This is a genomic window from Kribbella ginsengisoli (assembly GCF_039537185.1).
Lineage (GTDB): Bacteria > Actinomycetota > Actinomycetes > Propionibacteriales > Kribbellaceae > Kribbella > Kribbella koreensis.
The window spans coordinates 570569-682555 of sequence record NZ_BAABAA010000007.1 but is presented as its reverse complement, the minus strand read 5'-3'; the positions used below and the strand labels follow the sequence as shown (position 1 = coordinate 682555).

The 111987-nt window shown below is 67.1% G+C and carries 117 protein-coding genes and 3 tRNA genes (2 of these 120 only partly in view); 70 read left to right on the top strand and 50 right to left on the bottom strand.

Translation table 11 applies throughout. The features are described 5' to 3' along the window. Positions 1–52 carry the final stretch of a DUF4446 family protein gene (locus ABD768_RS26735; RefSeq protein WP_343966841.1) on the top strand. It extends 476 nt beyond the left edge of the window, so 52 of the gene's 528 nt are visible here — the last part of the coding sequence; its start codon lies beyond the left edge, outside the window; its stop codon occupies positions 50–52. A 218-nt stretch (positions 53–270) separates the two neighbouring features. Here ABD768_RS26735 and ABD768_RS26730 read toward each other — a convergent pair whose 3' ends face one another. Then, a complete protein-coding gene (locus tag ABD768_RS26730; RefSeq protein WP_343966843.1) occupies positions 271–1863 on the bottom strand; it encodes a bifunctional phosphatase PAP2/diacylglycerol kinase family protein in 1593 nt (530 codons plus the stop codon). Between the two features lie 93 nt (positions 1864–1956). Between ABD768_RS26730 and serS the strand changes: the two genes are divergently transcribed. Together serS and ABD768_RS26720 are read left to right on the top strand one after the other, a co-directional pair. Beyond that, positions 1957–3231 carry a serine--tRNA ligase gene (serS, locus tag ABD768_RS26725; protein ID WP_343966846.1) on the top strand — a complete coding sequence of 425 codons (1275 nt, stop codon included), beginning with the start codon at positions 1957–1959 and terminating at the stop codon, positions 3229–3231. Then, positions 3228–4022 (top strand): HAD family hydrolase, encoded by a 795-nt coding sequence (locus ABD768_RS26720; RefSeq protein WP_343966848.1) that lies wholly within the window; start codon positions 3228–3230, stop codon positions 4020–4022. Before serS ends, ABD768_RS26720 begins: the two co-directional genes overlap by 4 nt. A 157-nt stretch (positions 4023–4179) precedes the next feature. Here the strand turns inward: ABD768_RS26720 and ABD768_RS26715 are convergent, their stop codons facing one another. After that, entirely contained in the window at positions 4180–4821 is a 642-nt protein-coding gene (locus ABD768_RS26715; RefSeq protein ID WP_343966850.1) for a WhiB family transcriptional regulator, read from the bottom strand. Between the two features lie 466 nt (positions 4822–5287). Between ABD768_RS26715 and ABD768_RS26710 the strand changes: the two genes are divergently transcribed. After that, the gene (locus ABD768_RS26710; RefSeq protein WP_343966852.1) at positions 5288–6103 is read left to right on the top strand and encodes an HAD family hydrolase; all 816 of its coding nucleotides are present in this window, start codon (positions 5288–5290) and stop codon (positions 6101–6103) included. Between the two features lies 1 nt (position 6104). Here the strand turns inward: ABD768_RS26710 and ABD768_RS26705 are convergent, their stop codons facing one another. Together ABD768_RS26705 and ABD768_RS26700 are read right to left on the bottom strand one after the other, a co-directional pair. Further along, complete coding sequence (locus tag ABD768_RS26705; protein WP_344845090.1) at positions 6105–6725, bottom strand: bacterial proteasome activator family protein; 621 nt, start codon at positions 6723–6725, stop codon at positions 6105–6107. Between the two features lie 32 nt (positions 6726–6757). After that, positions 6758–7288: a CGNR zinc finger domain-containing protein gene (locus tag ABD768_RS26700; protein WP_343966859.1), complete on the bottom strand. Its 531-nt coding sequence runs from the start codon at positions 7286–7288 to the stop codon at positions 6758–6760. 25 nt (positions 7289–7313) lie between these two features. Here ABD768_RS26700 and ABD768_RS26695 point away from each other — a divergent pair, with 25 nt between their 5' ends. After that, positions 7314–7481, top strand: a complete 168-nt coding sequence (locus tag ABD768_RS26695) for a hypothetical protein (RefSeq protein WP_344845087.1) — start codon at positions 7314–7316, stop codon at positions 7479–7481. A 41-nt stretch (positions 7482–7522) separates the two neighbouring features. Here the strand turns inward: ABD768_RS26695 and ABD768_RS26690 are convergent, their stop codons facing one another. Genes ABD768_RS26690 through ABD768_RS26680 form a run of 3 tightly spaced genes read right to left on the bottom strand, consistent with a single transcriptional unit; the run spans position 7523 to position 11453 of the window. Further along, positions 7523–10162: an FtsX-like permease family protein gene (locus tag ABD768_RS26690; RefSeq protein WP_344845084.1), complete on the bottom strand. Its 2640-nt coding sequence runs from the start codon at positions 10160–10162 to the stop codon at positions 7523–7525. After that, the gene (locus tag ABD768_RS26685; RefSeq protein ID WP_344845082.1) at positions 10162–10881 is read right to left on the bottom strand and encodes an ABC transporter ATP-binding protein; all 720 of its coding nucleotides are present in this window, start codon (positions 10879–10881) and stop codon (positions 10162–10164) included. Before ABD768_RS26685 ends, ABD768_RS26690 begins: the two co-directional genes overlap by 1 nt. Next, on the bottom strand, positions 10878–11453 hold the full coding sequence (locus tag ABD768_RS26680) for a PadR family transcriptional regulator (RefSeq protein WP_343966867.1): 576 nt from the start codon (positions 11451–11453) through the stop codon (positions 10878–10880). Before ABD768_RS26680 ends, ABD768_RS26685 begins: the two co-directional genes overlap by 4 nt. A 96-nt stretch (positions 11454–11549) precedes the next feature. On the opposite strand from ABD768_RS26680, the gene ABD768_RS26675 reads away from it, so the two are divergent. Then, positions 11550–11969: a VOC family protein gene (locus ABD768_RS26675; RefSeq protein WP_344845079.1), complete on the top strand. Its 420-nt coding sequence runs from the start codon at positions 11550–11552 to the stop codon at positions 11967–11969. A gap of 3 nt (positions 11970–11972) precedes the next feature. Here ABD768_RS26675 and ABD768_RS26670 read toward each other — a convergent pair whose 3' ends face one another. From ABD768_RS26670 to mobA, 3 genes are read right to left on the bottom strand one after another with little or no spacing between them, the layout of a single operon-like run. Then, complete coding sequence (locus ABD768_RS26670; RefSeq protein ID WP_344845077.1) at positions 11973–12950, bottom strand: NAD(P)H-quinone oxidoreductase; 978 nt, start codon at positions 12948–12950, stop codon at positions 11973–11975. A 29-nt stretch (positions 12951–12979) separates the two neighbouring features. Then, on the bottom strand, positions 12980–13861 hold the full coding sequence (locus tag ABD768_RS26665) for a phosphotransferase family protein (RefSeq protein ID WP_344845074.1): 882 nt from the start codon (positions 13859–13861) through the stop codon (positions 12980–12982). A gap of 41 nt (positions 13862–13902) precedes the next feature. Next, positions 13903–14442 (bottom strand): molybdenum cofactor guanylyltransferase, encoded by a 540-nt coding sequence (gene mobA / locus ABD768_RS26660; RefSeq protein ID WP_344845071.1) that lies wholly within the window; start codon positions 14440–14442, stop codon positions 13903–13905. A gap of 67 nt (positions 14443–14509) precedes the next feature. Between mobA and ABD768_RS26655 the strand changes: the two genes are divergently transcribed. Both ABD768_RS26655 and cobC read left to right on the top strand, forming a co-directional pair. Next, positions 14510–15301 (top strand): carbon-nitrogen hydrolase family protein, encoded by a 792-nt coding sequence (locus tag ABD768_RS26655; protein ID WP_344845068.1) that lies wholly within the window; start codon positions 14510–14512, stop codon positions 15299–15301. Positions 15302–15353: 52 nt separating this feature from the next. Then, positions 15354–16391, top strand: coding sequence for an Rv2231c family histidinol phosphate aminotransferase CobC (gene cobC / locus ABD768_RS26650; protein ID WP_343966877.1), 1038 nt, complete (start codon positions 15354–15356; stop codon positions 16389–16391). A gap of 233 nt (positions 16392–16624) precedes the next feature. Here the strand turns inward: cobC and ABD768_RS26645 are convergent, their stop codons facing one another. Further along, complete coding sequence (locus ABD768_RS26645; RefSeq protein ID WP_344845067.1) at positions 16625–17116, bottom strand: hypothetical protein; 492 nt, start codon at positions 17114–17116, stop codon at positions 16625–16627. Positions 17117–17160: 44 nt separating this feature from the next. Here ABD768_RS26645 and ABD768_RS26640 point away from each other — a divergent pair, with 44 nt between their 5' ends. Both ABD768_RS26640 and ABD768_RS26635 read left to right on the top strand, forming a co-directional pair. After that, positions 17161–18408, top strand: a complete 1248-nt coding sequence (locus ABD768_RS26640) for a cupin domain-containing protein (protein WP_343966881.1) — start codon at positions 17161–17163, stop codon at positions 18406–18408. Next, positions 18395–19681: a sucrase ferredoxin gene (locus ABD768_RS26635; RefSeq protein ID WP_344845065.1), complete on the top strand. Its 1287-nt coding sequence runs from the start codon at positions 18395–18397 to the stop codon at positions 19679–19681. The genes ABD768_RS26640 and ABD768_RS26635 overlap by 14 nt, the downstream gene beginning before the upstream one ends. Positions 19682–19924: 243 nt before the next feature. Here the strand turns inward: ABD768_RS26635 and ABD768_RS26630 are convergent, their stop codons facing one another. Further along, complete coding sequence (locus ABD768_RS26630) at positions 19925–20527, bottom strand: gamma carbonic anhydrase family protein (protein ID WP_344845063.1); 603 nt, start codon at positions 20525–20527, stop codon at positions 19925–19927. Positions 20528–20804: 277 nt separating this feature from the next. Continuing rightward, positions 20805–22025, bottom strand: coding sequence for an MFS transporter (locus ABD768_RS26625; RefSeq protein ID WP_343966888.1), 1221 nt, complete (start codon positions 22023–22025; stop codon positions 20805–20807). 167 nt (positions 22026–22192) lie between these two features. Between ABD768_RS26625 and ABD768_RS26620 the strand changes: the two genes are divergently transcribed. The 3 genes from ABD768_RS26620 to ABD768_RS26610 all read left to right on the top strand — a co-directional run bounded on the left by ABD768_RS26620 (position 22193) and on the right by ABD768_RS26610 (position 23872). Beyond that, positions 22193–22281: transfer RNA gene (locus ABD768_RS26620), tRNA-Ser, on the top strand. A 169-nt stretch (positions 22282–22450) separates the two neighbouring features. Further along, positions 22451–22855, top strand: coding sequence for a hypothetical protein (locus ABD768_RS26615; RefSeq protein WP_344845061.1), 405 nt, complete (start codon positions 22451–22453; stop codon positions 22853–22855). A 156-nt stretch (positions 22856–23011) separates the two neighbouring features. Next, entirely contained in the window at positions 23012–23872 is an 861-nt protein-coding gene (locus ABD768_RS26610; protein WP_344845059.1) for a hypothetical protein, read from the top strand. A 199-nt stretch (positions 23873–24071) separates the two neighbouring features. Here the strand turns inward: ABD768_RS26610 and ABD768_RS26605 are convergent, their stop codons facing one another. The 3 genes from ABD768_RS26605 to ABD768_RS26595 form a co-directional block, all read right to left on the bottom strand. After that, positions 24072–24890, bottom strand: coding sequence for a hypothetical protein (locus ABD768_RS26605; protein ID WP_344845057.1), 819 nt, complete (start codon positions 24888–24890; stop codon positions 24072–24074). Beyond that, positions 24890–26149, bottom strand: a complete 1260-nt coding sequence (locus ABD768_RS26600; RefSeq protein ID WP_344845056.1) for an NsdA family TPR-like regulatory protein — start codon at positions 26147–26149, stop codon at positions 24890–24892. The genes ABD768_RS26605 and ABD768_RS26600 overlap by 1 nt, the downstream gene beginning before the upstream one ends. A gap of 109 nt (positions 26150–26258) precedes the next feature. Continuing rightward, on the bottom strand, positions 26259–26588 hold the full coding sequence (locus ABD768_RS26595) for a winged helix-turn-helix domain-containing protein (RefSeq protein WP_344845053.1): 330 nt from the start codon (positions 26586–26588) through the stop codon (positions 26259–26261). 132 nt (positions 26589–26720) lie between these two features. Here ABD768_RS26595 and ABD768_RS26590 point away from each other — a divergent pair, with 132 nt between their 5' ends. The 17 genes from ABD768_RS26590 to ABD768_RS26510 all read left to right on the top strand — a co-directional run bounded on the left by ABD768_RS26590 (position 26721) and on the right by ABD768_RS26510 (position 39789). After that, on the top strand, positions 26721–27038 hold the full coding sequence (locus tag ABD768_RS26590) for a hypothetical protein (RefSeq protein WP_344845051.1): 318 nt from the start codon (positions 26721–26723) through the stop codon (positions 27036–27038). A 91-nt stretch (positions 27039–27129) separates the two neighbouring features. After that, a complete protein-coding gene (locus ABD768_RS26585) occupies positions 27130–27378 on the top strand; it encodes a DUF6284 family protein (RefSeq protein WP_344845048.1) in 249 nt (82 codons plus the stop codon). Continuing rightward, a complete protein-coding gene (locus tag ABD768_RS26580) occupies positions 27375–27842 on the top strand; it encodes a DUF3307 domain-containing protein (protein WP_344845046.1) in 468 nt (155 codons plus the stop codon). Before ABD768_RS26585 ends, ABD768_RS26580 begins: the two co-directional genes overlap by 4 nt. Next, complete coding sequence (locus ABD768_RS26575) at positions 27839–28093, top strand: hypothetical protein (protein WP_344845044.1); 255 nt, start codon at positions 27839–27841, stop codon at positions 28091–28093. The genes ABD768_RS26580 and ABD768_RS26575 overlap by 4 nt, the downstream gene beginning before the upstream one ends. Next, entirely contained in the window at positions 28090–29037 is a 948-nt protein-coding gene (locus tag ABD768_RS26570; protein WP_344845043.1) for a hypothetical protein, read from the top strand. Before ABD768_RS26575 ends, ABD768_RS26570 begins: the two co-directional genes overlap by 4 nt. Next, positions 29037–29336, top strand: coding sequence for a DUF4031 domain-containing protein (locus tag ABD768_RS26565; protein ID WP_344845041.1), 300 nt, complete (start codon positions 29037–29039; stop codon positions 29334–29336). Before ABD768_RS26570 ends, ABD768_RS26565 begins: the two co-directional genes overlap by 1 nt. Then, a complete protein-coding gene (locus tag ABD768_RS26560; RefSeq protein WP_344845040.1) occupies positions 29333–30949 on the top strand; it encodes a DNA cytosine methyltransferase in 1617 nt (538 codons plus the stop codon). Before ABD768_RS26565 ends, ABD768_RS26560 begins: the two co-directional genes overlap by 4 nt. Continuing rightward, positions 30946–31245 (top strand): hypothetical protein, encoded by a 300-nt coding sequence (locus tag ABD768_RS26555; protein WP_344845037.1) that lies wholly within the window; start codon positions 30946–30948, stop codon positions 31243–31245. Before ABD768_RS26560 ends, ABD768_RS26555 begins: the two co-directional genes overlap by 4 nt. A gap of 2 nt (positions 31246–31247) precedes the next feature. Beyond that, positions 31248–33542, top strand: coding sequence for a cell division protein FtsK (locus ABD768_RS26550; RefSeq protein WP_344845036.1), 2295 nt, complete (start codon positions 31248–31250; stop codon positions 33540–33542). A 249-nt stretch (positions 33543–33791) separates the two neighbouring features. Beyond that, positions 33792–34106, top strand: a complete 315-nt coding sequence (locus tag ABD768_RS26545) for a hypothetical protein (RefSeq protein WP_344845033.1) — start codon at positions 33792–33794, stop codon at positions 34104–34106. 37 nt (positions 34107–34143) lie between these two features. Further along, the gene (locus ABD768_RS26540) at positions 34144–34338 is read left to right on the top strand and encodes a hypothetical protein (RefSeq protein WP_344845031.1); all 195 of its coding nucleotides are present in this window, start codon (positions 34144–34146) and stop codon (positions 34336–34338) included. Continuing rightward, complete coding sequence (locus ABD768_RS26535) at positions 34323–34772, top strand: RRQRL motif-containing zinc-binding protein (protein ID WP_344845029.1); 450 nt, start codon at positions 34323–34325, stop codon at positions 34770–34772. Before ABD768_RS26540 ends, ABD768_RS26535 begins: the two co-directional genes overlap by 16 nt. Positions 34773–34798: 26 nt before the next feature. After that, entirely contained in the window at positions 34799–35683 is an 885-nt protein-coding gene (locus tag ABD768_RS26530) for a bifunctional DNA primase/polymerase (RefSeq protein WP_344845028.1), read from the top strand. Continuing rightward, positions 35680–37365 (top strand): YfjI family protein, encoded by a 1686-nt coding sequence (locus ABD768_RS26525; RefSeq protein WP_344845025.1) that lies wholly within the window; start codon positions 35680–35682, stop codon positions 37363–37365. The genes ABD768_RS26530 and ABD768_RS26525 overlap by 4 nt, the downstream gene beginning before the upstream one ends. A gap of 86 nt (positions 37366–37451) precedes the next feature. Further along, entirely contained in the window at positions 37452–37658 is a 207-nt protein-coding gene (locus ABD768_RS26520; protein ID WP_344845023.1) for a helix-turn-helix transcriptional regulator, read from the top strand. Then, positions 37658–39031 carry a tyrosine-type recombinase/integrase gene (locus ABD768_RS26515; protein ID WP_344845021.1) on the top strand — a complete coding sequence of 458 codons (1374 nt, stop codon included), beginning with the start codon at positions 37658–37660 and terminating at the stop codon, positions 39029–39031. Before ABD768_RS26520 ends, ABD768_RS26515 begins: the two co-directional genes overlap by 1 nt. 80 nt (positions 39032–39111) lie before the next feature. Continuing rightward, the gene (locus ABD768_RS26510; RefSeq protein ID WP_344845020.1) at positions 39112–39789 is read left to right on the top strand and encodes a hypothetical protein; all 678 of its coding nucleotides are present in this window, start codon (positions 39112–39114) and stop codon (positions 39787–39789) included. A gap of 179 nt (positions 39790–39968) precedes the next feature. On the opposite strand, the gene ABD768_RS26505 is transcribed toward ABD768_RS26510, so the two are convergent. Next, positions 39969–40547 carry a GNAT family N-acetyltransferase gene (locus tag ABD768_RS26505; protein WP_343966890.1) on the bottom strand — a complete coding sequence of 193 codons (579 nt, stop codon included), beginning with the start codon at positions 40545–40547 and terminating at the stop codon, positions 39969–39971. A 98-nt stretch (positions 40548–40645) separates the two neighbouring features. Next, positions 40646–41062, bottom strand: coding sequence for a hypothetical protein (locus tag ABD768_RS26500; RefSeq protein ID WP_343966892.1), 417 nt, complete (start codon positions 41060–41062; stop codon positions 40646–40648). A gap of 87 nt (positions 41063–41149) precedes the next feature. Here ABD768_RS26500 and ABD768_RS26495 point away from each other — a divergent pair, with 87 nt between their 5' ends. Next, the gene (locus tag ABD768_RS26495) at positions 41150–41812 is read left to right on the top strand and encodes a class I SAM-dependent methyltransferase (RefSeq protein WP_344845018.1); all 663 of its coding nucleotides are present in this window, start codon (positions 41150–41152) and stop codon (positions 41810–41812) included. Here ABD768_RS26495 and ABD768_RS26490 read toward each other — a convergent pair. Then, the gene (locus ABD768_RS26490; RefSeq protein ID WP_343966896.1) at positions 41799–42623 is read right to left on the bottom strand and encodes an alpha/beta fold hydrolase; all 825 of its coding nucleotides are present in this window, start codon (positions 42621–42623) and stop codon (positions 41799–41801) included. The two genes, ABD768_RS26495 and ABD768_RS26490, sit on opposite strands and share 14 nt — an antisense overlap. 141 nt (positions 42624–42764) lie before the next feature. Continuing rightward, the gene (locus ABD768_RS26485) at positions 42765–43493 is read right to left on the bottom strand and encodes a class I SAM-dependent methyltransferase (RefSeq protein ID WP_344845016.1); all 729 of its coding nucleotides are present in this window, start codon (positions 43491–43493) and stop codon (positions 42765–42767) included. A 108-nt stretch (positions 43494–43601) separates the two neighbouring features. Here ABD768_RS26485 and ABD768_RS26480 point away from each other — a divergent pair, with 108 nt between their 5' ends. Further along, on the top strand, positions 43602–44144 hold the full coding sequence (locus tag ABD768_RS26480) for a dihydrofolate reductase family protein (protein ID WP_344845013.1): 543 nt from the start codon (positions 43602–43604) through the stop codon (positions 44142–44144). A 9-nt stretch (positions 44145–44153) separates the two neighbouring features. Next, complete coding sequence (locus tag ABD768_RS26475; RefSeq protein ID WP_344845011.1) at positions 44154–44648, top strand: NUDIX hydrolase; 495 nt, start codon at positions 44154–44156, stop codon at positions 44646–44648. Between the two features lie 13 nt (positions 44649–44661). Here the strand turns inward: ABD768_RS26475 and trpD are convergent, their stop codons facing one another. Both trpD and ABD768_RS26465 read right to left on the bottom strand, forming a co-directional pair. Beyond that, complete coding sequence (gene trpD / locus ABD768_RS26470) at positions 44662–45705, bottom strand: anthranilate phosphoribosyltransferase (RefSeq protein ID WP_344845008.1); 1044 nt, start codon at positions 45703–45705, stop codon at positions 44662–44664. 160 nt (positions 45706–45865) lie between these two features. Then, positions 45866–46738: an SDR family NAD(P)-dependent oxidoreductase gene (locus ABD768_RS26465; RefSeq protein ID WP_344845005.1), complete on the bottom strand. Its 873-nt coding sequence runs from the start codon at positions 46736–46738 to the stop codon at positions 45866–45868. A gap of 100 nt (positions 46739–46838) precedes the next feature. Here ABD768_RS26465 and ABD768_RS26460 point away from each other — a divergent pair, with 100 nt between their 5' ends. Further along, entirely contained in the window at positions 46839–47642 is an 804-nt protein-coding gene (locus ABD768_RS26460) for a helix-turn-helix transcriptional regulator (RefSeq protein ID WP_344845004.1), read from the top strand. Here the strand turns inward: ABD768_RS26460 and ABD768_RS26455 are convergent. Next, positions 47633–48388 (bottom strand): glycoside hydrolase family 16 protein, encoded by a 756-nt coding sequence (locus tag ABD768_RS26455; protein WP_344845002.1) that lies wholly within the window; start codon positions 48386–48388, stop codon positions 47633–47635. The genes ABD768_RS26460 and ABD768_RS26455 overlap by 10 nt on opposite strands. Positions 48389–48482: 94 nt before the next feature. On the opposite strand from ABD768_RS26455, the gene sigJ reads away from it, so the two are divergent. Further along, complete coding sequence (sigJ, locus tag ABD768_RS26450; RefSeq protein ID WP_344845000.1) at positions 48483–49352, top strand: RNA polymerase sigma factor SigJ; 870 nt, start codon at positions 48483–48485, stop codon at positions 49350–49352. A gap of 87 nt (positions 49353–49439) precedes the next feature. Beyond that, positions 49440–50720 carry an FAD-binding oxidoreductase gene (locus ABD768_RS26445; RefSeq protein ID WP_344844997.1) on the top strand — a complete coding sequence of 427 codons (1281 nt, stop codon included), beginning with the start codon at positions 49440–49442 and terminating at the stop codon, positions 50718–50720. Between the two features lie 59 nt (positions 50721–50779). On the opposite strand, the gene ABD768_RS26440 is transcribed toward ABD768_RS26445, so the two are convergent. Continuing rightward, positions 50780–51742 (bottom strand): VldE C-terminal domain-containing protein, encoded by a 963-nt coding sequence (locus ABD768_RS26440; protein ID WP_344844996.1) that lies wholly within the window; start codon positions 51740–51742, stop codon positions 50780–50782. 174 nt (positions 51743–51916) lie between these two features. Here ABD768_RS26440 and ABD768_RS26435 point away from each other — a divergent pair, with 174 nt between their 5' ends. The 3 genes from ABD768_RS26435 (at position 51917) to ABD768_RS26425 (ending at position 53386) form a co-directional block, all read left to right on the top strand. Next, a complete protein-coding gene (locus ABD768_RS26435; protein ID WP_343966920.1) occupies positions 51917–52696 on the top strand; it encodes an enoyl-CoA hydratase/isomerase family protein in 780 nt (259 codons plus the stop codon). Between the two features lie 117 nt (positions 52697–52813). Continuing rightward, positions 52814–52969 (top strand): DUF6131 family protein, encoded by a 156-nt coding sequence (locus ABD768_RS26430; protein ID WP_343966921.1) that lies wholly within the window; start codon positions 52814–52816, stop codon positions 52967–52969. A gap of 75 nt (positions 52970–53044) precedes the next feature. Beyond that, positions 53045–53386: a YciI family protein gene (locus ABD768_RS26425; RefSeq protein ID WP_343966923.1), complete on the top strand. Its 342-nt coding sequence runs from the start codon at positions 53045–53047 to the stop codon at positions 53384–53386. 21 nt (positions 53387–53407) lie between these two features. Here the strand turns inward: ABD768_RS26425 and ABD768_RS26420 are convergent, their stop codons facing one another. Continuing rightward, positions 53408–54814 carry an MFS transporter gene (locus tag ABD768_RS26420; RefSeq protein WP_344844992.1) on the bottom strand — a complete coding sequence of 469 codons (1407 nt, stop codon included), beginning with the start codon at positions 54812–54814 and terminating at the stop codon, positions 53408–53410. A gap of 185 nt (positions 54815–54999) precedes the next feature. Between ABD768_RS26420 and ABD768_RS26415 the strand changes: the two genes are divergently transcribed. Continuing rightward, complete coding sequence (locus ABD768_RS26415) at positions 55000–55353, top strand: YciI family protein (protein WP_343967684.1); 354 nt, start codon at positions 55000–55002, stop codon at positions 55351–55353. Further along, positions 55350–56582 carry an RNA polymerase sigma factor gene (locus tag ABD768_RS26410; RefSeq protein WP_344844989.1) on the top strand — a complete coding sequence of 411 codons (1233 nt, stop codon included), beginning with the start codon at positions 55350–55352 and terminating at the stop codon, positions 56580–56582. Before ABD768_RS26415 ends, ABD768_RS26410 begins: the two co-directional genes overlap by 4 nt. A gap of 42 nt (positions 56583–56624) precedes the next feature. Here ABD768_RS26410 and ABD768_RS26405 read toward each other — a convergent pair whose 3' ends face one another. Further along, positions 56625–56798 carry a CsbD family protein gene (locus ABD768_RS26405; RefSeq protein WP_328332045.1) on the bottom strand — a complete coding sequence of 58 codons (174 nt, stop codon included), beginning with the start codon at positions 56796–56798 and terminating at the stop codon, positions 56625–56627. Between the two features lie 199 nt (positions 56799–56997). Here ABD768_RS26405 and ABD768_RS26400 point away from each other — a divergent pair, with 199 nt between their 5' ends. Beyond that, a complete protein-coding gene (locus ABD768_RS26400; protein ID WP_343966930.1) occupies positions 56998–57693 on the top strand; it encodes a hypothetical protein in 696 nt (231 codons plus the stop codon). 53 nt (positions 57694–57746) lie between these two features. On the opposite strand, the gene ABD768_RS26395 is transcribed toward ABD768_RS26400, so the two are convergent. Both ABD768_RS26395 and ABD768_RS26390 read right to left on the bottom strand, forming a co-directional pair. Continuing rightward, a complete protein-coding gene (locus tag ABD768_RS26395; protein ID WP_343966932.1) occupies positions 57747–58295 on the bottom strand; it encodes a DUF4240 domain-containing protein in 549 nt (182 codons plus the stop codon). Between the two features lie 69 nt (positions 58296–58364). Beyond that, positions 58365–59312: an aldo/keto reductase gene (locus tag ABD768_RS26390; protein ID WP_344844985.1), complete on the bottom strand. Its 948-nt coding sequence runs from the start codon at positions 59310–59312 to the stop codon at positions 58365–58367. A gap of 102 nt (positions 59313–59414) precedes the next feature. Here ABD768_RS26390 and ABD768_RS26385 point away from each other — a divergent pair, with 102 nt between their 5' ends. Then, positions 59415–60023, top strand: a complete 609-nt coding sequence (locus tag ABD768_RS26385) for a transglutaminase-like domain-containing protein (RefSeq protein WP_343966937.1) — start codon at positions 59415–59417, stop codon at positions 60021–60023. A 95-nt stretch (positions 60024–60118) separates the two neighbouring features. On the opposite strand, the gene ABD768_RS26380 is transcribed toward ABD768_RS26385, so the two are convergent. Continuing rightward, positions 60119–60637 carry an ATP-binding protein gene (locus ABD768_RS26380; protein ID WP_343966939.1) on the bottom strand — a complete coding sequence of 173 codons (519 nt, stop codon included), beginning with the start codon at positions 60635–60637 and terminating at the stop codon, positions 60119–60121. Beyond that, complete coding sequence (locus ABD768_RS26375; protein WP_343966941.1) at positions 60630–61823, bottom strand: LacI family DNA-binding transcriptional regulator; 1194 nt, start codon at positions 61821–61823, stop codon at positions 60630–60632. Before ABD768_RS26375 ends, ABD768_RS26380 begins: the two co-directional genes overlap by 8 nt. Positions 61824–62026: 203 nt before the next feature. Between ABD768_RS26375 and ABD768_RS26370 the strand changes: the two genes are divergently transcribed. From ABD768_RS26370 to ABD768_RS26320, 11 genes are all read left to right on the top strand, one after another. After that, on the top strand, positions 62027–63532 hold the full coding sequence (locus tag ABD768_RS26370) for a sugar ABC transporter ATP-binding protein (protein WP_343966943.1): 1506 nt from the start codon (positions 62027–62029) through the stop codon (positions 63530–63532). After that, on the top strand, positions 63529–64617 hold the full coding sequence (locus ABD768_RS26365) for an ABC transporter permease (protein ID WP_344844981.1): 1089 nt from the start codon (positions 63529–63531) through the stop codon (positions 64615–64617). The genes ABD768_RS26370 and ABD768_RS26365 overlap by 4 nt, the downstream gene beginning before the upstream one ends. Then, the gene (locus ABD768_RS26360) at positions 64607–65626 is read left to right on the top strand and encodes an ABC transporter permease (RefSeq protein ID WP_344844978.1); all 1020 of its coding nucleotides are present in this window, start codon (positions 64607–64609) and stop codon (positions 65624–65626) included. Before ABD768_RS26365 ends, ABD768_RS26360 begins: the two co-directional genes overlap by 11 nt. 26 nt (positions 65627–65652) lie before the next feature. After that, complete coding sequence (rhaS, locus tag ABD768_RS26355) at positions 65653–66744, top strand: rhamnose ABC transporter substrate-binding protein (protein WP_344844976.1); 1092 nt, start codon at positions 65653–65655, stop codon at positions 66742–66744. Positions 66745–66754: 10 nt separating this feature from the next. After that, entirely contained in the window at positions 66755–67090 is a 336-nt protein-coding gene (locus ABD768_RS26350; RefSeq protein ID WP_344844974.1) for an L-rhamnose mutarotase, read from the top strand. 1 nt (position 67091) lies between these two features. Beyond that, positions 67092–68249: an L-rhamnose isomerase gene (gene rhaI / locus ABD768_RS26345; RefSeq protein WP_343966954.1), complete on the top strand. Its 1158-nt coding sequence runs from the start codon at positions 67092–67094 to the stop codon at positions 68247–68249. After that, positions 68246–70285: a bifunctional aldolase/short-chain dehydrogenase gene (locus ABD768_RS26340; protein ID WP_344844972.1), complete on the top strand. Its 2040-nt coding sequence runs from the start codon at positions 68246–68248 to the stop codon at positions 70283–70285. Before rhaI ends, ABD768_RS26340 begins: the two co-directional genes overlap by 4 nt. Positions 70286–70296: 11 nt before the next feature. Then, positions 70297–71757 carry an L-fucose/L-arabinose isomerase family protein gene (locus ABD768_RS26335; RefSeq protein ID WP_344844971.1) on the top strand — a complete coding sequence of 487 codons (1461 nt, stop codon included), beginning with the start codon at positions 70297–70299 and terminating at the stop codon, positions 71755–71757. 10 nt (positions 71758–71767) lie between these two features. Further along, the gene (locus tag ABD768_RS26330; RefSeq protein ID WP_344844969.1) at positions 71768–73354 is read left to right on the top strand and encodes a rhamnulokinase; all 1587 of its coding nucleotides are present in this window, start codon (positions 71768–71770) and stop codon (positions 73352–73354) included. A gap of 5 nt (positions 73355–73359) precedes the next feature. Beyond that, entirely contained in the window at positions 73360–74103 is a 744-nt protein-coding gene (locus ABD768_RS26325; RefSeq protein ID WP_344844967.1) for a LuxR C-terminal-related transcriptional regulator, read from the top strand. A gap of 225 nt (positions 74104–74328) precedes the next feature. After that, positions 74329–78288 carry a family 78 glycoside hydrolase catalytic domain gene (locus ABD768_RS26320; protein ID WP_344844965.1) on the top strand — a complete coding sequence of 1320 codons (3960 nt, stop codon included), beginning with the start codon at positions 74329–74331 and terminating at the stop codon, positions 78286–78288. Positions 78289–78322: 34 nt separating this feature from the next. Here the strand turns inward: ABD768_RS26320 and ilvA are convergent, their stop codons facing one another. Beyond that, entirely contained in the window at positions 78323–79594 is a 1272-nt protein-coding gene (gene ilvA / locus ABD768_RS26315) for a threonine ammonia-lyase IlvA (RefSeq protein WP_344844963.1), read from the bottom strand. A 230-nt stretch (positions 79595–79824) separates the two neighbouring features. Between ilvA and ABD768_RS26310 the strand changes: the two genes are divergently transcribed. Next, on the top strand, positions 79825–80691 hold the full coding sequence (locus tag ABD768_RS26310; protein WP_343966970.1) for a hypothetical protein: 867 nt from the start codon (positions 79825–79827) through the stop codon (positions 80689–80691). 66 nt (positions 80692–80757) lie between these two features. Here ABD768_RS26310 and ABD768_RS26305 read toward each other — a convergent pair whose 3' ends face one another. From ABD768_RS26305 to ABD768_RS26295, 3 genes are read right to left on the bottom strand one after another with little or no spacing between them, the layout of a single operon-like run. Next, positions 80758–81717, bottom strand: coding sequence for an acetylxylan esterase (locus ABD768_RS26305; protein ID WP_344844960.1), 960 nt, complete (start codon positions 81715–81717; stop codon positions 80758–80760). Between the two features lie 39 nt (positions 81718–81756). Next, positions 81757–82215, bottom strand: coding sequence for a hypothetical protein (locus ABD768_RS26300; protein WP_344844959.1), 459 nt, complete (start codon positions 82213–82215; stop codon positions 81757–81759). 56 nt (positions 82216–82271) lie between these two features. After that, positions 82272–83849 carry an LCP family protein gene (locus tag ABD768_RS26295; RefSeq protein ID WP_344844957.1) on the bottom strand — a complete coding sequence of 526 codons (1578 nt, stop codon included), beginning with the start codon at positions 83847–83849 and terminating at the stop codon, positions 82272–82274. A gap of 236 nt (positions 83850–84085) precedes the next feature. Between ABD768_RS26295 and ABD768_RS26290 the strand changes: the two genes are divergently transcribed. Continuing rightward, positions 84086–84175, top strand: a tRNA-Ser gene (locus ABD768_RS26290). Between the two features lie 487 nt (positions 84176–84662). Here ABD768_RS26290 and ABD768_RS26285 read toward each other — a convergent pair. Together ABD768_RS26285 and ABD768_RS26280 are read right to left on the bottom strand one after the other, a co-directional pair. Beyond that, positions 84663–85556: an LLM class flavin-dependent oxidoreductase gene (locus tag ABD768_RS26285; protein ID WP_344844954.1), complete on the bottom strand. Its 894-nt coding sequence runs from the start codon at positions 85554–85556 to the stop codon at positions 84663–84665. A 60-nt stretch (positions 85557–85616) separates the two neighbouring features. Next, a complete protein-coding gene (locus ABD768_RS26280; RefSeq protein ID WP_344844953.1) occupies positions 85617–88049 on the bottom strand; it encodes a beta-L-arabinofuranosidase domain-containing protein in 2433 nt (810 codons plus the stop codon). Positions 88050–88176: 127 nt separating this feature from the next. On the opposite strand from ABD768_RS26280, the gene ABD768_RS26275 reads away from it, so the two are divergent. After that, complete coding sequence (locus tag ABD768_RS26275) at positions 88177–89160, top strand: LacI family DNA-binding transcriptional regulator (RefSeq protein ID WP_343966982.1); 984 nt, start codon at positions 88177–88179, stop codon at positions 89158–89160. Here ABD768_RS26275 and ABD768_RS26270 read toward each other — a convergent pair. The 4 genes from ABD768_RS26270 to ABD768_RS26255 form a co-directional block, all read right to left on the bottom strand. After that, positions 89157–89570 (bottom strand): PPOX class F420-dependent oxidoreductase, encoded by a 414-nt coding sequence (locus ABD768_RS26270; protein ID WP_344844949.1) that lies wholly within the window; start codon positions 89568–89570, stop codon positions 89157–89159. The two genes, ABD768_RS26275 and ABD768_RS26270, sit on opposite strands and share 4 nt — an antisense overlap. 140 nt (positions 89571–89710) lie before the next feature. Beyond that, positions 89711–91588 (bottom strand): phosphoenolpyruvate carboxykinase (GTP), encoded by a 1878-nt coding sequence (locus tag ABD768_RS26265; protein ID WP_344844946.1) that lies wholly within the window; start codon positions 91586–91588, stop codon positions 89711–89713. 330 nt (positions 91589–91918) lie between these two features. Beyond that, positions 91919–92587: a hypothetical protein gene (locus ABD768_RS26260; protein ID WP_344844943.1), complete on the bottom strand. Its 669-nt coding sequence runs from the start codon at positions 92585–92587 to the stop codon at positions 91919–91921. Beyond that, positions 92584–93156: a hypothetical protein gene (locus tag ABD768_RS26255; protein ID WP_344844941.1), complete on the bottom strand. Its 573-nt coding sequence runs from the start codon at positions 93154–93156 to the stop codon at positions 92584–92586. The genes ABD768_RS26260 and ABD768_RS26255 overlap by 4 nt, the downstream gene beginning before the upstream one ends. A gap of 82 nt (positions 93157–93238) precedes the next feature. Between ABD768_RS26255 and ABD768_RS26250 the strand changes: the two genes are divergently transcribed. The 5 genes from ABD768_RS26250 to ABD768_RS26230 all read left to right on the top strand — a co-directional run bounded on the left by ABD768_RS26250 (position 93239) and on the right by ABD768_RS26230 (position 99843). Continuing rightward, positions 93239–93700 (top strand): cupin domain-containing protein, encoded by a 462-nt coding sequence (locus tag ABD768_RS26250; RefSeq protein ID WP_344844939.1) that lies wholly within the window; start codon positions 93239–93241, stop codon positions 93698–93700. 35 nt (positions 93701–93735) lie between these two features. Continuing rightward, on the top strand, positions 93736–94290 hold the full coding sequence (locus ABD768_RS26245) for a hypothetical protein (protein WP_343966993.1): 555 nt from the start codon (positions 93736–93738) through the stop codon (positions 94288–94290). 322 nt (positions 94291–94612) lie between these two features. After that, positions 94613–94685 (top strand) — tRNA-Arg (locus ABD768_RS26240). Positions 94686–95091: 406 nt separating this feature from the next. Beyond that, positions 95092–95448: a hypothetical protein gene (locus tag ABD768_RS26235; RefSeq protein WP_344844937.1), complete on the top strand. Its 357-nt coding sequence runs from the start codon at positions 95092–95094 to the stop codon at positions 95446–95448. 1134 nt (positions 95449–96582) lie between these two features. Continuing rightward, positions 96583–99843: an NACHT domain-containing protein gene (locus ABD768_RS26230; protein WP_344844935.1), complete on the top strand. Its 3261-nt coding sequence runs from the start codon at positions 96583–96585 to the stop codon at positions 99841–99843. A 240-nt stretch (positions 99844–100083) separates the two neighbouring features. On the opposite strand, the gene ABD768_RS26225 is transcribed toward ABD768_RS26230, so the two are convergent. Genes ABD768_RS26225 through ABD768_RS26215 form a run of 3 tightly spaced genes read right to left on the bottom strand, consistent with a single transcriptional unit; the run spans position 100084 to position 101743 of the window. Continuing rightward, on the bottom strand, positions 100084–100932 hold the full coding sequence (locus ABD768_RS26225) for a helix-turn-helix domain-containing protein (protein ID WP_344844932.1): 849 nt from the start codon (positions 100930–100932) through the stop codon (positions 100084–100086). An 11-nt stretch (positions 100933–100943) separates the two neighbouring features. Continuing rightward, positions 100944–101513 carry a DUF6879 family protein gene (locus ABD768_RS26220; RefSeq protein ID WP_344844929.1) on the bottom strand — a complete coding sequence of 190 codons (570 nt, stop codon included), beginning with the start codon at positions 101511–101513 and terminating at the stop codon, positions 100944–100946. Then, positions 101510–101743, bottom strand: a complete 234-nt coding sequence (locus tag ABD768_RS26215; protein ID WP_344844926.1) for a hypothetical protein — start codon at positions 101741–101743, stop codon at positions 101510–101512. The genes ABD768_RS26220 and ABD768_RS26215 overlap by 4 nt, the downstream gene beginning before the upstream one ends. 172 nt (positions 101744–101915) lie before the next feature. Between ABD768_RS26215 and ABD768_RS26210 the strand changes: the two genes are divergently transcribed. Both ABD768_RS26210 and ABD768_RS26205 read left to right on the top strand, forming a co-directional pair. Continuing rightward, positions 101916–102137, top strand: a complete 222-nt coding sequence (locus ABD768_RS26210) for a hypothetical protein (RefSeq protein ID WP_344844924.1) — start codon at positions 101916–101918, stop codon at positions 102135–102137. Further along, complete coding sequence (locus ABD768_RS26205; protein ID WP_344844921.1) at positions 102134–102463, top strand: hypothetical protein; 330 nt, start codon at positions 102134–102136, stop codon at positions 102461–102463. The genes ABD768_RS26210 and ABD768_RS26205 overlap by 4 nt, the downstream gene beginning before the upstream one ends. Positions 102464–102484: 21 nt before the next feature. Here ABD768_RS26205 and ABD768_RS26200 read toward each other — a convergent pair whose 3' ends face one another. From ABD768_RS26200 to mraY, 4 genes are all read right to left on the bottom strand, one after another. Next, positions 102485–102757, bottom strand: coding sequence for a hypothetical protein (locus tag ABD768_RS26200; protein WP_344844918.1), 273 nt, complete (start codon positions 102755–102757; stop codon positions 102485–102487). A gap of 126 nt (positions 102758–102883) precedes the next feature. Beyond that, positions 102884–103672: a hypothetical protein gene (locus tag ABD768_RS26195; protein ID WP_344844916.1), complete on the bottom strand. Its 789-nt coding sequence runs from the start codon at positions 103670–103672 to the stop codon at positions 102884–102886. Next, the gene (locus tag ABD768_RS26190) at positions 103669–104589 is read right to left on the bottom strand and encodes an ABC transporter ATP-binding protein (RefSeq protein ID WP_344844913.1); all 921 of its coding nucleotides are present in this window, start codon (positions 104587–104589) and stop codon (positions 103669–103671) included. Before ABD768_RS26190 ends, ABD768_RS26195 begins: the two co-directional genes overlap by 4 nt. An 83-nt stretch (positions 104590–104672) precedes the next feature. Next, positions 104673–105758, bottom strand: coding sequence for a phospho-N-acetylmuramoyl-pentapeptide-transferase (gene mraY / locus ABD768_RS26185; protein WP_344844910.1), 1086 nt, complete (start codon positions 105756–105758; stop codon positions 104673–104675). A 118-nt stretch (positions 105759–105876) separates the two neighbouring features. Between mraY and ABD768_RS26180 the strand changes: the two genes are divergently transcribed. After that, the gene (locus ABD768_RS26180; protein WP_344844907.1) at positions 105877–106413 is read left to right on the top strand and encodes a GNAT family N-acetyltransferase; all 537 of its coding nucleotides are present in this window, start codon (positions 105877–105879) and stop codon (positions 106411–106413) included. Here the strand turns inward: ABD768_RS26180 and ABD768_RS26175 are convergent. Further along, positions 106313–107611 (bottom strand): MFS transporter, encoded by a 1299-nt coding sequence (locus ABD768_RS26175; RefSeq protein WP_344844906.1) that lies wholly within the window; start codon positions 107609–107611, stop codon positions 106313–106315. The genes ABD768_RS26180 and ABD768_RS26175 overlap by 101 nt on opposite strands. After that, positions 107611–109035 carry an FAD-dependent oxidoreductase gene (locus tag ABD768_RS26170; protein WP_343967008.1) on the bottom strand — a complete coding sequence of 475 codons (1425 nt, stop codon included), beginning with the start codon at positions 109033–109035 and terminating at the stop codon, positions 107611–107613. Before ABD768_RS26170 ends, ABD768_RS26175 begins: the two co-directional genes overlap by 1 nt. 80 nt (positions 109036–109115) lie before the next feature. Here ABD768_RS26170 and ABD768_RS26165 point away from each other — a divergent pair, with 80 nt between their 5' ends. Genes ABD768_RS26165 through ABD768_RS26150 form a run of 4 tightly spaced genes read left to right on the top strand, consistent with a single transcriptional unit; the run spans position 109116 to position 111362 of the window. Then, positions 109116–109475: an ArsR/SmtB family transcription factor gene (locus ABD768_RS26165; RefSeq protein ID WP_343967010.1), complete on the top strand. Its 360-nt coding sequence runs from the start codon at positions 109116–109118 to the stop codon at positions 109473–109475. Between the two features lie 47 nt (positions 109476–109522). Continuing rightward, complete coding sequence (locus ABD768_RS26160) at positions 109523–110218, top strand: arsenate reductase/protein-tyrosine-phosphatase family protein (RefSeq protein WP_344844904.1); 696 nt, start codon at positions 109523–109525, stop codon at positions 110216–110218. Further along, positions 110215–110964: an aquaporin gene (locus ABD768_RS26155; protein ID WP_343967016.1), complete on the top strand. Its 750-nt coding sequence runs from the start codon at positions 110215–110217 to the stop codon at positions 110962–110964. Before ABD768_RS26160 ends, ABD768_RS26155 begins: the two co-directional genes overlap by 4 nt. Then, entirely contained in the window at positions 110961–111362 is a 402-nt protein-coding gene (locus tag ABD768_RS26150; protein ID WP_343967019.1) for an arsenate reductase ArsC, read from the top strand. The genes ABD768_RS26155 and ABD768_RS26150 overlap by 4 nt, the downstream gene beginning before the upstream one ends. Positions 111363–111416: 54 nt before the next feature. Here ABD768_RS26150 and ABD768_RS26145 read toward each other — a convergent pair whose 3' ends face one another. After that, positions 111417–111815: a cytidine deaminase family protein gene (locus tag ABD768_RS26145; RefSeq protein WP_344844902.1), complete on the bottom strand. Its 399-nt coding sequence runs from the start codon at positions 111813–111815 to the stop codon at positions 111417–111419. 38 nt (positions 111816–111853) lie between these two features. On the opposite strand from ABD768_RS26145, the gene ABD768_RS26140 reads away from it, so the two are divergent. Then, on the top strand, positions 111854–111987 hold the 5' portion of the coding sequence (locus ABD768_RS26140; RefSeq protein ID WP_343967021.1) for a DMP19 family protein. Its footprint extends 268 nt past the window's final position; 134 of the gene's 402 nt are visible here — the first part of the coding sequence; it begins with the start codon at positions 111854–111856; its stop codon lies beyond the right edge, outside the window.

Genomic DNA, 111987 nt, shown 5'->3' with positions numbered 1-111987 from the left:
AACCCTCCGCAAAGAAGCCGCCCAACCCCGCGACACCCCCGACCCCCACTGACCCCGCCACATCTGAGGGGTTAACCCCTCAGATGGTGGGTTGCCCAGCGAGAATCTGAGGGGGCAACCCACCATCTCAGGGGTTAACCCCTGAGATGTCGCGAGCGGGCGGGCGGCGAGCGGGGCGAGCGGGCGAGGCGAGCGGGCGGGCGAGGCGAGCGGGCGGGCGAGGCGAGCGGGCGGGCGAGGCGAGCGGGGTGGGCGAGTGGGGAGGGGTGGTTAGCGGCGTTTGGGGACTCGGACTACTAGGGAGCCGGGTTCGACCTCGGCGGTGAGGGTTCGGCCGGGGCCGATGCCGTCGCCGTCCAGTTGGCGCTGGACGTCGACCGCGGCGGTGATCTCCACCTTGCGGCCGGTGAAGCGCTCCAGGTACATCTCGGTGCGCTTGGTCCGCGTCATCACCCGCCAGAAGACCAGCGGCCACTGCGTCACCCGCCGCGGCGCGATCACCACCACGTCGATCAGCCCGTCGTCCGGCCGCGCGTCCGGCAGCAGCGGGATGTTCGCCTGCAGCATCCCCACGTTGCCGACCACGACCGTCCGCACCCGACGCTCCACCGGCTCCTCGTCGTCCAGCACGATCCGGACCTTCACCGACGGATGGTTGATGTTCTTCGCCGCCGAGACCAGGTACGCCGTCCAGCCGATCTGCGCCTTGAGGATCGGCGGCGCCCCCGTGATGATCGCCGCGTCCAGCCCGAGCCCCGCCATCACCGCGAAATGATCCGTGTCGAGCCCGTCCCCGGACACCTTCACCAGATCGATCCGCCGGTCCCGCCCGTCCAGGATCCGCTCCAGCGCGTCATCCAGATCCAGCGGGATATGGAGATTCCGGGCCAGCAGGTTCCCCGTGCCGGCCGGGATCACGCCCACCGGGATGCCGGTACCCGACAACGCCGCGCAAACGACCCGCACCGTACCGTCGCCGCCCGCGACCAGGATCAGATCCGACTCGTTCTCGATCGCCCGCTTCGCCATCGCGTTGCCCGGATCGTCCTCCCGCGTCTCCAGCCACAGCGGATCGTCGAACCCCCGGACCGCGAGCGCCCGGGTCACCTTGCGCCGGAACGCGACCCCGTCGCCCACCTTGATCGGGTTGACGATGACGGCGGCCCGCGGTGGTACCGACGTACCGTTCTCGTCCGACGGCAGCCGTCGCCGGCGTCGCCGCAGCCCCGGCCGCAGCCCGAACCCGATCGAGGTCGCCGTCAGGATCCCCAGCCCGAGCGCCCAGCCGCCGAGCACGTCGGAGACCCAGTGCAGGTTCAGCGCGACCCGGTCGACGGACGCGATCCAGACCACCGCGATCGTCGGCAGCGTCACCAGCAGCCGGAAGCGCCGTCGCCAACCACGGACCGACGGGAGCACGACTCCGAGTGCCCCGGCCATCACGAAGGCGGCGGTGGCGTGCCCGGAGACGTACGACCAGCCGCCGGACTCGACCAGCATCTGAGCCGGCCGCGGCCGCTCGAAGATGTGCTCGACGGCCTGGACCAGGCCCAGCTCGGCCCCTGCCGAGACAACCAGCCATACGGTCAGCAGCCGGGCGCGCCGGTGCCAGAGGTAGATGGCGACGACCAGGATCACCGCTCGCGAGGTCCACGGCAGGATCACCGCCCCGATCACCTGCCAGACGTCCACCGTGCTCGGGTGGGTGGCGCCGTACGTCGCGACGCGAGCGGCGACCGACTCGTCCCAGCGCCGCAACGGCGGCCAGTCGCCGAACACCAGAAGGGTCACCACGATGAACGGCAGCGCACCCAGGACAACCGTCAGCGCACGGCCAACATGAGTCGGTGGATGGTGGTTCATACCGGCTGATTTCCCCCTAGGTGACCTGCTGGTCTCAGCTCATCATCCCGAATACACTTCGCCGCCGCTGACACGCCCCGATACCCTGCACCTGTGATCGATGCCAAATTGCTCCGTGAGAACCCCGATGTCGTCCGCGCGTCCCTGACCAAGCGTGGCGAGAGTACCGACCTGGTCGACCAGGTCCTGGCGGCCGACGGTGATCGTCGATCGTCCATCGCGGCGTTCGAGTCGTTGCGCTCGGAGCAGAAGGGCCTCGGCAAGGAGGTCGCCCAGGCCAAGGGCGACGAGCGGACTGCCCTGCTCGAGCGCACCAAGGCGCTCGCCGCCGAGGTGAAGGCCAACGAGGCCGCCGCGACCGAGGCGGAGGCCCGCTTCAACGAGCTGGCCGGCAAGCTGCCCAACCTGGTCTCCGACGAGGCCCCGGTCGGCGGCGAGAAGGACTTCACCGTCGTCGAGGAGATCGGCAAGCCCCGCGACTTCGCGGCCGAGGGCTTCGAGCCCCGCGACCACCTCGAGCTGGGCGAGCTGCTCGGCGCGATCGACATGGAGCGCGGCGCGAAGGTGTCCGGCGCCCGGTTCTACTTCCTCAAGGGTGTCGGCGCCCTGCTCCAGCTCGGCATGCTCCAGCTCGCGATCGCCCAGGCGGTGGAGAACGGCTTCACCCCGATGATCACGCCGAGCCTGGTCAAGCCCGAGATCATGGGCGGCACCGGCTACCTGAACGCCCACGACGACGTCTACCGGCTGGAGGAGCCAGAGCTCTACCTGGTCGGTACGTCGGAAGTCCCGCTGGCCGGCTACCACATGGACGAGATCCTCGACGTCTCCGCCGGCCCGATCCGGTACGCGGGCTGGTCGTCCTGCTACCGCCGCGAGGCGGGCTCGTACGGGAAGGACACCCGCGGGATCATCCGTGTCCACCAGTTCGACAAGGTCGAGATGTTCTCCTACTGCACCCTGGAAGACGCTGCCGCCGAGCACCAGCGGCTGCTCGGCTGGGAGAAGGAGATGCTGGACAAGATGGAGCTGGCCTACCGGGTGATCGACACCGCGACGGGTGATCTGGGCGCCTCGGCGTACCGGAAGTTCGACTGCGAGGCCTGGGTGCCGACCCAGGGCGCGTACCGCGAGCTCACCTCCACCTCGAACTGCACCGACTTCCAGGCCCGCCGGCTGAACATCCGGCACCGCGACGCGGACGGCAGGCCGCGTCCGGTCGCGACCCTGAACGGCACGCTGGCCACCACCCGCTGGCTGGTCGCGATCCTCGAGACGCACCAGCAGGCGGACGGCTCGGTCCGGGTCCCGGCAGCGCTCCGCCCGTACGTCGGGGGCCGCGAGGTCCTCGAACCGGTGGGCAAATGACGGACGGCTGGCGACCGAAGGCCGTTGCCCTCGACATCGACGGCACCCTGATCGACCACGACGAGCGGCTCTCGCCCGCCGTGGTCGACGCGGTCCGCCGGGCCGCTGCCGAGGTGCCGATCATCCTGGCGACAGGCCGGTCCTGGCAGACCACCCAGCCAGTCGCCGAGCTGCTCGGCCTGCCTGCCGGGTTTGTTGTCTGTAGCAACGGTGCGCGCACTCTGCGACAGCCGTCCGGCGAGGTGGTGGACGAGCGGACCTTCGACCCGACCACAGTGATCGCCTCGGTCCGCAAGTACGCGCCGAACGCCCGGATGGCGGTCGAGGAGGAGGACACCGGCTATCGGGTGACCGCGCCGTTCCCGCCCGGCGACCTGGGCTCGGACGACGTGAGGATCAGGGTCGTCTCCGACGCCGAGCTGGCGCCGGGGCACGTGACCCGGTTGATCATCCGCGATCCGGACCAGTCCGAGGACGACTTCATCCAGCTGGCCGAACGCCTCGGCCTGCACGGGGTCAGCTACGCGGTCGGCTGGACCGCCTGGCTCGACATCGCGCCGGAGGGCGTCGACAAGAGCACCGGGCTGAAGGTCGCGCTGGCGCAGTACGGGCTGGAATCCGACGACCTGCTCGCGCTCGGCGACGGCCGCAACGATATCGAGATGCTCGTCTTCGCCGGGCTCGGGATTGCGATGGGTTCGGCGCCCGACGAAGTGAAAGCGAAAGCCGACGAAGTCACCAAGTCGGTCAGCGACGACGGTGTCGCCGCGGTGCTCAATCGATATTTCTGAGGCTCACGTGAGGAACTATTCGACGACAATGAAATAGCCGTCGGAGATAGTTTCACAGGGCAACCAAGCTGTACGACGCAAAGGCAGTGGCTCCTGCTGTAGCAGGGGCCACGGCCTTTTGAATGACTGATAGTCCGCTGGCGGGCCGAGTATCAGGTCAGGCGACGCGGGTGGTGCCGGGACGAGGTGACTGGCAGGGCCGGTCCACCACGGCGTCGAACGCGTCCAGGACGGCGCTCAGCTCCGGGCGGGCGCGCGGTGCCTTGGTCGCCGGGCTCTGTCCCCGGCGGGCCCTGCGCAGGTGGCGCTTGACGGTCGACAGCGAGCATCCCAGCCGCATGGCCAGGGATTCCAGGCTGTCGTTGGGGTACTGCGTACGCAGCCGCAGGACCTCTTCGTGGCTGACCGGCCGGCGCGTGCCCCGCGCTCCGGCGAGCTGGTCGAAATCGTCTGCCTGGACCTCGACGTCCAGCAGGTTTCGCATCGAGCGGCGCTGCGCAGCCGTGGTGCCCGCGACGAAGCCGCTGACATCGTGCTGGGCGACGGCACTGAACAGGCAGTCGGTGAACAACGGGCAGGACGCGCAGACGGCCTTGGCCTCACGGACCAGCTGGTCATAGCGTTCCCGTGTCCGCCGGGTCGCCGATGCGGGCGGCGGCTCTTCCATCAACCGGTGCTGGAAGATGTCCGTGCGTGCGGTGCAGCCGGTCATCGTCCCTTCCAGGATGGAAGATCTGTCGACAGCCGCACGAGAGCCGTTGCTCCCTTGCCCCGCTATCTTGGCGCTGTTGACGATCATCGTGGCTCCCCAAGTTCCAGGACTCGTGTGAACGAACGGTGAATGACGTTCGAACACCCGAGCCCACTAGCTGATGGACCGATCTGTTGCCGACCCACCCCTGTCGTCCCGGCGCGGGACGCACCGATCCATAACTGTTGACGCTGTGGACGCGGATTTGGTTGCACCCAATTCCACATCGATATGTCGACGGTCTTTACCAGGGTGGGGCTGCGCCGGACGGTGATCCGGAACAGGACTGGGACGCGGTTGAATCGCCCCCGGTTCCCCGTTCGCCACCGCATGAAATCACGCGGAAACCCTGCTGTGCATGGGAACTGGCTGCCTTTGCAGCTTCCTGCCGTAACGGTCTGATGACGTTGTTCAACGGTCAATCAGATTGCACGTTTAGCGCTGTCCAAACGGTTGCGCCGGGCCTGCTCGAAGAGGTATAGGCGACTCGGTCGCAGGAAGATACGGTGGTCCGGTGCCGATCCCCACAGCAGTCCGCCCGCCCCGTCTGGTCGCGACCGATCTTGACGGAACCTTAGTACACAGTGATCGTTCGATCTCTCCGCGCACCAAGGCGGCGGTGCTCGCGGTGCAGGAAGCCGGCGCCCAGTTCGTGATGGTGACCGCCCGGCCGCCACGCTGGCTGCACGACCTGGCCGACCTGGTCGGCGCGCACGGTGTCGCGATCGTTGCCAACGGCGCCATTCTCTACGACGTCGTTGGGCGTAAGGCGATCCGGACCGCGCTGATCGATCCGGCGGTCGCCCTGGAGGTCGCGCTGGCGATCCGGGCCGAGCTGCCCGACGTCGAGTTCGCGATCGAGCGGACCGACCGTTACGGACAGGAACCGCACTATCTCAATCGGTGGCCGAAACCCGAGGACACGTTGGTCGCGCAGCTCGACGAGCTGCTGTCCGAACCGGCCGCGAAGCTGCTGGTTCGCCATCCCAGCAGGCATTCCGACGACCTGCTGGCCGTCATCGGCCCGCTGGTCGGGACGCGGGTGACGGCCAGCCACAGCGGCGGCACCAGCCTGGTGGAGATCTCCGCGAGCGGGGTCTCGAAGGCGGCGATGCTGGCCGAATTCGCTGCTGAGCTGGGGATCACGGCCGATCAGTCGATCGCGTTCGGCGACTCGCTGAACGATCTGCCGATGCTCGCCTGGGCCGGGACGTCGTACGGGATGGCCAACGCGCACGCCGAGGTGCTGGCGATGGTCGACGTCGTCTGCCCCACAAACGACGAGGACGGTGTCGCCACCGTCCTCGAAGAACTCTTCAACCTCCAGTGAACTAGAGGTACATGCCTCCGCTGCCCGGGCCGTCCGTGGTGCCGGGCTGCGGCGGGCCGGGGAAGGGCGAACCCTCTTCGGGGGCAGGCATCCCCTGGCCGCCGGGGAGGGCGCGGCGCATCTGCTCCAGCTGCTGGCGGGCCGCCATCTGCTGGGCGAACAGCGCGGTCTGGATTCCGTGGAACAAACCCTCCAGCCATCCCACCAGCTGGGCCTGCGCGATCCGCAGCTCCGCCTCGGTGGGCGTGCTGTCCTCGGTGAAGTCGAGGCTCAGCCGCTCGAGCTCCTCGACCAGCTCCGGCGCGAGGCCGCTCTCGAGCTCCTTGATGGAGGCTTCGTGGATCGCCCGCAGCTGGTTGCGCGAGGCCTCGTCGAGTGGTGCCGCCTTCACCTCGTCGAGCAACTGCCGGATCATGTTCGCGACCCGCATCACCTTGGCCGGCTGCTCGACCAGCTCGGTCACCGAGCGCGGCTCGTTGTCCTGCTCGTCACTGCGGTCACGCGGCGGCCCTTCGACAGCCATGCCGTCCGGACCGACGATCAGGATCTTGCCGTCCTCGGTCTGGGCGCCGGTCATCTGTGCTTCCCGCTCGCCCTGGTTCTCGCCGCTGCTCTCGCTCATGAACCCATCCTAGGTCTGCTGGGTTCGGGCCTTCAGGAGGCCTTGGCGCGATGCCTGCGCACGGCGTCACGGTTCGCACACGCAGGGCTGCAATAGCGCTGCCGACCGCCGCGCGACAGGTCGGCGTACACGTTGTCGCAGCCGTCCGCGGCGCATCGGCCGAGCCTGGACATGCCGCGGCCGGCCAGGTGCAGCGCGGTACCGGTGCTGATCAGCGTCGCGACCAGCCGTCCGACCGGTACGCCGTCAGGCCGGTAATGCATGTGCCAACCGTCGCCGGCGTGATTGGTCAGCCGGGGATGCTCCGTGTACTTCGCCAGCATCGCGTTCATCAATCGCACCCGGCTGTCCTCGTCGGGTGCGTCGACGACCTCAAGCCACTCGTCCAGTGCGACCCGTACCGCGGCGAGGTCGGCGGACGTCACCCGTCTGGCCCGCACCAGCCGGCTCTCGACGCCACTCTCCTCGCAGCGTTCGGCCAGCTCGATGGCAGTGGACGCCGGGTTGGTCACCAGATTCACGGCCAGCAGGACCGCGTCGGCGCCGTAAGGGTTGAGATGCACAATGTCATTACAGCACGATGGACCCATGACCACCACAGCTGAAGTCCACCGGCACCGCTGGCACGTCGAGTCGTCGCATCCCGTCAGTGAGGGATTACTCAGCTACCAGCGCTGCGCGTGCGGCCAGTGGCGGGTGACGAGTACGCCGCTGCACCCGGTTGCCCATCCCGAGCTGGCCAGGATCGCCGAATAGGTGCTCAGGGCAACGAGGTGCGGCGGCGTACGTAGTACCGGCTAGTCGACCCGGCTGACCATCGGCAACCGGGACCTGGTCAGCAACCAGGCCAGCAACCCCGCGAACAACGGCACCACGATCACGATGCCCCCGATCTCCCGCCACGGAATCATGAAGTGCGGCGACCCGAAGGCCGCATGAGCCGTGTAGCCGTACAGAGCACCGACTCCCACGCCCAGCAGACATCCCAGCTCACCCAGCACCCAAGCCTGCGCGGCGGCCAGGTTGCGCCGACGCCGTGGCTGGGCGCCGATCGCGGCCAGTGTCGCGAGGTCTGCGCGCCCCTCCGCCGCAGACAGCGAGACCGAGATGGCCACCCCGAGCAATGTGACGATGGTCGCCGCGGCCATCAGCCCGAGGAACCACAGCCGCGCCGGGCTCTCATAGCCCTTCTCCACGTGCAGATAGTCGTCGTGCCCGAGCAGCTTCGCCACTGCGTTGAGCTCGTCGCCGGTCGGCTCGCGCTCGAGTTGGTAGACCGCCAGGTACGGATCGACGGTGCCGAGCTTCTTGGCGGCTTCCGTGCTGATCAGCGCCGAGGTGGACAGCTGACCCGCCGTCGGAGCGGAGGCAACCGCAGTCGCCGGCACAGTGATCGCCGACTTGCTCTCGGGGTCACCGTCCGAACTCACCGGGACCTTCCCGTCCTTGATCCCAGCCGGAGAGGGGAGCACGATCTTGCCGGTACGCAGGGCCTCGGCCGCTTGCGGGCCGTAGCCAGGGAATCGTGCGATGTACGCCGGGTCGACGGCCATCAAGGTGTAGCCGGACTGGGTCGCGGTCGGCGGCGTGACGACAGCGAGCGTGGGGGTGAAGGGACCGTTGCGCTTCGCCCCGGTCTGGACGATCTGGCCGATCTCGTAGGTCTTCTCGGTCGGCAGCGCGTCGGCCACTCGCTTCGCCGTCACCGGCGAGTAGGTGACCCCACCCGGCGAGAAGCGCAGGACGGCGTCACCGTGCAGGCTTTCCGGGACGTAGTCCTCGGCGTCGGCCGCGATCGAGTTGGAGATCGCGAACGCGATCGCTGCGGTCGCTCCGACCGACATCATGATGGCGGCCGCGGCCGGCCCGGTGCGATGTCTGTGCCGGGCCGCGTCGCGCAGCGCGAGCCGTCCGCTCAGCGGCAGGAATCGGGCGAACCCGGCCAGCTTGGCCACCAGGTTCGGCAACATCCAGACCAGACCGACGATCGTCGCGGTGATGCCCAGTAGTACCAGCGCGATCTGCTCGGTTGGAGTGACGGTCGCCCGGTAGTGCTCGCCTTGAGCGGCAACCTGCCGTTGGGCCTCCACCAGTGCCCTCGACATCCAGATGCTGCCGATGATCGTGCTGACCACACCGAAGATGACCAGTCCGATCGCCGGCCTACGCAGTCTGACCACTCCGCCGGCCGCGGCGAACCGCCCGCTGAGTGCAGCCAGCGGCGTCTGCCGACCTGCGCTGATCGCAGGCACGATCGCCGCGGCAAGACCGGCCAGCAATCCCAGGGCCGCGATCGGTACCAGGCTGAGCCACGGGATCTCGTTGCTGACGATCAGCGTCGACAGCATCTTCTCCCACAGAGGCCGGCCGGCAAGGGTTGCGAGGATCGCGAGCAGCAGTCCGCCGCCCGCGCCGATCGCCCCCATGAACAGGCCCTGCGCCAAGACGATCCGGCGGATGTCGCGTGGTGTCCCGCCGGCCGCCGTGACGAGTCCGAGGTCGCGGGTCTGCCGACGGGCGATGACGGCGAACGCGGTACCGGCGAGCAGCACGATCTCGAGGATGCCGAATCCGATCACCAGTGCCATCACCGCGACCGCCCCGGCGTCGGTCGAGCCGCCGTACGGATCCGGCGGTGGGTCGACGATGTTTGCCCTCGGCAACAAGGCCAGGCCGTTGCCGAGCAGCCGGTCGCTCAGCGCGTCCGCGTCGGTGCCGTCGGGGAGGTCGGCGAGGTAGACGATCGGGGAGTTCGGATCCAGGGTCGCGAGCGGGGTGTCCGGAGTACCGAAGATCGTGCGCAGGCTGGGATTGGTGAAGGTACGGGCCAGTCCGACGACCTGGTACTTCTGTCCGCTTGCCGCGGTCAGCGTGGCATCGGCCTTGAGCTTGTCGCCGTCCAGGAGCCCGAGGTACTCAGCCAGCGAGGGAGAGACCGCGACCTCTGTGGGCTTACCGGGCAGCTGCCCGCCGTCGAGCCGGAAGGTGCCGGCGGTCAGCTTGCTCCGGCCGTCGCCTGTGACGAGCCCGACCGAGGTGTCAGCCCCTGGCCCACGCACGTCGACCGTCCCGACCTCAGTCAATGCGCGGGCCGTCGTACTCCCCGCCGGCAGGAATGGCAGCGGATCGACCTTGCTGGTGTCGCGTGGCTGCTGATCGGTGCCCTCCAGCATCCCGGGGTCGCCTGTCATCAGGCTTGGCCGGGCCGGCCACGGATTCAGCTTCGCGTACGTCGAGACGGTGAGCTGGGCGTCCGCCGAGCCGATCGTGGTCCGGGCGAGCGTCTCGCCGGTCGGTGTCTGCGCCTTGTCCATCAACCCGATCCACGACGCGGCGAACACCGGTACGCCGATGAGCGCGGCGACAAGCAGAGTCCTCCCGATGGAACGCCGCGCGGTCCGCCGGGCGATCCGGAGCGGGGGTCCCCAGCCGGCCATCAGTGCGTTTCCAGCAGCACGTCGACCTCGGGGAGCGGACCCGCCTGGCCTACCAGGACACCATCACGCAGGTAGACGACGCGATCGGCCCAGGCGGCGTGCCGGGCGTCATGGGTGACGAGGACGCCGGCGATGCCGTGTTGGTCGCAACGGTCGCGGAGGAGCTGGAGGACGGCCTCGCCGGTCTCGGAGTCGAGGGCACCGGTGGGCTCGTCGGCGAGCAGGATGCGACGTTCGCCGACGATGGCGCGGGCGATCGCGACGCGTTGGCGCTGGCCACCGGACATCTCGTCGGGAAACCGGTCGGCCAGCTCCGCGATGCCCACCTCCGCCAGCGCGGCTTCGGCGTACTTGCGGGCGGTACGGGCGCGGGTGCCGTCCAGCTCGAGCGGCAGCATCACGTTCTCGGCGGCGGTCAGGGCCGGGATCAGGTTGAAGTCCTGGAAGACGTACCCGATCCGGCGGCGGCGCAAAGCCGCGACCGCCTTGGTGCTCAGGGTGGCCAGGTCGTTGCCGTCGACGAGGATCTCGCCGCTGGTCGGCCGGTCGAGTCCGCCGGCGCAGGTCAGCAGCGTCGACTTGCCCGAGCCGGACGGGCCCATCACGGCCACGAGCTCACCGGATGCCACCGCCAGGTCGACGCCGCGCAGCGCGTGCACGGCCTGCTCGCCGGTTCCGTGCACCCGGGAGAGATTGCGAATGTCGAGGATCGTGCTCATGAGTGGGCCCCCGCCTCTTGGTCTTCCTCGGAATGAATCACCGGCGTGCTGGTCCTTCGATGGCGCGACAGCATCGCCTCGCAGTGGTCCAGCCAGCGGATCTCGGCCTCGGCGCCGAAGATCATCGACTCCAGCACCAGCAGCCAGGAGATCTCGCCGTCGCGGCTGCCGCGCTTGAGCCGGGTCAGCTCCTGCATCGACTGCATGGTCGCCGCGCGCTGCCGCTGCAGCACCGCGGTCACGTCGATCCCCGGTACGGCGAGCGCCAGCGCGAGCTTGATCGCCAACTCGTCCCGCGGCCGCGACTCCCGGGTCACCGGCGTCTCGAACCACTTCGCCAGCTCGTCCCGGCCGGCCTCGGTGATCTCGTACAGCGACCGGCCGTCGGCGTCCTTGCCGGTCTGGCCGGCCTGCACCAGGCCGTCGCGTTCGAGCCGGGTCAGGGTCGTGTAGACCTGCCCGATGTTCAGCGGCCAGGTCGAGTTGGTGGCCGCCTCGAACTCGCCGCGCAGTTGGTAGCCGTACTTCGGTTCCGTCCGGAGCAGCGCCAGCAAACCGTGCTTGATCGACATAGATACTGAGTATGCATACTCAGTATTCTCCGGTCAACAAGGCCTGCCCGGCCACTAACCTTCAGCGGTACCCGACCTCCACCGGTGAGGAGCTTCATGCAGCCCGCAGCATTCGGCGCGACGGTGGTCACCGCGCGCCCGGCCGAGGTCGCCGCGTTCTACGAGCGGCACTTCGACCTGAAGATCGCCCTCGACATCGGCTGGTTCATCACCTTGCGGCGCGGTGACGCCGACTGGGAGCTGGCCATCACCGCACGCGGCCACGAGTCGGTCCCGGCCGCCGTCTCCGCGCTCACCGAGAGCAGCAACGTCTTCGGTTTCATCGTCGACGACGCCGATCGGCTGGCGGCATCCCTGGTCGAGGCCGGCGTGACGCTGGAGACCGAGGTGGTCACCGAGGTCTGGGGCCAGCGGCACTTCTTCGTTCGCGACCCCGAGGGCACCTGGATCGACGTCATCCAGCTGGTCGCCCCGGACCCGGAGTGGCTGGCCGCGAACTTCCCCGCGGCCGAGTAGTTCTCAGATCGTCAGCAGGATCTTGCCGATGTGGTTGGACTGCTCGAGCGCTTCGTGCGCTTGAGCGACGGCCTCCAGGGGATAGGTGCGCTGGATCACCGGGCGAACCTTCTTGGCAGCGACGAGTGGCCAGACGTGCCCGACCACCTCGGCGAGGATCTGCCCCTTCTCGGCCACCGAGCGGACCCGCAGGCCAGTACCGGTGATGGATCCGCGCCTCGACATCAGCCGCCCGAGGTCCAGCTCGGCCTTGGTCCCGCCCTGCATCCCGATGACGACCAGCCGGCCGTCGTACGCGAGGGTCTTCACGTTGTCCTGCAGGTACTTCGCGCCCATGATGTCGAGGATCACGTCGGCGCCCTGTTTGCCAGTGGCCTCGTTGACCACCGACGCCCACTCGGCTTCCTTGTAGTTGATCGCGACCTCCGCGCCGAGCCGGTGGCAGAAGTCCATCTTGTCCTTACTGCCGACCGTGCAGAGCACCCGCGCACCGTGAGCCACCCCGAGCTGGATCGCCATCGTGCCGATCCCCGACGAGCCGCCGTGCACGAGCAGGGTCTCGCCCTCCTTGAGGTGGGCGGTCATGAACACGTTCGACCAGACCGTCGCGACCACCTCGGGCAGCGCGGCCGCGCTCACCAGATCGACGCCCTCAGGTACCGGCATCACCTGGGGAGCCGGTACGACGACCTTCTCGGCATACCCGCCACCGGCGAGCAGCGCGCAGCACTCGTCACCGACCGACCAGCCCTCGACCTCGGCGCCGACCGCGGCGATCGTGCCCGACACCTCGAGCCCGATCGTGCCGGGTGCGCCCGGAGGCGGCGGGTAATGCCCCTGCCGCTGGAGCAGGTCCGCCCGGTTCACCCCGGCGGCGACCACGTTGATGACGACCTCGTCGACGGCAGGGGTCGGATCCTCGATCTCACCGATCGTCAGGACCTCGACGCCACCGGCACCCTCACAAACGACAGCTCGCATGCCTGCCACCGTACTGCGTCCGGTCTCGGCTAGCTCACGATCTTCGCCATGTCACCGGCGATGCTCTCGAGTGGATCGACGGTGCCTATCGACTTGAACCAGTCCCAGAGTTCCAGTGAATGGTAGAGGCGGTAGAGCGTCGTGCGGGGTCGCCAGTCGGTGGGGAGTGCGCCGTAGCCCTCGACGAGGCCGGCGAGCTTGTCCGCGTTGCCCCAGATCGAGTAGCACTCGGTCTTGGCGAGATCCATCAACGGGTCGGCGGCGATCGCGTTCTCGACGTCGATGAACCCCTGCACCTGCCAGGTCACCGGGTCGACGAGCACGTTGCCCTCGTGGAAGTCGTTGTGGCAGAGGACCGGCTGCGTGGCGTTGCCGAGGAGTTCCGCGTGCTGCTCGACGTACTGTCCGATGCTTTCGCTCAGCCGTGGATCGCCGTCGAGCTGGTCGAACTCGTTGAGCTTCTTGGTGAACTGGCGGCGCATGTAGGCGTCGTTGGTGGGGAGCGGTTCGAGCACCTCGTCGGTGAGATAGCCGTACGCCGGTTGCGGGATACGGTGGATTCGCTGGAGCAACTCGCCGAGCTGGACGTAGACGCTCTTCCAGTCCGGCGGCTCCGCCTCCGACAACGGCACGCCGTCGAGTTTCGTCAGCACGGTGAAGGCCGGGTCGCCGGGCTCGGCGTGCAGAACTCTTGGCACGGAGTCGCCGAGGTGCTCCTGCAGCAGCCCATAGACATGGACTTCCTTGGCCTGTTTCCAGGCCCACTCCGGTTCGTAGATCTTCACGATCACCGGTTCGGCCGCGTTCCGGCGTACCTCGAACACCTTGCTCAGCCGGCCACCGGACCGCTCGACCACCTCTTCGATCGAACTCCCCGGACAGGCCTTGTCAACCATCGCGGCGATATCCATTGCCGCCAAGGTAGGGCGCTCGCTCCTGGGTGTCGAAGCAATTAGTCGTCGAGGTCGGCCCAGGAGTCGACGTCGTCGCCGGCCCTGGTGGGCTTCGACCAGGCGAGGTCCAGGCCGAGGAAGAGCCGCCTGACCGACTTGTTCTGCGGATCGCCGATCCGCTTCAACGCCTCGACCAGCGCCGTACGCCGGTACGCCGCCGCCAGCCACTGCTCCCGACCGTCCGTGTCGAGCAACCCGAACCCGTCACGCTCCCCGACCCCGTCGACCAACCTGGTGACTTCGTCAGCCGTGATCCACGGCAGATCGCAAGACACCAACACAACGACGGGTGCTCGTCCGATGGTGAGCCCGGCCGCGATCCCCGCCACCGGCCCACCACCCGGCGGATCCTCCCTGGCCCACTCCACCGCCCGGCAAACCCCACGCTCCGGTCCCACCACAACCGTCGACACCGCGGCCTTCGTTGCCGTCAGCACCCGATCGATCAACGACACCCCGTCCAGCACCAGGAGCGCCTTGTCCACCCCGCCAAATCGAGTAGACCCACCCCCGGCCAGCACCACCACATCGAACTCCACCCCATCAGTCTGCCCGACCCCTCCGCTTTCCTTCCTTCCCTTGGTCCTTGCCTGGCACCATGGGGAGGTGAAGATCGCCGTGGTGCAGACCGCCAGTTCGCACGACAAGGCCGCCAACCGTGAGCTGGTGACTCGGCTCGTCGCCGACGCGGCGGCCGGCCGGCCGGATCTCGTCGTGCTGCCCGAGGCGATGATGGCGGACTTCGCGACCGAGGGCGGTTCGGTCGGCGATCTGGCCGAGGCGCTCGACGGCGAGTTCGTCGGGACGCTGCGCAAGGCCGCGGCCGAGCACGGCGTCGCGATCGTCGCGGGCATGTTCGAGCGCAGCTGCGACGAGGCCCGGCCGTACAACACGCTGCTCGCGGTCGGCGCGGACGGTGATCTACTCGGCGCTTACCGCAAGATCCACCTGTACGACGCGTTCGGCTACCGCGAGTCGGACCAGCTGACGCCGGGCGACGTCGCGCCGGTCGTCGTCCAGGTCGCCGGGCAGAAGCTCGGACTGATGACTTGCTACGACCTGCGGTTCCCCGAGTTGTCGCGAGCGCTGGTCGATGCAGGGGCGGAGGTGTTCGTAGTACCGGCGGCTTGGGTGCGCGGCCCGCTCAAGGAGCATCACTGGACCACGCTGCTGACGGCTCGCGCGATCGAGAACACCTGTTATGTCGCCGCCGCCGCGCAGAACGGGAAGAAGTACTGCGGTCTGAGCCAGATCATCGACCCGCAGGGCATCGCCGTCGCCGCCGTCGGCGAGGCGGACGGGATCGCCTCCGCCGAGATCTCCGCGGATCGGCTCACCGAGACCCGGCGGCGCAATCCATCACTGCAGAACCGACGCTTCACGGTGTCTTCTCGCTAGGTTTCCTGAGATCACCCGCCCAAAGTCCGGACAAGCGAGCTAGCCTCCTGCTGTGACGCTGCGCCCCGACGATTTCGACCTCGACCACCATGGCGATCTCGAGGTCGGGCATGGCCTGGTCGATCTCGCGGTCAACGTCCGGGCCGGTACGCCGCCGGGCTGGCTGGTCGAGGAGGTCGGCGCGAGCCTGACCGACCTCGCCGCGTACCCGCGCCAGGACGCGGCGCTCGCGGCTGTGGCGGCGCGGCATCGTCGTGACCCGTCGCAGATCCTGCTCACCGCGGGCGCGGCCGAGGCCTTCGTACTGATCGCTCGCGCCTTCCGGCCGCGGCATCCGGTCGTCGTTCACCCACAATTCACCGAGCCCGAGGCTGCTTTGCGCTCGGCCGGCCATCTGGTCGACCGGGTGATCCTGGGGCCGGAGACGGGGTTCGCCCTGGATCCCCGTGCGGTGCCTTCCGACGCGGACCTGGTCGTCATCGGCAACCCGACCAACCCGACGTCGATCCTGCACGGCGCCGATGAGCTGCGCGAACTCGCCCGCCCCGACCGCATCCTGGTCGTCGACGAGGCCTTCATGGACGCGGTCCCCGGGGAGCCGGAGTCGCTGGTGGGGGCGTCGATTCCCGGGCTGGTGGTGGTACGGAGTCTGACCAAGACCTGGGGGCTGGCCGGCCTCCGGGTCGGGTACGTCGTGGCGGCGCCGGCGCTGATCGAGCAGTTGGCGGCGGTGCAGTCGCAGTGGCCGGTGTCCACTCCTGCGCTGGCTGCTGCGATTGCTTGCAGCAACGAGCGCGCTGTGGCCGAGGCGGCGCAGGCGGCTGCTGATCTGGATCGGCAACGGGCTCATCTGCTGGCCGGTCTGAGGTGTACGGCTGCTGTTTCGACGTACGGGGTTGCGCGGGGGCCGTTCGTGCTGGTGCATGTGGCCGGTGCTGCGGTAGTACGGGAACAGTTACGGGAACGCGGTTTCGCCGTACGGCGGGGCGACACGTTCCCTGGACTGGGTCCGGACTGGCTGCGGATCGCGGTGCGGCCGGAGTCGGTCACGGATGCTTTTCTGAAGGTCTGGCAGGACGTGCTCGGTTGATCGGCTGATCGCTGAAGAACCGAGTGCTCGCTGTAACGCGCTCAAGGGTTTAGGCCCGGTCTACTTTGCGCACAAGATGGGCGACAGGACACTCCGGGTACTTCGAAGGGAGCAGCATCATGGGTTTGAGCGACGACGACATGACGACCTCGTCGGCCGACAGCGAGGGGCCGGCCGACGGTGGTGCGTCCAGCGGCGCGCCCGATGGCGGCGCTGACGGTGGCGGCAACACCTCATCGAGCGGCTCCGGACTCCCCGGAAACGCCGAGGGTGAAGGCTTCGCCGACGGCGGCGCAACGGTAGGTGGCCACGACGGCGGCGCTGATGGCGGAGCAGACGCCGGCGCTGGCGAAGGCCCTGCCGACGGTGGAGCTGTGGGCGGCGGTACTGACGGAGGCGCAGACGGCGGTGCCGAGGGACCGGCTGACGGTGGCGCTTCCCCTGGCGTCAGCGATGGCGGTGCTGACGGCGGTGCAGGTGAAGGCCCTGCAGACGGCGGAGCCGTAGGCGGCGGTACTGACGGCGGTGCCGATGGTGGCGCCGAAGGACCCGCCGATGGCGGCGCTTCCCCGGGTGTCAGTGACGGCGGAGCTGACGGCGGTGCGGACAGCGGTGCTGAGGGTCCGGCTGACGGTGGCGCTTCGCCGGGTGCGACGGACGGCGGAGCCGATGGCGGAGCTGGTGGCGAGGGCTTGGCCGATGGTGGCGCCAACGCCGGTGGCCATGACGGTGGCGCTGACGGCGGTGCCGACGGGAACTTCTCAAGTTGATGAGCCCAGTGCCGGAGAGCGGGTGGCTTCCGGAAGGGCGCCCGGCTCTCCGGCGCTGTGTGGGCGGTGAGCTCGACCTAGACGAGTTCGGCCGCTCCTACTGGGGTGCCCGCGCACTGCTCTCACACGGCGGCGACTACAGCGACCTGTTCAGCCTGCAAGCCGCCGACGAACTCCTGTCCCACCGCGGCCTCCGCACCCCGTTCCTGCGCATCGCCAAGAACGGCACGGTCGTCGGCGACAGCCAGTTCACCGGCCCCGCAGGAGTGGGCGCGGAGATCGGCGACCAGATCCGCGACGACAAGGTAGCCGCCCTCTTCGCGAGCGGCCACACCGTAGTACTGCAAGCTCTGCACCGCACTTGGCCGGCACTGGTCGACTTCGCCACACAGCTGTCGTCCGACGCCAAGCACCCAGTGCAGATCAACGCCTACATCACTCCCGCGGAGTCGCAGGGCTTCTCCGCCCACTACGACGTACACGACGTCTTCGTCCTCCAGGTAGCCGGCGAAAAGCACTGGACCGTACACGAACCAGTCCACGTCGACCCCCTCCGCAACCAGCCCTGGACCGACCACTCCCAAGCCGTCGCAGCAGCAGCCCGCGACCGAGCCCCGGTGATCGACGACGTACTCCGCCCCGGCGACGCCCTCTACGTCCCCCGCGGCTTCCTCCACTCCGCCAAAGCGCTAGGCGGCGTCAGCGCCCACTTAACCGTCGGCCTGCACACCATGACTCGCTACCTACTAGTCCAAGAACTAGCAGCCCTAGCAGCCGACGAACCCGCCCTGCGCGCAGCCCTCCCGCTCGGCTTCGACCCCGGCGACCCCTCGCAACTAGCCGGAGTCCTAGAAGAGGTCACAGCCCTCTTCACCAAGCGCATCGAGCAAACCACCCCCACAGACCTAGCCCCACGGCTACGCCGTCGCACCTGGTCCGGCAACCGCCCAGCCCCGCTACCCCCGCTGGCCCACGCCGCCGCCATTGCTGCTCTGAACCCCAGTACTACGGTCCGCCTACGCCCCGGCCTCCGTTTCCACCTGGTCGAGGGGGACCCCGTCCGCCTGCACCTGGCCGACCGCACAATCTCCTTGCCCAAGGCAACGTATCCGGCCGTGGCCGCCTTGTGCGCAGGTACCGACGTGAAAGTATCCGACCTCCCGATGGACGAAGCAGACCAACTGGTCCTGGTCCGCCGCCTCCTGACCGAAGCAGTCCTCGTACAGAGCCCCCGTGAAGACAGCTGAGGAACTCGCCGAAGCCCTAGGCCTCAGATGCGCCGCCGCAGCCGAACACCGCGGCGACACACTCTCAGCCACAGCCCCACCCGCCATCCGCTGGCTCCTGATAGAACACCGGGCCCCCTGGCCTCGAAAAGCCCTGACCGCACTCGGAGACGGTCTGGCTGGTGAGGTTGCACGGCTGTGCGCGGCAGCAGGAATCCGACCGGTACTGATCCGCCGCCACGGCAGACAAGACCGCAGTACCACCCGCCGCTGGGCCCTGATAGACAGCCGCCCCGGCCAAGAATCCGTCCACTGGGGCGACCTCCCCACAGACGAACACCTCCTGAACGTCCTGTCCGGCCGCGATCCAGGCACTCCCAGCACAGACCCCATCTACCTGATCTGCACCCATGGCCGCCACGACGCCTGCTGCGCCATCCGCGGCCGCCCAGCCGCAGCCGCCCTCTCGACTGCCTTCCCCGACCGAACCTGGGAATGCAGCCACATAGGCGGCGACCGCTTCGCCGCCAACCTGGTCTTCCTCCCCCACAGCCTCTTCTACGGCCACGTCCCCAGCACCAAAGCCGTAGACCTGGCCACCCACTACAACGAAGGCCTGATCGTCCCCGAGTACCTCCGAGGCTCAGGCGCCCACCCACCCCCAGTCCAAGCAGCCCAACACTTCGCCCGCACAGCCGGCGCCCCCCTCTCCCTCAACGCCCTACACCCAACCCAAGTCCGAACCCCCACCCCCACCACCTGGCAAATCCACCTAACCACCACCCCCGACACCAACACCCCAACCCACCCCACAACCAGCGCCGCGGCACACACAAACGCCGACGCAGACACCAAAGCCACCGGAGCTACGCAGCCCCCCGGCAGCGCCAGCGCAGACGCCACCCAGGCGAAAGCCGACGCCCGTACGGATACCACCGCCAGCGCCAACACCGGAACGGAGGTCGGCGCCAATACAAACGCCAGCACCACCGGCCGCACAGACACCAGCGCCAGCGCAGACGCCAGCGCCACCGGCCGCACAGACACCAGCGCCAGCGCAGGCGCGCCGGCACGGAGAGGCGCCGACGCCTATGCCGACGCTCGCGGCCGCGAAAGCGGCAGCACCAATGCCGGCGACAGCATCCAGGCAGACGCTGCTGATCCCGGCGTCGTCTATGTGGTGACGGTTACTGCTGGGGCGACCACCATCGACGCCGCCATGACCTGTGCCTCTCAGCCTCCGGGGCACGTGACGACATACACCCTCACCGCACTCGAGAAGCTGTACCAATAGCTCGCTGGAAACTGGTCGGGTTCACCGTGCACCGTAGTGCGGCGCATCCTCTAGCGCCCTGCGCGCCGGGAGTGCGAATGGTGTGCCCGCCGCCCGCCGCCCGCTGGCGCGGAGCGCGCCGGACCGGGTGGATGGGCCGGCATCGGTTCGTAGACCCCGGTCCGTTCGAGGACGAGTGTGATCCTTCGCAGCGTTCGAGCAGGCGACATCTACGCACCCGCCGCGTCGGAGAAGCGTGTGGGGTTAGTGGGGGTCGGGGAGTTGGCGGTCTTGGTGGTGGGTGCCGTAGTAGGCGGACTGGCCGGCCATGATGTCGCGCATGGTGGTGTCGCGGCCCGCGCCGTAGACGGTGCCGGGGAAGTCGAGGGTCTGCTGGATCGCCCAGATCTCGTCGTGCCGATCGGGGGAGAAGAGCTGAGCGGGATCACCGACCGCGATCCAGCCGATCGGCAGGACGGTACCGGCGGCCAGGCGGGAGTTGACCTGGAGCACGCTGTTGATCCGCAGTTCGGCGCCGGTGCCGGCGATCGATCCTGGGAACAATGAGGCGCCCGTGGCGATGAAGACTTCAGCTTCGACCGTGGCGCCGTTCACGTGGGCGTGCGGTCCGACCAAGACCGTAGCGCCGATCACCGCGGGATGGTTCGCCCGGCCGCGCACCAGGGCGTTCTCCATCACCACGCTGTTCTCTCCGAGGTGGACCTCACCGTCCTCCGCCGTCAGTACTGCGCCGTGCAGCACCCGGCTGCCCTCGCCCAGCACGACGGCTCCACACAGCACGGCTGATGGCGCCACATACGCGGACTCAGGGACGACCGGTCTCCGGCCACGGTGTTCCAGCAACATGGGTGCGTCCTCTCGTCGTGCATCACCTCGGTCTTCCGTTAGCAGTTGTACTTGGCAGCGGGCGGGTACTCCACAGCCCGGGCCCTCACTGCCCGGGCGGCCAGCGCTCGGTCCCGGCTGTCCACATCGGAGGTGGGAGGCTCAGCCGTCGCGAGCGAAGGTTTGGGGTGGGAGTGAAATCCGCGAGCTACGAGAAGGACATTAGAACACCTGTTCGAAGAGCGCAAGAATGCCTGACCCGTCAATCGCAACGCCGCGAATCGAGCCCCGCCGAAGCTCAGGTACGCCGCGTCGCCGCATCCGGCAGCACCCGCTCGAGCACCACGATCGTCGCCGCCGCGACCAGCGCCAGCACCGAGAGCGTCACCCAGGGCAGCTCCTCCCGCACCTCGAAGAGCTGCGCGAAGAACGCCGGCACCAGCACACTCGCGAAGGTGAACGAATACTGCCAGTACGAAAGGTACTTCCCACGTCCGACAGTCGGCGCAACCGCGGCAGCCAGCGCATTCCCAGTGGCAGCATGCAGCACGTCAGCCCCAGCAAAAACCACAGTCGCCAGCACCAACCCCGGCACCACGAGCCCAGCCGGCACATGCAGCAGCGCCGCCATCAGCACTCCCCACACCGCCCACAGCACCCCAGTGAGTACAAGTACCGAAGTACGCCGCCGCTGCTCGGTATGCCGCACTACTAGCGTCTGCCCGGTCGCCAGCACGACCGACGTCGCCGCGAGCAGCACCCCCACGATCCACTTGGGTGCCTCGGGCAGCGCCTCGGTCACGTACACCGGAAGCGCCACCCCGATCATCATCGTGCACAGCGCCAGGATGGTGTTCGCAGCGATCAGTACCAGGAACGCCTTGTCCTTCCGCAGCAGCGGAGCAGGCCCACTGTCCTGAGCGGCCTGCGCCTCATGCCGCGCGCGCAACCCGAGCAACAGCACGCCAGCGACGAAGAAGGTCACCGCGTTCACCGCAATACCGACCAGGAACGGCGTATCCCCGCCAATGCTCAGCAGTACGCCGGCAGCCAGCGCTCCGAGCCCGAACCCGGCCGCCTGCATCATCCCGCCGAGCCCGAACCAGCGGTCCCGGTCACCCGGATCCGCGATGTCCGCCAGCAGGCTGAAGATCGCCGACCAGAAGACCCGCTGCCCGGTCGTCGTCACCAGCGCACAAAGAAACAGCAGCCACAAGGAACGCCCGAAGAAGAATCCGGTGAACGCCAGCCCCTGCGCGAACTGCGCCCCGATCACCAGGTTCCGCGGCCCGACCCGATCGATCACCACCCCAACGGCGGCCGGCGCGGCGATGGAGAACATGGTCGCCACGGTCAGCATCAATCCCGCAGTACCGAGCGGGATGCCCGCCACGCGCACGAAGTACAGCAGCAACAAGGGCCCCGCGCAGCCGCCCCCGAACGAGTCGATCGCCAACCCAGCCAGCAACGGCGCACGCCCCCGCATATTGGGCAAGCCGAGCGACGCGACGTTCGGCATGACATTCCCCTGGCTGCAGTCGGACTCTCGACCTCGGAGCGTAACAACGTCCGCCGAAGAGACTCCAACTCTTTACGCACCCCCGTACGGCGCGGTGCCACCTCCGCCCGCCGGCCCAACCCGTACCGGTATCCTCAACCTTCGGCGCCACCTCCGGGTGACCGCCTGGAGGGCTCGCATAGTGGCCGAGTGCGCTGGTCTTGAAAACCGGTATGGCGGGTGACCGTCATCGTGGGTTCGAATCCCACGCCCTCCGCTCGACAGGCCGAAAGTGCCCTCTGACCTGCGGAAACGTCGGCGGGGCATCTCCTCTCCCGCCATCCGGCTGTGTCCGGCCATGTCCGGCCAAATGTGGCTGGTTTCGGCCGTCTGTGCAGAATGCGTGCAATCGCGTGAGCCGGAGCATACTTCACATCATCGAACATATGTTCGATGATGTGAGCCTGATCGACTTCCATGCGCGCTTCCGCGTTGAGTCGCCGAAAGGTCCCTATGTGGGCTACGGCGTGCTCGATGTTCAGAGCGGCCACTTTCTTACGGAGGTTGACCTACAGGCTGAACTGGCGCTGGTGGTCGCCGCTCGGCTGATGGTCGCGGCGGCTCCGAAGGATTGGCGACATGCCAACCGGATCCGCGCTGTCCTGCCGCCTCGCGTGGTTCGCCTTGCCTCGCAGTCCGGGCAGCTTGGGATCTGGGCGGCCTCCCCGTCCGGGTGGCTCGGGTTCGTTCTGCTGGATGGTGAGATGCGGGCGCGGTGGGTGCCAGCAGGCGAGCTGGTACAGGAAGAGATGCCCCCGCCTCCGGCCGGCGACGAAGCAGAGGTTCCCTGACGGAACTGACAGAACCGACTCCATCACGTAGCTGGCAGGCCTGGCCACGACGTAACCCGGGCCCGAGATTATCTGCGTGTCTGGTCGCCGCGGCGGGGGTGTCGGCTGTCAGACTGGCTGGCTAGCCGAGGCGTGAGGACAGAGGGAGAACGGCCTATGCCTGACGAGACCGTGCGGATTACCCGACGCCACCGCGAATGGCAGGCCTGGGCCGGATCGACCGCCGACCTGGAGCGCATCGCGCAGCTGATGCAGAAATTGATGGATCAGCGACGCGACGCGTTGATCGCTGTCTACGAGCGTGACCACCCGCTGCCGACCCCCGTTGGGAAACCTGATGCTACAGAAGAGGATGGGCGCGCATTCTACGAATACCTCTCCTATCAGCAAGAGGTGGCGAGGATTGAACGAGCAATCAACGAGATCAGAGTCGCGACGGGTCTCAAAGTCGCACTGACGGATCGCCATGCCGACGAGGTTATCGGCGAAGCTGATGTATTGGCGGAATTCGACCGGCGGACCTATCAGGTTGTCAAGTTCGATGGCAAGTTCCCGCACTCGGCCTTTTCGGAACGACTGGAAGTCAAGATGGAGCGGCAGACTCCGCTCGCTGGACTATCTCTCCAGGTCACATCCGTGGAGCCGGGCTGGGCCAAGCAGGCGCTTGCTGAGTTGAGCGAAGAGATCGATCATGGCTCGCCATGGTGGGGATTCTTCCGCACGCAACGCGGATCCGCGCTATTCGGTATGCTGCTATTCATTCTAGTTACGATAGTGGGCGGATTGCTGCTTACTCTGGTTGATTGGAAGGCCTCCGTAGAATCTTGGCTAGCTCCGGGTGTTGCGGCTGCATTCGTCTTGGGTATATCGGTGTCGGAGAGTCATCGGCCGTGGCTGTTCCCTTCGATTGAAATAGTCAACGAAGGCGAGAAGCCGAAAGGTTCGCGCGTGATTCCTTTCCTCGCGACACTCGTGTTGACGTCGGTCATTGGGATTGCGATAAACACTGTCAAATGAACTTAGTTCTGGTCGCCGGATTTGTTCTGCTGGATGGGGAGATGCGGGGCTGGGTGGATGGCCACCAGGCGCGCTAAGACAGGAAGAGGTGCCCCGCCTCCGGACACCGCCCGGCGGGTGACAGAAGTCCCCTGACACAACTGACAGAACTGACAGAACCTCCCGTGTCCAGGGGTTTTGTCAGTCGTGTCAGGGACTGCTAGTTGCCATCGAGCCTGCCGCACCAACTCGCGAGCGTCGCATCATCATGTCGCTTGGTCCGAGGATGCGTAGCTCCATCGGGATCGGCTGTCTCGATCTCGCGGACATGGGCGATGAGGCCTGCCGGTCCAAGCTTGTCTAGCAGGTCCAAGTAATCCGACCACGCATATAGAGCCATTTGGTCTACCGGGCGGGTAGCTCCATCAGAGAAGATTGCGAGTCTTTTTGCCTCAGCTCTCGTGTATGAGTTCATGACGGCGTGGTAGGCGGCTTCCGGGTCAGCAGCAGCAACCCACCAACCGTCTTCTCGGTTCCGTGTCCGAGTCTGGTTGCTCACCAGGGCAGTCAATGCGGCTTTGTGCTCGGGGGTGTTGAACAAGAGTCCGGCCACGGCGGCTGGTTCGGTGCCGGAGATCTCCTCAATGCTGAGATCGCAGGTGATCTGAGGACCCTCGTGGCTCTCAACAACAACGGTCACGTCCGACAGTGCGAGTGTGTCTATCGTGTCTGCACCGATCCGAAGAATCCCGACAGCAGCACACGGCGTGCCGGGGTCGGTGAGGTCGCAAGTGTCGGCATGTGATGCAGCGACGGCGGCGAGTGCGTCATGTAGGCCTTCAGATAGAGGCATATCCGGACGGCTCGTTAGGGCTGTGAGAGTGCGTGCGCCTAGCTGCTGGGCGTACCAGGCAACCCCATGGTGGCAACCACCCATGGGCACGCCAGCGCCGTCTACGACGATTGCGAGATCGGGCGTTGCAACGACAAAATCTTCGTTCGGGCGTCCGGGTGCCGCGTTCGTGGCAAGGGAAAACACTAGATTCCACCAATCTCTGGTTCGACCGCTGCGAGCATGGCACAGAACTTCTCGACTTCAGGAATATTGGCCCAGCGAGCGAGCCCGCTAGGCATCGTGCGACGGAGGTCAGCCAGAGTGCGAGTTGACCCAGTGGCAATAGCGATTGAGTAGGCCTCCTGGGCGGCTGCGGCGGCAAGTTCGGGCTGTTCGGCAAGGATGTGAGCGCGAGCAAGTGAGCCGAGATACTGTCCTCGGTCGCGGTGATAGTCGCGAGGCAGGCTGTCCAAGACAATGGTGAATGCATCGACGGCATCACCTGCCCTACCCAGTTCTAGAACGCACTTGGCGCGGGCGATCTTTGTGTATAGGCCGAGTTCGCAGTAGCGGTCAGCCGTAGGGTCGCCGTCGAGGATCTCCTCGTTGTACTGCTCCAGCAGGCCGGCCGCCGTGTCCAGTGCACGATCGGACTCCCCGCCGTCACCAGCGATGGCGTGACCGTGTGCCTCAGTGACCGCGGCGATGACCCGAATCCTTCCGGTCTCAGGTGAGTTGAAACGCTGTGCCGCTTGGGCGAAACGAACTGCGTATGGGCCATGCCGAGCCGTCAGCGCGGCCGCGGCTCTACGCATCATCACAAACGAAGTCATCCGATCGTCCATGCCGCCTTGCGCCCACTCCAGAGCACGAGTCGCCCAGGTCGTTGCGCCCCGCAAATCACCTGCGTCCTGGTGGAGCCAGCCCGTGAACTCCGCGTAGCTGGCACCCACGCGGAGAAGTCGGTCGAGGACCGCGCCACTGGCGTTCTGCTGCATCTGCTCGATGGTGTCGACGTACGAAGTCATCAGAGGCATCAGTGCGCGTGGTCCAAGGAGGTTATCCGCCGTGTACTGGTTGCGCAGGTTCTGTTCGAGCCACGTCAGGGTTTCACTGGTCGGCTTAGTAGCTGTTCCGCGCGGCGGTTGGAGCGGGATCAGCAGCTTCTCTGCTCGCTCCTGTTGGGGCATCGTGACGCTGCCACTCGGGCGGGTTGGCTTCTCTAGATCCTGAAGCAGGAGGGCAAATCGCGCCTTCTCATCCTCGGTCGCCTCTCGGAGGAGGTAGTCCAGGTCACGCTGACTGACCATGGTCGGGGACATATCAGGCTCTTTTTCCCATCTGCCGACACCGCGAGGGGACATCCCTCCGATGCGGGAGGCGAGCTCCTCCTGGGTCAGTCGGAGCGCGAGCCGTAGAGCGCTCGCTGTCGCTCCCGTCCAGCTCGCCACGACGGTGACCATCGACTACTCCCCTAGATGTCGGCAGAGAGACTCTTCTGACTGCTTTCCTGCATTCGAGTGCGGTTGAGTGCGGCTGAGTTCATGGCCGGTTCGGCAGCCTGTCGGTTGACTAGCTGTCATGAGATTCCAGGACTTCGAGACGCTCGGTGAGCCGGTCAACGGCGGTACGCAGTTCGTCGAGCTGGGCCTGCATCGGCTTGGCGGTACCGGGCAGCGCGATGACCTGCGCCGGTACTCCGGCGCGTATCGCAAGGACGCCTTCAGCCTCCAAGACATGCAAAGCGTTCTTGATCGTCATGTGCGATGCGCCGTGGGTTTCGGAGAGTTGCTGGATCGACGGCAGGTGTTCGGAGACCGGATAGGTCCCCTCTCGGATTGCGTTCCTCAGGGCGTCCGCGATCGCCTCGAAAAGGCGCTGCCTGACTGGCGGCTCTGTCATGAATACAGCGTAGATCAACTTGGCTAGCTAGGACGGGCTTGACCTAGCTAGCTACCTCGCGCAATGATGTTCCCGCACCTAGCTAGCTAGGTCAGCTAAGTTGTCCATCGGTTCGATCAAGAGGAGTCCATCGTGAGCCAGCGGGTCTATCGAAACGGCAAGTTGCAGGAGCTGACGGACGCTCAGTGGCGTGAAGCGGAGAAGGCTCGCCTGAGGCGTGCGGCGTCCAACGCGGAGCTTGAGAAGACCTTGGTTGACCGGGTCGAGAGCAAGGGCGGCAAGACCGTTGTGACCACGCGGGACGGCAAGAAGCACGTGTTGAAGGGCATCGGAGCGATCGCCCACAACGTCGGAAACATCATCCTCGGCAGCACCGGCCCCGTACACACCGGCAACGGCGACATGTACGTGAACGGCCAGAAGCAGCCGAAGCGCAACCCCTGGTACTAACACCCCCCGATGACATGAGTGACGCCCCGGCGGCAGCCACCGCCGAGGCGTCTGGGTCGCACCAAATCCATCGCTAGAAGGAGCACAACCCGTGAACATCATCCACCTCGCAGCCGTCCCCGGCGAAGAGCCCACCGCCGCCGACCTGGCCGCGATCGAGGCCGAGATGCCGCTCATCGAGGCCGAGCAGGACCTGCTGGAAGTCGAGATCGCCGCTCTGACGACCGGTCCGGCGCTGTCGGAGCTGGCGCGTCACCGCATCCGCAACGCTGAGCGCCGCGTCGCTCAGGTCGCCCGCCGGCTGGCCACTGTCGCTCCCAAGACTGGTGACGTGGCATGACCGCCGCGTTTGCCGCCTACCTGGCGGCTCTCCTGACCGCCCACACGGTCGGCGACCACTGGATTCAGACCCACCACCAGGCCACCTGCAAGGGCAAGCCCGGCCTGGTCGGCGCGCTCGCATGCCTGCGCCACGTCGCCACCTACACCGCGACCACCGCCGCTCTCGGTCTGCTGGTCTGGCAGGTACTCGAGTTGGAGCTGAGCTGGCTGGGCTTCCTGGCTGGGCAACTCTTGTCGGCCGCCACTCACTACCTGGCCGACCGCCGGGTCTACCTGGAGCGGTTCGCCCGCTGGATCGGCAAGGCCGACTTCCTGCGGCTCGGAGTACCGCGAACCGGGACCGACCGCAACGGCAACGCGTACGACGACAACCCATCCCTCGGCACGGCTGGCTACTCCCTGGACCAGTCGTTCCACCACCTGTGCCTGTTCTTCGCGGCCTTGCTGACGGTGACCCTGTGACCGGCCGGGTGATGGACCTAGCCGGCGCCTACGCCGATCGGCTCGGAGTCGAGACCAGCGACCACGTGGGGAACGAGCTGGTAGCCCAGTTCGAGCACCTGTCCCGGCTCGTGCTGTCGGGTGACCTGGCGGCGATGCGGCCCGGCGCGATGTCGGCCGAAGCCGCGACCGCGTACGGCGAGCTGTGGGTACTGACCGCGTTCCTGTCCGACGCCAGCACCGCCCTGACCGGATCGGAGGCAATCCGATGACCATGGCCGAAGTTGCTACGAGCAACAAGCCGACCGGCGTCGACAAGCTGCGGACCCAGGCAGCCGAGGCGTCGCAGGTCAGGGCGCTGTCGACTCACCCCGACGTTGTGGCGCTGCGGGTGGAGTCGATCCGGACGCAGGTCGACCGGTGCATGTGGCTGGGAATCGTTCTGGGCATGGCGTTCACGATGGTCAACGTCCAGGCGTTCGCCGCTGACGGCGCTCCCGTGGCATCGTTGCCGTGGATCGCCGCCTGGCTGCTCGATCCGATGGTGTCGCTGGTCCTGATCGCCGTTCTGCGAGCCGAGCAGATCACCGCCCGGTACCAGGTGACCGACGCCGGGCCGTGGATCCGCCGTACGAAGCGGTTCGCGTTCGCCGCCACCTACGTGATGAACACGTGGTCCTCGTTCGGGCACGGCGACGCTGCTGGGATCGTGCTGCACTCAGTGCCGCCGCTGCTGGTCTTCTGTGCTGCTGAGACCGCGCCGGTACTGCGGGACCGGTTGACCGAGGCGGTACTGCGGGCCGAGCGGGCTGCAGCCCTGGCGGACCCGCACAAGGCCGCTGAACCGCTGTCGGTGCCGGTGTTGACGCAGGAGATGCCCTCGCCGCCTGCCGCGCTGGAATCGGCACCGGCTGCTGCGGCGGGGGCATCTCCCCAAGACCGCACTCAGGAGACGACACGCACTCCGCGCAAGTCCTCGCAGCCCCGTAGAAGGACTGGCAAGGCCAAGGGCGGCCGGATGATGCTGGCCGACTACGTGGCGCTGGGCCTGGCCAAGGCCGACCCGGATCTCACCCCCGCCGACGTGACGCCGGCGTGGGCACGCAAGACGACCGGTTGCTCTGCGGGCCTGTCGGCGAAGGTCGCCGCCGGGGTCCGTGACCAGCTCGCTCCGGTCGCTGCTGCGGTCGAGTCGATCGAGCAGGCGGCTGCCTGATGACCGTCTACGTGGACGACATGCGCCGCCAGGTCCGGCCCGGGTCCGAGCGGTGGTCGCACCTGTTCGCAACGACCACCAGGGAACTCGACGAGTTCGCCGCGATGCTCGGTCAGGCTCGCGACCTCATCGAAGACGAGGGCGGTGTGCACGAGCACTACCTGATCAGCGACGCCGAACGCCGTATCGCTTTGGCGTGCGGGGCCGTGAACCTGTCTTACCCGCGTGGTGTGGCGCTCCTGCTGGCCACCAGGCGCCGCCGCGTCACCCCCGCCGCAGACAAGGAGAACGGCCGATGATGGCGACCAAGCGGACCCGCACTGCGGCGCACCGCCCGGCTGTGCGGCAGCGCCGGTTCCGGCACGACACCCTATCCGCCCTCGACCTGTTCTCCGGGTTCGGTGGGCTAACGCAGGGCATCGAGCGGGCAGGGTTCGACGTGATCATGGCCGCCAACCACAACTCCTACAAGGTCGAGGTCCACGAGGCCAACCACCCGAGCACCGAGCACTGGATCGCCGACCTGGCCAACCGAGACTCCTCCGACTACCACGACGTACGGGACCTGCCTGCTGCCGATCTCGTCGCGGCAGGCGTCTCGTGCGTGAACCACTCGGGGGCGAACACGATGAAGGCCTACGCAGAAGGCCTGACGTTGTTCGATCTGGAAGACCCCGACTACGACGACCGAGTGACCCGGTCGGAACGTGACCGTGCGACGGCCAACTGCGTCCTGCACTACGCCGCGACCCACCACCCGCGCATGATCCTCATCGAGTGCACCACCCAGCTCCAGTCGTGGGGCAACTTGGTGCCAGGCAAGCGGAAGGTCGGCGACGGCTCGACGTACCGCTGGTGGCTGAAGCAGTTCAAGAACCTCGGCTACAAGCACAAGGTCGTGTTCCTGAACTCGATGTTCTTCGGCGTAGGCCAGTCCCGTGACCGGGGCTACTGGATCTTCTGGGACGAGAAGCTCGAAACGCCCGATCTGGAGCACCGCCCGATCGCCTGGTGCTCGTTCTGCGACACCGTGGTTGAGTCGCGCCAGATGTGGAAGACAGGCATCCCGCCGACCGGCACGGTCTGCTACGGCAAGCAGTACGAGTACCGGTGTCCGTCGTGCCGCTTCCCGGTGGTTCCGCAGTTCACGCCGTCGCTTGCCGCCCTGGACCTGTCCAACCTAGGTACCCGCATCGGTGATCGGGACAAGCCCCTCGCCTTGTCGACCATGGCCCGCATCGAACGAGCCCGCCAACGGCTCGGTGAGTTCCCGGCCGTGCTCATGCCCGCCAAGGCCACGCGCGGCTCGGAGCGGCACCCGTGGCAGCCGATGTCCACCCAAACCAGCCAGCAAGAGACAGCGGTGGTGTTTGCCGTTGACAACTTTCAAGGCATCGCACGCGGCGCTGGTGATCCGCTGCCGACACAGGGCGGCTCGGAGACCATGGCGCTGCTGTCCAGTGCCGTCATTCCGTTCCGGAAGAACACCACACCCACGATGCACGCTGAGGCGATGCCGACGGTGACGGCTGAGCAGGTTCCCGGCTTGCTGTTCGCGTCCTGGTACAAGCAGAACGGTTCGACCGGCACCGAGACCGCACCGCATCCGCTGACCGATCCGTTCGGCGCGCTGACATCTCGCGACACCACCGCTCTCGTGTTCGCCGAATGGCAGCAGACCCTGGCTGAGCGGCGAATTGAGGATCTCAAGTTCCGGATGATGGGACCTCACGAGATCGGTCGCGGGAGCGGCTTCGATCCCGACTTCGGCGACTACCACGGCACCTACATCGTGTGGGGGTCGGCCCGCGACCAGGTCGACGGCTACGGCAACGCCGTCACCCCCGCTGTCGGCGAGTGGATCGGCGCCCGGATGCGCACGGTCCTGCACCGCGAAGAGGTGGCCGCATGAACTTCGACTTCGGCACCCAGTTCACCCCCACGAACTCAAGCCTGGCAGGAGAAACCCCGATGCAGATGAAGTTGTGGCTGCTGACCCGCACCGGCGAAGTCGACTACGACGAGGCTGCCGCCATGGTCGTCGCGGCGGTCGAGCTGTGGCCGGCGCGGGAAATCGCCGCCGCGTCCCACGGCACCGAGTCCGATGCGCAGTGGACCTCCCCGAACCACTCGACCTGCCAACTGATCGGCCTGGCCGCCGAGGGCATCACGCCCCGCGTCCTGCTGGTCGACGTGAAGGGAAACTGACCATGCCCAACGACATTCACGACGACGAGCCGAACAACGTTCACCGGCTCTACGACGCCGATCAGGAGATCGTTCAGGACAGCGTTCACGGCGGCATTCACGACGACGCTCAGCCGATCGTTCACGAACCGGCTCAGCGGGTGGACGGTGAAGACGTTCCCGGAGGCGATGTGATCGAGGGGGAGGTGCTGACCGAGGAGGAGTCGGCCGAACTCGATCGCCGGCTGGAGTCGCGCGGGGCGCTCGTGGTCCGACGTGCGATGGCACCGGCGCGGGTGGCGAAGTCGGCGGCGGTCGCGGTGAAGGGCCACGAGCCGACGATGAAGGTCGGCAAGGCGACGTTGCGGCACGCATGGACGGTTGTGCAGGGCGCTGAGTCGTTCGCCAAGCGTGCCTACGACGCGTCCACGTTCGGCATGTACCGGCGCCAGATGAAGGCCGCTGAGGCGGCCGGGGACCGCGAGGCGTTGAGGGAGTGGGCCGACCGCAAAGAGATGGCCACCGAGCGCCGCCACAAGCGGCTGATGGACCTGCCCCGGCTGTTCATCGGCCTGGTCAAGGTCCTGGCCGCGACGCTGATCGGTATCCCGCTGGCCGTGTTCGTGATCGCCGTGCTGACCAAGCTCACCGGCAACGGATCGTTCACCGGCGTCTGGCTCGGCTTCTTCGCCGTGATCGGGTTCGTGATCGCCGCCGTGTCGCTCGCGTGGGGCGCGTTCTTGTTCGCCTCGCCGTTCCTGTTCGTTCTGGCCTTGTACCGCGAAGGCAAGCGCCGTGGAACGCCGGTCAACTGGCTCGTCACGACTGGTGAGACCGAATGGGACCTCGACATCGATGAAACGACGATCGCTCGTGCCCTGGACTCGCTGCGCATCCCGAACATCACCCGCTACCTGAAGGAGGGCTACAAGCTCCAGTTCATCACCCCGGCCCGCCAGCAGGGCCGTGGCACGCACGCGCTGATCCGGCTGCCTGGCGGTGTGCCCGCGGCGGAGATCTCCAAGCGCCGTGTCGCTTTGGCGACCAGTCTGCACCGCGCCGGCTCCGAGGTCTGGCCGAACACCGGCGACGAAGCCGGGATCTTGGATCTGTGGATCGCCGACAAGGGCGCGCTGGCCGGTGGCCCCGGTGCCTACCCGTTGCTGACCGAGGGCCTGAACGACGTGTTCAAGGGCGTCCCGGCGGGCAAGTCGCTGCGCGGTGACGAGCTGCGCGAGCCGGTGATGGGCCGCAACTCGATCGTGGGTGGCGCGCCGGGTCAGGGCAAATCGGCTGCGTCCAAGACGTTCATGGCCGGATGCGCGCTGGACCCGACCGTGGAGATGCGGATCTGGGTGCCGGACCAGAACTTCGACTTCGAGCGGTTCAAGCGCCGCTGCTCGCGCTACGTCATGGGTGCCGACGACGAGTCGATCAGGCAGATCCGCGACGACCTCAAGGAGATGTTCGAGGAGATGGAGCGGCGCGGCGAGCTGCTCAAGGCCTACCAGGTCGAGCAGGTCACCCGCGAACTCGCAGACAAGAACGTCGGCATGCACCCGCTGGTCGGTCTGCTGGAAGAGGCCCACGTGGCCTTCCAGCACGAGGAGTACGGCGCGGAGATCGCCAAGTACGCCATCGCTCTGGTCAAGCTCGGCCGCAAGCGAGGGATGCACTTCCGGGTCTCGACGCAGGCTCCGACCGCGACCTCACTGCCCAAGGACGTCACCCGCAACTGCACCAACAACACCGCGTTCTACGTACAGGACTACGTCGCCAACGACGGCCTGCTGGGCCAAGGCGCGTTCAAGCAAGGTGTACGGGCAACCGACCTGATCCCCGGCGAGAACCGTGGTACGGCGATCGTGAAGGGTTTCACCGCTGCCAAGTTCGAGACGTTGCAGTGGTACTTCCTGGACGGTGCCGAGGGCAACGACCAGATCACGCCGATCATCGATCGTGCGCTGGCCGCGATCGCCAAGCGCGGCCTGACCGCGCCGACCGAGGCGAAGCGGCCGCAGATCGAGACGCGCGATCTCCTCGCCGACCTGGACGAGGCACTGGGGACCGACACGGTAGCGATCGCCGACGTGCCCGCCCTGCTGCGTGACCTCGCTCCGACCTGGACGCCGTACCAGGGCCTGACCGGCAAGGCGCTGGTCAAGATCCTGGCCGACGAGCACGGCATCAAGGTCCCCTCGACCGGCAACAAGTTCCCCCTCAATCCCGCTACCGTCCGTAATGCGATCGTGCTTCGTGACCGGGATGCCGGCCCGGCCGAAGACGCGGGCAACGACACCGAAACGATCGCCAGTTAGTCACAAGAACCGGCGCCGAAACGCTGCTCTCAGCGCTCTGACCAGGCTGTTTCCGGCGCCGATTAACTCGGCGAACTCGGTAACTAACCGCAGGTCAGACCCACATTGGCCCGATCTCACTCGCCGAGTGAGGAACCTAACCCGCTTTCCGGCAGCTAACTCAACTCCACATCCCCGGCGAGACCCCCGAACGGCAGTCCTCGCCTCCACCCACCACGCCCCAACCTGACTACAGAAAGTGATGAGACTGTGGTTCCCGCCCATCACCTGTACTGGCTGTTCGCCTCGACTTTCCTGCCCGCCTCCGTCGTGACCAACACCCAGCCCATGACCCACACCCAACGGGTCGCGATCTGGATCGGCACCGGCCTGGCCGCCGTCGCGCTCTACCTGCTCGGCTGCCTGGTCTTCCCCTACTCCAACTGCACCAAGTGCGCCGGATCAGGCAAGTCCCGCGCCCCGCGCGGCAAGGCGTTCCGCGACTGCCGCCGCTGCAAAGGCACCGGCCGCCGGACCCGGATCGGCAGCCGCCTCATCAATCACCACCGCAACCGCAACCGCTGACCACCCCGCACCACGACCCCAGGAGACCCGAACCGCCATGGCCCGCAAACCTCGCAAGACCAGCACCCGCAAGCCCGCCACCACCGACGAGGCCCTGACCCCGGCCGAGGAGTACCGCGCCGCCCTGGCCGACTTCACCAGCTACTCCACCGACAACGAGACCGCCGAAGCGCTGGCCGCCCGCGACCGGTTCGACACCGCTGAACAGCGCCGCCGGTGGTGGCACTTCTGATGGCCGCGATGCTGATGGAACGCGCGTCGCTGCACCCGGCCCGGTCGCAGTGGATCGAGCTGTGGGACGGCAAGTTCGCCCTCGGCTGGGACCACCACGGAACACCGGTGTTCCGGTACCGGTGGGCACCGGGCGGCCTGGCCACCCGCCGCCAGCTCCGCGCGATGCGGATGTGTCCGGGCGGGCAGGAGCCCTACGCGCTACTGGTGTGGCGCAACGGTCAGCGCTGGGCATGGCTCTACCGCCTCGACCTGGCCAAGCCGTCGCGCACCGCGTCGCCAGCCCAGCTCAACGCCCTCGACAAAGCCATGCAGGCACGCCGGACCTGCGGGCAGTGCCACCAGGTCGCCGACTACTGCATACCCACCAGCGACGGCCGCTGCGTCGACTGCCAGACACCGACCTACGCCACCCACTACGCCACCGCTGCCTGATCCTCCTCGAGTAAGGGATTCTCGCTGTGACAGATCTGCTGACCGCCGCCCTGGATGCCGCCGGACGCGGCTGGCCCGTGTTCGTGCTCGGACGCTCCAAGCGCCCCGTGGCCAACTGCGACGCCTGCCGCCCAGCCGACGACAGGCCGCCGCACGATCCTGCGAGCTGCGGTCATCTGACCTGCCACGGCTTCTACGCCGCCACCACCGACCCCGACCGCCTCGCCGCCATCGTCGCCGCCGTCCCGTCCGGTCAGCTCGCCGTCCGTACCGGTGCCGCGTCCGGACTGCTCGTGGTCGACGTCGACCCCGCCCACGGCGGTGACCACAGCCTGGCGGTCCTGATGGCCGAACGGCTCGTGCCCCGAACCCTGCACGTCCACAGCGGATCCGGCGGACTCCACCTGTACTACCGCCACCCCGACCACTACATCGGCTCGCGCCCGATGCCCGGACGCCCCGGTATCGACATCAAGGCAGACGGCGGCTACGTCGTCTTGCCGCCGTCGATCCATCACCGCACCCGCCGCCGCTACCAGTGGGGCCAGCACGCCACCGACGTGGAGATGCCCCCGCCTGCACTTCTGGCCGCCTGCGAGCCACCCGAGCCCGCACAGACCGCGCCCGCCGGCCTCCCGGCAACCAGGCGTGGAGGCGGGGGCATCACCCACCCGGACAAGCTCCTCGACGCCCATCTGAGCGCCGTACGCAACGCCCCGCAAGGCAAACGCCGCACAACCCTGTACGGCGCTGCCAGAGGCGTTGCACGGCTCGTTCTGCTCGGAGCGATCGAGCAGGCCGACGCCATCGCCGTACTCACCGACGCAGGACACGCAGCCGAGCAAAGCGACCGAGACATCCGAGCCGCCATCACCGGCGGATTCCGCGACGAAGGGATCGCCGCAGCATGAGCACCGAACACATCGACTGGCACCTGATCGAGCCACCCGAAGACCCCTTCGACACCGAGCCGATCACACCACCCATACCGATCAGGCCAACCCAAAACCTTCAGCACACACCCAGGCATCACGACCAAATGGGCGCCGCCGGCCTCACCGCGGGGACTGATGCACCGGGCAACGAAACGCCGTCGTGGGACGGCGAACCGGTGCCGCTGAAGACCGATCGGATGCTGCGACCGTTCCCGGTCGATGTGTTTCCCGAGTGGCTGGCCGACCAGGTCAGCGCCGTCGCCGAAGCGACACAGACCCCGACCGACCTTGCCGGACAACTCGCGCTGGCCGCGCTGTCCACCGCAGCCGGTGGCAAGGTGCTGGTCCAGGTCGACCGGTCCTGGCTCGAACAGGTCAACCTTTACACGGTGACCGCGCTGCCGCCTGGCTCACGCAAGTCGCCCGTGTTCCGGGCCATGACCAGCGCCCTCAACGCCGCCGAAGCCGCGCTGCAAGAAGCGATCACCGACCAGCGCACCGAAGCCGAGCTCGCAGCCCGGATCACCCACGCGAGAGCCGAAGACCTGGCCAAGAAGGCCGAACGCGCCAGCGTCAACCCGCAAGAGGCACTGGCCGACGCCACCGCCGCCGCCAAAGAAGCCGCAGCCATCGTCGTACCAGCGCTGCCCCGGCTGATGACCGACGACGTCACCCCCGAAGCGTGCGTGTCCCTGATGGCCGCACAAGGCGGCCGGATCGCCGTCCTGTCCGCCGAGGGCGACGTGTTCGCGACCCTGACCGGCACCCGCTACTCCGCCGCCCCCAACCTCGCCGTGTTCCTCAAAGCCCACGTCGGCGACCCCATCCAAGTCGACCGCAAAGGCCGCGAGTCCGAAGCCATCGAGCGGCCCGCCATGACGCTGGGAGTCACCACCCAACCCGCCACCCTCCAAGGCCTCGCCTCACAACCCGGATTCCGCGACCGAGGCGTCCTAGGCCGCATCCTCTACAGCCTCCCCGTCAACACCGTCGGTCAGCGCAACAACACACCAACCCCCGTCCCCGAACCCGTCGAAACCACCTACCGCGACGCCCTGCAAACCCTGGTGCTCCTCCTGGCCGACCGCGACACCCCCCACCATCTCGAACTCACCCCCGACGCCCGGCAAACCCTGCTCGACTTCCAAGACTGGATCGAACCACGCCTCCACCCTCGCACCGGACAGCTCGCACCCATCACCGACTGGGCATCCAAGCTGGCCGGACACGTCGTCCGCCTCGCCGCCCTCCTCCACCTGGCCCACAGCTTCACCACCGGCTACGCCGGCCCCATCACCGCCGACACCATGCACGCCGCCGAACGCGTCGGCCGCTACTACCTCGACCACGCCCTAGCCGTCTACGACCTCATGGGCCGCTCCCACCCCGACCTCGACGACGCCCGCGACGTACTCGCCTGGATCACCAAACACTGCGACCGAACCGGCCGCGACACCTTCGCCCGCCGCGACGCCCTACGCGGCCTGCAAAGCAGCCGATTCCCAACCGCCGAAGACCTCGAACCCGCACTGAGACTGCTCGCTGAACATGGCCACATTAGGCCGAAGGCGGCCGAGAAGAGCGCCAAGGGCGGCCGCCCATCTCACGCGTACGAAGTACATCCGCACGTCGTCAAGCCCCCGGTACAGGACCGATGAGCACGGAGGTTTTGTCAGTTTTGTCAGTTCTGTCAGGCCATCTCCAGCCCACTTCTGTGCACGAACACCCGAAGGAGACACCAGACGTGAGTGCCACCACGACGGCGATCGCCAGCCGTGCGCGACTGACCGTCGCCGAAGTCTGCGAGGACCTGGGAGTGTCCCGATCGACCTTCTACGAATGGCGAACGAAGGGCGTCGGACCGCGCTGCATCAAACTCCCCAACGGAGAGATCCGCGTTCGCAGGGTTGAGCTTGAGCGCTGGCTCGACAGTCGGGAGGAAGCGGCCTGATGGAGACGACGTTTGATGTCCGACTGTCCGAGACATTGATGGTCAATGACCTTGCCAAGGGCAAGCACAGCTACACCGTCCGCTGGAGAGTCGCCAAAGAACCGTTCAGCCTGACCAGAAGGAACAGAACTCTCGCCAACAACGAGCTATCCAAGCTGGTCAGCGCGGTTGGTCGCGGCGAGGCGTTCTACTGCGACACCGGACGGCCGATCTCCGAGGCGCGGGCTGCTGCTAGCAAGGTGACCTTCTACGACTTCGCCTGCCAATACATCGACATGAAGTGGCCAAATGCCGCAGCAAACTCCCGACGTAGCATCGCCGACGCTCTGATCACGATCACGCCGGTGATGCTGAAGAGCCGGAAGACCGGCAACGACGCCAAGGCACTGAGAAACGCCTTGCACAAATGGGCCTTCAACACCGCACACCGGGGCGACGCACCGGACGACATACAGGCCATTCTCAAGTGGGCCGCCGGAAGCAGCAAGCAACTCACCGAACTCGCCAAAGCCGAAACGATCCGTGCAGTGCTTGACGCCGTCGGGACGAAGCTTGACGGCAAACCAGCCTCCCGTACCTACATGGCACGCCGGCGTGCCGTGCTGTGGAACCTGTGCGAGTACGCAGTGGAGGAAGGACACCTGGCAGCCAACCCCATCACCACCATCAAAAAGGTACGTCGAGCGAAATACACAGCAGACGTGGTCGATCCCGCCACCGTTCCCAATCCACAACAGGCTGAGGCGCTACTCGAGGCCGTGGGCAAGCTGCCTGGCAGCGGGCCGCGAATGGTCGCCTTCTTTGCCAGCATGTATTACGCCGCCTTGCGCCCCGGCGAGGCAGTAGAGCTGACCAAGCTTAATCTGCACATCCCCGACGAAGGCCGGGGCAAGCTCTACCTGACCGGCTCCACCCCATTCGCTGGAGGTGCGTGGACCGACAACGGCGAGGAGCGAGACAAACGCCAACTCAAGCACCGCGACGTTGGAGCAGGGCGGTGGACGCCCTGCCCATCGAAGCTGACCACGATCTATCACCAACACCTAGAGCAGTTCGGGGTTGACGCATACGGTCGGTTGTTCTGGGGAGAACGCGGCGGCATGGTGCCAGGCAAGACCTACCAGGCAATCTGGAACGCCGCACGGATCGCGGTCTTCGGTGAGCAGCTGGCGCGCACTTCCAAGCTGGCCAAGCGGCCCTACGACCTGCGGCATGCAGCCGTCTCGACCTGGCTTGCCAGTGGCGTTGAACCGAAGCGCGTCGCCGACTGGGCAGGGCAATCGCTGGAGGTCCTGATGCGGATCTACGCCAAGTGCCTGGATGGGCGAGAGGAGCAGGCGATGGATCGGATCGAGACGACGCTAGCGGGGTGACCAGTCCCACCCAGCCAGCCCCCAACCAGATTGCCGGGTTGGGGGCTGACTCATGTCGTGCAGGGTGCGACTCTGATCACGTGACTTCAAACGAAATCGAACCACCGGGGCACGTCGAAATCTGGGGCCGAGCGCTGGTCGGAATGGTCCCGCTAGTAGGCGGACCGGCAGCCGAGATCTGGGATGGATATCGGAAGCGCTACGAGTATCGAGCCTCGCAGGCGCTGGGAGCGATCGGCGAGAAAGTCACTCCCGAACAACTCCAAGAGCGACTAGTGGAATCTGAGGATCTAGACGTCGTTTTCGGGCGCGCGATCCAAGCCGCTGCCAACTCAGGCCTAGAGGCAAAGCGGCGGTTGCTGGGCCTGGTGATCGCCGAAGCCGTTCTAGATGACGCGATGATCGACAGTGCAAGCCTGATGACCGATGTGTTGTCGCAGATTGAGGCTCCCCACGTCCGCTGCCTCGAAGACATCTGGCGAGTCCAACAAGAGGTCGAGTCATCCGGGGAACGGTCACAGGCGGCTCGCGGAGCTGAGCGAGAGATCAACCAGCGGATACTCGACGTCGGTCGCAAGTATCCATCGCCCCTACTGCAGACCCTAGTCAACCTCAGCCTGCTGGACGCCCGAACCTCGTGGGACCAGGGGATGGACCTCATCCAGGGGCTGACCACGTTCGGCGAAGACTTCCTGCGCGAACTCCACGGGGCTACAGGGGCCACGGACAGCTCCCCAAGCACCCCGGCAGGTGCATGACCAAATCGGGTTTCGCGGCATCCGTGCAGAATGCGTGCAATGGTGCGGCCTTGCTGATCCCCGGCGCTCGACGTTTGTGCAGGTCAGAGCCACTATCGGCGGCTCTGGGCAGCTTGGCCTTGAAAACCGGTATGGCGGGTGACCGTCATCGTGGGTTCGAATCCCACGCCCTCCGCTGGTCAGAGTTCGGTGCGCATGACCCAGCGCCACTTGGCGATCTGGCGGTCGCGGGTGAAGCCGAATTGTTCGTAGAGTTCCTCGGGGCCGGTATGGAGGAAGGCGCCGCGTTGGGGCTTGCGGTCGGTGGTCTGCTCCGGGTAGGCCTCCACCACTCCGCCGCCGGCGGCGCGGATCGCGTCCAGTGCGCCGGCCACCGCCGCGCGGGCGACGCCTCGGCCGCGGTGGCGGCTGCCGGTGAAGATGCAGCCGATCCGCCATGCGGGTAGCTCCGAGGCGCCGGCCGCGTACTTGGCCGGATTCTTGATGTTGGGTAGTTCGGCCGGGGGTCCGTACTGGCACCAACCCACGCACACGCCATCCGCGTCGTAGACGAGGATCTGGTGCACGGTGCCTTGGTCCACGTGGGCTCGCTTTGCGGCGCGGTTGCGTTCAGCGCTGTGGGGCTTCTCGCCGAACCCCTCGACATGGAAGCCGATGCACCAGCAGCCACCCCACACCCCGCCGTTGGCCTCCACCAGCGCGCTGAAGTCGTCCCAGGTCTCCGGCGACAACGGCCGAGTCGTATAGGTAGTCGTCACCAGCGCTCTCCCTCATCCAGTGCGTGCCGAACCCGGCCACGAGGAACAAGTGACGAGTCTGCCCCAGGATCGACCCTCACCGCGGAATCCCGGGCAGGTCAGATGATGGTGGTCCAGATCTTGGTGCTGGCCTGGGCGCCGACGAAGGGGTTGTTGACGGCCCAGAGAAGGCCTTCGTCGTTCTCCGGTACGTCGAAGTCGCACATCACCCAGCCGCCGTCGGCACCACGGCCGTTGTAGCATTCGCGGTGCCAGCTCACGTCGGACTCGGTGTCGGAGATGGTGCCGGCGGCGGGCTCGCCGTTCGCCTTGGTGTCCTTCACCCAGACCTTGTCGCCGTACTCCCCGAAGCACGCCTTCGCGCCGGTGACCGAAACGCACCAGACGCCGATGCTCCCCTCCGGCGGCGCGCCGCTCGGGCTGCCCTCGGTCGCCGACGCCGGAATCGTCGTCCCGGCCAGGATGACGACAGTGGAAGCGGACACCGCGAGCACCCCACGGACAAGCCTGTTCACACGAAACTCCTCACTGTTTCGAACGTTTGATCGCCGGGATTCAACCACGCGCGAAACTTGTCGGAGCCACCCCCTAGGGTCCTGGCCATGGCGGACTTCCTCACCACCACCCGGACCTCGTACGACGCCCTGGCGGCCGAGCATGCCGGCCTCGTGCAGTCGTCCTTCGACGACCTGCCGCTCGACCGATCCCTGTTCGCGACCTTCGCGGAGCTCGTCCGACCCACCGGTAGGCCAGTGGCGGACGTGGGGTGCGGACCCGGCCGGGTGACCGTCTTGCTGGCCGAGCTGGGGCTGGATGCGTTCGGGATCGACCTGTCGCCGGGGATGCTGGCGCTGGCTCGGCAGAGCTACCCCGAGTTGCGATTCGAGGAAGGGTCGATGCTGGCGCTGGACGTGCCCGACGGGTCGCTGGGCGGAGTGCTCGCCTACTACTCGGTCATCCACGTTCCGTGGGAGCAACGGGCAGCGGTGTTCGCCGAGTTCTACCGGGTGCTCGCGCCAGGCGGAGTACTGATGCTGGCCTTCCAAGTCGGGGAGGACCAGGTGCGGCGGACCGAGTACGGCGGTACGGCGCTCGAGCTCGACGTCTACCGGCAGCGGCCGGACGAGGTCGCCGGGCTGTTGCGGGATGGCGGGTTCGAGCTGTGGATGACGGCCGTACGCGGGCGTGCGGAGTGGGAGAAGGTCGATCAGGGGTATCTCATCGTCCGCAAGCCCGCGACGACAACCGGAGTCAGGAGCGGATGAATTCGAGGAGCTCGGCGTTGATGACGTCGGCGTGCGTGGTCGGCATGCCGTGCGGGTAGTCCTTGTACGTCTTGAGGACGCCGTTCTTCAGGAGCTCTGCTGAGCGGGGGCCGGCGGCGACGTAGGGGACGATCTGGTCGTCCTCGCTGTGCATGACCAGGACCGGGATGGTGATCTGCTTCAGGTCCTCGGTGAAGTCGGTCTGGGAGAAGGCGACGATGCCGTCGTAGTGCGCCTTCGCGCCGCCCATCATCCCCTGCCGCCACCAGTTGGCGATGATCGCCTCGGACGGCTCCGCTCCCGGCCGGTTGAACCCGTAGAACGGGCCGGACGGCAGCGCGCGGTAGAACTCCGACCGGTTCGCGAAGAGTTGCGCCTGAAGGTCGTCGAAGACCTCCTTGGGCAGGCCGTCCGGGTTCGCGTCGGTCTTCAGCATCAGCGGCGGTACTGCGCACAGCAGCGCCGCCTTCGCCGCCCGCCCCTCGCCATGGCGGGCCAGGTAGTGCGCGACCTCGCCCCCGCCGGTCGAGTGGCCGACGTGGATCGCGTCGTGCAGATCGAGATGCTCGACGACGGCTGCCAGGTCGTCGGCGTAGTGGTCCATGTCGTGGCCGTCACCGGTCTGCGTCGACCGGCCGTGGCCGCGGCGGTCGTGGGCGACGACCCGGTACCCCTGCTGCAGGAAGAACAGCATCTGGTTGTCCCAGTCGTCGGCCGACAACGGCCAGCCGTGGCTGAACACGATCGGCTGACCACTGCCCCAGTCCTTGTAGAAGATCTCGGTGCCGTCGCTGGTGGTGATGGTTCCCACGGTGATGCCCCTCTCGAGAACAGCTACTTCAGATAGGAGAATCCCTTTGTCAGCAAGGGATTCTGTGTCCGCGTCACCCCCACGTCACAATAACCCCGCGGCCAAGGCCTGACGAGTCTGTGGACAACTCGGCTGCTCGGGCTACGGCTTGGTTGCCCGTACTACGAACAGCCGGGAGTCGTCCGTCAGTTGCTGTTCGTGCCATCCGCCGTACACCTCGACGTCGCCGAAGCCTGCCTTCTCCAGCCCGGCGCGGAGTTCGTCGACCGTACGGAAGTACAGCGTGGTCGTGTAGACGGTGTCGACGCCGTCCTCGAACACGTTGTGCGCATCGAAGACCACCAGGCCGTTGCCGACCTCGGTGACCTCCATCCACTCCTTCAGATGTCCGGCCGGCGTATCGCGCTCGCTGTAGGTCGCCTCCGGTCCCCACTGCTCCCAGGCCCGTGCGGCCGGGTTCCGACTCTCGAAGCTCAACACCCCGCCGGGCCTCAACGCTGCCGCGAGCGCCTCGAGCACCCACGGAAAGTCATCGGTGGTGATGTGCATCATCGTGTTGCCGCTGCTGACGACCAGATCCGCGTCGCCGGCGGGCAGGACCGCGCCGGCGTCACCGTCGATCCAGGTGACGTCTTCCGCGCCCGGTTGCCGGCGCGCGTAGTTCAGCATCGTCGCGCTCGGATCGACCCCTAGCACCACCCGCCCGGGCTGCACGAAGGCGCGGGTCAGGAGGCCGGTACCGCATCCGAAGTCGATGACCTTGGTGGCTCCGTCCGCGAGCTTCAGGAAGTACTCGTGGTCTGCCCCCGGTCGGTTGTCCTCGTCGTACAACTCCACCAGACGTTCGTCCCCGTACGGATCCACAGTCACACTCTCACGCTACGTAGCACCGGCCGGTCGCGCAAAAGAGCCCCGCTGACTTGTCGAGAGTGGGTAAGGGGTTCCGACGTACCCAGAAACGACGGAGGAGGCTGGAGCATGCGGGACCTGGTGGTGACCGAGAACATCACGCTCGACGGGGTGATCGACGCGAGCGAGGGGTGGTTCAACCCTGGCGACGAGGACCTGTCCGACGTACTGGGTGCGCTGGAGGTGCAGCGGGAGGCCGCTGATGCGTTCCTGGTCGGGCGGCAGACGTTCGAGGACATGCGCGGCTACTGGCCGCACCAGACCGACGACCCGACCGGTATCTCCGACTACCTCAACGCAGTGTCCAAGTACGTGGTCTCCACGACCCTGCAGGACCCGCAGTGGGAGCACAGCACGGTACTGCGTGGGCTGGACGAGGTAGAGGCCCTGAAGGCCACCGCCGGTAAAGACATAGTCGCTACCGGCAGCATCACCCTCGTCCACGCGCTAGCGACCGCCGGCCTGGTTGACGAGTACCGCCTGTTCGTCTACCCGGTAGTGATCGGCAAGGGCGCCCGCCTCTTCCCCGGCACAAGCACCCCAGCCACCCTGCAGCTAGTGGAGACCCAACCCTTCCGCTCCGGCATAACCCTCCTCCGCTACCGCACGTAGTCTCCACAGATGGCCTTCGAAGGTTCGTACACCTGGCAGCTCCGCCAACTCGTCGGTGACCGCCTCCTGCTGATGCCCGGCGCACAGGTAGTAGTCGTGGACGAGCAGGAACGAGTGCTCTTCCAGCAGCGCACCGACTCCGGCCTCTGGGACCTCCCCGCCGGCGCAGCTGAGCCAGGGATGAGCTTTCGCGAGACCGCAGCGCAGGAGTTGCTGGAAGAGTCCGGCTTGCGTGTAGACCCCGATGACCTGACCCAGTTCGGCTCCCTGTCGGAGGCCGCGCTGCACACCATCACCTACCCAAACGGCGACCGCCTGCAGTGCTTCGCCATGCTCTTCGAGGCCAGGCAGTGGACGGGTGAACTGATCCCTGGTGACGATGAAGTCATCCAGGCTGGCTTCTTCGGGCCTGACGACCTACCGGCACCTCTGCAGCCGCAGACGGAAGTGGTGTGGGACATGTACGCCGCCTACCGCGCCACCGGTCTCTTCCAAGGTCGCTAGCCGGAGGGGAAGGTTAGGTGCTGGTGGATCCGGCGATCCATCGGCCCAGTGTTGCAGCCGCCCGACCACTGTCGACCGCCTCTGCACACTGCTCCAACGCGACAGCCAGCTGCTCCACCAGCGGCTCATCCGTCAGCCGTCCAACGACTACAGCAGCTGCAGCGTTCAGCAGTACTACGTCCCGCACAGCCCCGCGATCCCCGGCCAGCACGCGGTGGAGCACCCGGGCGTTGGCCGCCGCAGTACCGCCTCGCAGCGCAGCAAGTGACGACCGGGCAAGGCCTAACGAGCGGGGGTCCAAGGATTCGGGTGCAGAGCAGCCGCCGCGGACTACCCACACACGGGAGGAGGTAGTAGTCGTCAGCTTGTCGAGGCCGTCGTCGCCTCGGACAACCAGGGCAGTGGTGCCGCGACTAGCGATCGCTGCGGCCAGCGCCGGCTGCATGCGTGCATCGGCAACCCCCACCAACTGGCAGACCGGATCAGCGGGGTTGAGGAGTGGGCCGAGCACATTGAACGCGGTCGGGACGCCCAGCTCCCGGCGTACAGCAGCTACCTGCCGCAGAGCAGGGTTGAACCGAGGTGCGAACAGGTAGGTGAGCCCAGCCGCCGAGGCGACCCTGACAGCGTCGGCGGCAGACAGGTCGAGCGGAATGCCCAAGTGCTCGACCAAGTCGGCCGAACCGCCGGCCTGCGAAGACGCGGCCCGCCCACCGTGCTTGACCACGGTCACGCCAGTAGACGCGGCCACGATCGCCGCCATCGTCGAGATGTTGATCGCCCCCGTCCCATCACCACCCGTCCCGACGATGTCGACAAAGCGCCCCGGGATGCGGACGGAGGTGGCGTGCTGCCGGAGCGCCGCCGCCATCGCACCGATCTCGTCCGCAGTCTCGCCCTTGGCCCGCAGAGCGATCAGGAACCCGGAGACCTGAGCCGACGTCGCCTCGGAGCCGACCACGCTGTCCATCGCCCACCAGACGTCCTCCGGCGTGAGGTCACGGCCGTTGAGCAGGTCGGAGATCAGTCCGGACCAGGTGCGATTCACAGTGGGCATGGTCAGTCCTCGGGGTCAGGCCGCCCAACGAGGAGACATCACAACGGCCGCCTCATCGAGGCGGCCGGTTGGGTTCGCGCAAAGCAAGGTGGCCGCCTAGTCGACGGGCCACCAGCTGCTCAGACGCGTGATCACGCCCGAACGATAACAAGCAGCGCGGTCAGGCGACCAGCTTCGCAGCGATCTCCCACAGCCGCTCGGCGTTGCCCGGGTCGAGGGCGAAGGGCGCGCCGCCGCCGCCGAACATGACCGGTGGCCCGGTCAGTACGGGCGCCTCGGCGCAGTCTTCGTAGTACCGGCCGCCGGTGGTGAGGGTTGCGGCGAGGACCGAGGTGGCTGCGCCCTGCTCGACGGTTTTGCGGCGCTCGACCGGTGTCTGAAGTCCGCCTGTGTGCTTCTGGAGGTTGGTCGCGATCGCGCCGGGGTTGACCGCGTTGGCGACGATCCCGTCGGCGGCCCAGCGTCGGGTCGCCTCGACGGCGAGCAGGACGGTCGCGGTCTTCGACTCGCCGTACGCGGCGATCGGGTGGTACGGCCGGTAGACCCAGTCGAGGTCGTCGAAGACCGGTGGGGCCATCAGGTGAGCGTTCGAGCTGAGCGAGACGATCCGTGCGTTGCCCGCACCGGCCAGGGCGTCGTGCAGCCCGACGGTGAGGGCGAAATGGCCGAGGAAGTTGACGGCGAACTGCAGTTCGCGGCCTTCCGGCGTACGGGTCAGCTCCGGTACGCCCATGATGCCGGCGTTGTTGACCAGGATGTGCAGCGGACCATCCCAGCCGTCGACAAAGGAGCGGACGGAGGACAGCGAGGCGAGATCCAGCTCGGCGACCCGGGCGGCGCCGCCGATCGCCGCGGCGATTTCCTTGCCTGCGACAACGTTCCGGACCGCGAGTACGACCTCGGCACCAGCTGCGGCAAGCGCACGGGCGGTCTCGACACCGATCCCTGAGTTGGCGCCGGTGATGAGAGCACGCTGACCGGAGAGGTCGACACCGGCCAGTACTTCGCTAGCAGTAGATGAGAATGAGTTCATATGCCGAGCGTGCGTCGACCAGCGCCGGGGAAGAAGGCCCTGCTGACACTGGTACCGGCAGGGGCAGGATGAGCCCGCAGTACGCCTCTACTCTGGAAGCATGAGCAACCTCGGCGAGTACCTGAAGGTACGTCGCGAGCGGCTGCGCCCCGAGGACGTAGGCCTGCCAGGGGGCAGCCGTAGACGCGTACCCGGGCTGCGCCGGGAGGAGGTCGCACTGCTGGCCGGCATCAGCGTCGAGTACTACCTGCGGCTCGAGCAGGGCCGTGACCAGCACCCCTCCGACCAGGTGCTCGACAGCCTCTCCCGTGCGCTCCAACTGGATGCGGATTCCGAGACCTACCTCAAGAACCTCACCACCCCAACCAAACCGGTACGCCGCCGCGCTGCCCGACCCGAGCAGGTCAGCACCGGCATCCAAAGCCTCATCGACAGCTGGCCGACCACCCCGGCCCTGGTCCAGGGTCGCTACCTGACAACCCTGGCCGCGAACCGCATGGCCGTTGCCCTAAGCCCCTTCTTCGCCCCCGGCGTCAACACCATTCGCGCAGCCTTCCTGGAGCCGGAGATGCGCGAGTTCTACCTCGACTGGGACGAGATGACCGCCAAGGCCGTCGCCTACCTCCGCTCGATCATCGCCCCCGACATCGACGACCCGCAGATCACCACCTTGATCGGCGAACTGAGCCTGCACAGCGATCGTTTCCGCACCCTCTGGGCCAAACAAGACGTCCGCCAGAAGACCAGCGGCACCACCCGCTTCAACCATCCACAAGTAGGCCCGCTGACCCTCAACTACGAAAAACTCGCCCTTCCCGGCGCCCCAAACCAGATGCTCATCACCTACCACGCCACGCCCGGCACGCCGTCGCACGACAAACTCCAGCTGCTGGCTCACTTGTAGCCGCGGATGTAGTCGACGACGAACTCAGGTACCGCTTCAGCTGAGGATCCGTCGGGGAAGTCGAAGACGGCGAGCATCAGTTGCATGGGGTAGGCCGGTGGGCTCGGGCAGGTGCGGATCAGAACGTCGTCGACGTAGAAGTCGGCGCGGTCGGATGTCCAGTCGACGGCGTACAGGTGGAAGTCGGTGAGGTCCAAGGGGAGGCGGACGGCCTCGAAGTCTTCGGGGACGGACGGGTCGCGGAAGGTGTGGAGGCCCATACCGACCTCGACCGAGCCAGGCGTGACGGAGTTGCCGAACATCTCGGTGATGCAGATTTCGGCGCAGCGTTCGGGGCTGTCCTCGAGGCCGACCATCCACAGGGCGACCATCGAGCGCGGCGAGACGACGGCGCGGGCGCGTAGCTCGATGTAGCCGCCAGTTGGAGTCCAGCCCCAGAACGCAGGCTGCTCCTCGCGGACGGCCAGTCCGTCGCGATAGGGCTGCTGGCCGATGGTGCTCCCGACCGGTCCCGAGAAGTTGCCCGACTGGATGCCCGAGACGCGCATCGGTGGCGTGTGGTCGTCCTCACACCACAGCCCCTGATCCGGCGGGACGAACAGTCGCAAGCAGGAGTCCGCCAGCTCGTACTGCGCCGCCGTCGCGGCCCGGGAACTCCACTGGGGAAGGTAATTCGGCAGCCAGACGGCGGGATCCAGGGTCGGTCCGTCGAAGTGGTCCTCGAAGACGAGCTCACGGTCGGCCATGGCCGTAATGATCGGCGCCGGACCCCCGAGCTGTCACATGATGTCCTCGACGACCGTCAGAGGATTGACGGACCGCGACGGGAGATTGTGACCTGTGGACGATTTCGACCAACTGGCCGGCCAGTTCGAGCAGCACCGCGCCCAGCTGCGCTCGGTGGCGTACCGGATGCTCGGTTCGGTGACCGAGGCGGAGGACGCGGTCCAGGAGGCCTGGCTGCGGCTGAGCCGGTCCGACGCGGGCGAGATCCAGAACCTCGGCGGCTGGCTGACGACGGTGGTGTCGCGGGTCTGCCTCGACCAGTTGCGCAGCCGCAAGACCCGTCGCGAGGACTCGCTCGACATGTTCGTCCCCGACCCGATCCTCAGTCCGCTCGACCCGGCGGAAGAGGCCGCCCAGGCGGACGCGGTCGGGCTGGCGATGATGGTCGTACTCGACAAGCTGTCGCCCGCCGAGCGGCTCGCGTTCGTGCTGCACGACATGTTCGGGCTCAGCTTCGACGAGGTCGCCGAGATCGTCGACAAGACCCCGGCCGCCGCAAGGCAACTCGCCTCCCGCGCCCGCCGCCGGGTTCAGGGCGCCCCGGTCACCGACAGCGACGTCACCCGCCAGCGCGAGGTCGTCGAAGCCTTCCTCGCCGCCTCCCGCAGCGGCGACTTCGAGGCGCTGCTCTCCCTCCTCGACCCCGACGTCGTACTCCGCGCCGACGCCGGTACCGCGGTAGGCGGCCCTGCCGTCTCCAAGCTGATGCGAGGCGCCCTCGCCGTCGTCGAGCAAGCAGTCATGTTCGGCAGGCTGGCCCCCCACGGCCGCTTGGCCCTCATCAACGGCTACCCAGGCGCCATCACCGTCGTCGGAGACACCCTGCTGGGTGTCATGGACCTCACCGTTCACAACGGCAGGATCACCGAGCTCAACATCCTGGCCGACCTCTCCCGGCTGGAATCCCTCGAGATCCCCGCCTGACGAAAATAGTTCGACCGGTCGTGTCTATCTGGGCCCAGCCGCTTCGACGTGTGTGTAAGAGCCAGGCACACGCGAGGGAGCAGCAGGATGAGCACGCAAGCGATCTACTCGGTAGAGACGACTGGTAGTGACGTTGTAGCGGCACTGCTCGGATCCGGCTTCAACGGGTCGGTCCACCGGCCAGGAGACGAGCAGTACGACGTACTGCGCAAGTCGATCGTCCCCACCTTCGACTCGCGTCCCCTGGTGGTCGCAGAGGCCTCTAGCCGCACAGACGTGCAGGCGGCAGTGCGCACCGCCCGGCAACTTGGGCTGCCGATCGCAGTACAGGCGACTGGGCACGGGACTCGGGTGCCGGCTGATGGCGGCATCCTGCTCAGGACCTCGGCCATGACGTCAGTACTGGTCGACCCGCAGCGCATGGTCGCCAAGGTCGGCCCCGGGACCCGCTGGGGTGCAGTGATCGACGCAGCTGGGCAGTTCGGGCTGGCGCCGCTGGCCGGATCGTCACGGGACGTCGGCGTCACCGGCTACACGCTGGGCGGCGGCGTCGGCTGGCTCGCCCGGAAGTACGGGTTCGCGGCCGACAGCGTGATCCGCGCCGAGGTAGTCACTGCGGACGGTCGTGTAGTCACGGCGAGCGCGGACGAGCACCCGGACCTGTTCTGGGCGATCCGCGGCGGCAGCGGCAACTTCGGGATCGTCACCTCGCTCGAGTTCCGCCTGTACTCCGTACCGCAGGTCCACTCCGGCATCGTCTACTTCGCGGTCGACAACGCAGCCGAGACGCTGAAGTTCTACCGCGACTGGTCCGCCACCATCCCCAACGAGCTCAGCACCGCCATCCTCCTCACCCGCACCCCCGACGGCACCCGCGCACTCGCGATCAAGGCCTCGTACTCCGGTGAGCCCGAACTGGCCGAACACCTCCTCAAGCCCCTCTTCGAGGTCGCGGGCCAACGACTGGCGGGCGAACTCAGGACCACCCCGTACGCCGGATCGTCGATGGGCGGAACCCCGGCCCGTTACCTCGACCTGCTCGACACCCTCGACGACGATCTGCTCGACCAACTGGCCACGGTCCCCAGCGCGACCGTCGAGATCCGGCACTGGGGTGGCGCGATGGCGCACCCCGGTCCCGGCGCCGGCCCGGTCGGGCACCGCGAAGCGGCGTACTCGCTGATCATCGACCAGGAGGTCCCCGAGTTGGACCAACGCAACAGCGGGCGGACGTTCCTCAACTTCCTGGCCGATCCGGCCCGCGCGACCTCGGCGTACTGCGAAGCCGACCTGAGCCGGCTCCGCGCGGTCAAGCGCGCCTACGACCCGGACAACTTCTTCCACCTCAACCACAACCTCGAGCCCTGACCACAAGCAGAACGGCCCGGCTCCCATGGGAGGGAGCCGGGCCGTTCTTTTGCCGAATCTCAGGCAGTGCCGGAGTTGCCGTACACGGTGACGTGGACGTGGTCGTAGTGGTTGGCCGTGGCGCCGCCACGGTCCTCCATCGCGCGCCAGCCTTCGCTGCTGCGCTGGACCGTCCAGATGTGCTGCTGCCAGATGAGCTGGCTGACGCCCATCGCCTTGCGGTTGGCGCGCAGCCAGTCGGCGATCTCCTGGCCGGTCTCGCCGCTGACCATGATGTCGAGCGCGTGACCGGTGGAGTGCTCGCTGCCGCTGTCGCCGCTGCGCAGACCGCCGTACGAGGTGACCGAGGGGAACAGGTGGCAGATCGCGCGGTGCACCCGGATGGCGTCCGCGGTCAGGCCTTCCTCGACGCTGGAGCCGGACTTGCAGGCTGCCTGCGACGGGGTGCCCTCGACGGACTCCTCGACCGGCTTGGTCGCGGCCAGGTACTGCGCCTTGACCCAGCGGGAGACGCCGTCGCGGACGATCTCGGCCCAGATGCCCTGGACCTTGCCGGTGACCGAGACCTTGCTGCCCTTTTCCAGGACGGTCAGCAGGCTGCCGGTGACCGGGGCGGACCACACGTTGAGGTCGGTGGTGGTGAACTTGCTGCCGATGATCTTCGGCGGGGCGACCGTCTTCACGCTCTCCGCGGCCCGGGTCTTGACCGAGTTGGGCTTCGGGATCGGAGCCTGCTTCTTGAGGTGCTTGGCGGCCGGCGCCTTCGAGGGCGCCTGCGTCGGAGTGAGGTCCAACGACGGACGATTCGCGTCCCGGCTGGTCGGTGCCTCACGCTTCAGCTGCAGGGGCGAGCTGGCGGTAGTCACGTCGTGCTTCGGGGCTTCGTCGGGGAATGCGACTGCGGAGCCGGTGGCCAGTAGAGCCACCGCGGCGCCTGGGATCGCAACCTTCACGATGCCGGGGCCGATCACCTTGGGGCGCGGTTGACGGTGCCGCGCCTGTCTATGCCGTCCTTCAGCCACTGCGTCCACCCAATCTGCCGAGATCAAAACGTTATCGACCGGAGGAGTCAAGCACACTTCCTGACAGGTCCACCAACTGGCGCGGCGTTTTAACGAATTACGTACATGCCGCACGCTCAGCGGTTGTGATTCACCGCGCGGCGGCGGGGTGTCGTGTCTGGTTGACTGCGCGTCATGGACGAGCTCGGATTCAGCGTCGAGACCGGTGCTGTGGCACGGGTGGTGATCGACCGGGTACCCAAACGGAACGCGCTCACCCGGGCCATGTGGGAGGCGCTGCCGGGGTTGCTGGCCGAGTTGGCCGCGGATCCCGAGGTGAAGGTCCTGCTCGTCACCGGCGCGGGGCCGAGCTTCTCGGCGGGCGCCGACATCGGCGAGCTGGTCTCCGGAGCCGACCCGGCCGATCCGATGGCGGAGCTCCGGGCTCACAACTTGAGAGCGCAGGCGGCACTGCGCGAGTTCCCGAAGCCGACGGTCGCGGTGATCCGGGGCCATTGCATCGGCGGCGGGCTGGAGATCGCGGTCAACTGCGACTTCCGGTTCGCGGCGAGCGGGTCGACGTACGGGGTGACGCCGGCCCGGATCGGCGTGGTCTATCCGCCCGCGGCGATCAAGGTTCTGCTCGATCTGGTGGGGCCTGCGACTGCGAAGTACCTGCTGTTCAGCGGTGACCTGCTGACTGCCGACGAGGCGTATGCGAAGGGGCTGGTCGATCGGGTCTTCGCCGAGGACGCGCTCGATGCCGGTGCGGCCGAGTTCGCCGCGACGCTGATCTCGCGGTCGCAGCTGACCATTCGCTCGGCGAAGGAGACGGTCAACGCGCTGCTCGCCGGGAAGGACGCGGATTCGCTCGCCTTCCGGCGGTACCAGGAGACGATCGCCGAGGGTGAGCTGGTCGAGGGGATCGCCGCGTTCCAGAACAAGCGCACGCCGGAATTCCCCTGGCGACGCTGACTGTGCGTGGCCGCGCCCGTACTACGCGTTGACAGGTTAGCGGGGATTACGGATGGGCACTTGAACTGGGCGCCGCCAACCCCCGCCCTGGCGGCCAGAGGAGATAAGGGAGGCTTCATGCTCATCCTCGGACTGATCCTGTTGATTCTGGGATTCGTGTTGAGTATTCCGGTCCTGTGGACGATCGGCATCGTGCTGCTCGTCATCGGAGCAGTGTTGTTCCTGCTCGGCTCTACCGGTCGCGCTGTCGGGGGACGACGCCACTGGTTCTGATCGACTGAAGTGGACGACCCCGCGAGCCATCGGCTCGCGGGGTTTTGTCTGTGCGGGTCGTTACGATCCGGCGGTATGAAGTACCTCGTACTGATCTACGGCGGCGACCGGCCGAGCGGCTCCCCGGCCGATCTCGCGGCTGTGCGCGCGTTGACGAAGTTCAAGGGCGAGCTCGCCGTGAGCGGTGAGCTGGTCAGCTCCGAGGGGCTGTCGTTGCCCGGCGACGGCCGGGTGGTGCAGGTGCGTGAAGGCGCTCGCGTCGTCACCGACGGCCCGTACGGCGAGGCGAAGGAACAGCTCGCGGGCTTCTTCCTGGTCGATGTCGCCGACGACGCCCGCGCTCAACAGGTGGCAGGCCACGTCTCCACGATCATCGGCGACCGCGTCGAGCTCCGCCCGACCGTGCTCAGCACCTGAGCCGACTGCGCTTGCAAGCCGTCAAGCGGCGACTGTTGCTGCTTCGCGGTCAGCTGCCCGCTTCCTGCCGACCAGCAGGCCTGTACCGACCAAGCCGACCGCGATGAACGCCCAGCACGCCGCGAACGCGACCCGGTAGCCCGACACCAACTCAGCCGGCGCGCTCCCGTGCGTGTTCCCGACCGCGACCGCGGACAGTACTGCGATCCCCACCGCCCCACCGATCTGGAACGTGGCGTTCTGCAGCCCCGACGCCATTCCCGAGTCCTTCTCGGCCACCTCGCTCAGGGCAGCGATCGCCCCGGCCACGGACCCCGCGCCGAGTCCGGCTCCGAAGATGGTCAGCCCCCAGAATGCGACTTCGAAGTACCCGGACGAGACGGACATCAGGCTCATGACCGTGCTGCCGATACCCGCCACGACGAGCGAGGCGGCGGCGATCGGGCGCGGGCCGATCCGGGTGACCAGGTTCTGCCCGACGATCGATCCGCCGACCGCCGCGGCGGCGAGCACGGAGGACATCAGCCCGTAGCGGATCGCGGAGGTACCGAGGGCGAGCTGCGCGTACTGCGTGTAGACGAAGTTCAGCCCGAAAGCGGCCAGCCCCCAGGTCATCCCGATCAGGTTGCCGCCGACCACCGCGCGCGACCGGAAGATCCTGAGCGGGACGAGTGGGGCCGCCGACCGCTTCTCCACCTGCACGAACAACGCGAAGAGACCGGCCGACACGAGGGCCAGCAATGTGGTCCGCCCGGCTGATGACGTGGGTGCTTCGATTACGGCGTACACGAGGACGATCAATGCAGCGGTCACAGTGACGGCACCGGCGATGTCGAAGCCGCGGCGGCCGGGGCCACGGCTGTCTTTGAGCAGTACCGGGGCCAGGGCGACTACCAGCAGGCACACAGGCACGTTGATGAAGAAGATCCACTGCCAGCCGAGTCCGTCTGTCACTGGTCCGCCGATGAGCGACCCGGCCGTACCGCCGACACCGCTGGTCGCTCCCCAGATCCCCAGCGCCTTGTTCCGCTCAGCGCCGTCCGGGAACGTCGTCATGACGATGGAGAGCGCACTGGGAGCCAGTACTGCGGCAGCGATCCCCTGTAGGCCACGTGCGAACACCAGCGCATCCCCTGACCAGGCGAAGCCACACAGGAGCGAGGAGGCCGCGAACAGCAGCAGTCCGGCGATCAGTACGCGCCGACGGCCTAGTAGGTCCGACACTCGCCCACCGAGCAGCAGTAGGCCGCCGAACATCAGTGCATAGCCACTGGGCACCCACTGCACTCCACCGGTCGAGAAGGTCAGCTCCCGCTCGATCGACGGCACCGCGACCAGCACGATCGAGGCGTCCAGGATGATCATGAACCCCGCCAGACACAGCAGGGCGAGGGCGAACCAGCGCTTCGGATCGGGACTGTTCTCCATGATGCAGGGCCTCCAGTACTCCGGACACCCGGGCTGGGCGCCTCTTGCCGGGTACGTCGGACCCCTGGTCGGCGGCTCGACATTTTGAGTCGCCATGTCGAGATCGGCCGGCCCGGCTACGACGTACCGGGTGAAAGGGGGTCGCCGGGACCTCCGCGACCGTCAGGATGGTGCCTGTGAAGTACATGCTGCTGATCTACAGCAACGAGGAGAGCTGGGCCGGACTGACGGCCGAGCAGCGCGAGGGCCTGGCCCGGTCGCACGAAGAGCTGATGCACGAGCTCACCGAACAGGGCATGCTGGTCAGTGCCGCCGGGCTGGCCGATCCGATCACCACCCGGACCGTCTCCGTCCGCGGCGACACCCTGACCACGACCGACGGACCGTACGCCGAAGCCAAGGAGCACCTGGCGGGCTTCTATCTGGTGGAGTGCGACGACATCGACCAGGCGATCGACTACGCGGCCCGGATGCCGGACGCGAAGTACCTCGCCGTGGAGGTGCGACCTGTGATGGACAGCTCCGGGCTGGAGATGTGAGCGACTTCGAGCTCCTGCTGCGGGAGGAGACGCCGCAGGTGCTCAGTGCGCTCGTGCGGCACTACGGGCACTTCGACCTCGCCGAGGAGGCTGTGCAGGAGGCCCTCCTCGCGGCTGCTCAGCAGTGGCCGTCGGAAGGGGTGCCTGACAACCCGCGCGGCTGGCTGATCCGGGTCGGCTCGCGGCGATTGACCGACCTGCTGCGCAGCGAGTCAGCGCGGCGTCGGCGGGAGGAGAACGCGGCGAGCCTCGCTGCTCCTGAGGAGTTCGTTGCCTCGGCTCCGGATGTCGACGACGTGGCCGGGCGGGACGACACGTTGACTTTGTTGTTCCTGTGTTGCCATCCAGCGGTATCGGCGGCGTCGCAGATCGCGCTGACCTTGCGGGCTGTCGGCGGTTTGACCACCGCGCAGATCGCCGCCGCGTTTTTGGTGCCTGAGGCAACTATGGCGCAGCGGATCTCCCGGGCGAAGCGCAGTATCAAGCAGGCGGGCAGTACTTTCGAGATGCCGCCCGAGGCTGAGCGGGATGCCCGGATGGGGGCTGTGCTGCATGTTCTGTATTTGATCTTCAACGAGGGCTACACCGCCTCGTCGGGCACCTCGTTGCACAGCGCGGAGCTGACGACCGAGGCGATTCGGCTGGTGCGCGGGGTTCGTCGGCTGCTGCCTGACGACGGTGAAGTGCAAGGGTTGCTGGCGTTGATGTTGCTCACCGATGCGCGGCGGCCGGCGCGCACGGATGCGGATGGCGGGCTGGTTCCGTTGGCGGATCAGGATCGGTCGAAGTGGAACAAGGCGGCGATCGTCGAGGGAGAGGCGCTCGTCACCGACGCGTTGTCGCGGACTCAGCTCGGGCCGTATCAGGTGCAGGCGGCGATTGCCGCAGTACATGGGACCGCTGAGCGGTCGGAGGACACCGACTGGCCGCAGATCGTCGCGCTGTATCAGGTACTGGAGCAGATCTCGGACAACCCGATGGTGACGCTGAACCACGCGGTGGCGGTGGCGATGGCGACCGGGCCGAAGGAGGGGCTGGCTGTGCTGGAGCCTCTCGATTCCGACAACCGGATCACCGAGCATCACCGGCTGGAGGCGGTTCGCGCGCATTTGCTGGAGATGTCGGGTGATCTCGACGGAGCGCGGGCGAGCTACTTGCAGGCGGCTCGGCGTACGACGTCGATCCCTGAGCGCAACTACCTGCAATCCAAGGCGGACCGGCTGAGCTAGCCGCTCGAGAACGGCCAGCTCAGCCTTCGAACTTCAGGCGCTTCAGTGCTTGAAGGCGTCCTTGGCCTTCTCGCCGGCCTGCTTCAGGTCGCTGACGCCTTGGTCCGTCTTGCCCTCGGTCTCCAGGCTGTCGTCACCCGTGACCTTGCCGACGACCTCCTTGGCCTTACCGGCCAGGTCTTCCGCGGCGTTCTTGGCCTTGTCTGCGAAGCTCATCTGTTTTTCCTTCCCTGGTGGGTGAACCGGCCCATCGGCTGCCCCCTGCAGCAACCAATGGCCCGGCCGCGGCGCCCCCCGTCCGAAGCGCCGACACCGAGTAAGTCGGACCCACCCAGTACTTCGTCACGGCGCCGTGACCCAGATCACCCACACGGGCCAAGTCGCGCCGTCGTGTTCGGTGTGTCAGTTTTGGAGTGTGGATCTCACCAAGGCATCGCTCCTGCGCGAGATGCTGACCGGGACGGAGCTCGGCAGCCGTACGACCGAGTTCGCCCATTCGCTGCGCAGGTTCACCACCCGGACCGGCGGCCTGATGCTGTTCGGCCCGGCCGACGACGAGCCCTGGCACCTCACCGCCCACCTGGACGACGAGCTGCACCGCGCCGGCATCGAGGACATCCGCCCGTCGCTGGTCCGCTGGGCGCCGCCGCCGGACGCACCCCCGCACCTGTCGATCGGCCTCGACCGCCTCCGCGAGTCCGGCCGTGGCGAGTCGCTCCTCGTCGTCACCGAGCAGACCCCGGCCGACACCTTGCTGGAGCGCATCGACGACGTACGCAGACGCGGTACGACGATCTTCAGCATCGACAACGGCAACAAGGACCTGGCGTCCCTCTCGCACGAGTCACTCGTCCCCGAACTCCTGGTCCCGAGCAGCTTCGGCACAGGCTGGGTGAGCCACCCGGTCGGCCAGGACCACGACGAACCGGACCACGGCCGCCACGCCATCCCCGACGAAACGCTGACCGCCCTCCGCGAGGCGGTCGCCGGCTTCGAAATGACCCAGCACCTGGTCAGCCTCGCCGTAGCCGACGAAGACACCGGTCAACCCAGCGGCTGGCGCCGCTCGCTCCGCACCTTCATAGAACGCCTGAGCGGCGAACCCGCCTGACGCCGCCGGTCCGCAACCAGTGAGGACTGGCCCGAAGCGGCGGCCGGATGGAGCTAGCTGTCCTGGAGACCGGCAAGCAGCGGGTAGCGGGCTTCCATCTCGGAGTCGTCGTCGAAGTCGAAGTTCTCGCCGGCCGGGATGTCCGGGCTGTCGATACCGGCAGCCTCGACGATCTCCCAGTACTCCGCGCTGGAGCCGCCCGCCGCCTCGTAGGCATGCTGAGCCACGCTCAACATCCCCTCGCCGTTGAACCCCTCGAATCCCTCGCCGAGATCCTCGTCGACCACATCGGCCAGCGAGTCCGGATCGGCCAGCGCGGCCTCCCAGGTCTCCCGGCCCTGCGCGGCCAGCCAGCCGCGGAAGTAGTCGAACCCGTCGTCGGAGGCGCCGCCGTTGATCAGGTACGCCGCACCCCACAGATCCTGCCGGTACGACTCCGCCTGCAACCGCTCCCACACGACGCCGAACCCGGCGATCTCCTCCAGCGCCAACTCACCCAGCGCCTTGGTCAACGCGTCAGCGACTCCATCCGGATCCGCGACGGTGTCATCCACCTCAACCCGAGCCGCCTCGACAAGCTCCCAGAACCCATCCTTGTCCACCCCGAAATCGTGTCACGAAACCCGGTCCACAAGCACGCGGTCGGCTGAAGTTTTGGTGTGGCCGAGTGATTACCAGGCTTGGTCGAGGAGGGAGCGGAGGTCGGTGGGGAGGGTTAGGTGGGCGCCGGACAGGGCGGTGGTGAGGTAGGTGGGGGTGGTGATGCCGATGATGGGCGTGATGGTGGGGGTGCCGCCGGTGAGCCAGGCGATTACTGCTTCGTTGGGGGTGACGCCTAGTTCGGTGGCGACCGTGGTGAGGGCTTCCAGGCGGCGGGTGGTGCCGGGGTGGGTGAAGGCTTCGTGGAAGGGGCGGTCGGCTCGTTCGTAGCCACCGGACATCAGGGGGCTGTAGGCGAAGAGTTGCTGGTCCGGGTTGAGTTCGGCGTAGTCGAGGACCTCGTCGGTGATCCAGCCGAAGCGGTGGTCGTGGGCGTGGTCGCGGACGAACGGCCGCGGCTGGACGTACGAGTAGCGCAGTTGCAGCGCGGTCGGTGCCTCCACGCCCTGCTGCTCGGCCAGGCCGCGCATCCGCTCCACCCGCCAGAGCGCGTAGTTCGAGAGTCCGATCCGTCCGACCGTGCCGGCCGCGACGTGCTTGCCGAAGGCGGCGACGGTCTCCTCCAGCGGCGTCTCGCGGTCGTCACGATGCGCGAAGTACAGGTCGATGTGGTCGATGCCGAGGCGGCGGAGCGACGTCTCCAAGGCCGCGTCGATCGCTTTGGCGCTCAGCCCCTCGGACTTCTCCGGATAGCTCCCCGGCCACAGCGGCTCGCAGCCGACCTTGGTGGCGAGCTTGACCCGGTCGCGAACGCCGGGCCGACTGGCGAACCAGCGGCCGAGCAGTTCCTCGCTCTGCCCGCCATGGCCGCTCTCGTGCTGCCAGAAGGCGTAGCAGTTGGCCGTGTCGATCCAGACGCCGCCGGCGTCGACGTACGCGTCCAGCAGCGCTAAGGCGGTCTTCTCGTCGATCCGGGTGCCGTACTCCATGGCCCCGAGGGCGATGTTCAACTCAGTCATAGCCAGAACCCTCGATGCTGGAGTTCTCTCTAGGTCAACCGTCGCGACCATCAGCTGAGACGATTAGTGTCGAATGTCGGACATTCATGCGAAACTGCAGCTGTGAGCGGATACCTGGCCGAGGACGAGGTGATCGATCATTCGCATCCCGCGATCACCGCCCTGGCCGCCCGGCTCCGCGCTGACAACCCCGGTACGACGGACTTCGCCCGCGCCGCCTTCGACTTCACCCGCGACGAGGTGAAGCACTCGATGGACATCGCCGATCCGGTCGTGACGGTGACGGCGTCCGAGGTACTCGAGCAAGGCGCCGGTCTCTGTTTCGCCAAGTCGCACCTGCTCACCGCGTTGCTCCGGGCCGAGGGTGTGCCCGCCGGACTCTGCTACCAGAAGCTTTCCAACGGCCGTGGCGGCCACTTCCTGCACGGTATGGTCGCGATCCAGCTCGACGGCCGGTGGTACCGCCAGGACCCGCGCGGCGACAAGCCCGGTGTCACCACCGAGTTCTCACTGACCGACGAGCGCCTCGCCTACCACCCCCGCGAGGAACTGGGCGAAGCCGATCTGGAGCCCATCCTGGCGAGCCCCGATCCAGGCCTGGTCGCAGCCCTCCGGAACGCCGACAACACCATCGATCTGGTCCTGAACGACGGCCTCCCGGCCGATCTCACAACCCGCGACGACCTCCCGCGTACTGAACTACCCGGGTAGGGTTTGTTTCCTTCGGCCCCGGGCCGGCTGAACTTACCGGCGTCCGCAGGGGTACGGCGGTCAGACAACCGGCCCGGGACCGAGGCGAACAACCCTCACGACCAGCGCGCGAGCACCTCAGCCGCGACTTCGCCGGTACTACGGCCGCCCGTAGCCACCGAGAAATCACTGGGATCGTCAACAGCCAGCTGCGCCGACAACTCGGCGGCACGCGCCGCCAGCCTGGTGAGGTCGTCACCTTCCTCGCGCCCACGTCGCTCGATCCGAAGGGCCAACTCGCCATCGGACGCGTCCAGCCGGCAGATCAGCACCGGCCCACCTGTCGCCTCCTCGAGTAGCCGCCGCTCGTCCGCACTCTCGACGACCCCCGCCACGATGAGCCGCCGACTCCCGGCCAGCTGGTAGTTCGCCCACACGGCAGCCAGGTTGGTCGCCTTCAGTCGCGCGTTGTACGGATCGTCAGCCGGAGCCGGCCAAACCGCCCCCAGCAGATCGAGGTCCGCGAACGCGGGAGCCTGCCCGAGATCGATGCACCGATCCCACACCCGCCACCCCACGGTCGTCTTCCCGACGCCCGGCGCTCCGGACAGTACAAGGGCTGCCGTACTACGCATTGCCCCGAGTCGACGTCCTGACCACGAGCTCCGGGGTGAACGTCACCCGTTGATGCTCGTGATCCGGGTTCGAAGACTCGTCCAGCAGCAACTCCGCCGCCGTACGCCCGAGCAGCTGACGCGGTTGCCGCACCGAAGTCAGCGGTACTGCGGCAGCCGCCGCGAACTCGATGTCGTCATACCCCACGATGGCGAGATCCTCCGGTACTCGAAGCCCGAGGCTCACACATTGCTGCAGCAACCCCAACGCCAGCAAGTCATTTGCGCAGAACGCCGCCGTCGGCCGCCGATCCGCGGGCAGCCCGGCAAGTCGTTGCCCAGCGCCCCTACCTTCGGCGACTGTCAACGCGCCGGTGAGCACGTCGACCAGGCTGTCGGCCGGCAAACCCGCCTTCCGCAAGGCCTCCTGGGCACCCTCGCGCCGGTCGGTGACCTGGCCGATCGTGTTCGGCCCGCCGACGAAGGCGACGCGGCGATGCCCGAGCTCGATCAGATGCGTCAGCGCGACCTCGCCACCCAACACGTCGTCGACGGCCACCGAGCAGTGCTCGCCGTCGTCGATCGCGCGGTCGACCACGACGACCGGCGTACCGCGGTCGGGCAGCGTGCTGAGGCGGGACGAGTCGGGGTCGATCGGTGTGATCAGCACGCCTTGAACGCGTTGCTGCTCGAGCAGATCGAGGTAGTCCGCCTCGCGCCCCGCGTCCTCGTTGCTGTTGCAGAGGAAGACGGACAGGCCGGCCTTCTGTGCCGCCTCCTCGACACCGCGCGCGACGTCGGTGAAGAACGGGTTGCCGGCGTCGAGCATCAGGTACGCGATGATCCGGCTCGAGCCGGCCCGCAGTTGCCGCGCCGATTCGTTGCGGACGAAGCCGAGTGACTCCATCGCGGACTCGACCTTCGCGCGCGTCGTCGGGCTGACCATTTCGGGCCGGTTCAGGACGTTCGAGACGGTACCGAGCGAGACGCCGGCCGCGGCCGCGACATCCTTCACGCCGGCCGCGCTTCGGGTCGCGCCGCCCGGTCGCAACCGCCGGGCTTGTCGCCGTGCGTTGGTCTTCGCCAGCCGCTCTTGGTCGCGCACCGCGTTCGGGGTGCGGGGCGGGTTCGGAGTACGGGTCTGCTTCGGCGGTAGGGCCGGGTCCGGCGTACGGCGTGCGCGGTCGGCAGCGCCACTCGGTGCCACGCGGCCTCCCCGGGGTTGAAACGTGATAGCTGACGAAGCGTACCTGCTTTCCTGTGGAAAACCTCAGTCTTTCCGCGCGGTTCTCCACAGACTCCGTGCGAGGCCTTGACGGCCTGAGCAGCCCGCCATTACCTTCGTGCAATCTTCTTGAAACCTTTCAGCAACGACCTTTCAACGACCATCAGAACCCGCCGGAGGTGAGCATGCCGACCGAAGCCCCAGTACTGCGGGTGCGTGAGGTGTCGAAGTCGTTCGGCGCCGTCGCCGCCGTCCAGGGCGTCTCCTTCGATCTGTACGGAGGAGAGGCGCACGCGTTGGTCGGTGAGAACGGCGCGGGCAAGTCCACCATCGTGAAAATGCTGGCGGGCGTGCATCGCCCGGACGCCGGCAGCCTCGAGCTCGACGGCGCGCCGGTCGAGCTGACCAGCCCGGCCGACGCCAAAGCGGCCGGGATCGCGGTCATCTACCAGGAGCCCACGCTGTTCCCCGATCTGTCCGTCGCGGAGAACATCGCGATGGGCCGGCAGCCACTGGGTCGTTTCAAAACCATCGACCGCGCGGCGATGATCAAGCAGGCCGAGCAGCTCTTCAGCAGGCTCGGTGTGGCGATCGAGCCGAGCCGTCCGGCGCGTGGTCTGTCGATCGCCGACCAGCAATTGGTCGAGATCGCGAAGGCCTTGTCCGCCGACGCTCGCGTCGTCGTGATGGACGAGCCGACCGCGGCGCTCACCGGCGTCGAGGTCGAGCGCTTGTTCGCGGTCGCGCGCTCACTGCGTGACGACGGCGCCGCGCTGGTCTTCATCTCGCACCGGTTCGAGGAGATCACCGCCCTGTGCGAGCGGGTGACGATCATGCGCGACGGCAAGCATGTCTCGACCGACCTGGTCAGCGAGGTCAGCGTCGACGAGATGGTCCGCCGGATGGTCGGCCGCGAGCTGGGCGCGCTGTTCCCCAAGCAGGACGTGACGCCGGGCGCGGTGGTGCTGAGCGTGACCGGATTGACCCGCGATCCCGTCTTCGCCGATGTCTCCTTCGAGGTCCGGGCCGGCGAGATCGTCGCGCTGGCCGGGCTGGTGGGTTCCGGCCGGTCCGAGGTGGTCCAGTCGATCTTCGGCGTCGACCCCCGCGACGCGGGCACGGTCAAGGTCGGCGGCAAGACGCTGAAGCCGGCCTCGCCGCGGGCCGCGATGGCGGCCGGGGTCGCGCTCGTGCCGGAGGACCGCCGCCAGCAAGGCCTGGTGATGGAGCTGTCGATCGAGCGCAACGTGACGCTGCCCAGGTCGCGCGCGCTCTCGCAGCTGGGGTTCCTCACCGGCAGCAGCGAGCGCCGCTCGGCCAAGGAGTGGACCCAGCGCCTGAAGACGAAGTATGGCCGGCTGTCCGACGAGGTCGGCACCTTGTCGGGTGGCAACCAGCAGAAGGTCGTGCTGGCCAAGTGGCTGGCGACGGCGCCGAAGCTGCTCATCGTCGACGAGCCGACCCGCGGGATCGACGTCGGCACGAAGGCGGAGGTGCACCGGTTGATGTCCAGCCTCGCCGCGGAAGGAGTCGCCGTCCTGATGGTGTCGTCGGAGCTGCCCGAGGTGCTCGGGATGGCCGATCGGGTGCTCGTCATGCGCGAGGGCCGGCTGGTCGCCGAGCTCGACCGCGAGCGGGCCACCGAGGAGTCGGTCATGTTCGCCGCAATGGGACAGGAGGCCTCGGTATGACCGCCGCACCTACCCGCGCCCGCTCAGCCGGCGCAGACTCTGCTGGACCCGACCTCGCCCCGCCGGCCGCGAATCTGCCTGCGGGCGCCTCCCGGCGTTCGTCACTCGATCTGGTCCTGCGGGCTCGTGAGTTGGGGATCGTGCTGGCGCTCGCGGTGCTGGTTGCCGTGACCACGATCTCCAATCCGCGTTTCCTGTCCGGCCAGAGCATCCGCGACATCCTGCTCGGCACCGCGATCCTGGCCGTTCTGGCGGTCGGCCAGGCCGTGGTGGTGATCACCCGCAACATCGACCTCTCGGTGGGGTCAGTGCTCGGCCTGAGCGCGTTCACCGTCGGCACGTTGCTGCGCGACCACCCCGGACTACCCGTCCTGCCGGCGCTGCTGATCGGCGCCGCCGTCGGCGGGGTCTGCGGCGCGGTCAACGGAGTGCTCGTCCGCTACGGCAACGTCCCCGCCCTGGTCGTCACCCTCGGCACCTTGTACGTCGTCCGCGGCATCACCTACTTCTGGGCCGGCGGCCAGCAGATCAACGCGGACGAGCTGCCGTCGGGCTTCCTCGACTTCGGCAACGCGACCTTGCTCGGCGTTCCGTACCTGGTCCTGATCGCGCTACTGGTCCTCGTCGTCACCGGCGTCGTCCTGCGGAACTACCGCGTCGGCCGCGAGCTGTATGCGATGGGTTCGAGCCCGCAGGCCGCGAGGCTGGCCGGCATCTCGGTCGGGCGACGCACGATCGGCGCCTTCGGGGTCAGTGGGGCGCTGGCCGGTTTGGCCGGGGTCCTGTTCGCGGCCCGGTTCGGGACGATCGACGCGGCGGCCGGCACCGGATACGAACTGAACGTGGTCGCCGCGGTCGTGGTCGGCGGGGTCGCGGTCTTCGGCGGCAGCGGTTCGGTCTGGGGCGCCGCGCTCGGCGCGCTGCTGCTGACCACGATCGGCAGCTCGCTCGCGGTGCTGGAGATCAACCAGTTCTGGCAGCAGGCGATCGTCGGCGGCCTGATCCTGCTCGCCATCGGCGCCGACCGCCTGGTCGCCGTCCGAATGGCCGCGTCTCTGAAGAAGCGAGGCTCTCATGTCAGCTGAAACCGCCATCGAGAGCCGCACCGCAGGACTGACGGCCAAGTTCGCCAACTGGAACGTCGCGATCATCGCGGTCACCGTCGTCGTGCTGATCGTCGCGGCGGCGACCGTCGAGAACTTCGGCACCTCGCAGAACTTCGGCTTCCTGATCCTCGACCTGCTGCCGATCGCGCTCGTCGCGTTGCCGATGACGCTGGTGATCGTGACCGGCGAGATCGACCTGTCGGTGGCGAGCACCCTCGGCCTGTGCAGCGCGGTGATGGGCTCCCTGTGGAACTCGAATCAGCCGATCGAGACGATCATCCCGCTCTGCCTACTCCTCGGCGCCGTCCTGGGAGCGGTGAACGGCTTCTTCGTGACCGTGCTCGGCCTACCGTCCCTCGCCGTCACCATCGGCACCCTTGCCCTCTACCGCGGCCTGGCGTTCGTAGTACTAGGCGACAGCGCCGTAGCCGACTTCCCGGTCCAGTACACCGACTGGGTGACCGGCAACATCGCCGGTACGTCGATCCCGAACGTGCTGCTCATCATCGTCGTGCTGGCCGCCGTCTTCGGCGTCCTGCTGCACGCGACGCCCATCGGCCGGGCCGTCTTCGCCGTCGGCGCAAGCGAGCAGGCAGCCCGCTTCGCCGGTGTCCGCCCCGGCCGTCTCAAGTTCTGGCTGTATGTCGCCAGCGGTCTGGTGTCCGGCCTGGCCGGCGTGCTCTGGACCCTGCGGTACTCCAGTGCCCGAGCCGACAACGGCGCCGGACTCGAGCTCGCGGTCGTCGCGGCCGTCCTGCTCGGCGGTGTCTCCATCTTCGGTGGCAAGGGCGCATTGCCCGGCGTGATCGCCGGTGTCGTCCTGCTCGCCTCGCTACAGAACGCCCTTCGCCTCTCCGACGTCTCGAACGAGGCGCTGAACGTGGTCACCGGCGTCCTGCTGATCGTCTCCGTGCTCGCCCCCAACCTTGCCAACGCCGTTCGCGGCTCGGTCCAGCGCCGCCGGCACCGGACCACCAATCCCCTGTAGGGCCACTTGTCCAGAAAGGACAGCTCATGTCTTTCCGCATCTCACGCCGCCTGGCGGTGCCCTTGTCGACGGTGGCCGTCGCCTCGCTCGCACTGACCGCCTGCGGCGGTGGCACCACCAAGGCGAGTACGGCGAACGAGGCCACCGGCGCGCCGAGCAGCACCGGCTCGGCCGCGGCCGACCCGAACGCGCCACTCAAGGAAGGCCTGAAGATCGCCTACCTGCCCAAGCAGCTCAACAACCCGTACACCGACGTCGAGGTCGGCGGCGGCAAGGTCGCGGTCGGTGAGCTCAAGGGCGAGTACAAACTGGTCGGCCCGAACGACGCCAGCGCGTCCTCGCAGGTCAGCTACATCAACACGCTGATCCAGCAGACGCAGGACGTGATCGTGGTCGCGGCCAACGACCCGAACGCGGTCTGCCCGTCGCTGAACCAGGCCCGCAATGCCGGCATCAAGGTCGTCTCGTTCGACTCCGACGCCTCGAAGAACTGCCGGGACGCGTTCATCAACCAGGCCACCACGCAGGGCATCGGCGAGAGCCTGGTGAAGATGGCCAGCGAGCTGGCCGGCGGCTCTGGTGAGATCGCCGTCCTGTCCGCCACCCCGAACGCGACCAACCAGAACTCCTGGATCGAGGTGATGAAGACCGAGCTGGCCAAGCCGGAGAACGCCAAGCTCAAGCTGGTCAAGGTTGCCTACGGCAATGACGATGACCAGAAGTCGTTCACCGAGGCGCAGGGCCTGCTGCAGTCGTTCCCGAACCTCAAGGTGATCGTGTCGCCGACCACGGTCGGCATCGCCGCCGCCTCGCGTTACGTCAGCGCCTCCAACTACAAGGGCAAGGTCGCGATCACCGGCCTCGGCCTGCCGAACCAGATGCGCAAGTTCGTCAAGGACGGCACGGTCAAGAAGTTCGCCCTCTGGAACCCGGCCGACATCGGCTACCTGGCCGCGTACGCCGGCGCCGCGCTCAAGTCCGGCCAGATCACCGGCGCCGAGGGCGAGAAGTTCAAGGCGGGCAAGCTCGGCGACTACACCGTCGGCAAGGACGGTGAGATCGTGCTCGGCCCCCCGACCGAGTTCACCGCCGCCAACATCGACAAGTTCGACTTCTGAGCAAGTTGCCATGAACCGCTACTGCTTCTGCCTCCAGGTCCGCAAGGACCGGCTGGACGAGTACGTCGAACGCCACCGCGACGTGTGGCCCGACATGCAAGCCGCGCTCCGCGACTCCGGCTGGCACAACTACTCGCTCTTCCTCCGCGACGACGGCCTGCTGGTCGGTTACGTCGAGGCCGAGGACCTGGAGGCGGCGCAGAAGGCGATGGCGGCGACCGAGGTCAACACCCGCTGGCAAGCCGAAATGGCTCAGTACTTCACAGGTATCGACGGCCGGCCGCCGGACGAGTCGTTCGTGCTGCTGCCCGAGATCTTCCATCTGACTCCGAGTACCGAGGACTGATATGACCGCCGTGACCGATGCATTGAGCCGTCAGGAGATCGAGCTGCCCTCATGGGCGTTCGGCAACTCGGGGACCAGGTTCAAGGTCTTCAGCCAGCCCGGCGTGCCGAGGTCGCCGGAGGAGAAGATCGCGGACGCGGCCGTCGTCCACAAGTACACAGGGGTGGCGCCGAGTGTGGCGCTGCACATCCCGTGGGACAAGGTCGACGACTACGCGGCGCTCGCGGCGTATGCCAAGGAGCAGGGCGTCCGGCTCGGCGCGATCAACAGCAACGTCTTCCAGGACGACGACTACAAGCTGGGCAGCGTCACCAACCCGGATCCGCGGATCCGGCGCAAGGCGACCGACCACCTGCTCGAGTGCATCGACATCATGGACGCCACCGGTTCGCGGGACCTGAAGCTGTGGTTCTCCGACGGCACGAACTACCCGGGCCAGGACGACCTCTGGGACCGGCAGGACCGGCTGGCCGAGGCGCTCAGGGAGGTCTACGACCGGCTCGGCGACGACCAGCGGATGCTCCTCGAGTACAAGCTGTTCGAGCCGGCCTTCTACGCGACCGACGTGCCCGACTGGGGTACGTCGTACGCGCACTGTCTCGAGCTCGGGCCGAAGGCCGTGGTGTGCATCGACACCGGGCACCACGCGCCGGGGACGAACATCGAGTTCATCGTGGCGTTCCTGTTGCGGGCGAAGAAGCTCGGCGCGTTCGACTTCAACAGCCGCTTCTACGCCGACGACGACCTGATGGTCGGTGCGGCCGACCCGTTCCAGCTGTTCCGGATCATGAACGAGATCGTCCGCGGCGACGCGCTCGACCCGGATCGCGGGATCGCCTTCATGCTCGACCAGTGCCACAACATCGAGGCGAAGATCCCGGCCATCATCCGCTCGGTGATGAACGTCCAGGAGGCGACCGCGAAGGCGCTGCTGGTCGACCGGGACGCCTTGCGCAAGGCCCAGCAGGACGGTGACGTCCTCGCTGCGAACGCCGCGATCATGGACGCCTTCAACACCGATGTCCGCCCTCTGCTGGCTGACCTGCGCATCGCGCAAGGTCTCGACCCGGACCCGGTCGCCGCCTACCACCGCAGCGGCTACTTCGAACAGATCACCAAAGACCGAGCCGACGGCCAGCAGGCCGGATGGGGAGCATGACAGTGTCTGAACCAGCCGCCGAGCTTGTTGCGCGAAGCAACAGATTGGGCGCCGACCCTCGCAACACCAACTACGCGGGCGGCAACACGTCCGCGAAGGGCACGGCCATCGACCCGGTGACCCAGCAGCCCGTCGAGCTCGTCTGGGTGAAGGGCTCCGGCGGCGACCTCGGCACGCTCACCGCCGCCGGCCTGGCGGTACTACGGCAAGACCGGCTCAACGCCCTCGTCGAGGTCTATCCCGGTGTGGATCGTGAGGACGAGATGGTCGCGGCCTTCGACTACTGCCTGCACGGCAAGGGCGGAGCCGCGCCGTCGATCGACACCGCGATGCACGGACTCGTGGACGCGCCGCACGTCGACCACCTGCACCCCGACTCGGGGATCGCGCTGGCGACGGCCGCCGACGGCGAGAAGCTGACCGCGGAATGCTTCGGCGACCGCGTCGTCTGGGTGCCGTGGCGGCGTCCCGGGTTCCAGCTCGGGCTCGACATCGCGCAGGTCAAGAAGGACAACCCGCAAGCGATCGGCGTCATCCTCGGTGGCCACGGCATCACTGCCTGGGGTGACACCTCTGCCGAGTGCGAGGCCAACTCGCTCGACATCATCCGGACGGCGGAGCGCTTCCTTGCCGAGCGCGGCAAGGCTGAGCCGTTCGGGAGCGTAGTACCGGGATATGAAGCTCTGCCTGAGGTCGAGCGGCGGCAGCGGGCGGCGGCGTTGGCGCCGGTGATCCGTGGGCTGGCCTCGACGGACAACCCGCAGGTCGGGCACTACAACGATTCTGAGGGCGTGCTGGAGTTCACTGCTCGGGAGCGGTTGGCTGAGCTCGCGGCGCTTGGCACCTCGTGCCCCGATCACTTCCTGCGTACGAAGGTTCGGCCGCTCGTTCTCGACCTGCCACCGACTGCTTCGATCGAGGAGGCGACGCTCCGGCTCAGGGAGCTGCATCTGCAGTATCGCGAGGACTACGCGGCGTACTACGACCGCCACGCGACGCCGGACAGCCCGCCGATGCGCGGCGCCGACCCGGCGATCGTTTTGGTGCCCGGCGTCGGGATGTTCAGCTTCGGCAAGGACAAACAGACCGCTCGGGTAGCTGGCGAGTTCTACCTGAACGCGATCAACGTGATGCGCGGCGCGGAAGCCGTCTCGACGTACTCGCCGATCGACGAGAGCGAGAAGTTCCGGATCGAGTACTGGGCGCTGGAGGAGGCGAAGCTGCAGCGGATGCCCAAGCCGAAGCCGCTCGCCACCCGGGTCGCTTTCGTGACCGGTGGTGGTTCCGGCATCGGCAAGGCGATCGCCCAGCGCCTGGCCGAGGAAGGCGCGTGCGTCGTCGTCGCGGACCTCGACCTCGCCGCAGCCGAGGCAGTCGCGAAGGAGATCGGTACTACGGACCGCGCGATCGCCGTCGTTGCGGACGTGTCAGATGGTGCGGCGGTCGAGCAGGCGATGCAGGCGGCCGTGCTCGCCTTCGGTGGCGTCGATCTCGTCGTCAACAACGCCGGCCTCTCGATCTCGAAGCCGCTGCTCGAGACCACCGAGACGGACTGGGATCTGCAGCACGACGTGATGGCGAAGGGGTCGTTCCTGGTCTCCCGCGCCGCCGCGAAGGTGCTGATCGATCAGGGCATCGGAGGCGACATCGTCTACATCTCCAGCAAGAACGCGGTCTTCGCCGGTCCGAACAACGTCGCGTACGGCGCGGCCAAGGCCGACCAGGCGCATCAGGTCCGGCTGCTGGCCGCCGAGCTGGGCGAGTACGGGATCCGCGTCAACGGCGTGAACCCCGACGGGGTCGTCCGGGGGTCGGGGATCTTCGCCAAGGGCTGGGGTGCGCAACGCGCCGCGGTGTACGGCGTACCGGAGTCTGAGTTGGGGGCGTTCTACGCGCAGCGCACGCTGCTCAAGCGGGAAGTGCTGCCGGAGCATGTGGCTGCGGCCGTCTTCGCACTCGCTGCTGGGGATCTGTCCCAGACGACTGGCCTGCACGTACCCGTCGACGCCGGCGTTGCCGCCGCCTTCCTGCGCTGAGGAGTTTCGCCATGTGGAGCAGTGATCCGAGCCGCTCGGTCGACGGGCATGGTCTGCTGCCATGGGTCGAACCGCGGAAGACGCGGATCGGTCTCGTCGCGGGTGGGCTTGGCGCGTACTGGCCGCAGTTCCCCGAGTTGCTGCCGCAACTGCAGGCGTCGGCGCGGCGCGTGTCGGAGCGGTTCTCGGCGCTCGATTGCGAGGTGATCGATGTCGGCTTCATCTCCGACGCCACGGAAGGCGCGGCGGCGGCCGAGAAGCTGAGGCTCGCGGACTGCGATCTGATCGTCGGGTTCCTCACCACGTACATGACCGCGTCGATGCTCGTGCCGATCGCGCAGCGCAGTGGGGCGCCGGTCCTGCTGCTCAATCTGCAGCCGACGGAGTCGATGGATCACGCTTCGTTCGACACCGGGGCTTGGCTCGCGTACTGCGGTGCTTGTCCGCTGCCGGAGATGGCGAACGCGTTCGAGCGTTGTGGGATCGACTTCCGGTCGGTCTCGGGATACGTGGAAGATGAGCGTGCGTGGGCCCGGATCGAGCGGTGGCTGAAGGCGGCCGGCGTACGAGCTGCGTTCCGGCACGGGCGGCATGGGCTGCTGGGGCATCTCTATCCCGGGATGATGGACGTGATCACGGATCCGACGCTGGTCTCGGCGCAGCTCGGTGGGCATGTCGAGATTCTGGAGATCGACGATCTGCGGGTCCGGGTCGAGAAGGTCACCGAGGCGGAGACGGCGCTCCGGATGAAGGTCGCCCGGGAGATCTTCACGCTGGACGATTCGGTGAACGAGGACGACTTCCGGTGGGGTGCGACGGTGTCGGTCGCGCTGGATCGGTTGGTCGAGGACTTCCAGCTGGACACGTTGGCCTACTACCACCGCGGGCTCGACGGCGAGACGCACGAGCGGGTCGCCGCGGGGATGATTCTCGGTGCTTCGTTGCTCACGGCAAGAGGTGTGCCGGCGGCGGGGGAGTACGAGCTGCGGACGTCGCTGGCGATGCTGGTGATGGACAAGCTGGGCGCGGGCGGTTCCTTCACCGAGCTGCAGGCGCTGAACTTCCACGACAACGTGGTGGAGATGGGCCACGACGGCCCAGCCCACCTGGCGATCAGTGCTGAGAAGCCGTTGCTCCGTGGGCTTGGCGTCTACCACGGCAAACGTGGTTGGGGTGTCTCTGTCGAGTTCGACGTCAAGCATGGCCCGGTCACCGCACTCGGTCTCGGTCAACTCCGCGACGGCTCCTTCCGCCTGATCGCCTCCGAAGGCGAGGTCGTCCCTGGCCCCCTCCTCCAGATCGGCAACACCACCTCCCGCGTCGACTTCGGCTGCGACCCCGGCGAATGGACCGACGCCTGGTCCGCCTCCGGCATAGCCCACCACTGGGCCCTAGGCACCGGCCACCGCGTAGCCGAGCTGAAAGCAGTAGCCGACCTCCTCCACCTAGATCTCCGCGTCGTAAAGGTCTGAGGGCTTATCCATGGCAGTGAACCTCGCAGCAGTAGACCTCGGCGCCTCGAGCGGCCGGGTCATGCTGGGCCACGTCGACGCGGCCGCCCGTGGCCGCACGGCTGGCGGCCGGCGCGCTTCAGGCGGCGCAGGCCGACTGGAGCTGACCGAGGTCCACCGCTTCTGGAACGGCCCGGTGCGGTTGGGAAACACCCTGCACTGGGACATCCTCGCGCTGTACCGCGAGATCCTCGTCGGCCTGGCCGCCGCCAACACCCTCACCCAAACCCGCGGCATCACTGCAGCTCGCCCTTCCCCGGCCATCGCCCCGGCCATCGCCGCCACGGCCTCGGCTACGGCTCCGGCTCCGGCGGGGTTGGATGGCTTGGGGATTGACTCCTGGGCGGTGGACTACGGGCTGCTGGACTCGCAGGGACGGTTGCTTGGGAATCCGGTGCATTACCGCGACGGGCGGACCGACGGGGTGATGGAGCGGGTGTTGCAGAGCATCTCTGCAGACGAGCTTTATGCGGTGACGGGTTTGCAGCAGTTGCCGTTCAACACGATCTACCAGTTGGCCGCTGAGCAAGGGCTCGAGCGGGCCACCACCTTGTTGATGATTCCGGACCTGCTCGGATACTGGCTCACCGGCGAGGTCGGGGCCGAGGCGACCAACGCTTCGACTACCCAGTTGTATGACGTGCGGGCTCGGCGGTGGAGTGCAGAGCTGGCCAGGCGGATCGGAGTACCGGACGGGTTGTTGCCGGAAATTCGGGAAGCGGGGCAGGTGATCGGGGGGTTGCTGCCGGCGGTTGCTGAGGAGACGGGACTTGATCCGGCGACGCCGGTGATCGCGGTGGGGTCGCATGACACCGCTTCGTCGGTGGTTGCGGTGCCGGCCGTGGAGGGGGAGCGGTTCGCCTATATCTCGTCGGGAACCTGGTCGCTGGTCGGGCTGGAGCTCGACGAGCCGGTGCTGACCGCCGAGGCGCAAGCGGCGAACTTCACGAACGAAGGGGGTGTCGACGGCCGGATCAGGTTCCTGCGGAACGTGATGGGGCTGTGGATTCTGCAGGAGTGCCTGCGCGTGTGGGGGGATGATGATCTACCGGGACTGTTGCGCGCGGCTGCCGAGGCGCCCGCGTTCGCAGTACTGATTGATCCGGACGATCCGAGTTTCCTTGCCCCCGGCAACATGCCGGGAAGGATCGAGGAGTTCTGCGCCCGCTCCGGGCAGGATGCGCCGCGGTCGCGGGCGGCTGTCGCGCGGTGTGTGCTGGAGAGTCTCGCGCTCGCGTACCGCCGGACGCTCCGGCTGGCGCAGGAAGTCGCCGGGCGGGAGATCGACGTAGTACACGTGATCGGCGGCGGTTCGCAGAACGAACTGCTCTGCCAGCTCACAGCAGATGCCTGCGGCCTGCCGGTCCTGGCAGGTCCAGTCGAGGCATCCGCTCTAGGCAACGTACTAGTCCAAGCGCGAGCCCTAGGCGAACCGCTCCCCGACCTAACCGCAATGCGCGCACTAGTCCGCGCAACCCACAAGCTGCGGCCCTACCAGCCGCAGGGCAAACCGGCTGACTGGGACGCCGCCGAGTCCCGGGTGTTCGGAACAAGGTGACCCCCATGACCACCCTCCAGAACGACCCCCTGGCCCCAGAGAACCGCCCCCACCCCAATCCACCCCACCTCCGAGCCATCCCCCACAACCCACCGCACCCCGCCCAACCCGCTCCCCACGACCGCGGACCCTCCGACCTGTACGCCGGAGCCCCACAACAACCTCGTCCCCTCCACCGCGACCGTCCGAGAGCCAGCGATCCGTACTCCGGAGAACAACAACCTCGTGCCCTCCCGCGCGACCATCCGGAGCCGCGGGACACGTTGACTCGGGAGGCGTTTGCCCTGGAAGCCTCCGCGCGGGAGCGACTGCGCGAGCCGCTCGACCGGGACCTGGTGGTCCGGAAGATACCGGGGCGTGAGCCGGACTCTCGGGACCTGGTGGTTCGGGAGATACCGGGGCATGAGCCGGACTCTCGGGACCTGGTGGCTCGGGAGATGGCGGGGCGTGAGCCGGCTGCTCGGGACCTGGTGGCTCGAGACAGTGCTGAGCAGGAGCCGCTGGGGCGGGATGTGCGGTCGCGGGAAGCGTTGGCGCGGATTGGGCGGGGGGCGCATCGCGAGATCAGCCATGACGACCTGCAACTGCTCCGGCTGCTTGCGACCGGTCTGCCGATGGACTCCGTCGCCCGCCGCCTCGATCTGTCCGAACGCACCGTACGTCGGCGCACCCGCGCCGCCTGTGACCGTCTCGGCTTCGGCACCGCCGTAGAAGCCATCGTCTGGGCCGCCCGCCGCGGCCTCCTCTAACCAACAGTCGACCGCCCCGGTCGACCACACCCCCCGACCGTCTCCGCTGGTTGCCGACAGCTCCTACCGGTCCTTTCCGCCGGTCGAGCACGACTCATATCGCCACGATCGCCTGCCGGCCGCATGGCCGACGGGTCTGTTCTCGCTGTCCAGTTCCGGCCTCGCCTCTACCGAGTGCCGTGCTCCGTCAGAAGATCCCGCCCGAATCTCGAGGAGTCCGTCCAGATGTCTCTCCGTTTACGCATCGGCAGCCTGGTGGCTGCCGCCGTCTTGATCAGTCCGCTCCTGCCGGCGACAGCCGCGCCGCCGCCATCGGCTACCACCCCGGACGCTGCAGCCACGGCGGGCACGACAGCCCCGGGGCCTACGACCGTGGGCAGCCTGCGGACCAACAGCCTCACCAACCCACTGGGGATCGCGCCAGGTGCACCTCGGCTGAGTTGGCAGCTTGACTCCAGCCGTCGTGGAGCCGCGCAGACGAAGTACGAGGTCCACGTCGCCTCGACAGCCGCCAAGACCGCGGATCCCGACATCTGGAGCAGCGGCGTCGTCACCGACGACCGCTCGGTCGACGTCGCGTACGCCGGGCCAGGCCTGACCCCGTACACCCAGTACTTCTGGCAGGTGCGGGTCTGGGACGACACCGGCACCGCATCCGCCTGGTCCCCAGTCGCTACCTTCGAGACGGCGAACCTCAAGCCCGAGGACTGGCAAGGCGACTGGATCGGCGCCGACAGCCAGCCCGGCGCGGAGTGGACCGACTACACGATCGACGCCGACGTCACCCTCACCAAGGACGCGCTCGGCTTCTTCTTCCGCGGCCGTGGTGGCAACGGCTACATGTGGCAGCTCAACCAGGAGAACGACGCCCGTCCCCTCCTCCGCCCGCACGTGAAGCTTGCCACCGGCTACAGCCTGCTCGGTGAGATCCCGCTCAACGGCGTCAACCTCAAGCAGCGCAACCACCTCAAGATCACCGTCGCGGGCCACACGATCACCACTTGGATCAACAACACCCAGGTCGACCAGCGCGACCGCTCCGACCACGACGCCCCCGGCCTGGTCGGCTTCCGCACCAACGGCGTCGAGGCAGGTGTCGTTCACACCCTCAAGGTCACCAACGCCGCCGGCAAACAGCTCATCGACACGGCCTTCCCCAGCGGCGACCAGACCTTCCCCGACGGCACGGTCCTCCCCACCGGCGGCCTAGAGGTCAAGGGCACCACCGACCTCTGGCTCCCCGGCAAGGCCGTCCCCGTCTTCCGCAAGAACATCACTCTGCCCAAGAGGATCGCCAAGGCCCGGATGTACGCCGCCGCGCAAGGCATCTACGAACTGAGCCTCAACGGCCAGAAGGTCGGCGACCAGCACCTCGCTCCCGGCTGGACCGACTACGCGCACCGGATCCAGTCCCAGAGCTACGACGTCACCAAGCTGATCACCAAGGGCAGCAACACGATCGGCGCCGAGCTGGCCAACGGCTGGTTCGCCGGCAACGTGGCGATGTTCGGCTCCAACAAGTACGGCAGCCAGACTGCCCTGTCCGCCCAGCTCCGGGTGACCTACACCGACGGCACGACCGACGTGTTCGCCACTGACTCGAGCTGGGAGACCGCGCCAGGCGCGGTACAGGCTGCTGATCTGCTCAACGGCGAGACCTACGACGCCCGCAAGACCCCGACCGACTGGACGCCGGTCCAGGTCCGGCCGAGCGCGACGTCCAAGCTGGCCCAGCAAACCGACCAGCCTGTCCGGGTCACCGGAGAGCTGCAGGCCAAGGCGATCGCGTCGCCCACTCCCGGCGTCTACCTCTACGACCTCGGCCAGAACATGGTCGGCGTCGGCAACTTCAAGCTGACCGGCACCCCCGGCCAGACCGTCAAGATCCGGTACGGCGAGGTGCTCAACCCCGACGGCACCCTCTACACCGACAACCTCCGCAGCGCGAAGGCCACCGACCGCTACACCTTCGCCACCAGCGGCCCCGAGACGTACCAGCCGCGCTTCACCTTCCACGGCTTCCGGTACATCGAGCTCAGCGGCCTACCCACCGCCCCACCGGCCAGCGCCATCACCGGCGTCGTGATGGGCACCGACGGAGCCAAGACCAGCAGCTTCATCACCAACTCGGCCTTGGTGAACAAGCTGCACAGCAACATCGTCTGGGGACAGCGCGGCAACTTCCTCTCGATCCCGACCGACACCCCGGCCCGCGACGAGCGGATGGGCTGGACGGGTGACATCAACGTGTTCGCCCGTACCGCCGTCTACAACCTGGATTCGCAGGCCTTCCTCACCAAGTGGTTGCAGGATCTCCGCGACAGCCAAGCGGCCAACGGCGCCTACGCCAGCGTCGCGCCGACCGTGCCCAACTCGTTCGACGGCGGTCTCGGCAATGCAGGCTGGGCCGACGCGGGCGTCAACGTGCCGTGGACACTCTGGCAGGCATACGGCGATACCTCCGTCATCAACCAGCACTACGACTCGATGCGCCGGTACGTCGACTACCTCGTCGCCAGCTCCAACGGGCTCATCCGCGGTGGCGGCGACTACGGCGACTGGCTGAACCTCGACGACCCGACCCCGGGCGACCTGATCGGTACGTCGTTCATCGCCAAGGGCTCGCGCCAGTTGAGCCAGATGGCGGCCGCGATCGGCAACCAGGCCGACGCAGCGAAGTACCAGAAGGTCTACGAGGACACCAAGGCTGCGTTCCAGGCGAGGTTCGTCGCGGCAGACGGCACGGTGGGCACGGACAGCCAGACCGGCTACATCCTCGCCTTCACCAATGACCTGGTCCCGACCGACAAGGTCACCGCGGCCGGCGAGCACTTCGCCAACACGATCCTGCGCCGTGACACTCACCTGTCGACCGGCTTCCTCGGGGTCGACGGGCTGCTGCCGGTGCTCACCAAGATCGGCCGCTCCGACCTCGCGTACAAGCTGTTGCAGAACACCTCCTACCCGTCCTGGGGTTACGAGATCGGCAAGGGCGCGACCACGGTCTGGGAGCGCTGGAACTCGATCAACCCGGACGGCACCTTCAACGACGTCGGGATGAACTCCTTCAACCACTACGCGTACGGCGCTGTCGGCGAGTGGATGTATCGCTCGCTGGCCGGCGTCTCGGCCGCCGAGCCGGGCTACCGCAAGGCGCTGATCGCTCCGACGCCGGGCAACGGCATCGACTCGTCCGACTACCGGTACCAGACCCCGTACGGCGAAATCGCCAGCCGCTGGAAGGGCACGACCGAGTACGGTCTGACGCTGGACGTGACCGTGCCGGCCAACACCACGGCGACCGTACGGATCCCGGCGCCGAACATCGGCGCTGTCACCGAGAGCGGGAATCCGCTGACGGGTGCCGATCACGTGAGCAATGTGGTCGACGAGGGCTCGACCGTCGCGATGACGGTTGCGTCGGGCACCTACAGGTTCGTGGTCGAGCCGGCGCCGATCCGGCTCAGCGTGACCGGCTCGCCGGCCGCCGGAGAGCCCGGTTCGACCGCGACTCTGACGGCCGTGGTGAAGAACCGCTCGACGGCCCCGGTCACCGGCAAGCTCGAGGTGACCGTACCGGAGGGCTGGACGGCGCCGACGACGGAGTCCGTGACCTTGGCACCGGGCACGCAGACCACGGTCACGGCGCGCATCGCAGTACCGGTTGCTGTGAATGCCGGTGCAGTGTCGTTCGGGGTGAAGTTCCTCGATGCGGTGGCGCCGGCGATCGGCTTCACGGTGAATGAGTCGCTGGAGCCGGGCAACGCCATCGACTATGTGGATCTCGGCGTGATGGCGTCCGAGTCGGCGCACTCGTTGACGGCGGCTCCGTCGTCGGGGACGACCGTTGAGGCTGGGCGGACGCGACGGTACGCGGGGATGTTCGTGCCCGGTGCATGGTTCGAGTTCAACCTCGGTATCACGGCCGGCCAGCCGTTCGTCATGCGGTTGGTGGAGACCTACGACAAGGCGCAGACGAAGGACTACGAGGTGCTGGTCAACGGAAAGGTCGTCAAGCATCGGGTGATCAGCAGCCCAGGCGCCGGACTGCAGACCTACCAGTTCGTCGTCGACGACCCGACGCTGCTGACCAGCCCGACCGTCCGGGTGAGGATCCAGCACAACGCGACCGCCTCCGGCTACGACCCGTCCATCGCGGACGTCTGGTCGCTGCCGACGCCCTGATCGCATCTAGCGTCCGGCGCTCCGGCGCCGGACGCTAGATCAGGTAGCGGAACTCGGCGGAGTCGGGCTTGATGCGTTCGATGTCGAGAGGGGCCGCCTCCATCCGGTCGAGCAGACCGGTGAGGTCAGTGGGGCGGCCGATCTCGATGCCGACGAGGGCGACACCGGTCTCCCGGTTGTTGCGCTTCACGTACTCGAACAGGGTGATGTCGTCGTCAGGCCCGAGCACGTCGTCGAGGAATTGCCGCAAAGCTCCCGGCTCCTGGGGGAAGGTCACCAGGAAATAGTGCTTGAGTCCCTTGTGGACAAGGGATCGCTCGAGGATCTCGCCGTACCGGCTGACATCGTTGTTCCCGCCGGAGAGCAGGCACACGACAGTCTGGCCCGGCTTGATCTCGACCCCGTTGCCCAGAGCCGCCGCAGACAAGGCGCCGGCGGGCTCAGCGATGAGCCCGTCGGTCTGGTACAGCTCCAGCATCTCCGAGCAGACCAACCCCTCGGGCACGGACACCATCTCCACCCCAGCGGCCGACACCAAGGGAAGCGTCACGTCACCGACCCGGCGTACCGCAGCGCCGTCCACGAAGCTGTCCAACTGTGGCAGCGTCACTGGCGAGCCGGCAGCCAACGCAGCAGCCATACTTGCTGCCCCACCAGGCTCCACGCCCACAACCCGTACGCCGGGATGCCGCTGCGCGAGCCAAGTCGCCACGCCGGCGATCAGCCCGCCACCTCCCACCGGGACGACCAATACGTCCGGGACCTGGCCGAGCTGCTCCAGGATCTCGATGGCCACCGTGCCCTGCCCTGCAACGGTTCTGGGGTCGTCAAAGGCGGGCACCAGCGTCGCGCCGGTGGCCTCCGCCTCAGCCAGTGCGGCAGCGGCCGCGTCGTCATAGGTGTCGCCTGTCACGATCACCTCGACCTGGTCGCCGCCGAGTGCCGCGATCCTGTCCCGCTTCTGGCGTGGCGTAGTACGGGGAACGTAGACGCGGCCGTGGACGTCGAGGGTGTGGCACGAGTACGCCAGGCCCTGGCCGTGGTTGCCGGCACTCGCGCAGATGACACCGGCCTTCTTCGCGGACTCGTCGAGCTGGGCGATCAGGTTGTACGCCCCGCGCAGCTTGTAGGAACGGCCGATCTGCAGGTCCTCGCGCTTCAGCCAGACGTCAGCGCCCGTGCGTGCGGAGAGTCGCGGGTTGCGCTGCAGCGGAGTACGGACCGCGATCCCGTCGAGCCGCTCGACGGCAGCCTCGATCTGGGCCGCGTCAACCGTGCTTGAAGCAACTGAATGACTCCCCTGCATGACGTTCCTTCCCGTGCATTTGCACGATCTTCTCCGATTTGCTCGCTCCACAAGACACGCCGCGTCCAGAGTTCGGACCGTACAACACTGTTGCGCAACAGGTCCTTGATTCATGCGTGAAACGGGTCCGGCCTGGGCAGTCTAGTTCTCATACGCTCACTCGGTGTAACGGCCAGGGGTCTGGACGGGATGAGCCGAGTAAACCGGTCAACGGGGACTGGAGGGCAGAGATGGAATCGATTCCGTTCAGTCTGTGGGGAGATGCGTTGTGGTGTGGGCAGGAAGTCGTGCGGGAGGCTCCGCACGAGCAGGCGATCCGTCGGCTGTTTCCTGATCCGATCCCGGCGCGCGGCGCAGATTTGGACACCACCGCGGACTTGGTCCCAGAACCGCGGAACCGCTTCGACCCTCGCTCGATCGCTGTTCGGGTGCAGGGAAGTGTGGTCGGCTACTTGCCGAGGGACGATGCGCACCGGTACCACCCGGTGCTGTCGGAACTGGTGGCGCAGGGCCTGCAACCGCAGGTGCCGTGCCACTTGTGGGTCAGTGAATGGGAGCCCGCCGATTGGGAGGGCAAGGGGGACAACGGCACCGAGTTCCACGCCAGCGTCGCCGTCGCCCTGGGCCAGCCGCACATGCTGGTCCCGGTCAACCTGCCACCGCCCGGGAGCTACCACCTGCTGCCACCGGGCAGCGGGATCGTAGTGCCGGGCAGTGAGGTCCATCCGGACGTCCTCACACCGTTCTTCCGGCCGGAAGGCGAGTGCTGGGCGTACGGGACGATGATCGCCGTCGAGGAGGTGGACGGGTTCCAGGAGCGGCACCAGATGGTGGTGGAGATCAGGCTGGACGACGAGCCCGTCGGCCGGCTGAGTCCCCGGCTGAGCGCCGAGTTCCTGCCCGCCATCCACTACCTGGCGGACATGCGGGCCGAGACAGCCGCACGAGTCGCCGTCCGCGGCGACCGGACCGCATCGGAGGTGATTTTGTACGCAGCTCGGAGTCATGATCTGCCGGCGACCTGGCCGGACGGTCTGACCCGGTCTCCAGTGGCTTCTCCACCCTGGCACTACTGGGTCGGTAAAGAGGCGAACTGACGCCAAGGCGGCCGCGCAGTACTCACCTAAAAGGTGGAGGCGGGTACTGCGGGGCTACCGAGGGTTTCAGAGCTTCTGACTGAGCAGCTGGAAGATCTCGTCGTGGGCGCCCGGAAGGTCGTCGTGGCCGAGGTCAGGGTAGGTGCGGTGCTGCTTCGGGCCGGTCAGCTTGTTGTAGACCGCGTACTGCGTCGACGGTGGGCAGGTCTGGTCTTCCAGGCCGGAGTAGAGCGTAACTTCGGCCTGGATCCGGGCTGCCAGGTGCTGTAGGTCGATGTAGCCGAGCGTCGTGAACACCTCCTGCTCGCGCAGGTGCCTGGGGTCGCGCTTCTTGAACCAGGTGGTGATCTCGTTGTACGGGCCCTTGTCGAGGTTGAGCTCCCACGCGCGCTGGTAGTCGGCCAGGAACGGGAACACGCTCGCCGTGTACTTGATGGTCGGCGTCAGGGCCGCGGTGACCAGGCTGAGGCCGCCGCCCTGACTCCAGCCGGTCGTGCCGATCCGGGCCGGGTCGACCCCGGGCAGGGCACCGATGATGTCGGCGAGGCGCCGGGTGTCCAGGAAGACGTGCCGGTACAGCAGCGTCTCGGGGCCGCCGTCCAGACCCTCGACGAGGTGGTTGCGGAGCGAGAAGCTGTTCGGCTGTTGGGTGTCGCTGCGGTAGCCGACCTGCTCGCGGACGTCGAGAGCCGCGACGGTGAACCCGCGGGCGGCGTACGGGAGGAGGTCGACCCAGTTCGGCTGCTCACCGCCGTACCCGTGGAACATCAGGACGGCCGGACCCTCGGGGTTGGCTGGGCGGATCACCTTGGCGTGCACGCGGTAGCCGCCGGTGCCGGTGAAGTACAGATGCTCGGCCTGCGCGAACGGCAGCGGGAAGTCTGTCGCCGGGGCGAACTCGGTCTCCGGGTCGGTACCGGCCAGCTCGGCCAGGCCTTTGTCCCAGAACTCGTCGAAATCGGCCGGCCGGGGGTTGGTCCCCTGGTAGGCGAGCAGTTCCTCGGACGACATCTCGAACGACAGCACGGTCTCCGGACTCCCTTTGTCAGGTCAAACGAACGACCTTCATTCTGCGGGGTCGGCAGGTTCGGCGGCAGTACCGTCCCAGATCTTGTAGCCGTTGGCCGTGTTGAGCCGCTCCCGCAGCTCGGTCTCGAGCTTGTCCACCCGCGCCGGTACGAGCCAGTGCACGGGGATCAGCACCGAGTGCTCCTGCTGCTTGGTGCGCAGGATGATCGCCTGACCTTGCGTAGTACCCGTCCGGCCGACCTCGGTGATGTCCTTCCAATCGGTCCGCAGCCCGCGCACCTGGACGTCGTCGGACCCCAGCCTGAGCAGCACCGGCGGCCAGGCGAGGATCCACAGCCCAGCCAGCACCACGAGCCCGCCCAGTACGCCGAACACGGCCACTGCGGCCGCCGGCACCCCGATACCCCAGAGCACCGCCGCCACGCCCAGCAGAATCAACCCAGCAGCCGGAACCCCGAGGAACCGCCCCGGCCGCATCCGGTACGTCGTACGCATCCACCCAGGATCTCAACCGCCGCCACCGACTCGGATGGCGGGTCCGGTCGAGTCCGTCAGTTGCCGGTCTGGGTCGGGTCGTAGGCGCAGGCGTCGGCGAGGTTCTGCGGCTGGCCGGCCGGCAGCTTGGCCGTGGTGGGCTTCTTGCCCGGCTTCTTCGTGGTCGAGGTCGACGGCTTGTTCGACGGGGTGGAGGCGACCGGCTTGGTCTTCGGCTGGATCGCCTTCTGGACCAGCTCGCGCATCGCCTCGTAGTTCGGGTTCTGGCCGGTCGGGAAGTTCTTCGACTTGTCCAGGTCGACGTTGGTGACGTTGGCGTTCTTCACCTTGAGGCCGAGCTCGATGAAGTCACCCAGGATGTCGCCGGGGATGTCGGTGCGCAGCAGCTGCTTGCCGGCCGCGGCGATCTGGTTGTAGCTCGTCACCAGGGCGGCCGGGCTGGCGCTGTTGACCAGCGCGTGGATCGTGCAGCGCTGCCGCTCCTGCCGGGACGGGTCGCTCAGGCCGTATCGGCCGCGGGCGAACCAGAGGGCGTCGTGACCGTTGAGCTTCTGGTTGGGGCCGGGCTGCAGGTAGCCGGACGGCTTGCGGGCCGTGTTCGAACCCGGGCCGGCGCCGTAGTCGCCACCGATCGGCACCTTGTAGTTGATGTTGACGGTGATCCCGCCGAGGGCGTCGATGATCTGCTCGAAGCCCTTGAGGTTGACCTGCATGTAGTAGTCGATGTCGAGGCCGAGGGCAGCGCCGGCCGACAGTTTGAGCACGTCCGCGCCCATGTTGTCGGTCGGGCCCAGCAGGCCCGGGTACTTCTTCGGGATGTTGTCGTACATCGAGTCGAGGTAGTACTCCGGCTGCTCGGCCGGGCCGCTCGGGTCGTAGTACCCGTCCGGGTACTTCTCGTGCAGCGGGGAGTCCTCGGGGAACGGCATCCGCATCCAGTTCCGGCTGAGCGAGATCAGCGCGGTGTCACCGGTCTTGGTGTCGATACTGGCGACGATCACCGTGTCGGTCCGGGTGCCCTCGCGGCCGACGCCGTCGTCGGCGCCGAGCAGGACGATGTTGAGCCGGGGCTTCTTGGCCCACGGGTCCTTCTTGTCGACGTTCGGCCGGGTGGCGCTCTTGGAGTCCTTCTCGGACTTGAAGACGCTGCCGACCAGGTCGCGCTGGGCCATCACGGTCTGCGCGGCGAAGGTGGTCGGGACCGCGATGCCGAAGCAGAGCAGCCCGACGAAGGCCGAGCCGGTGAACCGGCCGACCGAGGTCAGGCTGATCGGGCGGAGCAGTTTGTGGCTGGAGACGACGATGCAGATCCAGATGAAGCCCATCACCAGGACGCCGCCGGTGGCCAACAGCAGGCGGCTCGGGTCGACGGCCAGGTCGACGATGGCGCCACGCTGGGTGAGGGCGACGTACGCGGCGAGCAGCAGCAGGCCGGCGTACAGGGTGATCACGAACGCGCCGAGCTTTTTTCGGCCGCCCATGACGAAGCCGAGGCCGGGGATCAGGGCACTGAGCAGCGTCAGGCCGAGGGCCTTGGAGACGGTCCGGGTGCGGAAGGCCCGCTGGGCAGGTTGCCGGGAACGGTTGGCGCGAGGCGCGGACCTGCGTCCAGCTGCGCGAGTACTCCGCGTCATGGCTCCGTTCCCTGATCGACGACGTGGCGGCGTGCGGGACCGTCAGAGTAGGTCCCCTGTACATCAGACGCCGACACGGCCTCCTTGGTTGACGTCACGTTACGACCCCCGTCGATTCGGCCAGGTTACAGGTGAACGAAACCCTTCCCCAAGACGGCCATCCGGCCCCACTTTGCTGCCGGACCGGTTGTCCGGATAGTCTTGGCCGTCGTCGCGTCGCACTATGACGCAACGGAGGAGGCGTCGCCTAGTCCGGTCGATGGCGCCCGCCTGCTAAGCGGGTTGAGGGTAATCCCCTCTCGAGGGTTCAAATCCCTCCGCCTCCGCACTACCCGAGAGCCGCCCAGCCGCAAGGCGAGGCGGCTCTCTGCTTTTCCCCACCCATCTCGCGGCGCCACCCGGCCCCGGACCGCCACCACACACCAAGCGCGGCGCCAGGCGACCAAACCAGCAGCCCTGAGCCTGCGCCACGGGCTCAGCCGGCCATCGGTAGCTCTGGAGAACCGGCCGCCAGAACCCGAGGGTCGTGTACCTACCGACAGGACATAGTCGGCTACTCAATTGAGCCGCACGCTCACGGAGGTGCTGGTCAGCCCGAAAACGAGCACTACGTCCTGTCGGTAGGCACGTTCACGGCTCGCCGCCCTCGACGACACGTCCCGTCCGGGCCATACCGGGCCGATCAGGTCCACTCCATGGGCTGATCGGCTTCGAAGGACTAGGTGCCGTCAGCATCCAGGCGAAGGCGAGGTGGCGCGCAGCGCCACGAGCTGGGTACGGCGTACGGGGTGAGGTCGGCGGGCGTACTGGTGGTTAGCCGAAGGCTAGGTTTTTGGCCTCCGCCAGGCGGTGGGTTGAGCGGGTGGTCATTGGTTCGGTGGCGGCGATCAGGTGGGTTACGCCTAGGGATTCGTATTCTTTGAATGACTGGGCCAGTTCCTCGACTGTTCCGTTGAGGGTGGTTGCTTCTGGCTCGGTGACGGAGGGCTGGTCGGGGTCTGTGACGGTGATGCCGACGGTTAGCTCGACGGAGTCGGTGGGGCGGTCGGTCTTGGCTATGGCGGACCGCATGTCGTCGAGGCGGCTTCGGACCGTGTCGTCTACCTGGCCGAACCAGGCTGTGTTCCATTGGTCGGCCCATTTCGCGGTGAGGTCGAGCATGCGGGGGCGGCGGGCTGCGACCAGGAGCGGGATCTGGCGCGCAGGCGGCGGTTGCAGCGCCAGGTCCTGAACGCGGTGGTACGTACCGTCGAACGTCACCGTCTCGTGCCGCAGCAGCCGGGCGACGATCTCCAGCCACTCCTCGAACCGCGCGACCCGGTGATCAGTCGGCAGACCGAAGGCCTCGTACTCCGGGTCGTGCCAACCAGCGCCCACCCCAAGAATCAGCCGCCCGTCCGACACCAGGTCGAGCGTCGCCGCCATCTTCGCCGTCAGCCCCGGGTCCCGGAACGACGAGCAGAGCACCATGTTGCCCAGCTCCACCCGCGAGGTCACCGCAGCGACCGCACTCAGCAGCGTCCACGACTCATGCATCCCGTAAACAGTCTCGTCGGGCGCCTTGTAGAAGTAGTGATCAGCCAGCCACACCGAGTCGAGCCCAGCCTCGTCCGCCGCGACCGCCATCGCCTTGACATCCGCCCAGGTCGGCATCCCTCCGGTCGGTCCGTCGTTCCCACCGACCGGCAGCATCACTCCGATTTTCATCTCGCCAACCTAATCCGCCCGCCGCCGATCCGCGCCCCCAATCTGCGGCGGGCAGACCGGTCAGCTGAAGGCCAGGTCCAGCAGCCCACCGGAGAAGCCCGGCCTCAGTACCGCCTCCACACGCAGGTACTGCGCCCGTACGGGAGCAAACGAAACCGAGTTGGCCCGATCTCGCTCCACCCCGTACGCCGATGAGCCCACCACCTCTCGCCACGTGGAACCGTCAAGCCACAGCACCCGCCATGCGGCCGGCATCCGACAGGCGCCGAACCCAGTGTCGTCAAACCAATACGCAGACACCCCAGAGACCACCCGTACCGCCCGCAGGTCGTACTGGATCCACTCGGTCGTCCCCCGCCGATCCCACCAGGTGAAGCGCGGTATGGACGTGTCAGCCGACGACGACGGAGTACGCCCGTCGTCGACCGCCTCCAGCGAGTCCCCGTCGTTGACATGCGACGCGGTCACCCGAGTGCGGTACCGCCACTCAGCACCCCTGGCAGCAACCGACGGGAAGGAGGTGATGCGCAGCCGAGCCGCCCCCATCGGCACCAGCGTCACTTGCTCCACCGGCTGCGTGGACCGCGCCGGGCTGGCCTGCAGTAGCCCGACCACGTCCTCGCTGTCCGCCTCCCACTGGGGGATGCGTCGAGCCGACCCTTTCAAGAGCAGTGGCGTACCGGCGTGGGTAAACGGATTGGCGTCGCGCGGGACAGTACGGCGTACCAGGTCGAAGCTGCTGCCGGCGACCAGGCCGTAGTTCCAGGGGGACTCTGGATAGACGGCTAGCTCCGGCCACTCCGGCGTACCGCCGATGACCTCGGTGCGCTCCTCGATAGCCAGCGAATACGTCAGCGGGCCACGAGAGACCGACACGGCGCCCTGGTTGGCGGACCAGGTCCGGGTGGTCGTCCGCATCGGCAGGACAAGCTTCACCCGGTCACCGGAGCGCCAGGCGCGATCCAGCTTGACCCAGCCGCCCTCGGCTCGCGCCGGGGTCTTAACCGAGTTAACCGTGACAGTGAACTCCGCTGCCCAGCCAGGAACCCTTAGATACAAGGGGAATCGAGCACTGCCGGTTACGGTGAGCGTGATGGCGTCCCCGAACGGGTAGTCGGTGTCCGCGACGATGCTTACCGTAGTACCGGCTGCTCCTACCTTCGCTGTGACCTTGCTGGCGGCATACATAGAGGCGGCGAGCCCGTTGTCGGTAGTAGCCAGCCACAGCTCCTGCGCGTAGTACGGCCAGCCCATGCCGTAGTTGTGCGGGCAGCACCGGTACTGATGCACCCCGTACTTGTAAGCCTGCATGGCAAAGCCGTTCTGGAACTGCCCATGCTTCACCCCGTCGTCCAGCTGGATGCTGTTGGCGGACGTGATGTAGTGCAGGACCTTCTGCTGCTCGTCATACGAGGCAGGGAGCAGGTTGAGGGCCAATTCCTCGCACCGGTCGGTCCAGGAGGTATCACCGGTAAAGCGAGTCAGCATCTCGAACGTGTGCATCAGCTCGACGATCCCGCACGTCTCGAAGCCCTGCCGCGGATCACCGAACCCAGGTCGCGAGTTCTCGTCCCCAGCGAACCCACCGCCCGGGAACTGGCCATAGAGCCCCATGATCGTCGCGTAGTTCCGGTACGTCGCTGCGCTGTGCGCAGGATCGCCGCTGAGCAACCCGTATTGCAGCGGCTCCCGGATCCCCTGCGCCAGGTTGACGTTGTGCCAGGTAGGGATGCCGTTGACGTAGTCGGCCGAGCCCGAGTGCATCTTGCCGACCAAGTCGAGCAACCACTCGTCGCCGGTCCGGTTGTAGAGCCAGTAGGCGCTGTCGATGTTGTCACCCCACCGGTACGCGCCCCACGACCGGTTGAACACCTCAGCCGGCTGCCCGTCCTGGAACTGCAGATACCGCGTCATGAACGGGATAACCCGCTCATCCCCGCTGTACTCGTACCAAGACCGGAAGGCCGCCAGCAACGGCATCCCCGGCCAGAAGTCAGGCCCACCCTCCAGCGAGGTCCGCAATCGCGATGGGCCGAACCAGCCGTCAGGCGCCTGGGTAGCGATGATCCCGTTGAGCCAGCGCTCGGCCCTGGTCAGTACGCCGGTATCGCCGGTGACATATCCGAGGTCGCCGAACCCCCTGAGCCAGTAGGGCAGCTCCTCCCAGGCACCCTGCGACGGGTCGACCCAGCCGTTGCCCTCGTAGGGGAGGAAGTCGGAGATCTCGTCGTACCGTCCGCAGAGGCCCTTCACCTGCAGGTCGAGCTGCTGCGCCAGCCAGCCGCGTGGCTCGATAGCGCCGGGTGGGAGCTTCTGGAAGGGCACTGGTTGCAGGGGAGCACGGTTGGGGACGTAATGGCCGCCCCGACCGGCAGGCGGCTCGAAAGGAGCAGTGGGAGTAGCGGCGTGGGCGGCGGATGAGTTGACGGTCATGCCGGCAGCCAGGCCGCCGGTTGCGAGCAGGAAGTCACGACGGTGGATCCCTTCGACCATGATGAAGCCTTTCGCGTGATGGTTCGGGGCGGGTTGCATCACACTGATTGCGGAAAAACGGCACACGTTTTCCGCGATCGATACTAAGCTGTCGCCAGACGTTGCGGCAGGGCTCGGGAGGAAAAAGATGAGGCAGCAGGCGCGGATCGTCGACGTGGCCGCGCTCGCCGGGGTGTCCGCAGGGACCGCGTCGAAGGCGCTCAACAACACCGGCCAGCTCAGCCCGGCGACGCGGGAGCGGGTCCGCAGGGCGGCCGAGCAGCTCGGGTTCACGCCGGATACCCGGGGGCGGGCGCTGTCGTCGGGGCGGACGTACACGGTCGCGTTGCTGACCACGGACAGCTCGGGGCGGTTCAGCATCCCGATCATGCGCGGTGTCGAGGACGTGCTGAGCGCGGGTGAGCTGGCGACGATTCTGTGCGATACCCGGGACGATCCGCTGCGGGAGCAGCACTACTTACGGTCGCTGGTCGCCCGGCGGGTCGACGGGATCGTGGTGACCGGCCGGCGTACTGAGCCGCGCGGGCCTATCGACGTACCGCTGCCGGTTGTCTATGCGCTTGCCGCGTCCACTGATCCGGACGACGCGTCGGTGATCGTCGACGACGCCGGCGGCGCGGCATCTGTCGTCACCCACCTGCGAGGGCTCGGGCGCGAGCGGATCGCTCATGTGACCGGTCCGGCCAACCACCGGTCGGCCACTGAGCGGGCTCACGCAGTGATCGAAGCGGCGGGCAGCGCCTTCCTCGGTGAGCCTCTCTACGGTGAGTGGAGCGAGCGCTGGGGCCGCCAGTCGGTCGACCAGCTACTGCGCAGCGCCCCCGACGCCATCACGTGCGGAAGCGATCAGCTGGCCCGTGGTGTCTGCGACCGGCTCCGCGAGCTGGGCAAGTCGGTACCAGTCGACATAGCCGTCACCGGCTACGACAACTGGTCGGTCATGGCCGAGGCGAGCCGTCCGCCGCTGACGACGGTCGACTTGCAACTAGAGGAGCTCGGCCGCCGTACTGCGACCTTGCTGCTCGACGCCATCGCCGGCGACCCGCATCACGGCGTACTGGAACTCCCCACCCACCTGATCCCACGGGAATCGACCCTCGGGATGTCCTAGGCCCAGGGGCCGACGCCCGAGATCTTGTCGACGGTGATGTGCGTGACGTACCCAGCCGGCAGATCGTCACCGGGCAGGAAGTCGGCATCCGGCCCCTGGTAGGTCTTCGCCAGCTCTCGCAACAACGGCACGGCACCACCTTCCGTGATCCGTGCTGTCCCCCTGATCACCAGGTACTCCGTCAGGCCCATCGCATTCTGCCGAGCTGTCTCGATCGACAGCGCGACCCGGCCGTCCCGCCGGATGTTCTGCACCTTGCGGTTGTTGGGCACGTGCGCGGCGACGATCTCGTCCCCGTCCACCCCGACCCAGACCACCGAAACCTGCGGACTCCCATCCGGATTGATCGTCACCAGATGCGCCAGCGCATCCGACTCCAGCAACTCCCGAACACTCCCCGGAATCTCCATGCGGTCAACCTAACCTCGCGGCCGGGTCGGCGACAGGAAAGCGAAGCGCCCCGGCCGATCGGCCGGGGCGCTTCTGCAGTCCGACGGCGCTGGCTTCCGGTCAGCTGGTCGGAGTACGGGGTGTTTCAGCCGTCAAGGCGTCAGCCGAGCCGGGCCTTGAGGTTGTCGAGCTCGAGCTTGAGCGTCGCCGGGACCTTGTCGCCGAGCTTGGTGAACCACTCCTCGATCAGCGGGAGCTCGGCCTTCCACTCCTCCTCGTCGACGTTCAGCGCGACCTGCAGGGCCTCGAGACTGAGGTCCAGGCCGGTGACATCGAGCGCGTCCGCGGCCGGCACGAGGCCGATCGGGGTCTCGACCGCGTCAGCCGTGCCGTCGAGGCGCTCGATGATCCACTTGAGCACCCGGCCGTTCTCGCTGAAGCCCGGCCAGACGAACTTGCCGGCCTCGTCCTTGCGGAACCAGTTGACGTAGAAGATCTTCGGCAGCTTGTCGGCGGCGTGCTCCTTGCCGACGGTCAGCCAGTGGTTCAGGTAGTCGCCGGCGTTGTAGCCGAGGAACGGCAGCATCGCCATCGGGTCGCGGCGGACGACGCCGACCTCGCCGACCGCCGCGGCGGTGGTCTCGGACGACAGCGTCGCACCCATGAAGACACCGTGGTCCCAGTCGCGGGACTGGGTCACCAGCGGCACGGTCGTCGCGCGACGACCGCCGAAGATGATCGCGGAGATCGGTACGCCGTTGGGGTCCTCGTACTCGTCGGCGATGATCGGGCACTGCTTGATCGGTGTGCAGAACCGGCTGTTCGGGTGGCTGCTCAGCTCGCCGGACTCCGGCGTCCACTCGCGGCCCTTCCAGTCGGTCAGGTGGTTCGGCGGGGTCTGCGAGTAGCCCTCCCACCAGACGTCACCGTCGTCGGTCAGCGCGACGTTGGTGAACAGCGAGTTGCCCTTCTCGATCGTGCGCATCGCGTTCGGGTTGGTCTTCCAGCCGGTACCGGGGGCGACGCCGAACAGGCCGAACTCGGGGTTCACGGCGTACAGGCGGCCGTCCTCGCCGAACCGCATCCAGGCGATGTCGTCGCCCAGCGTCTCGACCTCCCAGCCCTCCAGCGTCGGGTCGAGCATGGCCAGGTTGGTCTTGCCGCACGCGCTCGGGAACGCGGCCGCGATGTAGTGGACCTTCTTCTCCGGCGAGATCAGCTTGAGGATCAGCATGTGCTCGGCCAGCCAGCCCTCGTCGCGGGCCATCGCGCTCGCGATCCGCAGCGAGTAGCACTTCTTGCCGAGCAGCGAGTTGCCGCCGTAACCGGAGCCGTACGACCAGATCGTCCGCTCCTCGGGGAACTGGACGATGTACTTCTCGTCGTTGCACGGCCAGGGGACATCCTTCTGACCGGGTGCGAGCGGCGCGCCGACGGAGTGCAGGCAGGGCACGTACTTCGCGTCGGTACCCATCTTCTGCAGGACCTCGGAGCCGGTACGGGCCATGATCCGCATCGACGCGACGACGTACGCCGAATCGGTGATCTCGACGCCGAACATCGGCTTCTCGGCCGTCAGCGGGCCCATGCAGAAGGGGACGACGTACAGGGTCCGGCCGCGCATGCTGCCGCGGTACAGCTCCGTCATCAGCGCCTTCATCTCGGCCGGCGCCATCCAGTTGTTGGTCGGGCCGGCGTCGGCCTCGTCGATCGAACAGATGAACGTGCGCTGCTCGACCCGGGCGACGTCGGAGGGGTCGGTGCGGGCCCAGAACGAGTTCGGCTTCTTCTCGTCGTTGAGCCGGACCAGCGTGCCGCCGGCGATCAGCTCGTCGGTGAGCAGCTTGTACTCCGCGTCCGAGCCGTCGACCCAGTGGATCGCGTCGGGCTGGGTGAGTTCGGCAACCTCGGCAACCCAGGCCAGCAGGCCCTGGTGCTCAGTCGGGGCGTTGCTCAGGTCGTAGGCGCTTGCGCTGGTCGGCGGGCTCTCGACTCTGAGGGCAGTCTCGGTATGGGCAGGGCTGGCGGTTGTCGTCATCGGCGGCTCATTCCCTCTCGCTCGCGATCGTCCCGGCGTTTTGCCCTGGCCCTCGACGCTGAGGTTCGGGTACGACGTCGGCCGCCGGGGTCTCCGGCGGTTCGATTCAGCTGGCTGGCGGTGTGATCTGTCGCATACCAGTACGTCTAGTGGGCGTATACCAGTGTGCAAGTGGTACTAACGGTACGCGACCGGAGCGCGTGTTGAGAACCGGCTGGACGTGAGGACGGTCACAAAATTCCGCCGACAAGGGCTTTCCCAGCAAAAAAGACCGGCCGCGGGGTGCTCACGCGGCCGGTTTGCGGCGGTCAGTGGTCTGAAGCGGCGGACTTACTTGGGCTTGGGGGTAGCTGGGAGTAGTCCTGGGGACGGCAGCGGGGCTGGGCTGACCAGTTGCCCGGGAGCCGGTGGCTGGTCTTTGGCCTCGCCCCCGATGCTGGCGCCGACGGAGTACAGAACGCAGAAGACGGCCAATACGGCCAGTACGGCGATCGCCCTCGCCCACCAGCCCCGGGGCCTGACGTTGATCACTGCACCGGGTGGCGCCGCCTGCGCCACCCATGCCCCAAGTACCTCCTGAAGACTCCCCGCGCCGCCCGGCAAGCTGCCCGTGGGCGGCAATGGGCCGTACTGCTGGGCTAGTTGGCTGCGTACTGCGTCCAGTGAGTCGTCGTCGTTGCCCAGTAGGCCGTCCAGTGGGTCCAGGAGTCGCTCGGCGCCTGACTGCCCTGGCACTAGCTCCGTTACGGCGTATGGGCGGGCCGTGGTGAGGTTAGCGGCCCATAGCGGTGTCTGGTGCTGGTGCGGCTCCAGTGCTGCCATGCGGCTCGCTCTGGTCAACCTCTCGCGGACCTGTGCGTCTGCTGCGCCCTGCTCGCTGAGGATGAGGGCGATGATCTCCATACCGGTGGAGGAGCGCCCGCGCCAGATCTCGGCGAGGGGGTGCTCCAGTAGGCGCTGGTCGAGCTCGTAGCCGGTTAGCTCCGGCGTGCGGTTCACTGGCTCTCCCAGATGGCCCGGTCGGCCAGTACCTGGGCAGCCTGCTGCGCCGTCGCCGGGTCGATCGGGTGGGCGGAGTAGTCGACCTGGACGGTTAGGTCCGCTCGGTAGACGAGCACTGCGACTCGAGCGTCCTGGCCGACGTGCTTGTCCACCTTGGTGGGGTACGGGCGGTCGGGGACGGTTGGCCACGGCTTGCGGGCGAAGGCCTGTTTGGCGACTTCCAGTGGGGTGGATGGTGGCTGGCCTGGGCCCGCTTCGCGGCCGGCGTACGGGGTGATCCTGATCTTGATCGACGCGGCCGAGAAGGTCGGCTGGGTCTGCTCGGGGACGTCGATCGCGCAGGTGATCTCGGTGATGCCCAGCTGGGTGAACGCTTTGACGGTCGTGGCTTTGGGCAACAAAGTTGAGATGTCACCGAGTCGGGCGCAGAGGTCCTTCGGGAGAAGGCGTGCCGGTTGGACGTCTGCCGGCCGGACGGGTTTGCCGACGGCGATGCCGATGCCCAGGCCGGCGACGGCGGCGACGCCGCATGCGATCGCAGTACCGCGAACAAGTGCACTGGCCACGCAGCGTTTCTCCCTTTTCTGTCCCCCGGATCTCGCCTTTGACGCTCGGGGGATGGTCCTGGTTCCTGCTTATGCTGCGACGGTGACCTCCTTCCCGGACATCGTCGTCGGCGCGCCCGGCGATGGCGAAGTACTCGAGTTGCCCTTCGGCGTCTTCACCGTGCGGATCTCGGGTTCGCAGACTGGTGGCGCTTTGTCCGTGGTCGAGTCGGTGCTCTCCGCCGGTGCGTTGGGGGCGGCGCCGCATGTCCATCACGGGCATGAGGAGTATTTCCTGGTGACCGATGGCGAGGTCACGTTCGACACGGCGGACGGCGTACTGGCTGTTGGCGCGGGTGGTTCCGTGGCGGTGCCGCGGGGGCAGGCGCATGGGTACCGGAACGCGAGCAGCTCGGTGGCTCGGTTGACGACCCTGTTCACGCCAGCCGGCTACGAGAACTACTTCCGGGCGGTCGCTTCGGCTGCCGCGTCCGGAGTGGAGATCACGCCCTCGCTGCTGAACGAGTTGCGGGCTGAACAGCGGACGACACCTGCTGAGTTCTGACCCTTTCGGCAGGCTTTGGGGAATACCATCCCGGCATGGATCTTGGGGATTTGCTGGGTGGACGTGACCTCGGCGATGTGAAAAAGGCCGTCGGATTCGTGCTGGACAACTCCGACGACTTCGACAAACTCCTGAAGCTGGTCAAGGGCCTGCCCGACGACGCACTCGGCTTCATCGGCCGCCTCCCGGACCTGATGAAAACGATCGGTACCGGCCTGGCCGAAGCCGGCGAACAGGCAGCCAAAGCCGCCGGCGCCCTGGTCGGCGACGACGGCGAAGGCGGCGCCCGCAAGGCCCTGACCGGCAGCGCCAACACGATGAACTCCGCCAAGGACAAGCTCCACGATGCCGCAGGCATGCTGGCTGGCCTGGCCGGCGAACTCGACAAGATCCCCGGCATCGGCGACGCCGCCGCCAAGCGCCTCAACGACGGCAGCGGCTCCATCGGCGGCGTAGCCACCGAAATCGAAAGCCTGGCCGGCAACCTCCAAGACCTCTCCGGCATCCTCGCCTCGGTCGGCGAAGCCCTCTCCGGCCTAGGCGAAAAACTCACCGACTCCGGCACCTCCGTAAAAACCCTCCTCAACTAACGCCCGTACGCCGTACCCATAGACCCCGGTACGCCGTACCCATAGACCCCGGTACGCCGCACCAACCACCCCGCGCACCGCGCGCACCCCGCACCGAACCCACCCGCGCCACCAACGCCGAACCCACGAGCGCCACCTCACCCGACCCACCGCCGCCCGGGCCGACCCACCCGCGCCACGCTCACCCAGCCCACCGGCGACCTCGGGCCGACCCACCGCCGACACCCTCGCCACCCCGCCCACGACACCCTCCCGAAGCCCCCCCAGGGAGCCGATTGGCACCCACCCCCACCCCGCGTGTATCGTTACCCTTCGTTGTCCGGCGCTCGTAGCTCAACGGATAGAGCATCTGACTACGGATCAGAAGGTTGGGGGTTCGAATCCCTCCGAGCGCGTCAGCAAAACCCCAGGTCACCAGGTGGATGACCTGGGGTTTTGTCATTCCGGGGTGCTGTGATTCCCCCACGCGGCCCCCACTACGCGGGCTCCTCCGTCACCCGCTCCGCGGACCGCTCCCACCCACCCTGGGCGCGCGTGCTGCGCCCGCTTATCAACAGCACCCTGACCCCGTCACCTCGTAGTCGGTGAGCGGCTCCCACGGCCGGGTACTCCCGCTCCCGCGGCCCGCCACCCCGACAGGCAGAACTGCAGTGCCCTCGGTGGTTCTTCACGAGTGCCAAGTGCATTGCCCCCGGCGATGGCCTCCCGACTGCGGGATGACGGGCGGCCGCCCCTCCGCTGGGCGAGCGCCTCCATCGATGGTCATCACGGCCCGCCCTCTCATGTGCCACGATCTCGGCCATGTCCTATGACCTCGCAGTATGGGAAGGCGACCGCCCTGCTAGCAATGAGGAAGCCGCCGCGACCTTTCAAGCCTTGTATGAGAAGTACGTTGAGGACGAGGAAGACACCCACCCCTCACCTCGCCTCACCGCCTACGTCGAGGCGCTCCTCGCACGCTGGCCAGACATCACCGAAGAGGCTGGCGATGAGAGCCCTTGGGCGAGTGGTCCCCTTGTTGAGGAGATTGTCGGTCCGTTCATGTACTTCCCAATGGGGTGGAGCAGATCCGAGGAAGCCAGCGCCTTCGCCGCTGACGTTGCCCACGCACATGGGCTCGTCTGCTACGACCCGCAAATGGAACGACTCCGGCCATAGCAGCTCAGCCCGCGCGTACCCATACGGTCAAGCGGTTGGCGGACTCGCCAGTGAGCAGCTCGGCAAGGGACTTGCTAGCGGGCCTTGCTATCAGGGTCCTCGGATCGGACCGAACGGCCGTGGACATTCTGTGGTTCGGCACCTGCGTCGAGGCATGCAGTTGCCAGCGGCGGACAGTGCGGAATCGACCACGGGGTCAGAAGGTTGGGGTTTGAATCCCCTCCGAGCACGTCAGCAAAACCCCAGATCACCAGGTGGATGACCTGGGGTTTTGTCATTCCGCCGACTGTGGTTCTCCCCACGCGGCCCACTACGCGGGCTCCTCCGTCACCCGCTCCGCGGACCGCTCCCACCCACCCTGGGCGCGCGTGCTGCGCCCGCTTGATCGACTGCACACCGGCCCCCGTCATCACGTCCCGAGTGCGACTCTCCGAGAATTGGGCACCCACGCCGCCGCGGTGACGTTGATTCTGCTGACTCTCATCGTGAGTTTGGACAGCTGGCTCTGTAGGCCAAGAAGAGATGGCGAGTTGTACCGGCAGCGCGCTGACCGGTTCGGGCACGCTTGCCAGTAGGTACCTACGGTGACGACTCCTAACAGCCTTCCCGCCGAAGGAACCGGACTTGGCCAGGGCCCCTCCAGGACACTCTTGCCTAGGCGAACCCGCTCTGACCTCGCACCTACTCCGGATCCATGTCGGCCAAGCGGCGTAGGTATGACTAATGCCAAGGTCGGGTTCCTGAACATGCGCGGGCGATTCGCTCCGATGTGGCGAGAAAAGACCAGGCCGACGACCACGACCGGATCGGGTCATTACGGCTGGCTGTGCTAAGCCGATCTAGGCCGCACGCGACCAGCGGGCTCCCATAAATGCAGCGCTAACGGATATCGCGTAACTATCCCCAGCTGATGGTCTATTCCTCACTCGAGCAGTCGAGCAGTCGAGCAGTCGAAGGCGCGGATCGGACTCGTGGTGGCAGGTAGCGCTAGGCAGTCAGAGCGTCTGCCCGAACCGTCGACACCTGAGGACCGGCTCTGTACGCTAAGTCACCTTGGGGAGGTGGGATGTGAGGTGGCGGCTTTCGCCGGGGGGCGCGGCACTGCGTGCGATCTGTTTGGCTCTCGTGGGCAACATGGCAACTGGAACTGTCGATTTCAAAGGGGCCTGGTGGCCGATCGTCACCTGGTCGACGGTGGCGATTCTGGCTGCCATCATCGTGGCGTCGGAGATTCGTTCCGGTAGTTGGCGACAGCCTAGTGACCGAGACAGTCTGGAATCTGCGGCAGACGAGCTGGCCGCTGCTGTGAAAGAGCAGTGGGGAGCCGAGGTACGCCGGCGGCAACTCAATGATCCGTATCCCCTTCCGGTTCGATGGCAGGCGGAGTCCAGCGGACTCGGGGTGCGTCTCGAGGATGCGCGACGTCTCGCTACGGAGGGGGCGGGATGGCCGGCTCGACCAGATGGTTTGAGGTGGGCAACCAGGGACACCGAGCTGGCCGGTTCGGGAGTCGGACTCGCCCAGACCCTTGACCTGGTGCCGACCAGACGTCTCATCTTGCTCGGTCGACCAGGTGCTGGGAAAACCATGCTGCTAGTGCGACTGTTGCTCGACCTGCTGAGGAAAGACAAGAGATCGCCTGGCGCCCCAGTGCCGCTGCTCGTCTCCATCGCGTCGTGGGATCCGTCCAGCGAGAGCCTCCACGCCTGGCTGGCTGCGCGATTGGTCGTCGACTACCAGGCTTTGGCGCGCCAGTTGCCAGCTCGCGGTGGCCGCGCGAGGAGGACCCTTGCCCAGGCCATGATCGACGAGGGCCTGATCATGATGCTGCTCGACGGACTCGACGAGATTCCAGAGCGATCTCGCAGGTTGGCAATCCAGCACATCAATGAGATCACCACCGCGGGCGAGCCCTATGTCCTCACCAGCCGCGTGGGCAGCTACCGAGAGACGGTCCGCCCGCCTGGTGGTACTGAGTTGCAACTCAGTGGCGCCGTTGCAATCGATCTCGAGCCGGTCACCAACCGCGAGGTCATTGAGTACTTGCGCAAGAGTTCGGGCGGCGTCAATGCGGCCGCGCGCTGGGATGTTGTAGACGATGCTCTGAGAGCAGATCCGGCGGGACCGCTGGCGAAATGTATGACGACCCCATTGATGGCGTCACTCGCCAGGACGATCTATAACCCGCGTAGTGGTGAGACGACGGACGCTGTGCCTGATCCCGCTGCATTGCTGAGCGCACGTTCGAACGAAGAGATAGAGCGCCATCTCTTCGATGGGTATGTTCCTGCCGCGTACCGCCCGCACCCCTCGTGGGAGACTCGATGGTCGGTGGCAAAGGCGCAGCGATGGCTCGGGTATCTCGCGTTCCATCTCGAGACCGATCAACATGGCCAGCCCGATCTGGCCTGGTGGCGGTTGCGCACCAGGCCGGTAGACAGAACGAAACGGCAGATCCTCGCCATTGCAGTGCTGTGCTCTCTGCTGTCAGGTCTCGCAGCCGGTGCCTTATATGGCAGCGCCTATCGCTCCGTCGACATCGCGATCTCGATCGGTTTCCGTGTGGCCTGCGTTGCGGGTGCAACTTTTGGTGTGACTCATTGGCTGACGGGCAGACTCAGCGCCTCATTGAGCAGCGTCCTGATTGGTGGACTAGCTGGCGGGCTTGCGGCCGACCTTGTCGGCAACGTCAGTGAAGGTTCCGGCTCGCCGCTTGATCTCGTCATGGCGGCCGGCGTGGCCGCAGGGCTCACGAGCCGTTTGCGCCGCACTGTCCCCACTGGACTCAGGGCAGGATTGGTCGCAGGAAGTGCCGCGTCACTGTCGTATCTAGTTTCAGCCCTTGCGATCGGCCTGATCCAGGACCCATTCGGTGGCTCGATGGATACAGCTCGATACTGGCTCGATGCGATCAGATACTACGGCTTGGCCACGGGTGTCCTGGTAGGTGCAGTCAGCTCTTTGGCCAAGGCATCTGCGGACAGAGCGGACGGAATCAACGTCCTCCAGCGGGCGCGCGGTTGGCGACGGTTCCGATCCAACCCTGTCGTTGTTGGCGTCTTAACCTTGGTTGTGAGCGGTTTCCTGATCGGAATGATCGACTGGCTGCCCTGGAGGTATGACTACTCACCTTTATACATACCAGCGGATGGATTGTTGCTGGCGCTCGCGGTATCCATCACAATCCATCTTGCGAATGCTTTGCGGCGTCCACCTGGCGAATCCATTGTCGTCTCGTGGTGGCGAAATAACCCGCTCATCTGGGGCGTCTTAGCGCTTGCTTTCACTGTGCTGTTATCCATGGGTTATCACGAAAGCTTACTCCCAGAGACGTCCGAATTTGCCATATCGCTACTGGTAGGCCTCGCGGCTGCTGTAGCTGTGATGCTCGCGAACAAGGCCGCAGATGGTCCGCGCCGAATTGGGCCGCGTAGGGCCGCAGGGTACATCATTGCAACTACCGCCGCAGCTGGGATTGCGGTCATGGTTATTGGGATCGCGCAAAGCGAATTTGTGGACGGGTTGACGTTTGGAGTGGAAGTATCGCTCCTGTATTCTCTCGCGTTGACTATCGGAGTGCGGAGAACGAACTTGCATAAGTATTCCGCGCCTTCTGCTGTCGGGCGAATTTGGACCGCATTGCCCGCGATCGGTGTGGGCTATGCGTTGTTCTATGCGCTGACATATCGGATCGATTTCGGCCTAGCTGCCGGATTGGTAGCCTGCCTTGCCATAGAACTCGCTGCGCGCCTGACGCTGCCTGTGTTGCCCGCGTCGAGTTTGCGTCTCAGCAGTACTGGCGTGCTGCTGGGGCTGTTGACGGCGGTCGTGGTCGCCATATTCCTTGGCGAGAGGTATGCCGGTACGACCGTTCTGAGTATCTGCTGCGTGATCGGTGGGGCCGCGGCGGTGGTCTACGGCTTGGATACTCCGCGGGACATCAGTCCGATCACGGATCCCTCCCGGTTGCTCCGACGGGATCGGCTGACCTGTGCCGTCGTGACAGTGGCGATTGCAGTTGCCCTGGGGGTGGCTGTCGGATTGACGGCAGGAGAGGGGGAAACCTTCAATTTGTGGACAGGTCTGCTCGGCACCGGCACGTACGGACTCGCCCTCGGACTGACGGTCGCGGCGGGGCGGACAGCGTGGCCGCAATATGTCCTAGTGCGGTTCAAGCTTGCGATCGGTCGTTATACGCCTTGGCAGTTGATGAGTTTCCTGGCTGACGCACACATGAAGCACGGTGTGCTGCGGCAGAACGGCGCCACTTACCAGTTTCGTCACCTAGATCTTCAGCGACGACTGGCGGCGCCTTGGGCCGAAGAGTCTGGCCGCTCGCTGACCAGTCACCCGCGAGGCGCTGGACTCGGCCAGGACGCAGTTGATCGGCCCTGACATAGCGTTGTCGAAGTGGCCGATCGGGGTAGGAAAGGGGTACACCAGGCCGGATATCGCCGAGTTAGGTGGGTGAGGCTGATCGCGGGCGGAGGCGTTGGGGACGAACCCAAGCTGACGTAATGCCGCCCCACCCTTGCCACTTGGATGAGGGGGCGGAAGCGATTTCCTTCGGGGGTTGCCGGGCCGGCCTACGTGGCAACGGGTTGTCGGTCGTGGGGCCTGTCGCTAGGACGTTGGCTATCGCTGCTCGAGGAGGGTGGTTAGTAGGGATCTGGCTTTGGGGCCGTAGGTGGCGGCGTTGGATAGGTGGGTGAAGGCTCGGGTGTAGGCGGCTAGTTCGTCTGGTTGGGTGATGTTTAGGACTGCGGTGAAGAGTTCGACCAGGGCGAGGGTGTTGTCGTAGAGGTGGAAGCCGTGGATGGGGGCGGCTGGTAGTGGGGTGGTGAAGGGGATGATGCCTACCCGGATTGTGGGGAGGGTTGTTAGGGCGATTAGGTGGCCTAGTTGGCCGGCCATTACGTCGGGTGGGCATAGGCGGTAGTGGAGTACTGCTTCGGTTATGACGAAGTGGAATTGTTGGTCGCCTCGGTGGAGGATTTGTTGGCGGGCCATGCGGGCGGCGATGGCTTCTTCGACCTCGGTGTCGGACTTGGGGGCGGCTCGGTCGTTGTCGCCGGGGTCGCCTTCGGCGAAGCGGTAGCGGGCGTACTCGGCGGTTTGCAGGAGGCCGGGGACGAAGCAGGGTTCGAAGTTTCGGGTGAGTTTGGTTTTGGCTTCGATGTCGGCGATCGAGCGTTGCCTTGCGGGGAGGCCGTTGCGGAACATTCGGCGGTGTTCGACGTACTGCTGCTCGAGGGAGCGCAGGGACGCTACGAGTTCGGCGGTCAGTGCCTCGCGGTTGCAGGCTCGGGCCCAGAGTTCTAGGTCTGTGTCGGATGGGGTTTGGCGGCCGGCTTCGATCTTCGAGATCTTTGAGGGGACCCAGTTGGTGAGCTTGGCCAGGTCGCGGCCGGAGAGGTGGGCGTCCAGCCGCAGCTCTCGGAGGCGGTTGCCGAGGGACTCGCGCGCTCGTTGGAAACTGGACACCCAGGCTCGCTTTACTTGTTGATGTTCTGCTTGCTGAGGAACTCGTCGTCGTACTTGCCGAGGTACGCCGTTCGAGGCAGCGCGTGGTGCCGAGCGACGTCTCGATAGTGCGCGTGCTCGACGATGATCGCGGGGTCGCTGATCACGTCGGCACCGAGTAGGACATCACGGTCGTCGAAGCGAAGGATGCACATCTTGTGCGAGTCGAGGAGCCAGTAGTCGTACTCCGGCAGGCCGAGCTCCGTTGCCCGGTCGCGGGACAAGTACCGGATGTCTTCTCCGGCGGCGACGTTGAGGCGCGACAGATTCAGGCCGAATCGCGTGTAGTCCGACCATGGTTCCGACACGACTCGTACTCGCTCGATGCGCTGGCCTTCGAGTGTCCGCCGGAGGATGAGGCCCATCCAGTCTTCCATCCACGAGTCGTCCGCCGGCTCGCGCGCGAGGAAGCGGCGGACGTGCTCGGCCTCGCCTGGGTCGGCGTACGTATCTCGTACTTCGAGTCGGTACGCCGTGTGTTGGTAGCTGCGGGCGAACTGGACGAACTCAGGACCCTTTGCGACGAAGGTCCCTTCGGTCACGCCGTCCTACCGTTGTGGTGGGCAACGATCAGGTCCGCCAGGTTCTTGGTGATGATCACGGCGTCCTCGCCATCGGGGAAGTTGACCAACTGAGCGCGGGCGTCGGCGCTGGTCAGCTTGTAGCCCTGGACGATGTAGCGACCGTCTTCGGTGGCGTAGAACGATGGGCAACCGTCCTTGCCTGACTCCGGATCGGTAGCGAGGTGCTCAAGGTGCTTCGGCTGGTCCATGCGGGTCTCCTTGGCAACTGAGGTGGCTGAGGTTGCTCATTCAGCGTGATGCGCGATCGAGAAACAGTCAACGTCTTCGCGAGAAATCTGGAGCAACTTTCTTCCATGGTGTGTAGCGGGATCTCTAGCGTCGTGCTCATCCCAACTGGACCAGCTCCCGAGTGGAGAGACGATGAGCAGCCAGACCGAGATTCTCGCCCAGGTACGGCTTGTCCTGGATGAGCAGCAACCGGCCGAGCTGACGATTCGTGCCATCCGGCGCTTACTGGACAGACCACGTCGGCATGAGATGGACGAGGACACCGAGCACGGCTGGCCAGTACTGCGCGCGAGCGAAGTACCGGCTCGTTACTGGGAGATGGTGGACCGAGCTGGGCCAAGTGGTCTGCCATGACGGCGACGTCCGCCAAGCCTTTCGCGGTCGCTTACATCGGAGCCGGCCTGGTTGCGACGGATTCTGAGCTGCATGGGCTCAGAGCTGCAATCGCCGAGTTCGCAGTACGGGGAGGCTTCATCCTCTTCATGACGTACGTGGAGGACGTGGGCACTGCGGCCAGTGCGTTCGGTGAACTGGTTTCGGATGTCTGGAGGGACGACGTGCGAACAGTCATCATGCCGAGCGTGGTTCACCTTGCCACGCTCGGCGACCCGCTGGTGTTGAAGGCGCACCTGGAACGCCACATCGGCGGGAAGGTGCTCTTCGTCAATCCCGTCACATGATCGACGGACCGTACGTGCGGGCTACTCCGGTTTGCGGGTGAAGACTCGTTTGGCTACTGAGGCGGTGCCTAGGGCGGCGAAGAGGGATACGAAGATTACTGAGGGGATGGTGCTGTAGCTCGAGTCGACGCTGTGGAAGGTTGCGTTGCCGCCGTAGATGCCGACGAAGAGGACGGCCAGCCACATCGCGGCGATCGCTACCGTGGCCCACATCTCGCGGACGAGGATGCGGGATGTCCAATCGGTGCGAGGGGACCGGGGCGGAGAGGACTGGTCTTGCATGGTTGTTGTCATGATTGCCTCCTAGTGCTCCACTCCTAATCTGGTCCGGGGGCCGAGCCGGTCGTAGAGCCGGAGGTCAGTCATCACGTGGGTAGAAAGGCCTGCGCTTGCCGCGGCTCAACCCCGCCCCGTGGGCGCTCAGGGGTTCGCGTCGGTGTGGCGTAGGCGCAGGTGGCCTAGGAGGAGAGCGGTGGTGGACCAGGCAAGCATGATGACTACCGAGGAGGTGTGGGTGAAGCCTCGGTCGGTTGGTTCGCCGTTCAGGAGGAAGACCGCGCGTGAGCCGGGTAATAGGTCGGCGATGGTCGTCAGCCAGTGGTAGCCGAACTGGGGGAGGACAAGCGGGAGCAGGAGGATCAGTAGGAAGATCGCGACGAGGCTGCCTGCGGTGTTGCGCAGTATGAAGCCGAGGCCGGCCGCGAGGGCGGTGCCCGCGGCGAATACGAAGGCAATGGTCGCGAGGGTGTCGATGCCTTCGGCAAGCGGGAGGCCGAGGAGTGGGTGGGCGCCGGTGAAGGCGGCCAGGGCGGAGGCTAGGGCTAGCAGTGTGCCTAGGACGGTTGCGGTTCCGACTGTGACGAGGGTGCGTGCGAGGAAGAGGATCGTGCGGCGGGGTGTCCACTGGAGGGTTGGGATGATGCCGCCGGTGGCGTAGTCGGAGGTCACTGCGGTGAGGACTAGGGCCAGGAAGAGGAACAGGGCCGGTAGGACGGTGAAGTGCGCGGCGGTCCAGGCTGTGGCGTCCGGCGGTGGGGGCGAGTCGCCGCCTGCGTCCAAGCCGGCGACGGCGCCGAGGGCAACCATGATCGAGGCGGATACGGCGAGGAACCACCAGGTGGCTTTGACGGTCCAGAGTCGGAGCCACTCGGCGCTGCAGGCGCGTGCGAAGACCTGTAGACCGGTGACCGGAGGAGTTTGGGTCTTCATGGTGTTACCTCGGCGGGGCGGCCGTGGTAGTCGACGGTGTCGCCGGTCAGCTCGATGAATGCTTCCTCTAGGGATTGCTGGACATCCGAGAGGTGATGGAGCGGTACGCCGAACTTGTGGGCCAGCTCGCCAACCTCTTCGGCCGTCCGGTCCTCGACCTGGAGGTCCTGGCCATCGAGCTGCGAAGCGATGAAGCCGCGCTCCTCTAGGTGTCTGAGCAGCTGGACCGGCTGTGGGGTGCGTACGAGTACCTGACGGCGCCCGAGGCCGTTGAGGATCTCCGCCGTGGTCGCGTCGGCGATCAGCCGGCCACGACCGATGACGACCAGGCGATCGGCCGTCTGCTCCATCTCGCTCATCAGGTGACTGGAGACCAGGACGGTACGGCCGTCGTCGGCCAGCCGGCGCAACAGGTCGCGGATCCAGCGGACCCCATCGAGGTCCAGTCCGTTGATCGGCTCGTCGAACAGCAGGACCCGCGGATCGCCCAGCAGCGCCGCCGCGATCCCGAGCCGCTGGCGCATGCCGAGCGAGTAGCCCTTGATCCGGCGCCGGGCCGCACCATCGAGTCCGACCTGCTCGATCACCTCTTCGACCCGGCGCAGCGGGAGGCCGTTCGTCCGGGCCGCCACCCGGAGATGGCCGCGCCCAGTACGGCCGGAGTGCACCGAGCCGGGATCCAGCAGCGCGCCGACTTCACGCAGCGGTTCGGCGTACGCCGCGAACGGTCGCCCGTTCACCAGCACCTCCCCGGAGCTGGGCCGATCGAGCCCGAGGATGATCCGCATCGTCGTCGACTTGCCCGCGCCGTTCGGGCCGAGGAATCCGGTCACCTTGCCCGGCTCGACGTCGAAGCTCAGATCGTCGACGGCCAGCACCTCGCCGTACCGCTTGGTCACCCCACGGAGCCGGATCATGCCGCGACCCTAGGAGCTCCGGTGGGCAGGATGTGCGGACGAGTTGCGAAGATTCTGTGCAGATCGGGTCGGCGTCTGCGGGGTCAGGCGAGCCAGGAGGCGTAGAAGATTCCGAGGCCCAGTGCCACCGAGATTCCGGCGATGATCCAGAACCGGATCACCACGGTGACCTCGTCCCAGCCCAGGTGTTCGAAGTGGTGGTGGATGGGGGTGATCCGGAAGATGCGGCGGCCGGTTCCGGTGAGTCGCCTGGTCAGTTTGAAGGTGATCATCTGGAGCAGGACGGACAGCGTCTCGAGGACGAACAGTCCGGCGATGACGATCAGCAGAAGCTCGGTACGGGACATGATCGCCAGCCCGGCCAGGGCGCCGCCGATGGCGAGCGAGCCGACGTCGCCCATCATGATCCGGGCGGGCTTGGCATTCCACCAGAGGAAGCCGACACATGCCGCGGCGAGGGCGGTCGCGAAGACCGCGAGGTCGAGAGGGTCGCGCACCTGGTAGCACTGGGACTCCACGACTTCGGGCCGCGAGGAGCCGCACAGCTGGTTGTTCTGCCAGATGTTCACGATCGTGTACGCGCCGAAGATCAGCGCCGAGGAGCCGGCCAGCAGGCCGTCGGCACCGTCGGTGAGGTTGGCGCCGTTGGAGGTTGCGGCGACGATGAACCAGATCACCAGCAGGATCACGACCAGGGGCAGCTTGATTCCCCAGTCGTGGGTGATGGAGAGGTACTGCGAAGCCGGCCGGACACCGCGGTCGTCGGCGAAGAACTGCGTCGCCAGGACTCCGAAGACGAGCGCGATCAGCGTCTGACCTGCCATCTTGGCCCGGCCGCTCAGACCCTGGTTGTTCTGGGTGTAGACCTTGATGAAGTCGTCGAGGAAGCCGATCACGCCGCAGCCGAGGAACAGCAACATCAGGAGCCAGGCGCTGGTACTGGGCCGCCCGCCGGTCAGGATCGTTGCCGCCAGGTACGCCGCGGCGGCGCTAAGCAGGATCACCAGACCGCCCATGGTCGGCGTACCGCGCTTGACGTGATGGGTGGTCGGCCCGTCGTGCCTGATCGGCTGGCCGAAGCCGTGCCGGACGAACCACCCGATCGCGATGCGGGTCCCCAATAGCGAGCAGATCACCGCAAGCGCGCCGCTCAGCAGTACCGCCCGCACAAACGGTCAGCCCCTTTCGGCCGGTCGAGGTGGTCGTCTCGCGTGCCCATTCTGGGGGGTACGAGAGTCAGGCAGCCGGTTGAACACGGTGAGCTGCAGGTTCCTGCAGACTGTGGGGATGGAGCTTCGAGAGGAACTTCCGGGTGATGACCAGGCTGTGCGGGAGGTTCACCTGCAGGCGTTCGGCGATCATGGCGGTGTTGTTGCTGAGCTGGCTGGCGCCTTGAGGGAGACCAGTGGTCTTTCGTTGGTCGCTGAGCAGGACGGCCGGGTGGTGGGGCATGTGATGTTCAGCGGCAGTTTGCTGGATGCGGCTCGGCGGTTGGTCGAGGTGCAGGTGCTGAGCCCGGTGGGTGTGAGGCCTGAGGTTCAGCGGCGCGGTATCGGGGCGGCGCTGATTCGGCACGGGCTCGAGATCCTTGGGAGACGAGGGGTTCCGCTGGTGTGGTTGGAGGGGGATCCGGGGTACTACTCGCAGCTCGGGTTCCAGGCCGGGGGCGGGCTGGGGTTCCGGCGGCCGTCGTTGCGTATCCCTGAGGGTGCCTTCCAGGTCGTCAGGCTTCCGGCGTACGAGCCCTGGATGACGGGGACGCTTGTTTATCCGGATGCGTTCTGGCGGCATGATGCGGTTGGGCTGCGTGATCCCGACGCCTAGTCAGGGCGAGGAACAGTCCGGCGGTGATGCAGGCTGCGGCGGCGCCGAGGATGAGAGGCCGGTAGCCGGTGATGGCGGTCAGGGCGGCTGCGGCGAGTGGGGCTGTGGCGCGGCTGATGGTGGTGGGGGTGCCGAGAATGCCGGCGATGGTGGCGTAGCCCTCGTCGCCATAGCGGTCGAGCAGGATGGCGGGGGTTGCGATCGAGGCGACGCCGAAGCCGAGGCCGAAGAGAATCAGGCTGATGGCCGCGCCGGTGACTGTGCTTCCGATGAAGGGAAGTAGGGCGATGGCGACGCCTTGCAGGGTGATGATGCCGGCGGCGACGAGTGTGATGGGTAGCAAGCGTTTGGCCACGGTGGTGATGATGCGGCCGGTGACCGACAGCAGGCCCAGCAGGCCGGTCAGTGTTGCGGCGACGGTTGGTGAGTGGCCGAGTTGGGTCAGGTAGGTGACGAGGTGGACGACCATGACGGCGAGGGCCGCGCTGTGCAGGATGAAGGCGCAGGCGATCAGCCAGAATCCGGCGTCGCGTAGTACTCGGGCAGGTGACCTCGGTACGTGGTGAGTGCCCGTCGGCGTTGCTGGACGGGTATGGCGGAGTCCCACCGCGTGCAAAGGCACGGTGATCAGGGCGACGACGGCGGCCAGGACGACCAAGGCGTTGCGCCATCCGTAGGCGTGGATGAGCTGGCCGGTGAGTGGGATGAAGATCGAGCTGGCGAAGCCTGCCACGAGGGTGATGCCGAGCAGGGCATTGCCTCGCTTCGCAGGTGCGGTGACGGCGACGATGATGGCGAAGGCCGGCTGGTAGAGGACCATCGCCGAGGCGGCGCCGATTGCCACGAAGACGGCGTAGAGCTGGGCTGGTGTTCGGATTTGCGACCAGGCGAGGACGGCAACGGTCGCCACGAGCGAGCCGGCGGTCATGACTCCATGGCCACCGCGGGCGTCGAGCCAGCGGCCGACGGGGATGGCCATGGCGGCGCTGACGAGTACTGCGGTGGTGAGTGCTCCGGTGGCTGTGGTGGTGGAGATCCGGAGATCGCGGGTCATCGGGGCGAGGAGTGCGCTGAAGGCGTAGTACAGCACGCCGTAGCCGATGGTGGTGGTGATGGCGAGCACTGCGACGACGTCGCGACGCTGTCCGTTGCGGCGATCGCCAGTGCCCGAGGCGATCGCCGCAGCGGGGTGGTTCATCAGTTGCAGCAGCTCGACTGGTTCGTTGGGGCGTTGTCGATGACGGTCAGCAGGCCGCCGCTGATGCCGGTGGCCAGGCCGCGTCCGGCTGGTGCGGAGATCTCGACGGCTTGTGGGGCGGGGCCGCAGCATCCGCCGGCTGCCTCGTCGTTGGAGTCGCCGTACGCGAGGTTGGAGGAGCAGACGCCGGTTTCGGGGAGGTCGAGTTGGACGTCCCGTGCGGCTTCCCAGTCGCCGGCTAGGGCGGCTACGACCGAGCGGGCCTGTTCGTAGCCGGTGGCGAGGAGGAAGGTTGGGGCTCGGCCGTAGGACTTCGCGCCGATCGCGTAGTAGCGGGGTTCGGGGTGGGCTAGTTCGTCGGCGCCGTGCGGCGGTACGGTCCCGCAGGAGTGCTGGTTCGGGTCGATCAGCGGGGCGAGGGCTCGGGTGGATCCCATGATGGAGTCCAGGTCCAGGCGTAGCTCGCTGACCATGTCGTGGTCGGGGCGGAAGCCGGTGGCGTTGACCACGGTGTCGGCGATGACGCTTCGTTCGCCGGCGGTCAGCTCGACCCTCCCGTCTGCGGTACGGGTGGCGGCTTCGATGCGGAAGTTGCTGGTCAGCTCGACTTTGCCGGACTGGACGAGCCTCTTCAGTCGGGTGCCCAGGGCGCCGCGGGCGGGGAGTTCGTCGGACTCGCCGCCTCCGTAGGTACGGGCTTGGTTGGAGTTGCGTACTACCCAGACGATCTCGGTGCCGGGTACCTGTTCGGCGAGTTCGCCAAGGTCCAGGAGGGTTGTGGAGGCGGAGTGGCCGGCGCCGACTACCGCGGTACGGCGTCCTGCGAAGCGGTCTCGGTCTCGGCCCAGTACGTCGGGGAGCGCGTGGGCAATGCTGTCGGTGATGTCGGATTCGCCGCGGGCCGGGATGCCGGAGCCGCCGAGGACGTTCGGGCGGCGCCAGGTGCCGGTGGCGTCGATGACGGCTGAGGCGAGGAGCTCGGTACCGTCGGCGAGGCGGATCAGGAACGGTGCTTGCTCGCGGCCCGCAGTACGGAGGCGGTCGTAGCCGACTCGGGTCACCGCTGTGACAGCTGCGTTGTAGCGGATGCGATCGGTCAGCTCGGGAGTCTTGACGAGTGGGGCGAGGTAGGAGTCGATCAGGTCGCCGCCGGTCGGGAGCTTGGCGAGATCGGGCTCGATCCAGCCGGACTGCTCGAGCAGGCGGCGGGCGGCGCTGTCGATGTCGTAGCGCCAGGGGCTGAACAGCTTCACGTGCCGCCACTCCTCGATCGCGGCGGCGACGGTGGGGCCGGACTCCAGTACGAGGAAGTCCAGGCCGCGCTCGGCTAGGTGGGCGGCGGCGGCCAGGCCGACTGGGCCCGCGCCGATGACCACGACCGGTCCCGCCGGTGCGGCAACGGTGGCGGGGTTCTGCTCGCTCACGGTCGATCTCCTGTCTCGATGTTCGTCTAATCAGTGATGTCCACCTTGCCTCTTGATTCGATAGGAGTCAAGATAGATGTATGTCTAAACAGAAGATCGCCGTTCAGGTCGCCGGGGGTTGCTGTGCGCCGATCTCTGAGGCGGCTCTGGATGCTGAGGGTGCAGCTGAGGGGGCGGCGGTGTTCAAGGCGCTGGCCGATCCGATTCGGCTCCGGCTGATGTCGATGATCGCGTCCGCCGACGGCGAGAGCTGTGTGTGCGATCTGACCCCGCCGTTCGATGTGAGTGGTCCGACCATCTCGCATCATCTGCGGGTACTACGTGAGGCTGGTCTGGTGGACTGCGAACGGCGCGGCACCTGGGTCTACTACTGGCCGGTGCGTGAGCGGTTGCAATGGATCTCCGCCCTGCTCGCCACGCCGGCCAGCGCGTCGGCTTAGCTGCCGGCGGTTTGACTCCCTGAAATACCTCAGTGATCATTGAGTCAATGGACGCTGAGCGATCGACCTTGACTGAGCGAGCGCGGATTCACGCCGCGCTCGGGGACCCGGCGCGGCTGGCGATCGTCGACACCTTGGTTGCCGGTGATGCCGCTCCCGGTGAGCTGGGGGCGGTACTGGATCTGCCGACGAACCTCATCGCCCATCACTTGAAGGTGCTCGAGGAGGCCGGCCTGGTTGCGCGTTCCCGGTCTGAGGGTGATCGCCGGCGTACGTACGTGCGGCTGGTGACCGAGGCGCTGGAGTCCGTGGTCACCCCCTCGCTGGCGACGCCGCCGCGAGTGGTCTTCGTCTGTACGCACAACTCCGCTCGCTCACAGTTGGCCGCGTCGATCTGGTCGCGCCGCAGCCACATCCCGGCTCTGTCGGCTGGTACTCAACCTGCTGCCAAGCCGAATCCCCGCGCCGTCCGGGTCGCCCGCAAGCACGGTCTTGATCCGGCTGGGTGGCGGACGGCCCACGTGCGTGACGTGGTCGAGCGAGACGACCTCGTCGTTGCGGTGTGCGACATCGCGTACGAGCACCTCCCGGCCGAGTCGCGGCCGCGACTGCACTGGGCCGTGCCGGATCCCGCGGCGGTCGACACCGACGCGGCGTTCGAGGCCGCGTACGCCGAGATCGCCGGCCGGATCGACCGGTTGGCGCCTGTTCTTTCGCACGATGAGTCGGTGGGGCGCAGGTGAGCAACGCGGCGGTGTTGTGGCGACGAGTGGTCGCGGAAGCAGTTGGTACCGGGCTATTGGTGACTGTTGTCGTCGGGTCGGGCATTGCGGCGTCTTCGTTGTCGCCGGGGGATGTCGGGTTGCAGTTGTTGGAGAACTCGTTTGCTACGGCGCTCGGACTCGGAGTGCTGATCCTGATGTTGGGGCCGGTGTCCGGGGCGCACTTCAACCCGGTCGTGTCGGCTGTCGACTGGTGGCTTGGGCGGCGTACCGGCGCGGGACTGACGTCGCGAGAGCTGACTGCCTATGTTCCTGCCCAGATCGTCGGTGCCATCGCCGGAGCCGTGCTGGCGAACCTCATGTACGCCAAGGCCGCTGTGTCCTGGTCGACCACCGATCGCAGTACCGGGCATCTCTGGCTCGGTGAGATCGTCGCCACGGCCGGACTCATAGTGCTGATCTTCGCGCTCGGGTGGTCCGGTCGCGCAGCGGTCGCGCCGGCAGCCGTGGGGGCCTACATCGGCGCGGCGTACTGGTTCACGTCGTCGACGTCGTTCGCCAATCCCGCGGTGAGCATCGGCCGTGCCTTCAGCGACACCTTCGCGGGAATCGCGCCCGGATCCCTGGTGGGGTTCGTCGTCGCGCAACTCTTCGGTGCGGTCGTTGGAGTCGGCTTGCTGGCGATCCTGTACCCGGATGCCGGCCGGGCCGCCGACGAAATCGTCACCCCACACACCGACACCACAACTACTGGAGCAACCACGTGAGCAAGCCAGTTGTCCTGTTCGTTTGCGTCCACAACGCCGGCCGGTCCCAGATGGCTGCTGGGTGGCTTCGTCATTTGGCGGGAGACAGTGTTGAGGTGCGGTCGGCGGGGTCGGAGCCGCGCGATCAGATCAATCCTGTTGCTGTTGAGGCGATGCGGGAGGTTGGTGTCGACATCACTGGCGCGGTGCCGCAGCTCCTCGAGACCGAAGCGGTTCGCGGGAGCGATGTCGTCATCACCATGGGCTGTGGCGATGCGTGCCCGATCTTTCCTGGTAAGCGTTACGAGGACTGGGAACTCACCGATCCGGCCGGCCGGCCGATCGAGGTCGTACGCCAGGTGCGTGACGAGATTCGCGGTCGCGTCGAGAAGCTTGTCGGCGAACTCCAGAGCAGCTGACTACCGACGTCCGGCCCAGACGGTCGTCCGGCCGTGGTTCGGAAGCACCATGTCTCAGATCGGCCATTCGTTGGCCGGGAGGAGATCGCGGAGCGGGGAGGCTTGGTGGGGGCTCAGGACTACTTCGGTGTCTAGGTTGGCGGGGTCTATCTGGCGGATGAATTCTCGGCAGCGGCCGCAGGGCGGTACGGCTACTACGCCTTCGTGGCCTTGGGAGACGGCGACTATTTTGGTGATTTCGTATTCGCGGGCGGTGACCATGGCGGCGATGGCGGCGGTTTCGGCGCAGTAGCCGGTGCCGCACGGGGTGTCGACGCAGACGCCGACGTACAGGTTGCCTGCCTCGGTGATGAGGGCTGCGGCGACGTCGCCGAAGGTTCGGCCGTCGACGTGATGAGGGTGCAGGACCGCGGCGGCTGCGGCGATCAGGTCGTCGTTGGTTTTGACGGTCATGGTCGGGAACCTAGCAACGTTGCTAGTAGGTTCGGCTTATGGCTACTGATGTCTGGGAATTTTACGAGCAGTATGCGGAAGAGGACAGGTCCTCGCTGAATGAGCGGGATCGGCAGGTGCTGGCGATCTGTGATTTCCGGCAGGAAGTGAACTCGGGCGGATTCGACTCGTA

Bases quoted from the DNA above. Each gene is read 5' to 3' on its own strand.
- ABD768_RS26730 (WP_343966843.1), bottom strand. From the start codon at position 1,863: ATGAACCACCATCCACCGACTCATGTTGGCCGTGCGCTGACGGTTGTC.
- ABD768_RS26720 (WP_343966848.1), top strand. From the start codon at position 3,228: ATGACGGACGGCTGGCGACCGAAGGCCGTTGCCCTCGACATCGACGGC.
- ABD768_RS26715 (WP_343966850.1), bottom strand. From the start codon at position 4,821: ATGATCGTCAACAGCGCCAAGATAGCGGGGCAAGGGAGCAACGGCTCT.
- ABD768_RS26705 (WP_344845090.1), bottom strand. From the start codon at position 6,725: ATGAGCGAGAGCAGCGGCGAGAACCAGGGCGAGCGGGAAGCACAGATG.
- ABD768_RS26695 (WP_344845087.1), top strand. From the start codon at position 7,314: ATGACCACCACAGCTGAAGTCCACCGGCACCGCTGGCACGTCGAGTCG.
- ABD768_RS26690 (WP_344845084.1), bottom strand. From the start codon at position 10,162: ATGGCCGGCTGGGGACCCCCGCTCCGGATCGCCCGGCGGACCGCGCGG.
- ABD768_RS26685 (WP_344845082.1), bottom strand. From the start codon at position 10,881: ATGAGCACGATCCTCGACATTCGCAATCTCTCCCGGGTGCACGGAACC.
- ABD768_RS26680 (WP_343966867.1), bottom strand. From the start codon at position 11,453: ATGTCGATCAAGCACGGTTTGCTGGCGCTGCTCCGGACGGAACCGAAG.
- ABD768_RS26675 (WP_344845079.1), top strand. From the start codon at position 11,550: ATGCAGCCCGCAGCATTCGGCGCGACGGTGGTCACCGCGCGCCCGGCC.
- ABD768_RS26670 (WP_344845077.1), bottom strand. From the start codon at position 12,950: ATGCGAGCTGTCGTTTGTGAGGGTGCCGGTGGCGTCGAGGTCCTGACG.
- ABD768_RS26665 (WP_344845074.1), bottom strand. From the start codon at position 13,861: ATGGATATCGCCGCGATGGTTGACAAGGCCTGTCCGGGGAGTTCGATC.
- ABD768_RS26645 (WP_344845067.1), bottom strand. From the start codon at position 17,116: ATGGCCACCGGCGTTGGCGCCACCATCGGCCAAGCCCTCGCCACCAGC.
- ABD768_RS26640 (WP_343966881.1), top strand. From the start codon at position 17,161: ATGAGCCCAGTGCCGGAGAGCGGGTGGCTTCCGGAAGGGCGCCCGGCT.
- ABD768_RS26630 (WP_344845063.1), bottom strand. From the start codon at position 20,527: ATGTTGCTGGAACACCGTGGCCGGAGACCGGTCGTCCCTGAGTCCGCG.
- ABD768_RS26625 (WP_343966888.1), bottom strand. From the start codon at position 22,025: ATGCCGAACGTCGCGTCGCTCGGCTTGCCCAATATGCGGGGGCGTGCG.
- ABD768_RS26615 (WP_344845061.1), top strand. From the start codon at position 22,451: ATGTTCGATGATGTGAGCCTGATCGACTTCCATGCGCGCTTCCGCGTT.
- ABD768_RS26610 (WP_344845059.1), top strand. From the start codon at position 23,012: ATGCCTGACGAGACCGTGCGGATTACCCGACGCCACCGCGAATGGCAG.
- ABD768_RS26600 (WP_344845056.1), bottom strand. From the start codon at position 26,149: ATGGTCACCGTCGTGGCGAGCTGGACGGGAGCGACAGCGAGCGCTCTA.
- ABD768_RS26595 (WP_344845053.1), bottom strand. From the start codon at position 26,588: ATGACAGAGCCGCCAGTCAGGCAGCGCCTTTTCGAGGCGATCGCGGAC.
- ABD768_RS26580 (WP_344845046.1), top strand. From the start codon at position 27,375: ATGACCGCCGCGTTTGCCGCCTACCTGGCGGCTCTCCTGACCGCCCAC.
- ABD768_RS26570 (WP_344845043.1), top strand. From the start codon at position 28,090: ATGACCATGGCCGAAGTTGCTACGAGCAACAAGCCGACCGGCGTCGAC.
- ABD768_RS26565 (WP_344845041.1), top strand. From the start codon at position 29,037: ATGACCGTCTACGTGGACGACATGCGCCGCCAGGTCCGGCCCGGGTCC.
- ABD768_RS26560 (WP_344845040.1), top strand. From the start codon at position 29,333: ATGATGGCGACCAAGCGGACCCGCACTGCGGCGCACCGCCCGGCTGTG.
- ABD768_RS26555 (WP_344845037.1), top strand. From the start codon at position 30,946: ATGAACTTCGACTTCGGCACCCAGTTCACCCCCACGAACTCAAGCCTG.
- ABD768_RS26550 (WP_344845036.1), top strand. From the start codon at position 31,248: ATGCCCAACGACATTCACGACGACGAGCCGAACAACGTTCACCGGCTC.
- ABD768_RS26540 (WP_344845031.1), top strand. From the start codon at position 34,144: ATGGCCCGCAAACCTCGCAAGACCAGCACCCGCAAGCCCGCCACCACC.
- ABD768_RS26525 (WP_344845025.1), top strand. From the start codon at position 35,680: ATGAGCACCGAACACATCGACTGGCACCTGATCGAGCCACCCGAAGAC.
- ABD768_RS26515 (WP_344845021.1), top strand. From the start codon at position 37,658: ATGGAGACGACGTTTGATGTCCGACTGTCCGAGACATTGATGGTCAAT.
- ABD768_RS26495 (WP_344845018.1), top strand. From the start codon at position 41,150: ATGGCGGACTTCCTCACCACCACCCGGACCTCGTACGACGCCCTGGCG.
- ABD768_RS26480 (WP_344845013.1), top strand. From the start codon at position 43,602: ATGCGGGACCTGGTGGTGACCGAGAACATCACGCTCGACGGGGTGATC.
- ABD768_RS26475 (WP_344845011.1), top strand. From the start codon at position 44,154: ATGGCCTTCGAAGGTTCGTACACCTGGCAGCTCCGCCAACTCGTCGGT.
- trpD (WP_344845008.1), bottom strand. From the start codon at position 45,705: ATGCCCACTGTGAATCGCACCTGGTCCGGACTGATCTCCGACCTGCTC.
- ABD768_RS26465 (WP_344845005.1), bottom strand. From the start codon at position 46,738: ATGAACTCATTCTCATCTACTGCTAGCGAAGTACTGGCCGGTGTCGAC.
- ABD768_RS26460 (WP_344845004.1), top strand. From the start codon at position 46,839: ATGAGCAACCTCGGCGAGTACCTGAAGGTACGTCGCGAGCGGCTGCGC.
- ABD768_RS26455 (WP_344845002.1), bottom strand. From the start codon at position 48,388: ATGGCCGACCGTGAGCTCGTCTTCGAGGACCACTTCGACGGACCGACC.
- ABD768_RS26445 (WP_344844997.1), top strand. From the start codon at position 49,440: ATGAGCACGCAAGCGATCTACTCGGTAGAGACGACTGGTAGTGACGTT.
- ABD768_RS26435 (WP_343966920.1), top strand. From the start codon at position 51,917: ATGGACGAGCTCGGATTCAGCGTCGAGACCGGTGCTGTGGCACGGGTG.
- ABD768_RS26430 (WP_343966921.1), top strand. From the start codon at position 52,814: ATGCTCATCCTCGGACTGATCCTGTTGATTCTGGGATTCGTGTTGAGT.
- ABD768_RS26425 (WP_343966923.1), top strand. From the start codon at position 53,045: ATGAAGTACCTCGTACTGATCTACGGCGGCGACCGGCCGAGCGGCTCC.
- ABD768_RS26420 (WP_344844992.1), bottom strand. From the start codon at position 54,814: ATGGAGAACAGTCCCGATCCGAAGCGCTGGTTCGCCCTCGCCCTGCTG.
- ABD768_RS26415 (WP_343967684.1), top strand. From the start codon at position 55,000: ATGCTGCTGATCTACAGCAACGAGGAGAGCTGGGCCGGACTGACGGCC.
- ABD768_RS26405 (WP_328332045.1), bottom strand. From the start codon at position 56,798: ATGAGCTTCGCAGACAAGGCCAAGAACGCCGCGGAAGACCTGGCCGGT.
- ABD768_RS26390 (WP_344844985.1), bottom strand. From the start codon at position 59,312: ATGACTGAGTTGAACATCGCCCTCGGGGCCATGGAGTACGGCACCCGG.
- ABD768_RS26380 (WP_343966939.1), bottom strand. From the start codon at position 60,637: ATGCGTAGTACGGCAGCCCTTGTACTGTCCGGAGCGCCGGGCGTCGGG.
- ABD768_RS26370 (WP_343966943.1), top strand. From the start codon at position 62,027: ATGCCGACCGAAGCCCCAGTACTGCGGGTGCGTGAGGTGTCGAAGTCG.
- ABD768_RS26365 (WP_344844981.1), top strand. From the start codon at position 63,529: ATGACCGCCGCACCTACCCGCGCCCGCTCAGCCGGCGCAGACTCTGCT.
- ABD768_RS26360 (WP_344844978.1), top strand. From the start codon at position 64,607: ATGTCAGCTGAAACCGCCATCGAGAGCCGCACCGCAGGACTGACGGCC.
- rhaS (WP_344844976.1), top strand. From the start codon at position 65,653: ATGTCTTTCCGCATCTCACGCCGCCTGGCGGTGCCCTTGTCGACGGTG.
- ABD768_RS26350 (WP_344844974.1), top strand. From the start codon at position 66,755: ATGAACCGCTACTGCTTCTGCCTCCAGGTCCGCAAGGACCGGCTGGAC.
- rhaI (WP_343966954.1), top strand. From the start codon at position 67,092: ATGACCGCCGTGACCGATGCATTGAGCCGTCAGGAGATCGAGCTGCCC.
- ABD768_RS26340 (WP_344844972.1), top strand. From the start codon at position 68,246: ATGACAGTGTCTGAACCAGCCGCCGAGCTTGTTGCGCGAAGCAACAGA.
- ABD768_RS26335 (WP_344844971.1), top strand. From the start codon at position 70,297: ATGTGGAGCAGTGATCCGAGCCGCTCGGTCGACGGGCATGGTCTGCTG.
- ABD768_RS26330 (WP_344844969.1), top strand. From the start codon at position 71,768: ATGGCAGTGAACCTCGCAGCAGTAGACCTCGGCGCCTCGAGCGGCCGG.
- ABD768_RS26325 (WP_344844967.1), top strand. From the start codon at position 73,360: ATGACCACCCTCCAGAACGACCCCCTGGCCCCAGAGAACCGCCCCCAC.
- ABD768_RS26320 (WP_344844965.1), top strand. From the start codon at position 74,329: ATGTCTCTCCGTTTACGCATCGGCAGCCTGGTGGCTGCCGCCGTCTTG.
- ilvA (WP_344844963.1), bottom strand. From the start codon at position 79,594: ATGCAGGGGAGTCATTCAGTTGCTTCAAGCACGGTTGACGCGGCCCAG.
- ABD768_RS26310 (WP_343966970.1), top strand. From the start codon at position 79,825: ATGGAATCGATTCCGTTCAGTCTGTGGGGAGATGCGTTGTGGTGTGGG.
- ABD768_RS26300 (WP_344844959.1), bottom strand. From the start codon at position 82,215: ATGCGTACGACGTACCGGATGCGGCCGGGGCGGTTCCTCGGGGTTCCG.
- ABD768_RS26295 (WP_344844957.1), bottom strand. From the start codon at position 83,849: ATGACGCGGAGTACTCGCGCAGCTGGACGCAGGTCCGCGCCTCGCGCC.
- ABD768_RS26285 (WP_344844954.1), bottom strand. From the start codon at position 85,556: ATGAAAATCGGAGTGATGCTGCCGGTCGGTGGGAACGACGGACCGACC.
- ABD768_RS26280 (WP_344844953.1), bottom strand. From the start codon at position 88,049: ATGGTCGAAGGGATCCACCGTCGTGACTTCCTGCTCGCAACCGGCGGC.
- ABD768_RS26275 (WP_343966982.1), top strand. From the start codon at position 88,177: ATGAGGCAGCAGGCGCGGATCGTCGACGTGGCCGCGCTCGCCGGGGTG.
- ABD768_RS26270 (WP_344844949.1), bottom strand. From the start codon at position 89,570: ATGGAGATTCCGGGGAGTGTTCGGGAGTTGCTGGAGTCGGATGCGCTG.
- ABD768_RS26265 (WP_344844946.1), bottom strand. From the start codon at position 91,588: ATGACGACAACCGCCAGCCCTGCCCATACCGAGACTGCCCTCAGAGTC.
- ABD768_RS26245 (WP_343966993.1), top strand. From the start codon at position 93,736: ATGGATCTTGGGGATTTGCTGGGTGGACGTGACCTCGGCGATGTGAAA.
- ABD768_RS26235 (WP_344844937.1), top strand. From the start codon at position 95,092: ATGTCCTATGACCTCGCAGTATGGGAAGGCGACCGCCCTGCTAGCAAT.
- ABD768_RS26230 (WP_344844935.1), top strand. From the start codon at position 96,583: ATGGCAACTGGAACTGTCGATTTCAAAGGGGCCTGGTGGCCGATCGTC.
- ABD768_RS26215 (WP_344844926.1), bottom strand. From the start codon at position 101,743: ATGGACCAGCCGAAGCACCTTGAGCACCTCGCTACCGATCCGGAGTCA.
- ABD768_RS26210 (WP_344844924.1), top strand. From the start codon at position 101,916: ATGAGCAGCCAGACCGAGATTCTCGCCCAGGTACGGCTTGTCCTGGAT.
- ABD768_RS26205 (WP_344844921.1), top strand. From the start codon at position 102,134: ATGACGGCGACGTCCGCCAAGCCTTTCGCGGTCGCTTACATCGGAGCC.
- ABD768_RS26200 (WP_344844918.1), bottom strand. From the start codon at position 102,757: ATGACAACAACCATGCAAGACCAGTCCTCTCCGCCCCGGTCCCCTCGC.
- ABD768_RS26195 (WP_344844916.1), bottom strand. From the start codon at position 103,672: ATGAAGACCCAAACTCCTCCGGTCACCGGTCTACAGGTCTTCGCACGC.
- ABD768_RS26190 (WP_344844913.1), bottom strand. From the start codon at position 104,589: ATGATCCGGCTCCGTGGGGTGACCAAGCGGTACGGCGAGGTGCTGGCC.
- ABD768_RS26180 (WP_344844907.1), top strand. From the start codon at position 105,877: ATGGAGCTTCGAGAGGAACTTCCGGGTGATGACCAGGCTGTGCGGGAG.
- ABD768_RS26175 (WP_344844906.1), bottom strand. From the start codon at position 107,611: ATGAACCACCCCGCTGCGGCGATCGCCTCGGGCACTGGCGATCGCCGC.
- ABD768_RS26165 (WP_343967010.1), top strand. From the start codon at position 109,116: ATGTCTAAACAGAAGATCGCCGTTCAGGTCGCCGGGGGTTGCTGTGCG.
- ABD768_RS26160 (WP_344844904.1), top strand. From the start codon at position 109,523: ATGGACGCTGAGCGATCGACCTTGACTGAGCGAGCGCGGATTCACGCC.
- ABD768_RS26145 (WP_344844902.1), bottom strand. From the start codon at position 111,815: ATGACCGTCAAAACCAACGACGACCTGATCGCCGCAGCCGCCGCGGTC.